The sequence below is a fragment of the Borreliella americana genome (assembly GCF_021043605.1).
Taxonomy (GTDB): Bacteria; Spirochaetota; Spirochaetia; order Borreliales; family Borreliaceae; genus Borreliella; species Borreliella americana.
On record NZ_JAJNFB010000001.1, the window covers coordinates 57,672 to 146,627 of the forward strand.

General features: G+C 30.9%; 84 protein-coding genes, 6 tRNA genes, 9 rRNA genes and 1 other RNA gene (1 of these 100 cut by a window edge). 69 read left to right on the forward strand and 31 right to left on the reverse strand.

Annotation, left to right across the window (positions count from 1 at the left end; all coding sequences use genetic code 11):
• From LRB30_RS00275 to LRB30_RS00325, 11 genes are all read right to left on the reverse strand, one after another.
• Nucleotides 1–3,272 carry the 5' portion of an ATP-binding protein gene (locus tag LRB30_RS00275; RefSeq protein WP_231018601.1) on the reverse strand. Its footprint begins 1,234 nt before the window's first position, so the window shows 3,272 of its 4,506 coding nt (coding positions 1–3,272); it begins with the start codon at nt 3,270–3,272; its stop codon lies beyond the left edge, outside the window.
• 97 nt (nt 3,273–3,369) lie between these two features.
• Nucleotides 3,370–3,480, reverse strand: a 5S ribosomal RNA gene (gene rrf / locus LRB30_RS00280).
• A gap of 23 nt (nt 3,481–3,503) precedes the next feature.
• Nucleotides 3,504–6,432: ribosomal RNA gene (locus tag LRB30_RS00285) — 23S ribosomal RNA — on the reverse strand.
• A 180-nt stretch (nt 6,433–6,612) separates the two neighbouring features.
• Nucleotides 6,613–6,723, reverse strand: a 5S ribosomal RNA gene (rrf, locus tag LRB30_RS00290).
• A 23-nt stretch (nt 6,724–6,746) separates the two neighbouring features.
• Nucleotides 6,747–9,675 (reverse strand): 23S ribosomal RNA (locus LRB30_RS00295).
• Nucleotides 9,676–9,851: 176 nt separating this feature from the next.
• Nucleotides 9,852–9,962 (reverse strand): 5S ribosomal RNA (gene rrf, locus LRB30_RS00300).
• 23 nt (nt 9,963–9,985) lie between these two features.
• Nucleotides 9,986–12,914, reverse strand: a 23S ribosomal RNA gene (locus LRB30_RS00305).
• A 176-nt stretch (nt 12,915–13,090) separates the two neighbouring features.
• Nucleotides 13,091–13,201, reverse strand: a 5S ribosomal RNA gene (rrf, locus tag LRB30_RS00310).
• A 23-nt stretch (nt 13,202–13,224) separates the two neighbouring features.
• A 23S ribosomal RNA gene (locus LRB30_RS00315) occupies nt 13,225–16,153 on the reverse strand.
• Nucleotides 16,154–16,366: 213 nt separating this feature from the next.
• Nucleotides 16,367–17,206 (reverse strand): Cof-type HAD-IIB family hydrolase, encoded by an 840-nt coding sequence (locus LRB30_RS00320; protein ID WP_231014523.1) that lies wholly within the window; start codon nt 17,204–17,206, stop codon nt 16,367–16,369.
• A 133-nt stretch (nt 17,207–17,339) separates the two neighbouring features.
• Nucleotides 17,340–17,900 carry a DNA-3-methyladenine glycosylase gene (locus LRB30_RS00325; protein WP_231014522.1) on the reverse strand — a complete coding sequence of 187 codons (561 nt, stop codon included), beginning with the start codon at nt 17,898–17,900 and terminating at the stop codon, nt 17,340–17,342.
• A 358-nt stretch (nt 17,901–18,258) separates the two neighbouring features.
• On the opposite strand from LRB30_RS00325, the gene LRB30_RS00330 reads away from it, so the two are divergent.
• Nucleotides 18,259–18,332 (forward strand) — tRNA-Ile (locus LRB30_RS00330).
• Nucleotides 18,333–18,971: 639 nt separating this feature from the next.
• Here LRB30_RS00330 and LRB30_RS00335 read toward each other — a convergent pair.
• The 4 genes from LRB30_RS00335 to rsmI all read right to left on the reverse strand — a co-directional run bounded on the left by LRB30_RS00335 (nt 18,972) and on the right by rsmI (nt 22,303).
• Nucleotides 18,972–19,045: transfer RNA gene (locus tag LRB30_RS00335), tRNA-Ala, on the reverse strand.
• 171 nt (nt 19,046–19,216) lie between these two features.
• Nucleotides 19,217–20,752: ribosomal RNA gene (locus tag LRB30_RS00340) — 16S ribosomal RNA — on the reverse strand.
• A 212-nt stretch (nt 20,753–20,964) separates the two neighbouring features.
• A complete protein-coding gene (locus LRB30_RS00345) occupies nt 20,965–21,513 on the reverse strand; it encodes a 2'-deoxyribosyltransferase (RefSeq protein WP_231014521.1) in 549 nt (182 codons plus the stop codon).
• A gap of 94 nt (nt 21,514–21,607) precedes the next feature.
• Nucleotides 21,608–22,303, reverse strand: a complete 696-nt coding sequence (gene rsmI, locus LRB30_RS00350; protein ID WP_231032095.1) for a 16S rRNA (cytidine(1402)-2'-O)-methyltransferase — start codon at nt 22,301–22,303, stop codon at nt 21,608–21,610.
• Nucleotides 22,304–22,492: 189 nt separating this feature from the next.
• Here rsmI and LRB30_RS00355 point away from each other — a divergent pair, with 189 nt between their 5' ends.
• Nucleotides 22,493–22,810, forward strand: a complete 318-nt coding sequence (locus tag LRB30_RS00355) for a hypothetical protein (protein WP_231014519.1) — start codon at nt 22,493–22,495, stop codon at nt 22,808–22,810.
• A 28-nt stretch (nt 22,811–22,838) separates the two neighbouring features.
• Here the strand turns inward: LRB30_RS00355 and LRB30_RS00360 are convergent, their stop codons facing one another.
• Entirely contained in the window at nt 22,839–23,228 is a 390-nt protein-coding gene (locus tag LRB30_RS00360) for a DUF1893 domain-containing protein (RefSeq protein ID WP_008882668.1), read from the reverse strand.
• A 113-nt stretch (nt 23,229–23,341) separates the two neighbouring features.
• Here LRB30_RS00360 and LRB30_RS00365 point away from each other — a divergent pair, with 113 nt between their 5' ends.
• The 3 genes from LRB30_RS00365 (at nt 23,342) to LRB30_RS00375 (ending at nt 25,525) form a co-directional block, all read left to right on the forward strand.
• A complete protein-coding gene (locus LRB30_RS00365) occupies nt 23,342–23,947 on the forward strand; it encodes a YigZ family protein (protein WP_231014518.1) in 606 nt (201 codons plus the stop codon).
• Nucleotides 23,948–24,056: 109 nt separating this feature from the next.
• Nucleotides 24,057–24,809 (forward strand): ParA family protein, encoded by a 753-nt coding sequence (locus LRB30_RS00370; RefSeq protein WP_231014517.1) that lies wholly within the window; start codon nt 24,057–24,059, stop codon nt 24,807–24,809.
• Between the two features lie 2 nt (nt 24,810–24,811).
• Nucleotides 24,812–25,525, forward strand: coding sequence for a hypothetical protein (locus LRB30_RS00375; protein ID WP_231018602.1), 714 nt, complete (start codon nt 24,812–24,814; stop codon nt 25,523–25,525).
• A 255-nt stretch (nt 25,526–25,780) separates the two neighbouring features.
• Here the strand turns inward: LRB30_RS00375 and LRB30_RS00380 are convergent, their stop codons facing one another.
• The 3 genes from LRB30_RS00380 to gyrB all read right to left on the reverse strand — a co-directional run bounded on the left by LRB30_RS00380 (nt 25,781) and on the right by gyrB (nt 31,027).
• On the reverse strand, nt 25,781–26,563 hold the full coding sequence (locus LRB30_RS00380; RefSeq protein WP_231013888.1) for a ParB/RepB/Spo0J family partition protein: 783 nt from the start codon (nt 26,561–26,563) through the stop codon (nt 25,781–25,783).
• A gap of 115 nt (nt 26,564–26,678) precedes the next feature.
• Nucleotides 26,679–29,111, reverse strand: a complete 2,433-nt coding sequence (gene gyrA, locus LRB30_RS00385; protein ID WP_231013889.1) for a DNA topoisomerase (ATP-hydrolyzing) subunit A — start codon at nt 29,109–29,111, stop codon at nt 26,679–26,681.
• Between the two features lie 11 nt (nt 29,112–29,122).
• Nucleotides 29,123–31,027, reverse strand: a complete 1,905-nt coding sequence (gene gyrB, locus LRB30_RS00390; protein ID WP_231013890.1) for a DNA topoisomerase (ATP-hydrolyzing) subunit B — start codon at nt 31,025–31,027, stop codon at nt 29,123–29,125.
• 186 nt (nt 31,028–31,213) lie between these two features.
• Between gyrB and dnaA the strand changes: the two genes are divergently transcribed.
• The 9 genes from dnaA (at nt 31,214) to fbaA (ending at nt 39,776) form a co-directional block, all read left to right on the forward strand.
• Complete coding sequence (dnaA, locus tag LRB30_RS00395) at nt 31,214–32,671, forward strand: chromosomal replication initiator protein DnaA (RefSeq protein ID WP_231013891.1); 1,458 nt, start codon at nt 31,214–31,216, stop codon at nt 32,669–32,671.
• Between the two features lie 246 nt (nt 32,672–32,917).
• A complete protein-coding gene (gene dnaN / locus LRB30_RS00400; RefSeq protein WP_231013892.1) occupies nt 32,918–34,075 on the forward strand; it encodes a DNA polymerase III subunit beta in 1,158 nt (385 codons plus the stop codon).
• Between the two features lie 90 nt (nt 34,076–34,165).
• On the forward strand, nt 34,166–34,465 hold the full coding sequence (locus LRB30_RS00405; protein WP_231013893.1) for a hypothetical protein: 300 nt from the start codon (nt 34,166–34,168) through the stop codon (nt 34,463–34,465).
• A gap of 91 nt (nt 34,466–34,556) precedes the next feature.
• Nucleotides 34,557–34,712, forward strand: a complete 156-nt coding sequence (gene rpmH, locus LRB30_RS00410; protein ID WP_231013894.1) for a 50S ribosomal protein L34 — start codon at nt 34,557–34,559, stop codon at nt 34,710–34,712.
• Nucleotides 34,693–35,052 carry a ribonuclease P protein component gene (rnpA, locus tag LRB30_RS00415; protein ID WP_231013895.1) on the forward strand — a complete coding sequence of 120 codons (360 nt, stop codon included), beginning with the start codon at nt 34,693–34,695 and terminating at the stop codon, nt 35,050–35,052. The genes rpmH and rnpA overlap by 20 nt, the downstream gene beginning before the upstream one ends.
• Nucleotides 35,039–36,673: a membrane protein insertase YidC gene (gene yidC, locus LRB30_RS00420; protein ID WP_231013896.1), complete on the forward strand. Its 1,635-nt coding sequence runs from the start codon at nt 35,039–35,041 to the stop codon at nt 36,671–36,673. Before rnpA ends, yidC begins: the two co-directional genes overlap by 14 nt.
• A 13-nt stretch (nt 36,674–36,686) precedes the next feature.
• Complete coding sequence (locus tag LRB30_RS00425; protein ID WP_231013897.1) at nt 36,687–37,415, forward strand: Jag family protein; 729 nt, start codon at nt 36,687–36,689, stop codon at nt 37,413–37,415.
• A 46-nt stretch (nt 37,416–37,461) separates the two neighbouring features.
• Complete coding sequence (locus LRB30_RS00430; RefSeq protein ID WP_231013898.1) at nt 37,462–38,532, forward strand: NAD-dependent epimerase; 1,071 nt, start codon at nt 37,462–37,464, stop codon at nt 38,530–38,532.
• 164 nt (nt 38,533–38,696) lie between these two features.
• Entirely contained in the window at nt 38,697–39,776 is a 1,080-nt protein-coding gene (fbaA, locus tag LRB30_RS00435) for a class II fructose-bisphosphate aldolase (protein ID WP_231013899.1), read from the forward strand.
• Nucleotides 39,777–40,086: 310 nt separating this feature from the next.
• On the opposite strand, the gene aspS is transcribed toward fbaA, so the two are convergent.
• Genes aspS through LRB30_RS00470 form a run of 7 tightly spaced genes read right to left on the reverse strand, consistent with a single transcriptional unit; the run spans nt 40,087 to nt 46,924 of the window.
• Entirely contained in the window at nt 40,087–41,847 is a 1,761-nt protein-coding gene (aspS, locus tag LRB30_RS00440; RefSeq protein ID WP_231013901.1) for an aspartate--tRNA ligase, read from the reverse strand.
• 3 nt (nt 41,848–41,850) lie between these two features.
• The gene (locus LRB30_RS00445; RefSeq protein WP_231013903.1) at nt 41,851–43,956 is read right to left on the reverse strand and encodes a cation:proton antiporter domain-containing protein; all 2,106 of its coding nucleotides are present in this window, start codon (nt 43,954–43,956) and stop codon (nt 41,851–41,853) included.
• A complete protein-coding gene (locus tag LRB30_RS00450; protein WP_231013906.1) occupies nt 43,953–44,234 on the reverse strand; it encodes an HPr family phosphocarrier protein in 282 nt (93 codons plus the stop codon). The genes LRB30_RS00445 and LRB30_RS00450 overlap by 4 nt, the downstream gene beginning before the upstream one ends.
• A gap of 12 nt (nt 44,235–44,246) precedes the next feature.
• A complete protein-coding gene (locus LRB30_RS00455; protein ID WP_231013907.1) occupies nt 44,247–44,537 on the reverse strand; it encodes an HPF/RaiA family ribosome-associated protein in 291 nt (96 codons plus the stop codon).
• Nucleotides 44,527–45,786: an RNA polymerase factor sigma-54 gene (gene rpoN / locus LRB30_RS00460; protein ID WP_231013908.1), complete on the reverse strand. Its 1,260-nt coding sequence runs from the start codon at nt 45,784–45,786 to the stop codon at nt 44,527–44,529. The genes LRB30_RS00455 and rpoN overlap by 11 nt, the downstream gene beginning before the upstream one ends.
• Nucleotides 45,787–45,788: 2 nt before the next feature.
• Nucleotides 45,789–46,322, reverse strand: coding sequence for a chromate transporter (locus LRB30_RS00465; protein ID WP_231018604.1), 534 nt, complete (start codon nt 46,320–46,322; stop codon nt 45,789–45,791).
• Nucleotides 46,323–46,336: 14 nt separating this feature from the next.
• Nucleotides 46,337–46,924, reverse strand: coding sequence for a chromate transporter (locus LRB30_RS00470; RefSeq protein ID WP_231013914.1), 588 nt, complete (start codon nt 46,922–46,924; stop codon nt 46,337–46,339).
• A 221-nt stretch (nt 46,925–47,145) separates the two neighbouring features.
• Between LRB30_RS00470 and LRB30_RS00475 the strand changes: the two genes are divergently transcribed.
• The gene (locus tag LRB30_RS00475) at nt 47,146–47,979 is read left to right on the forward strand and encodes a mechanosensitive ion channel family protein (RefSeq protein WP_231013910.1); all 834 of its coding nucleotides are present in this window, start codon (nt 47,146–47,148) and stop codon (nt 47,977–47,979) included.
• Nucleotides 47,980–47,984: 5 nt separating this feature from the next.
• Here LRB30_RS00475 and LRB30_RS00480 read toward each other — a convergent pair whose 3' ends face one another.
• A complete protein-coding gene (locus tag LRB30_RS00480; protein ID WP_231013912.1) occupies nt 47,985–49,136 on the reverse strand; it encodes a lipid galactosyltransferase in 1,152 nt (383 codons plus the stop codon).
• 56 nt (nt 49,137–49,192) lie between these two features.
• On the opposite strand from LRB30_RS00480, the gene holA reads away from it, so the two are divergent.
• Together holA and LRB30_RS00490 are read left to right on the forward strand one after the other, a co-directional pair.
• The gene (gene holA, locus LRB30_RS00485; RefSeq protein WP_231018606.1) at nt 49,193–50,182 is read left to right on the forward strand and encodes a DNA polymerase III subunit delta; all 990 of its coding nucleotides are present in this window, start codon (nt 49,193–49,195) and stop codon (nt 50,180–50,182) included.
• A 3-nt stretch (nt 50,183–50,185) separates the two neighbouring features.
• Nucleotides 50,186–50,809, forward strand: a complete 624-nt coding sequence (locus LRB30_RS00490; RefSeq protein WP_231018608.1) for a hypothetical protein — start codon at nt 50,186–50,188, stop codon at nt 50,807–50,809.
• 90 nt (nt 50,810–50,899) lie between these two features.
• On the opposite strand, the gene uvrC is transcribed toward LRB30_RS00490, so the two are convergent.
• Nucleotides 50,900–52,711, reverse strand: coding sequence for an excinuclease ABC subunit UvrC (gene uvrC, locus LRB30_RS00495; RefSeq protein ID WP_231014315.1), 1,812 nt, complete (start codon nt 52,709–52,711; stop codon nt 50,900–50,902).
• Between the two features lie 122 nt (nt 52,712–52,833).
• On the opposite strand from uvrC, the gene LRB30_RS00500 reads away from it, so the two are divergent.
• The 4 genes from LRB30_RS00500 to LRB30_RS00515 all read left to right on the forward strand — a co-directional run bounded on the left by LRB30_RS00500 (nt 52,834) and on the right by LRB30_RS00515 (nt 55,949).
• Nucleotides 52,834–54,351, forward strand: coding sequence for a fibronectin type III domain-containing protein (locus tag LRB30_RS00500; RefSeq protein ID WP_231014317.1), 1,518 nt, complete (start codon nt 52,834–52,836; stop codon nt 54,349–54,351).
• Nucleotides 54,344–55,654, forward strand: a complete 1,311-nt coding sequence (locus LRB30_RS00505) for a tetratricopeptide repeat protein (RefSeq protein ID WP_231018610.1) — start codon at nt 54,344–54,346, stop codon at nt 55,652–55,654. The genes LRB30_RS00500 and LRB30_RS00505 overlap by 8 nt, the downstream gene beginning before the upstream one ends.
• Nucleotides 55,655–55,716: 62 nt before the next feature.
• Nucleotides 55,717–55,805, forward strand: a tRNA-Ser gene (locus LRB30_RS00510).
• Between the two features lie 57 nt (nt 55,806–55,862).
• Nucleotides 55,863–55,949 (forward strand) — tRNA-Ser (locus tag LRB30_RS00515).
• Nucleotides 55,950–56,002: 53 nt separating this feature from the next.
• Here LRB30_RS00515 and LRB30_RS00520 read toward each other — a convergent pair.
• Entirely contained in the window at nt 56,003–56,686 is a 684-nt protein-coding gene (locus LRB30_RS00520) for a hypothetical protein (RefSeq protein ID WP_231014319.1), read from the reverse strand.
• 74 nt (nt 56,687–56,760) lie between these two features.
• Here LRB30_RS00520 and LRB30_RS00525 point away from each other — a divergent pair.
• The 16 genes from LRB30_RS00525 to LRB30_RS00595 all read left to right on the forward strand — a co-directional run bounded on the left by LRB30_RS00525 (nt 56,761) and on the right by LRB30_RS00595 (nt 68,589).
• Nucleotides 56,761–56,834: transfer RNA gene (locus tag LRB30_RS00525), tRNA-Arg, on the forward strand.
• A 17-nt stretch (nt 56,835–56,851) separates the two neighbouring features.
• Nucleotides 56,852–56,938 (forward strand) — tRNA-Ser (locus LRB30_RS00530).
• Nucleotides 56,939–56,941: 3 nt separating this feature from the next.
• An RNA gene (gene ffs, locus LRB30_RS00535) (signal recognition particle sRNA small type) lies at nt 56,942–57,038 on the forward strand.
• Nucleotides 57,039–57,267: 229 nt separating this feature from the next.
• Nucleotides 57,268–58,950 (forward strand): DNA polymerase III subunit gamma/tau, encoded by a 1,683-nt coding sequence (gene dnaX, locus LRB30_RS00540; RefSeq protein ID WP_231014320.1) that lies wholly within the window; start codon nt 57,268–57,270, stop codon nt 58,948–58,950.
• 4 nt (nt 58,951–58,954) lie between these two features.
• Nucleotides 58,955–59,254 (forward strand): nucleoid-associated protein EbfC, encoded by a 300-nt coding sequence (gene efbC, locus LRB30_RS00545; protein WP_231014321.1) that lies wholly within the window; start codon nt 58,955–58,957, stop codon nt 59,252–59,254.
• 169 nt (nt 59,255–59,423) lie between these two features.
• Complete coding sequence (locus LRB30_RS00550; RefSeq protein WP_231014322.1) at nt 59,424–59,933, forward strand: nucleoside-diphosphate kinase; 510 nt, start codon at nt 59,424–59,426, stop codon at nt 59,931–59,933.
• A gap of 267 nt (nt 59,934–60,200) precedes the next feature.
• On the forward strand, nt 60,201–60,728 hold the full coding sequence (locus tag LRB30_RS00555; protein ID WP_231014323.1) for a hypothetical protein: 528 nt from the start codon (nt 60,201–60,203) through the stop codon (nt 60,726–60,728).
• Nucleotides 60,725–61,420 carry an LptA/OstA family protein gene (locus LRB30_RS00560; RefSeq protein WP_231014324.1) on the forward strand — a complete coding sequence of 232 codons (696 nt, stop codon included), beginning with the start codon at nt 60,725–60,727 and terminating at the stop codon, nt 61,418–61,420. The genes LRB30_RS00555 and LRB30_RS00560 overlap by 4 nt, the downstream gene beginning before the upstream one ends.
• Nucleotides 61,398–62,189, forward strand: a complete 792-nt coding sequence (gene lptB, locus LRB30_RS00565) for an LPS export ABC transporter ATP-binding protein (RefSeq protein WP_231014336.1) — start codon at nt 61,398–61,400, stop codon at nt 62,187–62,189. Before LRB30_RS00560 ends, lptB begins: the two co-directional genes overlap by 23 nt.
• A complete protein-coding gene (gene pgeF / locus LRB30_RS00570) occupies nt 62,186–62,875 on the forward strand; it encodes a peptidoglycan editing factor PgeF (RefSeq protein ID WP_231014325.1) in 690 nt (229 codons plus the stop codon). Before lptB ends, pgeF begins: the two co-directional genes overlap by 4 nt.
• A 1-nt stretch (nt 62,876) precedes the next feature.
• A complete protein-coding gene (locus LRB30_RS00575; RefSeq protein ID WP_231014327.1) occupies nt 62,877–63,623 on the forward strand; it encodes a Nif3-like dinuclear metal center hexameric protein in 747 nt (248 codons plus the stop codon).
• Nucleotides 63,624–63,633: 10 nt separating this feature from the next.
• Nucleotides 63,634–64,146 carry a signal peptidase II gene (gene lspA, locus LRB30_RS00580; RefSeq protein WP_231014329.1) on the forward strand — a complete coding sequence of 171 codons (513 nt, stop codon included), beginning with the start codon at nt 63,634–63,636 and terminating at the stop codon, nt 64,144–64,146.
• A 44-nt stretch (nt 64,147–64,190) separates the two neighbouring features.
• Nucleotides 64,191–64,370, forward strand: coding sequence for a hypothetical protein (locus LRB30_RS05920; protein ID WP_316257655.1), 180 nt, complete (start codon nt 64,191–64,193; stop codon nt 64,368–64,370).
• Nucleotides 64,371–64,383: 13 nt separating this feature from the next.
• Nucleotides 64,384–65,205, forward strand: a complete 822-nt coding sequence (locus tag LRB30_RS00585; protein ID WP_231014331.1) for a TIGR00282 family metallophosphoesterase — start codon at nt 64,384–64,386, stop codon at nt 65,203–65,205.
• Between the two features lie 89 nt (nt 65,206–65,294).
• The gene (murA, locus tag LRB30_RS00590) at nt 65,295–66,578 is read left to right on the forward strand and encodes a UDP-N-acetylglucosamine 1-carboxyvinyltransferase (RefSeq protein WP_231014334.1); all 1,284 of its coding nucleotides are present in this window, start codon (nt 65,295–65,297) and stop codon (nt 66,576–66,578) included.
• A 640-nt stretch (nt 66,579–67,218) separates the two neighbouring features.
• Nucleotides 67,219–68,589 (forward strand): MATE family efflux transporter, encoded by a 1,371-nt coding sequence (locus tag LRB30_RS00595; RefSeq protein ID WP_231018612.1) that lies wholly within the window; start codon nt 67,219–67,221, stop codon nt 68,587–68,589.
• Between the two features lie 189 nt (nt 68,590–68,778).
• Here LRB30_RS00595 and LRB30_RS00600 read toward each other — a convergent pair whose 3' ends face one another.
• Nucleotides 68,779–69,168 (reverse strand): hypothetical protein, encoded by a 390-nt coding sequence (locus tag LRB30_RS00600; protein WP_231018614.1) that lies wholly within the window; start codon nt 69,166–69,168, stop codon nt 68,779–68,781.
• Between the two features lie 492 nt (nt 69,169–69,660).
• On the opposite strand from LRB30_RS00600, the gene tuf reads away from it, so the two are divergent.
• The 31 genes from tuf (at nt 69,661) to LRB30_RS00755 (ending at nt 87,033) form a co-directional block, all read left to right on the forward strand.
• Nucleotides 69,661–70,845, forward strand: a complete 1,185-nt coding sequence (gene tuf, locus LRB30_RS00605; protein WP_231014085.1) for an elongation factor Tu — start codon at nt 69,661–69,663, stop codon at nt 70,843–70,845.
• A 51-nt stretch (nt 70,846–70,896) separates the two neighbouring features.
• A complete protein-coding gene (gene rpsJ, locus LRB30_RS00610) occupies nt 70,897–71,208 on the forward strand; it encodes a 30S ribosomal protein S10 (protein WP_231014087.1) in 312 nt (103 codons plus the stop codon).
• 35 nt (nt 71,209–71,243) lie between these two features.
• Complete coding sequence (rplC, locus tag LRB30_RS00615; RefSeq protein WP_231014088.1) at nt 71,244–71,864, forward strand: 50S ribosomal protein L3; 621 nt, start codon at nt 71,244–71,246, stop codon at nt 71,862–71,864.
• A gap of 9 nt (nt 71,865–71,873) precedes the next feature.
• On the forward strand, nt 71,874–72,503 hold the full coding sequence (gene rplD / locus LRB30_RS00620; protein WP_231018615.1) for a 50S ribosomal protein L4: 630 nt from the start codon (nt 71,874–71,876) through the stop codon (nt 72,501–72,503).
• A gap of 20 nt (nt 72,504–72,523) precedes the next feature.
• The gene (gene rplW / locus LRB30_RS00625) at nt 72,524–72,820 is read left to right on the forward strand and encodes a 50S ribosomal protein L23 (RefSeq protein WP_231018616.1); all 297 of its coding nucleotides are present in this window, start codon (nt 72,524–72,526) and stop codon (nt 72,818–72,820) included.
• A gap of 21 nt (nt 72,821–72,841) precedes the next feature.
• The gene (gene rplB, locus LRB30_RS00630) at nt 72,842–73,675 is read left to right on the forward strand and encodes a 50S ribosomal protein L2 (protein ID WP_231014094.1); all 834 of its coding nucleotides are present in this window, start codon (nt 72,842–72,844) and stop codon (nt 73,673–73,675) included.
• A gap of 9 nt (nt 73,676–73,684) precedes the next feature.
• Entirely contained in the window at nt 73,685–73,963 is a 279-nt protein-coding gene (gene rpsS, locus LRB30_RS00635; RefSeq protein WP_014540695.1) for a 30S ribosomal protein S19, read from the forward strand.
• A gap of 6 nt (nt 73,964–73,969) precedes the next feature.
• Nucleotides 73,970–74,332: a 50S ribosomal protein L22 gene (gene rplV / locus LRB30_RS00640; RefSeq protein WP_071983452.1), complete on the forward strand. Its 363-nt coding sequence runs from the start codon at nt 73,970–73,972 to the stop codon at nt 74,330–74,332.
• A gap of 3 nt (nt 74,333–74,335) precedes the next feature.
• Complete coding sequence (rpsC, locus tag LRB30_RS00645; RefSeq protein ID WP_231014095.1) at nt 74,336–75,217, forward strand: 30S ribosomal protein S3; 882 nt, start codon at nt 74,336–74,338, stop codon at nt 75,215–75,217.
• Nucleotides 75,218–75,221: 4 nt separating this feature from the next.
• Nucleotides 75,222–75,638: a 50S ribosomal protein L16 gene (rplP, locus tag LRB30_RS00650; RefSeq protein WP_231014096.1), complete on the forward strand. Its 417-nt coding sequence runs from the start codon at nt 75,222–75,224 to the stop codon at nt 75,636–75,638.
• Between the two features lie 2 nt (nt 75,639–75,640).
• Entirely contained in the window at nt 75,641–75,841 is a 201-nt protein-coding gene (gene rpmC / locus LRB30_RS00655; RefSeq protein WP_231014097.1) for a 50S ribosomal protein L29, read from the forward strand.
• A gap of 2 nt (nt 75,842–75,843) precedes the next feature.
• Complete coding sequence (gene rpsQ / locus LRB30_RS00660) at nt 75,844–76,098, forward strand: 30S ribosomal protein S17 (protein WP_002557078.1); 255 nt, start codon at nt 75,844–75,846, stop codon at nt 76,096–76,098.
• 27 nt (nt 76,099–76,125) lie between these two features.
• Entirely contained in the window at nt 76,126–76,494 is a 369-nt protein-coding gene (rplN, locus tag LRB30_RS00665) for a 50S ribosomal protein L14 (protein WP_231014098.1), read from the forward strand.
• Between the two features lie 15 nt (nt 76,495–76,509).
• Nucleotides 76,510–76,815 (forward strand): 50S ribosomal protein L24, encoded by a 306-nt coding sequence (gene rplX, locus LRB30_RS00670; RefSeq protein ID WP_231014099.1) that lies wholly within the window; start codon nt 76,510–76,512, stop codon nt 76,813–76,815.
• A gap of 5 nt (nt 76,816–76,820) precedes the next feature.
• Nucleotides 76,821–77,369, forward strand: coding sequence for a 50S ribosomal protein L5 (gene rplE, locus LRB30_RS00675; RefSeq protein WP_231014100.1), 549 nt, complete (start codon nt 76,821–76,823; stop codon nt 77,367–77,369).
• A gap of 16 nt (nt 77,370–77,385) precedes the next feature.
• Nucleotides 77,386–77,571: a type Z 30S ribosomal protein S14 gene (locus tag LRB30_RS00680; RefSeq protein ID WP_002557082.1), complete on the forward strand. Its 186-nt coding sequence runs from the start codon at nt 77,386–77,388 to the stop codon at nt 77,569–77,571.
• Nucleotides 77,572–77,580: 9 nt separating this feature from the next.
• Nucleotides 77,581–77,979, forward strand: a complete 399-nt coding sequence (rpsH, locus tag LRB30_RS00685; protein ID WP_184107264.1) for a 30S ribosomal protein S8 — start codon at nt 77,581–77,583, stop codon at nt 77,977–77,979.
• A gap of 16 nt (nt 77,980–77,995) precedes the next feature.
• A complete protein-coding gene (gene rplF / locus LRB30_RS00690) occupies nt 77,996–78,538 on the forward strand; it encodes a 50S ribosomal protein L6 (RefSeq protein WP_231014101.1) in 543 nt (180 codons plus the stop codon).
• Between the two features lie 17 nt (nt 78,539–78,555).
• Nucleotides 78,556–78,915 (forward strand): 50S ribosomal protein L18, encoded by a 360-nt coding sequence (gene rplR, locus LRB30_RS00695; RefSeq protein WP_231014102.1) that lies wholly within the window; start codon nt 78,556–78,558, stop codon nt 78,913–78,915.
• 18 nt (nt 78,916–78,933) lie between these two features.
• On the forward strand, nt 78,934–79,431 hold the full coding sequence (rpsE, locus tag LRB30_RS00700) for a 30S ribosomal protein S5 (RefSeq protein ID WP_231014103.1): 498 nt from the start codon (nt 78,934–78,936) through the stop codon (nt 79,429–79,431).
• 3 nt (nt 79,432–79,434) lie between these two features.
• Nucleotides 79,435–79,740, forward strand: coding sequence for a 50S ribosomal protein L30 (rpmD, locus tag LRB30_RS00705; protein ID WP_002657114.1), 306 nt, complete (start codon nt 79,435–79,437; stop codon nt 79,738–79,740).
• Nucleotides 79,740–80,177 (forward strand): 50S ribosomal protein L15, encoded by a 438-nt coding sequence (gene rplO / locus LRB30_RS00710; RefSeq protein ID WP_231014104.1) that lies wholly within the window; start codon nt 79,740–79,742, stop codon nt 80,175–80,177. Before rpmD ends, rplO begins: the two co-directional genes overlap by 1 nt.
• 12 nt (nt 80,178–80,189) lie before the next feature.
• Nucleotides 80,190–81,494 carry a preprotein translocase subunit SecY gene (gene secY, locus LRB30_RS00715; RefSeq protein ID WP_231014105.1) on the forward strand — a complete coding sequence of 435 codons (1,305 nt, stop codon included), beginning with the start codon at nt 80,190–80,192 and terminating at the stop codon, nt 81,492–81,494.
• 12 nt (nt 81,495–81,506) lie between these two features.
• Nucleotides 81,507–81,620 (forward strand): 50S ribosomal protein L36, encoded by a 114-nt coding sequence (rpmJ, locus tag LRB30_RS00720; protein ID WP_002557090.1) that lies wholly within the window; start codon nt 81,507–81,509, stop codon nt 81,618–81,620.
• A 17-nt stretch (nt 81,621–81,637) separates the two neighbouring features.
• Nucleotides 81,638–82,015: a 30S ribosomal protein S13 gene (rpsM, locus tag LRB30_RS00725; protein ID WP_231014106.1), complete on the forward strand. Its 378-nt coding sequence runs from the start codon at nt 81,638–81,640 to the stop codon at nt 82,013–82,015.
• Between the two features lie 27 nt (nt 82,016–82,042).
• On the forward strand, nt 82,043–82,435 hold the full coding sequence (gene rpsK, locus LRB30_RS00730) for a 30S ribosomal protein S11 (protein WP_231014107.1): 393 nt from the start codon (nt 82,043–82,045) through the stop codon (nt 82,433–82,435).
• 15 nt (nt 82,436–82,450) lie between these two features.
• Nucleotides 82,451–83,485, forward strand: a complete 1,035-nt coding sequence (locus LRB30_RS00735; protein ID WP_231014108.1) for a DNA-directed RNA polymerase subunit alpha — start codon at nt 82,451–82,453, stop codon at nt 83,483–83,485.
• Nucleotides 83,486–83,506: 21 nt separating this feature from the next.
• Nucleotides 83,507–83,878 (forward strand): 50S ribosomal protein L17, encoded by a 372-nt coding sequence (gene rplQ, locus LRB30_RS00740; RefSeq protein ID WP_231014109.1) that lies wholly within the window; start codon nt 83,507–83,509, stop codon nt 83,876–83,878.
• A gap of 72 nt (nt 83,879–83,950) precedes the next feature.
• Nucleotides 83,951–85,483: a ribonuclease Y gene (rny, locus tag LRB30_RS00745; RefSeq protein WP_231014110.1), complete on the forward strand. Its 1,533-nt coding sequence runs from the start codon at nt 83,951–83,953 to the stop codon at nt 85,481–85,483.
• A complete protein-coding gene (locus LRB30_RS00750) occupies nt 85,473–86,261 on the forward strand; it encodes a TIGR00282 family metallophosphoesterase (RefSeq protein ID WP_231014111.1) in 789 nt (262 codons plus the stop codon). Before rny ends, LRB30_RS00750 begins: the two co-directional genes overlap by 11 nt.
• Nucleotides 86,242–87,033 (forward strand): TlyA family RNA methyltransferase, encoded by a 792-nt coding sequence (locus LRB30_RS00755; RefSeq protein WP_231014113.1) that lies wholly within the window; start codon nt 86,242–86,244, stop codon nt 87,031–87,033. The genes LRB30_RS00750 and LRB30_RS00755 overlap by 20 nt, the downstream gene beginning before the upstream one ends.
• Here the strand turns inward: LRB30_RS00755 and LRB30_RS00760 are convergent.
• The gene (locus LRB30_RS00760) at nt 87,030–87,776 is read right to left on the reverse strand and encodes a GerMN domain-containing protein (RefSeq protein WP_231018617.1); all 747 of its coding nucleotides are present in this window, start codon (nt 87,774–87,776) and stop codon (nt 87,030–87,032) included. The genes LRB30_RS00755 and LRB30_RS00760 overlap by 4 nt on opposite strands.
• A gap of 86 nt (nt 87,777–87,862) precedes the next feature.
• On the opposite strand from LRB30_RS00760, the gene der reads away from it, so the two are divergent.
• Nucleotides 87,863–88,956, forward strand: a 1,094-nt coding sequence (der, locus tag LRB30_RS00765; protein ID WP_231018618.1) for a ribosome biogenesis GTPase Der, incomplete at its 3' end; no start/stop codon positions are given.

The window sequence follows — 88,956 nt, forward strand, 5'->3', positions numbered from 1 at the left end:
CTTAGTCTTTCAATATTATTGGCAAATCGAATGCTCTCTTGAATATTATCGTTATTTACATTTACATAAACAAAATTATAAAAAGGATATTCCTTGAAGACTTTATAAGCATCTTCAAAAGACGCCACATAGCGCACATTAGAAGAACATCCCAATAAAATCGAACAACGCTCAAAAATTTTAATAGATTTTTGACTTAAAAGCACATTTAATACTTTATTATCACAATTTATTGATTGAAATTTATTGATTGACAATTTTTTACTTTTAAGCTCATCGCCCAATAAAAAGGGCAACATAAATGAAAAAGTTGTACCCTCTCCTACCTTACTATCAACAGCAATGCCAAGACCACCCATTAATCTTATAAGCTCTCTAGATATTGACAACCCCAATCCAGCACCCTCATGAACCCTTGAAGAAGAATCATCCTCTTGTTTGAAGATTTCAAATATCTTAGAAAAATTCTCTCTTTCAATACCCTTGCCTGTATCTATTACTTTAAATTCAACTGTAACCAAAACCCTATTACCATCGATTCTTGTTCTATATACTTCTTCATAGTTTAAAACAATAACACCATCGTCTGTAAACTTAAAAGCATTTCCTATTAAATTAATTAAAACTTGTTTAATTTTTACAATATCACCCTTTATATAATTCTTAAAAATAGATTTAGAATAAGAGAACAAATCAATATTTTTCTTTGCACATTGAGATTGAAAAGTTTTCAAAACCACTTCCATTTCATTTTCTAAATCAATCTCTTGACTCTCAACATATAATTCATTGACATCTATTTTAGACAAATACAAAATATCATCAATTAAAGAAAGCAAAGAATCAGATGAATAATTTATCATTCTAACATAGTCCTTTTGAACATCTGTAAGAATAGTTGTGTTCAAAAGCTCAGTAGCCGCCATTATCCCGTTAATAGGAGTACGAATATCATGACTGACATTAGCTACAAAAATGGTTTTAGCAGCATTAGCAGCTTCTGCAATCTTTTTTTCATTCATAACAAAAGAATATCTTCTTTTCTGCTCAAATGATAATCTGAACATAAATATAATTACAAATGCTAAAAAAGTAAAATAAAATATAACGACCGTTAACACTAGAAATTTGAAATTTTTAAACCTGCCACCTTTGGACTTATAATAAATATCGAATTTCCAATCATTTAAATACATCTGACTGCCAACATTTGAACGCATAACAATTTTTTGAATAATTTCTTTCAAGATATAATCCTGATTATAAATAGCAAGACTCAAATCAAAATACAAATCCCTAAAAGTAGGAATTTTTTCAACATCAACAATATTTAATTCTTCAAAAACGGCAGCGGCTGTATACTCATCGCTAATAATCCCATCTACCTTTCCCCTATAAAGAAGGAGCAAGGCCTCTTTAAAGCTACTTACAAGAATAAGATTTGATTTAATATTAGAAGCTAAATTTTTACTATATAAAAAATCAAGCATAGCAAACTTTTCCAAAGATCTAGATGGAAGCACCCTTTTTTTATTTGAAAAAATATAAAGTGGAATTCGAGAATTTAATTTTATATTAAAAACATTATCCAAATTTGAATCGGTTGCATTAGTATTTAGCATATCGATTTTTCCAGATTTGATTAATTTTTCAAGATCTAAACTATTGTGTGCTTCAATTATATTAAATCTCAAACCTGAAAACATTCTAATCTTATCAAGCAAAAATTGATTTATTCCTTTATAATTATTTGTCTCAACATAATCTATTGGATACCAATTTTTAACAGCAAGATTTAATTTATTATTTTTTGATAACCAAATTTTTTCTTCTATATTAAATTTAACCTTATTCATAATTTTATAACTATTTATTCTAGAACTATTAATCTCTTCTTTATCCAACCAATTTTTATCTATTTGAAGTAAAGATTCAAATGAAATATCATCAAATATAGAATTGAGAATATATTTAATAACCTTATAAACCCTATTATCAATGGCTAATACTAAAAACCTATTTTTATTAAAAATCGAATCGTAAGATTTTAATCTACCATTATATCCATTTAATTTTAATAAATATTTTGTTGTTATTGAATTTTCTATAAACCCATATGAATTATTAACAATGTCTATAAAGTTATTAACAATATCTTTATTCTTATTTAATTGAATATTATTAAAATTAAAATCAATAAACTGAGAATTTATTGAACCAGCGTCATTGTTTAGGTCTTTAGAATAAAATTTAAAATTAAGAGGATATATTGGCTTACTTACTACATAATTAACATTTTGAAATACACTATCATTACTAATAATCCCTCCAAAAATACCTACTGACTTTCCCTCTAATGATCTCTTAATGTCCTCTTTGGGAAATCCCTTAAAAATAGGCTTAAAAACATGTTGTCTTGAGAGAAGATTCCATAAATCCACTAAAATGCCAGACAATTTTCCCTGTGAATTAATAAAACTTAAAGGGGGATAATCATTATATAAACCAACATCAACAAAACTTCCCTTAGAAGTACTATCCAAAAAAGAAACAAAAAGTTCCTCAGGCATTTTCATTAAATACGAAAACAAATCTAAATTCAAATTCTTTACTATCTCGGGAGCATTTCTACTAATAGCCAATCTATTTTTGATACTATAAAAAACATCTCCAGTAAAAATTACAAGATCTTCACTTAAAAAATGCTTTGCAATATAATGTAAAGTCTTGCAATCGCCATATATATAATCAACTTTATCGTTTTTTAAAGCCAATACTAACTCTTGAGAATTATCAGCCAAAAAAATAGTGTTAGCGCTTTTTAACCTCAAGATATCCTCATATATTGTATTTTTAATAACTCCTATATTAAAATTGGATAAAAATGTGGAATGAGTATTTTTATATTTTTTATTAGAGTTTTTAAAAAATAAAATTGAAATACTCCTAGCAAGCTCACTTTTAAAATAAAAAAAATCATTTAATTTTGTATTATAAGTCAATCCTAAATATATTGCTTCATCTTCAATTTCACTTTCATTTAAATTATCAATGTGTTCAATCCTAATATCAACATTATTATCTTTTGCCCATTTATCTAAAATGAAAAAAATAAGCCCTTCATATTCTCCTTTATTATTCTTATAGTAAAAAGGAAAAAACTGATCTACAAGCTTAAACTTAAAAATATTCTTAGAAAATAAATTGACATTGATAAAGCAAACCAAAATTAAAATTAAAAAATTAGCACCTAAAAAGTTTGCTTTCTTCATGTTGTTTTAAAATTCCCTTATTAAAATACAATAGTTTTACCGCTGTATAAAACAAATATACATAATAAAATCAAAATTTAAAGTATAAAAATAAAAACCCTGGCAATAACCTACTCTCCCGCGAACTCGCAGTACCATCAGCGAATAAGAGCTTAACTTCTGTGTTCGGAATGATAACAGGTGTTTCCTCTTTTCTTTAACCACCAGGGTTTTTATAAGGAAGATAAAAATATGGCCAAAGATACGGGTAATTAGTATTAGTCAGCTTAATATATTACTATACTTACACTTCTAACCTATCAACCTGGTATTCTTCCAGAACCCTTAAAGGATATCTCATCTTGAGGAAGGCTTCCCACTTAGATGCTTTCAGCGGTTATCCTTTCCGAACGTAGCTACCCAGCACTTACCCCTGGCAGGATAACTGGTACACTAGAGGTTCGTCCATCTCGGTCCTCTCGTACTAAAGATAGCTCCTCTCAAATATCCAACGCTTGTGGCAGATAGGGACCAAACTGTCTCACGACGTTCTGAACCCAGCTCGCGTACCGCTTTAAATGGCGAACAGCCATACCCTTAGGACCTGCTCCAGCCCTAGGATGCGATGAGCCGACATCGAGGTGCCAAACCCTTCCGTCGATGTGAACTCTTGGGAAGGATAAGCCTGTTATCCCCGGAGTACCTTTTATTCGTTAAGTGACGGCGCTTCCACTTGCCACCGCCAGATCACTAAGACCTACTTTCGTATCTGTTCGACTTGTCAGTCTTACAGTTAAGCTACCTTATGCCTTTACACTTACAAAGTGATTTCCAACCACTCTAAGGTAACCTTTGCGCACCTCCGTTACTCTTTAGGAGGCGACCGCCCCAGTCAAACTACCCACCTGGCACTCTCCTCATATTTCTATAAGTTAGAAACCTAATTAAACAAGGGTGGTATTTCAAGATTGACTCCACTACCCCTAACGAGATAGCTTCAAAGTCTCCCACCTATCCTACACATATTTAATCAAATCTCAATACCAAGCTATAGTAAAGGTTCACGGGGTCTTTCCGTCTAACCACAAGTAATCGGCATCTTCACCGATACTTCAATTTCACCGAGCTCCACGTTGAGACAGCGTCCAAATCGTTACACCATTCGTGCGGGTCGGAACTTACCCGACAAGGAATTTCGCTACCTTAGGACCGTTATAGTTACGGCCGCCGTTTACTGGGGCTTAAATTCAATGCTTCGAATAAACTAACATCTCCTCTTAACCTTCCAGCACCGGGCAGGTGTCAGTCCCTATACTTCTCTTTACAGATTTGCAGAGACCTGTGTTTTTGGTAAACAGTCGTTTGGACCATTTTTATGCTACCTAATTGCTTAGGTCGTACTTATCCCGAAGTTACGTACGTATTTTGCAGAGTTCCTTAACGTGGATTCTCTCGCGCGCCTTAGAATTTTCATCCCACCTACCTGTGTCGGTTTGCGGTACGGTCCCTTATAGCCTAACCTTAGAAGTTATTTCTTGGCACCTTGACTACCTACATTTCATGCTACCTAAATAGCACTCATCATCACATCTTAGCTCTCTTAACGGATTTTCCTATCAAGATCATCACCTTAATGCTTAAACTAGGACAACCATCGCCTAGCAGTAGTTAACCTCATGCGTCACTCCATCGAAACTATAAGAGGTACGGGAATATTAACCCGTTTCCCATCGACTACACTTTTCAGCTTTGCCTTAGGGGCCGACTAACCCTGGGAAGACGACCTTTACCCAGGAACCCTTAGGTTTTCGGCGAATGGGAATCTCACCCATTTTTTCGTTACTCATACCTGCATTCTCGCTTCTGATACCTCCATCAAACTTTCCAGTTTAACTTCTCTGGCTTACAGAACGCTCCCCTACCATCTCAACTTTCGTTAAGATCCAAAGCTTCGGTAATGTGTTTAGCCCCGTTACATTATCGGCGCTTAAGTACTCGACCAGTGAGCTATTACGCACTCTTTAAAGGTATGGCTGCTTCTAAGCCAACCTCCTGGCTGTTTACGTACCTAAACCTCCTTTTCCACTTAACACATTTTTGAGACCTTAGCTGTTGGTCTGGGTTGTTTCCCTCTCGACTATGAACCTTATCGCCCATAGTCTCACTCCTATTCATCATTTAATAGCATTCGGAGTTTAACTGAGTTTGGTACCCTTTGACAGGCCCTAGCTCAATTAGTGCTCTACCTCTATTAAACTAAAATAAGGCTGAACTTAAATCCATTTCGGGGAGAACCAGCTATCTCCGAGTTTGTTTAGCCTTTCACTCCTATTCACAGCTCATCCCTGCCTTTTTAAACAGACTAGAGTTCGGCCCTCCACTTGGTTTTACCCAAGCTTCAGCCTGGCCATAAATAGATCACTCGGCTTCGGGTCTACCACATCTAACTAAATCGCCCTTTTAAGACTCGCTTTCGCTTCGACTCCAGCACTTCCATGCTTTAATCTTGCTAGACATGATAACTCGCAGGTTCATTATGCAAAAGGCACGCCATCACCGCAATAAATTACGGCTTTGACTGCTTGTAAGTCTACGGTTTCAGTTCTATTTCACTCCCCTCCCGGGGTTCTTTTCACCTTTCCCTCACGGTACTCTTCTCTATCGGTAGCTTTTTAGTATTTAGCCTTGGAGAGTGGTCTCCCCAGCTTCAAACAAGGTTTCTCGTGCCTCGTCCTACTCAGGAACATTTTAAAAAGATATTTACATTTAAATTACAGGACTATCACCTTCTTTGGTTAAACTTTCCAGATTATTCTTCTATATAAATATTTTGTAACTTTTTTGCTTATTACAGACTAAGCCTAAACGTCCTACAACCCCCTAAATGCAACGCTCTGCAACTTGACACATTTAAAGTTTGGGCTACTCCCTTTTCGCTCGCCACTACTAAGGGAATCTCTTTGATTTCTTTTCCTCAGGGTACTTAGATGGTTCACTTCCCCTGGTATCGCCTCTATTACTTGAATAATAGATAGCTAGCATCTTGCTAGCTGGATTACTCCATTCGGTAATCTTGGGATCAATAAATGTTTGCTTCTCCCCCAAGCTTTTCGCAGCTTACCACGACCTTCTTCGCCTTAAAGCTCCTAGGCATTCACCATAGACTCTTATTACTTTGACCATATTTTTATCTTCCATCTCTATTTTGCCAATTTGTTTATGCAACATAAGATAATATATATCTTTGTTTAATCCATGTCAATATATATTTTATTTTTTATGTTATTTAAATAACACATTTAAAAACACAAATATTTAAATATACATAATAAAATCAAAATTTAAAGTATAAAAATAAAAACCCTGGCAATAACCTACTCTCCCGCGAACTCGCAGTACCATCAGCGAATAAGAGCTTAACTTCTGTGTTCGGAATGATAACAGGTGTTTCCTCTTTTCTTTAACCACCAGGGTTTTTATAAGGAAGATAAAAATATGGCCAAAGATACGGGTAATTAGTATTAGTCAGCTTAATATATTACTATACTTACACTTCTAACCTATCAACCTGGTATTCTTCCAGAACCCTTAAAGGATATCTCATCTTGAGGAAGGCTTCCCACTTAGATGCTTTCAGCGGTTATCCTTTCCGAACGTAGCTACCCAGCACTTACCCCTGGCAGGATAACTGGTACACTAGAGGTTCGTCCATCTCGGTCCTCTCGTACTAAAGATAGCTCCTCTCAAATATCCAACGCTTGTGGCAGATAGGGACCAAACTGTCTCACGACGTTCTGAACCCAGCTCGCGTACCGCTTTAAATGGCGAACAGCCATACCCTTAGGACCTGCTCCAGCCCTAGGATGCGATGAGCCGACATCGAGGTGCCAAACCCTTCCGTCGATGTGAACTCTTGGGAAGGATAAGCCTGTTATCCCCGGAGTACCTTTTATTCGTTAAGTGACGGCGCTTCCACTTGCCACCGCCAGATCACTAAGACCTACTTTCGTATCTGTTCGACTTGTCAGTCTTACAGTTAAGCTACCTTATGCCTTTACACTTACAAAGTGATTTCCAACCACTCTAAGGTAACCTTTGCGCACCTCCGTTACTCTTTAGGAGGCGACCGCCCCAGTCAAACTACCCACCTGGCACTCTCCTCATATTTCTATAAGTTAGAAACCTAATTAAACAAGGGTGGTATTTCAAGATTGACTCCACTACCCCTAACGAGATAGCTTCAAAGTCTCCCACCTATCCTACACATATTTAATCAAATCTCAATACCAAGCTATAGTAAAGGTTCACGGGGTCTTTCCGTCTAACCACAAGTAATCGGCATCTTCACCGATACTTCAATTTCACCGAGCTCCACGTTGAGACAGCGTCCAAATCGTTACACCATTCGTGCGGGTCGGAACTTACCCGACAAGGAATTTCGCTACCTTAGGACCGTTATAGTTACGGCCGCCGTTTACTGGGGCTTAAATTCAATGCTTCGAATAAACTAACATCTCCTCTTAACCTTCCAGCACCGGGCAGGTGTCAGTCCCTATACTTCTCTTTACAGATTTGCAGAGACCTGTGTTTTTGGTAAACAGTCGTTTGGACCATTTTTATGCTACCTAATTGCTTAGGTCGTACTTATCCCGAAGTTACGTACGTATTTTGCAGAGTTCCTTAACGTGGATTCTCTCGCGCGCCTTAGAATTTTCATCCCACCTACCTGTGTCGGTTTGCGGTACGGTCCCTTATAGCCTAACCTTAGAAGTTATTTCTTGGCACCTTGACTACCTACATTTCATGCTACCTAAATAGCACTCATCATCACATCTTAGCTCTCTTAACGGATTTTCCTATCAAGATCATCACCTTAATGCTTAAACTAGGACAACCATCGCCTAGCAGTAGTTAACCTCATGCGTCACTCCATCGAAACTATAAGAGGTACGGGAATATTAACCCGTTTCCCATCGACTACACTTTTCAGCTTTGCCTTAGGGGCCGACTAACCCTGGGAAGACGACCTTTACCCAGGAACCCTTAGGTTTTCGGCGAATGGGAATCTCACCCATTTTTTCGTTACTCATACCTGCATTCTCGCTTCTGATACCTCCATCAAACTTTCCAGTTTAACTTCTCTGGCTTACAGAACGCTCCCCTACCATCTCAACTTTCGTTAAGATCCAAAGCTTCGGTAATGTGTTTAGCCCCGTTACATTATCGGCGCTTAAGTACTCGACCAGTGAGCTATTACGCACTCTTTAAAGGTATGGCTGCTTCTAAGCCAACCTCCTGGCTGTTTACGTACCTAAACCTCCTTTTCCACTTAACACATTTTTGAGACCTTAGCTGTTGGTCTGGGTTGTTTCCCTCTCGACTATGAACCTTATCGCCCATAGTCTCACTCCTATTCATCATTTAATAGCATTCGGAGTTTAACTGAGTTTGGTACCCTTTGACAGGCCCTAGCTCAATTAGTGCTCTACCTCTATTAAACTAAAATAAGGCTGAACTTAAATCCATTTCGGGGAGAACCAGCTATCTCCGAGTTTGTTTAGCCTTTCACTCCTATTCACAGCTCATCCCTGCCTTTTTAAACAGACTAGAGTTCGGCCCTCCACTTGGTTTTACCCAAGCTTCAGCCTGGCCATAAATAGATCACTCGGCTTCGGGTCTACCACATCTAACTAAATCGCCCTTTTAAGACTCGCTTTCGCTTCGACTCCAGCACTTCCATGCTTTAATCTTGCTAGACATGATAACTCGCAGGTTCATTATGCAAAAGGCACGCCATCACCGCAATAAATTACGGCTTTGACTGCTTGTAAGTCTACGGTTTCAGTTCTATTTCACTCCCCTCCCGGGGTTCTTTTCACCTTTCCCTCACGGTACTCTTCTCTATCGGTAGCTTTTTAGTATTTAGCCTTGGAGAGTGGTCTCCCCAGCTTCAAACAAGGTTTCTCGTGCCTCGTCCTACTCAGGAACATTTTAAAAAGATATTTACATTTAAATTACAGGACTATCACCTTCTTTGGTTAAACTTTCCAGATTATTCTTCTATATAAATATTTTGTAACTTTTTTGCTTATTACAGACTAAGCCTAAACGTCCTACAACCCCCTAAATGCAACGCTCTGCAACTTGACACATTTAAAGTTTGGGCTACTCCCTTTTCGCTCGCCACTACTAAGGGAATCTCTTTGATTTCTTTTCCTCAGGGTACTTAGATGGTTCACTTCCCCTGGTATCGCCTCTATTACTTGAATAATAGATAGCTAGCATCTTGCTAGCTGGATTACTCCATTCGGTAATCTTGGGATCAATAAATGTTTGCTTCTCCCCCAAGCTTTTCGCAGCTTACCACGACCTTCTTCGCCTTAAAGCTCCTAGGCATTCACCATAGACTCTTATTACTTTGACCATATTTTTATCTTCCATCTCTATTTTGCCAATTTGTTTATGCAACATAAGATAATATATATCTTTGTTTAATCCATGTCAATATATATTTTATTTTTTATGTTATTTAAATAACACATTTAAAAACACAAATATTTAAATAACATAAAAATAAAATTTAAAGTATAAAAATAAAAACCCTGGCAATAACCTACTCTCCCGCGAACTCGCAGTACCATCAGCGAACAAGAGCTTAACTTCTGTGTTCGGAATGATAACAGGTGTTTCCTCTTTTCTTTAACCACCAGGGTTTTTACAAGGAAGACAAAAATATGGCCAAAGATACGGGTAATTAGTATTAGTCAGCTTAATATATTACTATACTTACACTTCTAACCTATCAACCTGGTATTCTTCCAGAACCCTTAAAGGATATCTCATCTTGAGGAAGGCTTCCCACTTAGATGCTTTCAGCGGTTATCCTTTCCGAACGTAGCTACCCAGCACTTACCCCTGGCAGGATAACTGGTACACTAGAGGTTCGTCCATCTCGGTCCTCTCGTACTAAAGATAGCTCCTCTCAAATATCCAACGCTTGTGGCAGATAGGGACCAAACTGTCTCACGACGTTCTGAACCCAGCTCGCGTACCGCTTTAAATGGCGAACAGCCATACCCTTAGGACCTGCTCCAGCCCTAGGATGCGATGAGCCGACATCGAGGTGCCAAACCCTTCCGTCGATGTGAACTCTTGGGAAGGATAAGCCTGTTATCCCCGGAGTACCTTTTATTCGTTAAGTGACGGCGCTTCCACTTGCCACCGCCAGATCACTAAGACCTACTTTCGTATCTGTTCGACTTGTCAGTCTTACAGTTAAGCTACCTTATGCCTTTACACTTACAAAGTGATTTCCAACCACTCTAAGGTAACCTTTGCGCACCTCCGTTACTCTTTAGGAGGCGACCGCCCCAGTCAAACTACCCACCTGGCACTCTCCTCATATTTCTATAAGTTAGAAACCTAATTAAACAAGGGTGGTATTTCAAGATTGACTCCACTACCCCTAACGAGATAGCTTCAAAGTCTCCCACCTATCCTACACATATTTAATCAAATCTCAATACCAAGCTATAGTAAAGGTTCACGGGGTCTTTCCGTCTAACCACAAGTAATCGGCATCTTCACCGATACTTCAATTTCACCGAGCTCCACGTTGAGACAGCGTCCAAATCGTTACACCATTCGTGCGGGTCGGAACTTACCCGACAAGGAATTTCGCTACCTTAGGACCGTTATAGTTACGGCCGCCGTTTACTGGGGCTTAAATTCAATGCTTCGAATAAACTAACATCTCCTCTTAACCTTCCAGCACCGGGCAGGTGTCAGTCCCTATACTTCTCTTTACAGATTTGCAGAGACCTGTGTTTTTGGTAAACAGTCGTTTGGACCATTTTTATGCTACCTAATTGCTTAGGTCGTACTTATCCCGAAGTTACGTACGTATTTTGCAGAGTTCCTTAACGTGGATTCTCTCGCGCGCCTTAGAATTTTCATCCCACCTACCTGTGTCGGTTTGCGGTACGGTCCCTTATAGCCTAACCTTAGAAGTTATTTCTTGGCACCTTGACTACCTACATTTCATGCTACCTAAATAGCACTCATCATCACATCTTAGCTCTCTTAACGGATTTTCCTATCAAGATCATCACCTTAATGCTTAAACTAGGACAACCATCGCCTAGCAGTAGTTAACCTCATGCGTCACTCCATCGAAACTATAAGAGGTACGGGAATATTAACCCGTTTCCCATCGACTACACTTTTCAGCTTTGCCTTAGGGGCCGACTAACCCTGGGAAGACGACCTTTACCCAGGAACCCTTAGGTTTTCGGCGAATGGGAATCTCACCCATTTTTTCGTTACTCATACCTGCATTCTCGCTTCTGATACCTCCATCAAACTTTCCAGTTTAACTTCTCTGGCTTACAGAACGCTCCCCTACCATCTCAACTTTCGTTAAGATCCAAAGCTTCGGTAATGTGTTTAGCCCCGTTACATTATCGGCGCTTAAGTACTCGACCAGTGAGCTATTACGCACTCTTTAAAGGTATGGCTGCTTCTAAGCCAACCTCCTGGCTGTTTACGTACCTAAACCTCCTTTTCCACTTAACACATTTTTGAGACCTTAGCTGTTGGTCTGGGTTGTTTCCCTCTCGACTATGAACCTTATCGCCCATAGTCTCACTCCTATTCATCATTTAATAGCATTCGGAGTTTAACTGAGTTTGGTACCCTTTGACAGGCCCTAGCTCAATTAGTGCTCTACCTCTATTAAACTAAAATAAGGCTGAACTTAAATCCATTTCGGGGAGAACCAGCTATCTCCGAGTTTGTTTAGCCTTTCACTCCTATTCACAGCTCATCCCTGCCTTTTTAAACAGACTAGAGTTCGGCCCTCCACTTGGTTTTACCCAAGCTTCAGCCTGGCCATAAATAGATCACTCGGCTTCGGGTCTACCACATCTAACTAAATCGCCCTTTTAAGACTCGCTTTCGCTTCGACTCCAGCACTTCCATGCTTTAATCTTGCTAGACATGATAACTCGCAGGTTCATTATGCAAAAGGCACGCCATCACCGCAATAAATTACGGCTTTGACTGCTTGTAAGTCTACGGTTTCAGTTCTATTTCACTCCCCTCCCGGGGTTCTTTTCACCTTTCCCTCACGGTACTCTTCTCTATCGGTAGCTTTTTAGTATTTAGCCTTGGAGAGTGGTCTCCCCAGCTTCAAACAAGGTTTCTCGTGCCTCGTCCTACTCAGGAACATTTTAAAAAGATATTTACATTTAAATTACAGGACTATCACCTTCTTTGGTTAAACTTTCCAGATTATTCTTCTATATAAATATTTTGTAACTTTTTTGCTTATTACAGACTAAGCCTAAACGTCCTACAACCCCCTAAATGCAACGCTCTGCAACTTGACACATTTAAAGTTTGGGCTACTCCCTTTTCGCTCGCCACTACTAAGGGAATCTCTTTGATTTCTTTTCCTCAGGGTACTTAGATGGTTCACTTCCCCTGGTATCGCCTCTATTACTTGAATAATAGATAGCTAGCATCTTGCTAGCTGGATTACTCCATTCGGTAATCTTGGGATCAATAAATGTTTGCTTCTCCCCCAAGCTTTTCGCAGCTTACCACGACCTTCTTCGCCTTAAAGCTCCTAGGCATTCACCATAGACTCTTATTACTTTGACCATATTTTTATCTTCCATCTCTATTTTGCCAATTTGTTTATGCAACATAAAATAATATATATCTTTGTTTAATCCATGTCAATATATATTTTATTTTTTATGTTATTTAAATAACACATTTAAAAACACAAATATTTAAATAACATAAAAATAAAATTTAAAGTATAAAAATAAAAACCCTGGCAATAACCTACTCTCCCGCGAACTCGCAGTACCATCAGCGAACAAGAGCTTAACTTCTGTGTTCGGAATGATAACAGGTGTTTCCTCTTTTCTTTAACCACCAGGGTTTTTACAAGGAAGACAAAAATATGGCCAAAGATACGGGTAATTAGTATTAGTCAGCTTAATATATTACTATACTTACACTTCTAACCTATCAACCTGGTATTCTTCCAGAACCCTTAAAGGATATCTCATCTTGAGGAAGGCTTCCCACTTAGATGCTTTCAGCGGTTATCCTTTCCGAACGTAGCTACCCAGCACTTACCCCTGGCAGGATAACTGGTACACTAGAGGTTCGTCCATCTCGGTCCTCTCGTACTAAAGATAGCTCCTCTCAAATATCCAACGCTTGTGGCAGATAGGGACCAAACTGTCTCACGACGTTCTGAACCCAGCTCGCGTACCGCTTTAAATGGCGAACAGCCATACCCTTAGGACCTGCTCCAGCCCTAGGATGCGATGAGCCGACATCGAGGTGCCAAACCCTTCCGTCGATGTGAACTCTTGGGAAGGATAAGCCTGTTATCCCCGGAGTACCTTTTATTCGTTAAGTGACGGCGCTTCCACTTGCCACCGCCAGATCACTAAGACCTACTTTCGTATCTGTTCGACTTGTCAGTCTTACAGTTAAGCTACCTTATGCCTTTACACTTACAAAGTGATTTCCAACCACTCTAAGGTAACCTTTGCGCACCTCCGTTACTCTTTAGGAGGCGACCGCCCCAGTCAAACTACCCACCTGGCACTCTCCTCATATTTCTATAAGTTAGAAACCTAATTAAACAAGGGTGGTATTTCAAGATTGACTCCACTACCCCTAACGAGATAGCTTCAAAGTCTCCCACCTATCCTACACATATTTAATCAAATCTCAATACCAAGCTATAGTAAAGGTTCACGGGGTCTTTCCGTCTAACCACAAGTAATCGGCATCTTCACCGATACTTCAATTTCACCGAGCTCCACGTTGAGACAGCGTCCAAATCGTTACACCATTCGTGCGGGTCGGAACTTACCCGACAAGGAATTTCGCTACCTTAGGACCGTTATAGTTACGGCCGCCGTTTACTGGGGCTTAAATTCAATGCTTCGAATAAACTAACATCTCCTCTTAACCTTCCAGCACCGGGCAGGTGTCAGTCCCTATACTTCTCTTTACAGATTTGCAGAGACCTGTGTTTTTGGTAAACAGTCGTTTGGACCATTTTTATGCTACCTAATTGCTTAGGTCGTACTTATCCCGAAGTTACGTACGTATTTTGCAGAGTTCCTTAACGTGGATTCTCTCGCGCGCCTTAGAATTTTCATCCCACCTACCTGTGTCGGTTTGCGGTACGGTCCCTTATAGCCTAACCTTAGAAGTTATTTCTTGGCACCTTGACTACCTACATTTCATGCTACCTAAATAGCACTCATCATCACATCTTAGCTCTCTTAACGGATTTTCCTATCAAGATCATCACCTTAATGCTTAAACTAGGACAACCATCGCCTAGCAGTAGTTAACCTCATGCGTCACTCCATCGAAACTATAAGAGGTACGGGAATATTAACCCGTTTCCCATCGACTACACTTTTCAGCTTTGCCTTAGGGGCCGACTAACCCTGGGAAGACGACCTTTACCCAGGAACCCTTAGGTTTTCGGCGAATGGGAATCTCACCCATTTTTTCGTTACTCATACCTGCATTCTCGCTTCTGATACCTCCATCAAACTTTCCAGTTTAACTTCTCTGGCTTACAGAACGCTCCCCTACCATCTCAACTTTCGTTAAGATCCAAAGCTTCGGTAATGTGTTTAGCCCCGTTACATTATCGGCGCTTAAGTACTCGACCAGTGAGCTATTACGCACTCTTTAAAGGTATGGCTGCTTCTAAGCCAACCTCCTGGCTGTTTACGTACCTAAACCTCCTTTTCCACTTAACACATTTTTGAGACCTTAGCTGTTGGTCTGGGTTGTTTCCCTCTCGACTATGAACCTTATCGCCCATAGTCTCACTCCTATTCATCATTTAATAGCATTCGGAGTTTAACTGAGTTTGGTACCCTTTGACAGGCCCTAGCTCAATTAGTGCTCTACCTCTATTAAACTAAAATAAGGCTGAACTTAAATCCATTTCGGGGAGAACCAGCTATCTCCGAGTTTGTTTAGCCTTTCACTCCTATTCACAGCTCATCCCTGCCTTTTTAAACAGACTAGAGTTCGGCCCTCCACTTGGTTTTACCCAAGCTTCAGCCTGGCCATAAATAGATCACTCGGCTTCGGGTCTACCACATCTAACTAAATCGCCCTTTTAAGACTCGCTTTCGCTTCGACTCCAGCACTTCCATGCTTTAATCTTGCTAGACATGATAACTCGCAGGTTCATTATGCAAAAGGCACGCCATCACCGCAATAAATTACGGCTTTGACTGCTTGTAAGTCTACGGTTTCAGTTCTATTTCACTCCCCTCCCGGGGTTCTTTTCACCTTTCCCTCACGGTACTCTTCTCTATCGGTAGCTTTTTAGTATTTAGCCTTGGAGAGTGGTCTCCCCAGCTTCAAACAAGGTTTCTCGTGCCTCGTCCTACTCAGGAACATTTTAAAAAGATATTTACATTTAAATTACAGGACTATCACCTTCTTTGGTTAAACTTTCCAGATTATTCTTCTATATAAATATTTTGTAACTTTTTTGCTTATTACAGACTAAGCCTAAACGTCCTACAACCCCCTAAATGCAACGCTCTGCAACTTGACACATTTAAAGTTTGGGCTACTCCCTTTTCGCTCGCCACTACTAAGGGAATCTCTTTGATTTCTTTTCCTCAGGGTACTTAGATGGTTCACTTCCCCTGGTATCGCCTCTATTACTTGAATAATAGATAGCTAGCATCTTGCTAGCTGGATTACTCCATTCGGTAATCTTGGGATCAATAAATGTTTGCTTCTCCCCCAAGCTTTTCGCAGCTTACCACGACCTTCTTCGCCTTAAAGCTCCTAGGCATTCACCATAGACTCTTATTACTTTGACCATATTTTTATCTTCCATCTCTATTTTGCCAATTTGTTTATGCAACATAAAATAATATATATCTTTGTTTAATCCATGTCAATACTTATTCTAATATTTTAATAAATAAATTCACAAATATACATTACAAGTAAAAAATTTATATTTTAAATAGAAAACCCTGCTAAAAATAAATCAAATATATTAAATATATTAAATATTAAAATATAAATTATTAATATTTAATATTAAGCTCAAAAAAATTAATTAAAAACTTAGCAACACCATCCTCATTATTGCTAAATCTTGTTATTTCATTATTTGATAAATTAATTTTAAGAAATTCATTAGCATTTTTCATTACAACTCCCTTGCCAAGATATTTGAGCATCTCATAATCATTATTATTATCTCCAAAAGCCAAAACATCACACAACGGAATGTTTTCAAAAAAAGCAATATTTTTAATAGCATTATATTTGTTGGCATTAATATTGGTAACCTCTAATAAATCTTTAGAAGAAAAGAACACTCTTATGTCCTTAAAATCTTTACTCCTAATCTCATTGTCAAGTTTATTAAGAATTGCCAAATCGTCACAATAATAAACAATCTTAGAAACAGAATCAACGTTTAGTTTAGTCAAATCTCCAATAATAACATTTAAGCCCAAATCCTTAATAAAATGTTTCATAATGGGACTTTTAACATCTGCATTAGAATACCAAGTATCAAAAGCATAAAGATTGATATCAACACTGTCTGTATATATCTTGAGAATTTTTTGTGCTAAGCCATAACTCATTGCATGTCTAAAAATTAAATTTTCTTGCAAAAACACTTCAGCCCCATTGGCCGTTACAAGATAATTTTCATTAATACCAATTTCTTTTAATTGACTCCTAATATTTTTAACTTCAATCAATCTTCTGCCGGTTGCAATAATTATTTTAAAATCTTTCTCCAAAGCCAAAAGAACCTCAAGAGTTAAAAAGGCAATCTCATGATTATTGTTCAATAAAGTGCCATCAAGGTCAAAAACTAGCATTTTATATCTTTTATAATTAGAATTCATATATAAATCTCTCTTTTAAAGTATACTATCACAAATAATTTATTCTCAGTAAATTATTCCTAAAGCATAAAATAATCAAATTTGATAATATTATTTTTTAAAAAATTTTTAAAAAAATATATTTAAATGAAAATCAACGCCCTGAAACAAATTTGTTATCTTTGATATAAAATCTCCAAAGCTTGTTTATATCACTCTCTTGTGCATAATCAATATTGATTCTTTTTGAACAAACTATATTAAAATCTAGATTCAAACCTCTTTGTAAAAAAAGTTCATTATTCCCAATAAGATCAACTTTATTAAAAGTTAAATCAATGTTTAAAAATTTTGTAAGTTTTCCAGGACCATTAGTAAGAATAGTTTTCTCTCCCAATACTGGAGAAATAGGCTCTACACTTCTGATTAAAACAGATTGGGGACTATTTTTATTCGCAGTCACAATATTAAACATATAATGCATACCATATATTATATACACATAAGAATAGCCTCCTATGCTATACATAACATTTGTGCGATTTGTTATCTTCCCACCATAAGAATGACAAGCACTATCCGTTATCCCCATATAAGCTTCCGTTTCAACGATTCTGGTAACTATTTCCTCTTTGCCAATCTTTCTGATCAACAAATTACCAAGCAATAACTTTGCAACAGTAGTGGCATCTTGCAAAAAAAAATATCGATCCATAAACTCAATTTTAAAACAATATAATAATAATAAAAATTACTACCAAAACACATATGTAAAACATAAAAGCATATTGCCCAGAATAAAAATAAAAGCTTAAATCATTTAATCAACCAATAAATACATATTTTTAATAAATTCTTGGTTGATTAATAATTTTTTTAATTAAAAAGTTGAACTAATTAAGATTAAATCGGCTTATACGAAAATGCTAATCAAATTATAAACTATTGGGCATTGATAAATATATAAAAAATTATAAACTATATGCAATATCTCTTGTATCTTGAAAAGATATAAGAGATATTGACAAAGTCATAAGATTTAAATAAAATTTGAAAAGGATTGATATGCTTAAGGGATCATAGCTCAGGTGGTTAGAGCGCAGGTCTGATAAACCTGAGGTCGGATGTTCAACTCATCCTGGTCCCAATGTATTTTATCGTTTTAAATACTGAAGTACTACTTTAAGCTATAATTAATAAAAACATCAAAATTTTATTAAATTTCTATATTAAAGCATATACTAATTACTAGCGATTCCAACTTCATAGCATCGAGTACCAGGCAAATTCAAACTGAAATCTGATTTATGGTATTTTAATTGGCTTTTTTAGACTATTGCGGCAAAAGCTTATAATCTAGGGCACAAGAAACATGCTGATTTAGCCCAAACTTGGCTTTCCTCCAACTTATAATTAACAGTCTTGTCCAGAATATCCTTACATACTGGTAAAGATAACAAGGGTGACGGCTCGCTACAATGCTTACCCCCCCAACACCACAACTGGAAATCCACATCAATTCTTAACTAAAAGCTGGTAATAAATGTAGTTCGTTTATAGAATAGGCTGTTGGAAAATATAATACTGCTCAATCCTTGTACTATAGAGCAACAAATCCGCTTGTTATCAAAAGTTTGCCTTCGCTTCTAGGCATTCTTATTAATATCAACAGGCAGATCCCAACTTTAACCCAGAAATCTTAAATTACTCTGTTTTACATTCCAATAACTACTTTAATAAAAGTACTTGAAAGCATAATGAATCACAATTCAAGACACATGCCCAATGGAGGTTAAGGGACTCGAACCCTTGACCCTCGGCTTGCAAAGCCGATGCTCTAGCCAACTGAGCTAAACCCCCAAAATGATCTAAGCTTAAGTTTAATAAAACTCTTTAATGCCAACAATAAAAAATTTAACACACAAAATTTTTTAAACTTGCAAAAATAACATTGACTTTAAAAGTCCTTTTATCAAAAGAAAAGAATAGGGAAGAGTTAATGGAATTAGCCTTAGTTTATCTTTCTCTTAGAAAGGAGGTGATCCAGCCGCACTTTCCAGTACGGCTACCTTGTTACGACTTCACCCCCCTCACTAAACATACCTTAAATACCTTCCTCCCTTACGGGTTAGAATAATAGCTTCGGGTATCCTCAACTCGGGTGGTGTGACGGGCGGTGTGTACAAGGCCCGAGAACGTATTCACCGTATCATTCTGATATACGATTACTAGCGATTCCAACTTCATGAAGTCGAGTTTCAGACTTCAATCCGGACTGAGACCTGCTTTATGCGTTTTGCTTCACATCACTGTTTCGCTTCGCTTTGTACAGGCCATTGTAGCACGTGTGTAGCCCAGGACATAAGGGCCATGATGATTTGACGTCATCCTCACCTTCCTCCGACTTATCACCGGCAGTCTTATCTGAGTCCCCACCATTACATGCTGGTAACAGATAACAAGGGTTGCGCTCGTTGCGGGACTTAACCCAACACCTCACAGCACGAGCTGACGACAACCATGCAGCACCTGTATATAGACCCCAAACGGGGAATAATTATCTCTAACTATATCCTATATATGTCAAGCCCTGGTAAGGTTCCTCGCGTATCATCGAATTAAACCACATGCTCCACCGCTTGTGCGGGCCCCCGTCAATTCCTTTGAGTTTCACTCTTGCGAGCATACTCCCCAGGCGGCACACTTAACACGTTAGCTTCGGTACTAACTTTTAGTTAACACCAAGTGTGCATCGTTTACAGCGTAGACTACCAGGGTATCTAATCCTGTTTGCTCCCTACGCTTTCGTGACTCAGCGTCAGTCTTGACCCAGAAGTTCGCCTTCGCCTCCGGTATTCTTCCTGATATCAACAGATTCCACCCTTACACCAGAAATTCTAACTTCCTCTATCAGACTCTAGACATATAGTTTCCAACATAGCTCCACAGTTGAGCTGTGGTATTTTATGCATAGACTTATATATCCGCCTACTCACCCTTTACGCCCAATAATCCCGAACAACGCTCGCCCCTTACGTATTACCGCGGCTGCTGGCACGTAATTAGCCGGGGCTTATTCATAAATTAACGTCATCACTTTGTCATTTCCTACAAAGCTTATTCCTCATTTATAAAAGAATTTTACAATCTTTCGACCTTCTTCATTCACGCAGTGTCGCTCCGTCAGGCTTTCGCCCATTGCGGAAGATTCTTAGCTGCTGCCTCCCGTAGGAGTCTGGACCGTATCTCAGTTCCAGTGTGACCGTTCACCCTCTCAGGCCGGTTACTTATCATCGCCTTGGTAGGCATTTACCCTACCAACTAGCTAATAAGACGCAGACTCATCTACAAGCGAAGCTTTAAAGGCTTCCTTTCATCAATTAACAAATTAATTGACCTCATTCGGTATTAGCTACTATTTCTAATAGTTATCCCCATCTCATAGGTAGATCATCCACGCGTTACTCACCCGTTCGCCACTGAATGTATTGCTACATCCCGTTTGACTTGCATGCTTAAGACGCACTGCCAGCGTTAGTTCTAAGCCAGGATCAAACTCTTCGTTATTCTTATATTTTTTTATTTAAAAAAATTAACAGGTTTTGTTTATTCTTTTGGCTTTTAACCTTACTTAACTCTTCCCTTCTCTCATCTTCCAATAATCATTTCAACCTTTAATACTGTAACAAAAGAAGAATCATATTGTCAATACCTTTGCATTATTTTATTAATATAAAATATAAAAAATAAATTTTTATTAATAAAGCACGATAAAAACATTAACAACCACACTTTTCATTAACAGGTAAAGTTGTAAAAATTTTTTTTAATTTATTTCCCAATTTAGCTTTTAAATAATCAAAAAAGGTTCTGAAATTTTCATTATCTCCTTTAAACTTAATCCACAATTCTTTAAAGGTTAATATTCCCTCCCCAAGGTCCTTGTAATTAGAAAAAGCAGCAGTACAATCACTATACATTAAATTATAAAAATCAGAATCTTGTTTATCTTTAAAAAAATCTATACTTGGTATTTTTTTGGCAAAGGCAAATCCTCTTTCATAGGCCGTACCTGCATCAACATAGTTAACCAAGGCTAAAACAATATCGCTACTAACTAGCTCTTTTAAATCTATTTCTCTTATCTTCTCTCTTATATCTCTATTTGCAAACCTATAATCAACCTTCTCGAGCAATCCCATCTTTTTGACAGCATGATGCTCTGGAGAAAATACATCTAAATTAAACTCTTCAAGAAATTTTAAAACCTCATCCCTTAGTTTAATTTCCTCTTCCTTAAAAAATGGAGAAGCTAAATAAATCTTCATAAAAACCCCTATCAAAATTCAAGTATAACACAATAAATCAATCGGGTAAAATCAACAATAAATAAATTTTTGAAATCTAGGTAGAAAATATTTACTATGAACGATTTCTGCTGACTAAAATAGTAAACTCTCCTTTAATCTTCTCCTTGCTCGATTCAAAATACTTTTTCAATTCTAATGGTTTGCCAATTTGATATTCTTCATAAATTTTTGTCATCTCGCGACCAATAAGAACCTTCGCATCTAAACTAACAGAAGAAATTTCAACAAGTAATTTTAAAATTCTATGACTAGATTCAAGCAGAACAAAAGCATCTCCCCTTTTGTATAGCTCAGCAATTCTTTTAAATCTTTTAAGACCTTTGTTGGGCAAAAATCCCTCAAAAAAAACTGATTTATCTCTAAAAGGATTAACACTTACAATTGTATTAAAAGAACTTACTCCAGGAATTGGACAAACTTTGTATCCATCTCTAAAAGCAGCAGCAACTAATAAGCTACCAGGATCACTAAGCCCCGGAGTACCAGCATCACTAACAAAAGCAACAGAATTTCCTTTTGACAAATAATTCAATAGCAAGTCTATCTTCTTACTTTCTGTTACGGAATTACAAGAAATCATTTTTTTATTAATTTTATATCGCAACAAAAGCTTGCTAGTGACTCTCGTATCTTCTGCAAAGATAACATTTACCGATTTTAAAACATCAATTGCTCTATAGGTAATATCTTCTAAATTGCCTATTGGCGTACCAACAATATATAACACAGCTCCCTCTAATGCCTCCAAACACAAAAATAAATAAAATATATTAAAAGCATTTTTATTAATGACAAAAGTCTAAAACCCCTTATTCATCAAATACAAGAATAAGACATAAGTTATATTGTATATGTCTATCAAAATGCTTGCTTTTGTATTACATTTAGTTATATCATTAAGTATTAACGATTAAAAGCTGAAAGAAAGGTAAAATTTATGTTTGCATTAATTAGAAAAATATTTATGATCTATTTTCTATGCATTACTCTTGCAGGTTTTGCTATGATTTTTATTGACAGCAGATTTACCGAACAACCCGATGCCAAAGAAAATCAAAGCAAAATTAATCAACATACAATCGAGCCCAATTTAATCATGTTTACATCTTCCATAGGAGGATTTTTGGGTGTTTATGCTGGAATTTGGATTTTTAATTACGATAAAAGCAATTTTTACCTAAATTGGGGAAATTTAATAATATTAATATACAACATAGCCCTAATTATCACTGTATACTCAAAGTCACATAATTAGCTAAAACATACCCAATTATTTTCATACTTTATAAATTATTAACTATAATGCCTCTTTTAATCATATACTTATAAACCTCTTCAGGATTTTCTAAGCTTTCAATCAAGCTTTCTGCCCTGTCATTTATTTTTTCTACCAATTTTTTATAAGTCACTTTTATTCCTCTGCTTTCTAAAAAATCCTTTGCTGGTTGAGAAACAACCCCGGCTTGAACATTTTGAAGCCCTATATTATAAATAATAACGGCTGCTGCCTTGCCCACGACTTTATCATAAATTTCAAGCCCTTCTTTATTCTGGATATACTTATTGATAAAATTATCTACTTCTAAAAGAGGCTTCAATCCTCTTTCCATGTTAGAATAAAGTATTTTATGATCTTTAAATAACCTTAATGTTGGATTCAAGCCTGATATCATTTTTACCTCTTTTCTGGATATCTCTAACAATCAATAATAAAAACAAACACTATTAATAATATACATAAACAATAAATACTGCAATATCTAAAAAGATAGTATACTTACGTTATATGATATTTGTGCCAAAAAACAATAATAATTCTAAAATTGAAATAAAGAAATCCATCTTTGTTTCATATATTTTTAATATTGAAAAAAAATACGATATAAATAAAACTATTAAAAAATACAAAATAAAATTTAAAAATGCTACGCACGTGGTTTATGGATTTAGAATCGGAAACAAGAATTCATTTCTAAATGGAATGAGTGATGACAGAGAGCCTAATTTAACAGCAGGGAAACCTACATTGGATGCAATAATAAACAACAATTTAACTGATACCTTAATAATCACATTACGATATTTTGGAGGAACTTTACTTGGAAGAGGGGGATTAATCAAAGCATATTACAACTCTGCCAAAGAAGTTATTAATAATACATCCATAATAGAAAAAGAGGAACTAGAAACTTTAAGCTTAAATTTAACTTACAGCCAATACAATGCACTATTAAAAATGAAAAATAGACTTGAAATAGAAATAATAGATTCAAACTTTTTAAACAAAATAAACACTTCAATTAAATTCAAAACAAAAAATAAAAAAAAAATATCGGAATTTTTTATAGAAAATGGCTTAATTCAAGAAATTTTAAATTTTAATATAGAATAATATGCATGTCAAATAATCAAATATTTAAAAACTAATTTAAAGTATTATTATTTTTATCATTTATGCTTTAAAATATAAAAACAAAACTAAATAAAAAGAGACAATTTATATGAAAATAATATCTGTAATCAATCAAAAAGGAGGCGTAGGAAAAACCACAAGCGCCATTAATATTTCTTATTCAATGACCCTGCTTGATAAAAAAATTCTTCTAATAGATATTGATTCACAAGGAAACTCTACTAGCGGCACAAACACCTCAGAGCATATAGCCGTAAACTCAAGTTATGAACTTATTAGTAAAAAAATAAAGGTTACCCCTTTAAATCATTTTAAATTAGACATAATTCCTTCTAGTATTAAATTGGCTTTGCTCGAAAAAGAATTAATAAATGAACTTTCAAGAGAAAATTTTTTAAAAAATGCATTAAAACTGTATGAAAAAGATAAATATGATTTTATTATTATCGACTGCCCTCCCGCACTTTCAATATTAACTATAAACGCCCTTATTGCAAGCAATTACTTGTTAATACCAATTGAAACGGAATTTTTTGCATTTGAGGGCATAAATCAACTAATAGATACAATAAATACTGTGAAGCAAATAAATGAAAATTTAGAGATTGCGGGTGTTTTTATAAATAAATACGACATAAGGAATAAAAGTAAAGAAAAATATGTAAGCTCGTTAAAAAAAGTTTTTAAAGAAAAGCTTTTAAATACAAAAATAAGGAAAAATATAACTATTTCGAAATCTCAAGAAGCAAAAATGCCTGTATATGAATATGATAAAGAAAGCAATGCTGCAAAAGATTTCTTAGAGCTCTCAAAAGAGATAATAAACAAAATTAAGGAATAATTATGTCTGATAATTTAGAAACTTTAATGTTTCTAATGGGTAAAAAATTAGAAACATCTTCAAACAATTCGGAAAATATTGAAAAAAAAGAAATTATTTCGATCGAAAAAAAAGAATTCGACTACAATAAACTAGATAAAGATATTTCTGAGTTCTTAAAAAAAAAGCAATATGAGATTTTCAATATTTTTAACAACACTTATACAAAAATTGGAAAAATACTCAAAGATGTTCAAGAGAAATTAAAAGGAAATAATCAATATAACGGGCTTTTTTATCGGTGGTTTAAAAGCATGGGATTTAAAAAAGATAAGGTTTACTCCTTAATATCAAGATACAATCTGCTTATCGAAAATTCCGACAAGCGGCTAACTATAGAAAAATTGCCTTTATCATTATCATATGAAATATCTAAAAAATCTTGTCCCCCTATTTTAAAAACCGAAGTTCTAAATGGAAAAATAAATTCTTTAAAAGAATTTAAAATTGTTTATAAAAAAAGTTTTAATTTAAAAGATTCACGCAAATCATTACTTAATAAAAACGAAAAATATGAAAATGACATAAAAGAAACACTGGATTTTATATTAAAAAATATAAAAGAATTTAAAAATATCGAATTTAACAAATTAAGACAAGACAACTTGAAATTATTGTTTCATTCTATTTTAGAAATAAAGAAAAAAATAAATTATATTAAAAATAATTCTATCTAAATTTATAACTGAAACAATAAGAATATATAAAATATATTCTTATTGTTTGTTTTTTAAATATTATTTTTTTGCTTTTAAATTTAACTACAAATAAAAAATATAGACTTTGTCTTTCATTTAAAGCTCAATTTTTAAAAAATTAAACAATTTTAAAACAAGTTTGAAAAATTTATGTATTGTGACAAATGCCTAGAAATAAAAACTCTTATAAAATTAAGAAAATATATTTTGCAATCTTTAAATTATAAAAATAATTTAGCTACTATGGCCAAAAAAGGAAACAATCCTTTTTAAATCACTCGAAGTAAAATACTCTATCTCTATTTTACCTTTATTTTGATTCCCTTTAATATCTATTTTTGTTTGAATTTTATCAAATAGAAATTCTTTTATAGTGTTTAAAAAAGGATCTTGTTCTAGTTCTCTTTTTTTTACTATGGATTTTGAAAAATTTTTAACATATTTTTCTGCATCCCTTACAGAAATTTTTTTTTTAAGTATCATTAAATAAAGATTATACCTGTCTTGTCTATCTTTTAAGGATAAAATAACTTTAGCATGCCCAAAAGAAATTTCTTTCCTATGTATTGCATTTAATATTTCTTGCTCAAGATCTAAAATCCTAACTAAATTTGAAATATAGGTCCTACTTTTGCCAATTTTTTCAGACAAATCCTTTTGAGTTAAAGAATATTTATTCATTACATTTTTATAGGCATAAGCCTCCTCAACAGGAGTAAAATTTTCTCTTTGAATATTTTCAACCAAGGGCATAAAATCTCTATAGGATTCTTTTATTTTAACCTCGATAACAGGAATATTTGTCATCTGAATAAGCTTAGCAGCCCTAAACCTTCTTTCTCCTACTATTATTTTATATCTATCATTTGCTTTACAAACAATCAAAGGTTGCAAAATTCCATTTTCTTTGATGGAAATACTTAGTTCTTCTAATTCAACAAGACTAACAGATTTCCTTGGCTGATCATTATCAATATCTAAAAGATGAATATCTATCATTTTAAAAACTCCATCCATATTATCAGAACCTCCTACAACACAAAATTTTACCAGGTTATAATATCGAATTACAATTTAAAAATAAAAAAAGGATGTTCCACGTGGAACATCCTTAAATAAAAAAATCAATTCTTTATTTAATAAATTTTGAAACAGAAATCAAGCTATCATTATCAAGAAATAATACTTGAATTCCTCTAGCATCTTTACCTTGTTCAGATACTTTTCCAGCTACTGTTCTTAAAGCTTTTGAACGTTTACTTACAAGCAAGATTTCATCATCCTCTGAAACTGCTATAGCATCAACAACACTACCCGCCTTTTTATCAGATTTTTTATAACTAGTATAACCAGTGGCTCCTCTTTTAAGCTCAGATATTTTAGACATACTTAACCTTTTGCCATACCCATTTTCAGAAACAATCAAAAGGTAGGGATTTTCTCTAACCGCCAAAGCTTTAACAAACAAATCACCTTCTTTTAATTTCATTCCACAAACACCTTGGGTACCTCTATTAGTAAGCCTAACATCCCTTGAATTAAATATAAATGCACTACCCTTTTTAGAAAGACAAATTACTTTTTCATCCTTAAAAACAATCTCTGCACTCGTAACAAAATCTTTATCATTAAGTTTAATAACAATAACACCTCGTGACTTTACTGCTTTAAAATCTGTAGATTCAAATCTAGCTATCTTTCCACTTGCAGTTGTAAGCAACAAATAAGCATCATCAGTAAAATCCTTACTATTCTTAATAGTTAATATTTCTTCTTGATCTCCCAAATTAATAAGATCACTAATATTTTGACCTTTTGAAGCTCTTGAAGAATCTTTTATTTCATAAGCATTGATTAAATAAAGCTTTCCTTCATTTGAAATCATAAACAAATAATCATGAGTATTGACACACAAAGCAATAACAATTTCATCTCCATCATTTAGATCAAACGAACTAAGACCTTTTCCTCCCGTACCTTGCAATTTATACTCATTTTGTGAAAGTCTTTTAAGAAAACCTTTCTTTGTAAGCATAACAACAATATTTTCTTTTTGCATTAAATCCGACATACTAGTTTTTAAAACCTCCTCATCATAAATTATTTTAGTTCGACGTTCATCGCCAAATTTCAAACCTAAATTAATAGTTTCTTCTTTTATAATATTAATAATCCTTGCTGGATTCAAGAGAATATCTTCATAATCTTTTATTAAGCCTAACAACACATTAAGCTCCTCTTCAAGCTTAAAAAGCTCAAGAGCTGTAAGTTTTTGTAACTTCATATCAAGAACTGAATTGGCCTGAATATCTGAAAGACCAAAATTTAAAACAAGCTTCTCTTTTGCATCTTTTGCTAATTTAGATGATTTAACAATCTTAATAACCTCATCTATATTATTTAAAGCAATATTTAATCCCTCAAGAACATGCGCTTTCTCTTTTGCCTTTTTTAAGTCAAATTCAATACGTCTTTCGATAATATTTTTTCTATGCTCAATAAATTCAAATAATAATTCTTCTAAATTTAACTGTTTGGGAATACCATTGACAAGAGCTAAATTATTTATACTAAAATGCTTTTTAAATTCAGTATATTCATAAAGCAAGTTCATAATAATATGAGGATCAAATCCTCTTTTGACTTCAAGAACTATTCTAATGCCTTCTCGATCAGATTCATCTCTTATGTCTAAAAGTCCTTCCAACTTTTCTTCTTTTGCTAAAAACGCAACTTTCATAAGAAGTGTAGATTTATTTACCGTATAAGGTATTTCTGTAACAATTATAGCATTTCTATCTTCTGTTCTTTCTTCAATATGATATCTTGCCCTAATGACAACACTTCCCTTGCCAGTTTTGTATGCTTTAATTAAATTATCATTATAAACAATCTCTCCAAAAGTTGGAAAATCGGGACCTTTAACTATCTTAAGCAAATCAAATATAGAGGCATTCTCGTTATCCAACATATAAACAATAGCATCACAAATTTCCCTTAAGTTATGAGGTGCCATATTAGTAGCCATTCCAACAGCAATTCCACTAGAGCCATTTACCAAAAGAAATGGAAATAATGCGGGCATAATCTCAGGCTCACTTAAAGAATCATCATAATTAGACTTAAAATTAACAGTCTCTTTGTCTATATCCTTAACAATATATTCAGTTATTTTTTCCATTTTAGCTTCAGTATATCGCATAGCAGCAGGAGGATCTCCGTCAATAGATCCAAAATTTCCCTGCCCCCGTATTACAGGATATCTAAGTGAAAAATCTTGAGCAAGTCTTACAAGAGCATCATAAATTGATTGATCTCCATGCGGATGATATTTCCCAAGAACATCTCCCACTATTCTACCAGCTTTTTTAAAAGCTTTATCAGAATGAAGTCCCATCTCATACATAGAATAAAGTATTCTCCTGTGAACTGGCTTAAGACCATCTCTTACATCTGGAAGGGCTCTGGAAACAATAACTGACATTGCATAATTTAAATAAGACGTTTTTATTTCATCTTCTATCTTAACATTTAATATTTGTTCTTTATTTTCTCCAACTGCCATTAACTCTCCAATTACACATCAAGATTAATTACATTAAGTGCATTCTGTTCAATAAATTCTTTTCTAGGCTCAACCAAATCTCCCATAAGAGTAACAAAAGTTTTTTCAGCTTCAATAGCATCATCTATATTCATCAACCTCATTTTTCTTCTAGCAGGATCCATAGTCGTTTCCCAAAGCTGCGTTGGATTCATCTCCCCAAGCCCTTTATATCTCTGAAGAGAAATACTATTGCGATTTTTAGTTTCAATAGAATCTAAAAATTTTTCTTTTTCTTTCTCTTCATAAAAATAATAAATACGATTGTCATACTTTATTTTATAAAGAGGAGGCATGGCTATATATATATATCCATTTTCAATTAAATCTCTCATATATCTAAAGAAAAAAGCTAAAAGCAAAGTTCTAATATGAGATCCATCGACATCAGCATCAGCCATAATAATGATCTTGTGATAACGAAGTTTTTTAATATCAAAAGTTTTACCAACTCCTGCACCAAGAGATGCAATTATGGGAATAAGCTTATCATTGGTAATTACCTTATCTTCTCTTGTTTTCTCAACATTAAGCATTTTCCCCCATAATGGCAAAATGGCCTGAAAAAATCTATTTCTACCCATTTTAGCACTTCCTCCTGCAGAATCACCCTCTACAATATAGATTTCTCTTTCTAAAGGATTTTTAGAGGCACAATCAGCCAATTTTCCAGGCAATGCCAAGCTTTCAAATGCATTTTTTTTTCTTTCTGATTCTCTTGCTTTTCTTGCAGCTTCACGAGCACGAGCAGCTTTTATTGCTTTTCCTAGAATAGTATCTATCTCTAAAGGATTTAAATTAATAATTTCCAATAACTGCTCATACACAACAACCTCAACTATTTTTCTTATCTCAGAATTACCAAGCTTACTCTTCGTTTGACCCTCAAATTGAGGTTCTGGAACTTTGACAGAAATAACAGCCGTAAGCCCCTCTTTAAAATCATCTCCCGTAAGATTTGGAATATCTTTTTTGCTAATTTTTGAATTTTTAAAAACTTCATTCATAGCCTTAGTAAGTCCACTTTTAAAACCCATAACATGAGTCCCCCCTTCTCTTGTATTAATATTATTAACAAAAGAAAGAATATTGTCTGAATAGCTTTCTGTCCATTTAAGTCCCACATTAACAATAACATCATTAATAAAACCGTCAATATAATAGGGTTCTGATTGAAAAACTTTACTGTCATTGGTTAAATAATCTACAAAAGATTTTATTCCACCCTCAAAATAAAATTTTGAAGATTTTTCTTTACCAATTCTTTTATCTTCAATTGAAACGTGTATTTTATCATTCAAAAAAGCAAGTTCTTTAAGCCTTTTTTCAAGAACATCAAAATTATAATCTAAAGTTTCAAAAATTTCAGAATCCGCTAAAAAAGTAACTTTGGTTCCTGTAACAGAAGATTCTCCCACAACTTCTACTTTAGAGGTTGGAATACCTTTTGAAAAAGTTTGCCTAAAAATTTTCCCATCTCTATTAACATAAACCTCTAAAAACGATGACAGCGCATTTACAACCGAAATTCCAACGCCATGAAGCCCCCCAGAAACTTTATAAGTACCTTTATTAAACTTGCCACCAGAATGTAATTTTGTTAAAACAAGTTCAAGGGCACTAATACCCTCTTCTTCATGAATATCGGTAGGAATCCCTCTCCCATTATCAATTACGGTTATAGTATTATCTAAATTTATAATAACATCTACTCTATCACAAAACCCAGCTAAAGCCTCATCAATGCTATTGTCAACCACCTCATAAACCAAATGGTGCAACCCATTAACAGAAACAGAGCCTATATACATACCAGGCCTTTTCCTAACAGCCTCAAGTCCTTTTAAAACTTGAATGTTACTAGCAACATAATTCATAAACCTTCCATTCATTTAATCAAAATCTAGACACAAATAAATTTTACATTAAAAAAAAAATAATATCTATTATATATAAAGTACTAAAAACTTTTAAAAATTCACAAACAATTTAGATAGAATCCTAATTTAACATTATACTATATAATGTTAAAAGTATAGTGCTAAAACCAACAAGGACAAAAAATGGAAAAATCGAAAAATATATGGAGCTTGATTTTAACAGAAATAAAAAAAGAACTATCAGAAGAAGAATTTTATGTCTGGTTTGAAAATTTGTACTTTTTAGAATCAACAGGAGACAATATTAAAATATCTACTCCAAATTTATTTCATAAAAATCAAATAGAAAAAAGATTTACAAAAAAAATTAAAGAAATCCTCACAAAAAATGGCTACAATAATGTAGTCATTGTATTTACAAGTCAACCACCCAAAATTCATTACAACAGACAAGAAAGCAAAAAAACGGCTTTTAACGAAACTTTTCCCAATTTCGACAAGCTCAAAGAAAAAGCACTCTCCAAAGAACCAATCCAAAGTATTCAAGATCGTATAAAAATGTACATCAAAAAAGAAGAAGAGCCAACAAATTTTAAAAACCCCTTTCTTAAAAAAAGATATACATTTGAAAATTTTATCATAGGGCAAAACAATAAGCTTGCATACAATGCCAGCTTGTCAATCTCAAAAAATCCTGGAAAAAAATATAATCCATGTCTAATTTATGGCGGGGTTGGGCTTGGAAAAACACATTTGCTTCAAAGCATAGGAAATAAAACAGAAGAACTACATCATAACCTTAAGATATTATATGTTACTGCCGAAAATTTTTTAAATGAATTTGTAGAAAGCATAAAAACACATGAAACAAAAAAATTTAAAAAAAAATACAGATATTTAGACATGCTACTTATAGACGATATTCACGACTTACAAAAAAAAGAGGGGATACAAGAAGAGCTTTTTCACACATTTAATGCTCTTTATGAAGACAATAAACAATTGGTATTTACGTGTGACCGCCCTCCTTCTGAGCTTACAAATTTTACAGATCGATTAAAAAGTAGATTCACAAGGGGACTAAATGTTGATATATCAAAACCCAATTTTGAACTCAGAGTAGCTATTGTTGAAAAAAAAGCAGAAGAGGATGGAATAAATGTCCCTAAAAATATTCTAAATTTGGTTGCTCAAAAAGTTACAACCAATGTAAGAGACCTTGAAGCTGCTGTAACAAAACTAAAAGCATATATAGATTTAGACAATATAGAAATTGACATTGACATCGTTGAAAAAATAATCAAAGAAATAATAATTTACGAAAAAGAAACAACCAATGAACAAAGTAATAAAATTAATATCGAAAATATAAAAAAAATACTCTTAAGAGAGCTGGAAATTACACACAAGGATATTGAAGGGCATAGCAAAAAACCAGAGATAACAAAAGCTCGGCATATTTATGCATACCTTTTAAGGAATTTTACAGAGCTATCAACAGTTGAAATTGGGAAAATTATTGGAGGGAAAACCCATTCAACAGTGCTTTATTCAATAAATAAAATAGATAGAGACAGAAATAATGATAAAGAAATTAACAATTTAATCACAGAACTTATGAACAAAATAAAAAAAAACTAAACTTAATTGAAAAATCAAAAATTCTTTTAAACAATTGAAACAAATAATTTATCAAAAAAATAACAAAAAACAACATATAATTAAACAAGATATTTCATTGCACTACATAATATTAAATACAATTAAACAATCAAACAAGGACTTACTACTATTACTACTATATATCTAATATCTATAAAAATTAAAAATTCAAAACCTATAAAATCTTTCAAAAACAAAATGTAATACAATATATAAGGAGGCATTATGCTACATAACACATTTTTTATTTGCGAAACAAATCAAATTATAGATGAAATAGAAAAAGCAAAGGGAATAATATTGAACAGGAATATGAATGATATTTGGAGTGCATTGTTAATGGAGGTAAAAAAATCCAATCTCATAATCAAATCAACAGACAGAAATATATTTTTTGAAAGCACAATTTCAATTGTCTCAAAAGCAGACTTTAAAGTATTAATTAATGCTTCAAATTTCTGTGACGCAGTAAAGGCATTCAGTTTTTATAAGAAAATCAAAATAATTTTTAATGAGAACAACAGTAAATTGGAAATTATGGGAGAATTAAAAGATGAAAAAGAAGAATATGAAGATTATTTAAAAGAACCCACTTTTTCATACGAAGAAATAGAGAATTATAACCATGATATGCTTAATGAAGATTACACTTTTGAAATTGAAGTAAAACAAAAATCTTTTAAAAAGGTAATAAATAGAATAGCTTTTTCAGCACATTTTGATGAATCCAAGAATGTACTAAATGGTGTTTATTTTTCAAAAGATGAAGATTCTAAATTACTGCTTGTTGCCACTAATGGTCACAGAATGTCTATTTGTAAAACGGAAGTTATAGTTGAAGAAGATATAAATTTTATAGTTCCTGTAAAAATATTTAATTTCTTAAAACATCTTATGTCAGGAGAAGGGGCAGTTAAAATAAAGTCTTCGGATAAAAAATTTTATGTTGAGTTTGATAATTATAAAATAGCTTGCAGTCTAATTAATGGTAATTATCCAGATTACAAAAGTATTATACCCAAAGAACAGAAAAATAAATCTTTAGTTTCGCTAAGCATTCTAAAAGATAGACTTGCTAGAGTAAATTTATATGTTGATAAGTCAAGAAAGTTGGTTTTAACTTTTTCTGAGCTGCAATTAAAACTTCTTGGAGAAGATTTGATTACTGGAAGAAAGGGTGAATTTTTTATTAAAGATCCTAACTATCTGTATGATGGAGAAAATGAGGTCATGGCTATTAATATTTCGTATTTTGTTGAAGCTATTAGCGTTTTTGAAACTTCAAAGATAGAAATACAATTTAATTCGGGCAATGTATTAAAATTGAGTGAACCTGAAAATTTTAATTTTACGCACTTGATAATGCCGATGTCTTTAGGTTAAGGTGAATTATTGATGCTATTTTGAATATTAAAATAAGCTTTTCCAGGTTTATTTAATATTGTTTTTTGCATTGTGATATAAGAAATTGTTATGAATGATTCCACTTTTAAAAAAATGGGCAATCTTCTTAAAGATTATTTAGAATCTAATTTGCTTGCTAATAAAAAAATAAGTTCAAAATTATTGATTGCTGATAAATGGAATCAGGTTTTTGAGGATTTATCAGACGATGTAAAATTTTTAGATTTTAAAAATGAGAAAATCCTTTTTCTTGAGGTCAGCAATTCAAGTATTTTGTATAGTATATCAATCAACAAATCAAAGATAATAAATTTAATAAAAGAATTAACAGGCATTAAAATAATAGATATAAAGGTTTTGGTAAGGTAATTATTATTGACAATTGCATTTATATGCTATACCATGGTATTGTTCAATTTGTAGCTTGGCAGCATAAAATTGTTTTTAATGGAGGAGCTTTTTGAAAAGAACTTATCAACCTAGCCGTGTTAAAAGAAATAGAAAATTTGGTTTTAGAACTAGAATGAAAACTAAAGGTGGAAGACTTGTTCTTTCAAGGCGAAGGGCAAAAGGAAGAATGAAATTAACTGTTTCTGATGAGAAAAAGAAATATTAGTTTAAAATCAAAAATAGAAATTCAAAAAATTTTCAAAGAAGGCAATCTGATTAGGTTTAGCAATCTTAATCTTAAAATGTTCTATAAATCAAATCATTTGGTTTATTCTAGAATTCTTGTTACCTTTTCTAAAGGTTTTAGAGGATCTGTTAAAAGGAATCGCATTAGAAGACTTTTTAAAGAAGCTTTTAGAAAAAGATTAGAATTGTTAGAAGGTGTCGCTTTGGATATTATTTTTGTAGTTTCTTACGGCAAGTTAACTTTGACTTATTTTGGTATTGAATCTCTTATGAAAAGTTTGGTTTTAAGGTGTGAAAGGGGCATAAGTGAATCAAAGTAGAAGAATTTTAAGGACAGTTTATTTGTCTTTATTTTTAATAGGTCTTTTTATGCTTATTAATGATATTTTTTCTTCAAACATTTTAAGTTCTAAGTCTTCTGACATGGAAGTGCAGTTTGATTTAAACAAAAGTTTTGATGATAATGAGATGTTGTCAAGTAAAAGCAATAGCTTTAATTTGATTAATAAGTCTCAAAATATTGTTGTAGAAACAGGGATATATGTTGTTACTTTTTCTACATTTAGAGGAAATTTGGTTTCATTAAAGCTTAAAAATCATTTAAATTTGGAAAAAAATCCTACAGATTTGATTAATATTGATTACAAAAATGAAACTTTTTTTGATGTTAGTTTTGACTATTTAGTAGAGGATTTGTTTTTATATAAAAAGATAGATGATTTTAATCATGAATTTAAAGCTTATTTTAAAAATAATGGTAAAACTTATGAATATGTAAAGAAATATACATTTTCGAAAAAAAATGAGTACTTGATTAAATTTAAAGTTACTGTAAATGGTATTGAGGATTATAACTTATTTGACGTTGATTCTTATAAAATTATTTTTAGCTCTGAAATTGAAAGGCTGAGCGATAAAGCAAAGCTACAATATAATAATTATTTGTCTCAAATAATTTATTATGATAATAAGCTTAAATATGGTAAAGATGGTCTAAGGATTAGCAATCCTAGATGGATTGGTTCTAGTACTAAGTATTTTGGAGTGTTAGTTTTTAAAGAAAATATGGAAGTTGAATTTAAGAAGGAAAGAGGAATTCTTAAATCGTTTATTATTAATAATGTTAGAAATAAAAAAAATATTAACGACGAGGTTTTTATTTACGCTGGGCCTAGGGATAATAGGTATCTAGACGTTTTTGACAAGAGCAGTGACAATACCTTTGGTTTATCTGATATTTCTTTTGGAATGTCAGTGGAAAAGAGTTTGTGGTATTTGATCCAAGTTCCCATGCAAATGGTAATGCAAGTTTTTTATGATGTTATACCTAATTGGGGACTTTCAATTATTTTTTTGACAATTGTTGTTAGGATACTTATATTTCCTTTGACATTTAAGGGATTTAGAGCCACTGCAGAGCTTTCCAAGCTTCAACCTAAGATGAAGGAGCTTCAAGTAAAGTTTAAGCATAATCCTAAAAAGTTGAATGAAGAGATGGGAAGGCTTTATAAGGAAGAAGGAGTTAATCCTCTTGGGGGGTGTTTTCCTGTGATTTTACAGCTTCCTATATTTTTTGCTCTTTATTCACTTGTAAATAATTTATTTTTATTAAGAGGAGCTAGTTTTATCCCAGGATGGATTGATGATTTATCTATCGGTGACAGTGTATATCATTTTGGATATAAGCTTTATTTTGTTTCTTGGACCGATATTAGAATTTTGCCTTTTATTATGATGTTTACTCAATTGGGATCTACAATTGTTAGTTCTAATATGGATTTAAAAAATCTTGGAGCGCAGCAGAAGTTTTTATATTTTGGAATGCCTATTATGTTTTTTTTCATACTTTACAATATGCCATCAGGGCTTTTAATATATTGGATTACAACAAATATTTTTACTATTTTGCAACAATACTATATAAAGATGCATTTGTCTTAAAGGGGGAATAATTATGAGCTATGAATTTTACGGAAAAACCGAACAAGAAGCAATAAAGAAAGCAATGAGAGATCTAGAATTAAAAGAAGGTGAGTTTGATGTAGAAATTTTAGATAAAGAAAGGGTTGGATTTTTATTTAAGAAAGAAATGATTAAAATAAGAGTTTCTCCTCATGTAAAGGAGGTTAAAAAAGGCGGTTTTGAAATTAAAATTGGTGATGAAATTTGTGATAAAATTTTGGAATTTGTAAAAAAAATGCTAATTAAAATGGGATATTCTGTACATTTGACAATAGAGCCCAAAGAGGGTGGATATGTTAAGGTTTCTATTGAAACAGATAGTCCAAATATTTTGATTGGACGAGAGGGTAAAAATTTAGATTCTTTGCAGCTTTTAACAAATGTTTATGCCTCTAAGCTTATTGGTGAAAATGGTGCTTCTAATAGGGTTATATTGGATATTGGAGACTATAGAGAACGATTTAAATCTAGGTTTATTAATTTGGCAATAAATTCTTTTCATAAGGTCAAAAGAACCAGGCGCTCTATTTTGTTGCCATCAATGAATCCTTTTGAAAGGAGGATTGTTCATACAACTTTAAATCGTTATAGTGACATAAAAACTGAAAGTGAGGGAGATGGAAATATGAAAAGAATAAGAGTTTCTTATGTTAGAAATAATAAGTGTAGTATCAACAATTCTCGCAGTTATCAGAGAAGAGATATTGGTTTTAAAAAATAGATTAATGGTGTTACTTTGTATTGAATTTTAAAAGAGGAATAATAGTATGAAGATTTTTTTAACCGGAATTGCGGGGTTTATTGGATTTCATGTAGCTAAAAAGCTTGTAGAAGAAGGGCATGAAGTTTTGGGTATAGACGTATTAAATGATTATTATGATCCCAAATTTAAGCATGAAAGGTTAGAAGCTTTAGGGTTTTGCTCTAAGGATGTCAAAACTCCTAATAAGATTATTAAGAGTGGAAAATATAATAATTTATCTTTCGCTTATATTGATATCCTAAATAAGGACAAGCTACTAGAACTTTTTAAAGATCATAAGTTTACACATGTTTGCCATTTGGCCGCTCAAGCGGGCATTAGAGATAGTCTTGAAAATCCTGATAGCTATGTTTCAATAAATATTGTTGGGTTTTTTAATGTTTTGGATGTATGTAGAGTTTATAAAGAAAATATTGAGCATTTTGTTTATGCTTCAACGTCATCGGTTTATGGCATAAATGAAAATATGCCGTCTAGTGAAGATTCTATTACTGATCACCCTTTAAATTTATATGCAGCTAGTAAAAAATCTAATGAGATGATGGCTCATGCTTATAGCGCATCTTTTAATATTCCCACAACAGGGCTTAGATTTTTTACAGTTTATGGGACTTATGGAAGACCCGATATGGCTTTATATTTATTTTCAGATGGAATTAAAAATGGCAAATCCATTAATATTTTTAACAATGGTAATATGGCTAGAGATTTTACATATGTGAGTGACATTGCGGACGGTGTTTATAAAGTTTTAAAAAATCCGGCTAAGAGTGATTGTCGCTTTGACGTTAAAAATCCAAATTCGTCAACCTCTTCTTTTCCTTACAGAATATACAATATAGGAACCGGACACGCAACTAAACTACTAGATTTTATTAGCGAGCTTGAATCAAATTTTGATAAAAAGGCCTTAAAAAATTATATGCCTATGCAAAAAGCAGATGTTGTAGAAAGTTGTTGTGATATTTTGAAGCTTAAAAATGACGTTGGATATGAAGCTAAAATTTCTATTAAAGAAGGAATAAAAGAATTTTCACAGTGGTATAAAATGTTAGAGTCTACCAAGAATGTTTGATTTTAAACTTTTTATGCAAAATAATAGATTTTTAATAAATTTTATGTTTATTTTGGGGTTTAATATTTATTTATTGATTTAAATTCAATTCAACTTCTTAGGTGTATAATTTATTATAGGCATTTGATAAAAAAGAAAAAATAAAATGGAAAGGAGTGATATAAATGGGTGTTTTAGATAAGATTAAGCCGGGTGTAGTTTACGGAAAGGAGCTACATTTTTTATATGAAATATGTAAAAAGGAAGGATTTGCTATACCTTCTATTAATTGTATAGGAACAAATTCTATTAATGCAGTTTTGGAGGCAGCAAAAGAAATTAATTCTCCTATTATGATACAATTTTCTAATAGTGGTTCTGCTTTTATTTCTGGAAAAGGATTAAAGATGGAAAAACCACAAGAAGTTTCAATAGTTGGAGCTATTTCTGGTGCTATGCATGTTCATTTAATGGCAGAGCATTATGGTGTTCCTGTTGTTCTTCATACTGATCACTGTGCTAAAAATTTACTTCCTTGGGTTGAGGGGCTTTTAGAGTGTGGAGAGAAATACTATAGTCAGCACAAAAAACCACTATTTTCTTCACATATGTTAGATTTATCAGAAGAACCTATTAAAGAAAATATTGAAATTTCTAAAAAATTCTTAAAAAGAATGGCAAACATTGAAATGTTTTTAGAAATAGAGCTTGGAATTACGGGTGGAGAAGAGGATGGAGTTGATAATTCAGATAGAGCTTTGCATGAACTATTTTCTACTCCTGAGGATATTTATTATGGATATTCAGAACTTTTAAAAGTTAGCCCAAATTTTCAGATCGCAGCAGCTTTTGGAAATGTTCATGGAGTATATAAACCGGGTAATGTTAAGCTTACTCCAAAAGTTTTAAAAGATGGTCAAGATTATGTAATATCAAAAACAGGAGTAAATGTTGCTAAGCCAGTTTCTTATGTTTTTCATGGAGGATCTGGATCTACAATTGATGAGATTAATGAGGCACTTTCTTATGGCGTTGTAAAGATGAATATTGATACAGATACGCAGTGGGCTGCTTGGGAGGGTGTTCTAAATTATTACAAAAAAAATGAAAATCGTTTACAAGGGCAATTAGGAGATGGCAAGAATATTGATATTCCAAATAAGAAATTTTACGATCCAAGAGTTTGGTTAAGAGAAGCTGAGGTTTCTATGAAAGACCGTGTGAAGATTGCATGCAAAAATCTTAATAATATTAATAGGAATTAAATAAAAATTCACTAATTTTTATTTGCAAGCTGCTTTTTGAGCGGCTTTTTTATTATTCTAATAATATTTTAGATATTTAATTATAATAATTATTGATTGATATATTTTTTACTATTTATTAGGTATGTTTTTTGTTATTTTTTGTTTGTTTTTCAAAATTTGAATTATATAATAATTTTTTTTAAAAATTATTATATAATGCTGTGTTTATGAAATTGTTTTGATTGAAGAAGTAAGTAATTAATAAGATTGTTTTTAAATTTTAAAAAAGCATTTTGTTTTGGATTGACTTTATGTGTTTTTATATAAATTAAGTGTCATCAGCAACAATATTGATTCCCAGTTCTTCAAGTTGTTCATTTGAGATTTTAGAGGGAGAATGATCAAGAGGGCTTGCTGCAAAAGAATTTTTAGGAAATAGTATTACATCTTTTATTGAAGTTGATTTTGTCATCAGCATTATCAACCTATCAATGCCAATAGCAATACCGCCATGATTAGGAGCCCCATATTCTAATGCTTTTAGAAAAAATCCAAATCTATCTTCTGATTTTTCTTTTTTAAATCCTATCATGTTGAAAATTTTTTGCTGAAGCTCTTTATTGTGTATTCTAATTGAACCTGAGCCAAGTTCTACACCATTTAAAACAAGATCGTAAATTTCACCTATAACTTTTTTGGGATTTTTTTCTAAATTGTCAATATATTGTTTTTTGGGAAGCGAGAACATGTGATGAGCTGGTGCATAGGTTTTTGTATTTTCGTCATATTCAAATAGTGGAAAATCGTAGATCCATAGAAATTCAAATTTATTTTCATCTATTAGCCCAAGATCATTTGCAATTTTTATTCTAATTTGACCCATTGCTTTACATGCAGTTTCCCAATTATTATTGGCTGTAAAGAAAATTATGTCATTATTTTTTAAAGAATGGGTTTTTATTAATTGTTGTTCTTCTGTTTTTAGAAATTTTGCAATTCCTCCAGAAAATTTATTGTTTTCAATTTTTGTAAAATAAAGCCCTTGCACCTTGTAAAGCTTTGCAATTTCTTCTAAATTATTTATTTTTGTTCTTGAAAACTTATCAGCCCTATCTTTTACTATTAAAATTTTAATTGCCCCTTTGTTTTTTAGAGTATCTTTGAATATATTGAATTCTAAATTTTTTAGATTGCGACTTATATCTTGTAATTCAAGTTCAAATCTAGTATCTGGTTTATCGCTTCCATATTTATTCATTGCCGTTTTGTATGTTATTTTTTTGAATTTTTTAGGTAAGTTGATATTAAGGCAATTTTTAAATATTAAAAAAAGCATATTTTCTATTAATTTAAAAATATTTTCTTTTTTGACAAAGCTCATTTCAATATCAAGCTGAGTGAATTCTGGTTGCCTATCTCCTCTTGAATCTTCGTCTCTATAGCAACGGGCTATCTGAAAGTATTTGTCAAATCCCGCTATCATTATGAGTTGTTTGTAAAGTTGTGGAGATTGAGGTAATGCATAAAAAGATCCTTTGTGAATCCTTGATGGGATTACAAAATCTCTTGCGCCCTCTGGTGTTGATTTGACAAAAGTTGGAGTTTCTAGTTCTAAAAATTTTCTTTTTACTAAAAAATTTCTAATAAGGTGGGTAGCCTGACATCGTAAAATGATTTTATTTTTCAATGAATCTCTTCTTAAATCTAAGTATCTATATTCAAGTTTTGAGTTTTCACTTGCATTGTTGTCATCTTCTATTATAAACGGCAATTCATTACACTTTGAAATAATTTCAATGTTTTTTGCCAATATTTCAAAATGTCCTGTTTTCATATTTGCATTTATCATGTTAGGAGGTCTTTTGATCAACAATCCTTGAATTTTAATGCAATATTCAAGTTTTATTTTTTCTGCTATCTTTAAAAGGTATTCTTCATTTACCAGAACTTGAGCTTTTTCATATCTGTCTCTTATATTTATAAAGATAAATTTTCCGTGGTGTCTAATTTTTTTTACCCAAGCATTTATTTCAACTTTTTTGTTTATCAATTTTTCATTCAATTCATTACATTTGATAACTTTAAACATAATTCAACTCACTATTATATTATAAATTTCTTTATCTGTTTTTGCATTTAAAATTTCTTTTTTATACAGATCAACTTTGCCCACAACAGATGCTAAAATTCTAGGGTAACTAACGTAATCTTTTGCCGGACACAGTATTAATATAAAAACATGACTTAAATTTTTGTCAAGAGCATTAAAGTCAATTCCTTCATGGCTTATTCCTATTGCAATATGTATTTTTGATATTAAATTTGTTTTTAAATGAGGAATGGCAAAGCCTTCTTTTAGTGCAGTAGTAATTAACTTTTCTCTTTCCATTAAATCTTGGAATATTCTTTCTTTGTCGATTTCAATGTTTATTACGCTTAGAAGCTCTCTTATTACATCCGCCTTATTGCTTGATTTTAATTCTAGAATAATATTTTCCTTTTTTATTCTTTTATTTAGATTGATATTTCTAAGGATTTTATCGCAATTTATTGAGTAATCTAGTTTTTTTGCCCTTAAAGAGACTGTTTCAACTTCTTTGGTTATTTTTTCTAGGTTTAAGATTGTTTCTCTAAAAAGATCTTGTATTATAATTAAATGATTATTTGGGCATTCGAATGTGATTTTACTACCTTCTCGTTTTATTGAGAAGGATATATTGTTTTTTCTTGCATTAATATATTGTGAAGAATCATTTTTAATTTGTTGCGTAAAAAATCCTTCTTTTCTTAATTCATTTTTAAAGTCCCATATAAGAATTTTGGCTAAATTGTCATATTCGAATGATACGCATATGTGTGTATTTTGATCTATTGGTAGTTCTTTTTTAAGTCCACTTTTATTTATTTTAAATAAAAAGTTTATTATGGGTGTTGCAACGATTGTTGGCAGAAATACCATTATTATTATGATTCCAAATATTTTTTGGCTAATAAATCCCGAAGATAGTGCTACATTGGCCATAATAAGTGAAACTTCTCCTCTTGGAACCATTCCAGTTGCAATTTTTAAGGCTCCAAGTTTATTAAATCCTAAAAAGAGTGCTGGGATAAAGCAAAATATACTTTTAGTAATTATTGCTATTGCGCTAATTACTAATCCCAAAATAAGAACTTCTTTTGAGAGTATTTCATTAATATCTGACATAAGTCCGATTGATGTAAAAAAGATCGGGATAAAAAATCTTTCAAAGATTGTTAGTTTATCTTGAATTACGTATACGATGTCTGTTTTTGACATAGCAAGTCCAAATACATAGGCCCCAACAACAAAAGACATTCCTAAATTTTGAAAAATGCTTGCAATAGTAAGGGCTAGAGAGAGTGTTATTACGGTTGCTAAGGTGACACTGTTTAATTTTTTCAACAGCTTTGAGAGTGTTTCTGATATATATATTAAAGAGAAAGTTAAGCATAGCCAAATTACTATGTTTTGAATGATGGTTTTTATCGAGCTTGCTATATTAAGATCTGATATGGATCTTGATATAGTTATTACACTTGTAAGCATAAGCATTGAAAGTACATCATCAATAATTGAAGTTGAGATTATTGTCACTCCTTCTGAGGTGCTCATTTTTTTCTTTGCCGAGAGTATGCTTGCTGCGATTCCCGCTGATGTTGGTGTTCCAATGATTCCAATAAAAAGTGATGTTGGACTTATTAGGGGAACGTTAAAAATTATGCTTGCCATTAGTGCAAAACTTGTGAAGGTTCCAACAACCTCTGTTATTCCAATAATTCCTCCTCGGGGCAAAAATTTGATAAACAATTTTAAGTCAGTTTCAAGTCCTGCTGTGAAAAGCAATATTATTGAAGCTATGGTAGAGATTGCAAATATTTTTTCATTTATTAAATAATTTTCTCCAATTTGAGTTATCCCTAATGGGAATAACAAAGGTATTTGAATTTTTCCAAAGGCATTTGGACTTAGAATTATTCCTGCCGTTATTTGTCCTATTACTTTTGGAATTCCTATTTTAGCTACTAGATTGCCTATTGAAATAGATGAGATTACTATGATTGCTAGACTCATGACAAAAGCCGACATTTTCACTTCAATGTCGTATTTTGTTGAGTATGGAAATAGAAGATTAGGCAAGTGTAGTAGTATTGTTATGTAAAAAATTTTTTTGTTCATTTTTCAAGCTCTTTTGAAAAATTGTATTTTAGCAAATTTAACAAATTTTTAATTGCCAATTTTTCTTTTTTCCCTACAACTGTTATTTTTATTTTTTCTTTGTAAATTATTCTTAATATAATAATTTCGATTGTAGACTTTGCATCAGCTTTTCTGCCATCTTTTATTGTTATTTTTATGTCGCACGAAGGGTGTTTATTTGCAAATTCGGCAATGCTGTTTGCCGATCTTGAATGTATTTCATCTTTATTTATTATCTCAAATTTTACTTCTTGCATTTTTTACTTATCTTATTTGTTTTTTTTCTCTTTCTCTTTAGTTGCTGTTTTGTAAAGTCTTGCTATTGCGCCATCAATAAGATTGAGAAGTATTTTGCCATCTTCTCTTATATGTATTATTTTCCCCCAATTAAAGTGAATATGTGCGTCCAATTCAAAAAGCTCATGTTCTTTTTTAATTGTAATTTTTAAATTATCAACATGTTTTTTGATATGAGTATCAAATTTTTCTAGCTTTTTAAGAATAAAATTTTTTTCATTCTCATTTAAGCTGTAATTAACCGTTTGAATTTTAGGTTCCATAATATGTTCTCCCTTTCTCAGATTTCAATTCATTTCTATACTTGTTCACTGTTCTTCTAGAAATAGAGATTCCTTTGGATTTCAGTATAGCAGAAATCGCTTTATCTGACATCTTTTTATTTGCTTCTAACAACTTTTTGACTGTTATTTTAATGCTTAATTTTGAAAATTCATTTGTTTTTGCTCCACCAACAGAGCTAAAAAGCTCTTTGATTAATATTGTACCCCATTCGCATTTTAAGTATTTATTTTTTATTGCTCTTGATATTGTTGATTTTGATACATTGATTTTTTCTGACAGAATGCTCAAGTTCATTGGTCTTAAGCTTTTAAAACCCCTTCTTAGAAATTCTTTTTGTAATGTATATATAGCTATTCCTATTTTTGCAAGTATTTCGTCCCTATATCGTAAGGATTCGATTAACCACTTTGCTTTTTTTTGTTTTTGGGGATTTTCGCCTGTCCTTTTAAGTTCTTTTTTAAAGATGCTAACTTCTTTGATTTTAATTTTAAATTTGTTATTGTGATTTATTATTAATATATCTGGATCGACATAGAAATTGGTGTCGTCTGAGTCTTTAAATTCGAGCGTTGGGTTGGGGTTAAGTTTTTGTCTAATAATTTCTAAAGCCGTGTTAAACTCTTTGTTTCTTATTTTGAGCTCTTCTTTTAACTTTTCTTGAGTTTTTTCAAGAAGCTCTGCTTTTTCAAGAATTTTAATAATATTATTTTCTAATTTTTGATGCTTTGCTTGCAAAATTAACGATTCTATTATGTTGGGGACACAAATTCCAATTGGATCAAATTTTTGAATAAGTTCAATTATTTTTTTTACTTTTTCTTTTTCTTCCTTTTTAAAAAGATCATAAGGGTTTATTATATGAAAACCTTTGCTGTTTAGATTGTTTATGAGTATTTCGCCTATTTTAATTTCATCTTCATTTATTCTTTGAATTCTTAATTGTAGCAATAGGTGTTCTTTTAAAGAATTATTTGTTTGTGTTTTTTCAAGAGCTATGTCGTGTTGGTTTTTTATCACAGCATCTTCTTTGTAAAAAATTTTTTTAAACCTATATGTTTTTAATGTTTCAAAAAATATTTTATTTGAGTCTATTTCTAGGCATTCGTTATTTTCGCTTTCTTCTAGTATAAGTTTTGTTAATTCTTTTTGATTAAGGCCTAATATTTTTATTGTTTGTATTTGAATTGAATTTAAATTTTGGGATAATTTTAATTTTTGTTTAATCATATTTATATTAATATATAAAAAAATCCACTAAGTATAATTACTAATGCTGGACTTATTTTATTATAAAAAAATAAAATAAAAAAATTAATTCCCACAATAGCCAGGGTTCTCAAAAGCTCTGTTTTGTTGTTTTCTATCTTTAAATATGTATTTTCAAGCAAAATGATTATTGTAATTATCCACAGCGCAACAATAATAGGTTTTAGATTATCTAGGCAATAATTTAAAAAGACGATTTTGTGTAGTATTAGGAGGATTATAATCATTATTATTATTGGAGCTGTTATTAATGATACTGTAGCAATTATTGCTCCTGCAATTCCTGCGGTTTTCATTCCAACGTATGTTGCTATGTTTGTTGCAATAGGCCCGGGGGTTATTCTTGATATTGTAATCATATTGACAAATTCTTCTTTTGTTATCCAATGTTTATTATTAATTATTTCGTTGTTTATTATTGCTGCAATTCCATTGCCGCCTCCGAAATTTAATAATCCAATTTTTAAAAATGTAATGAATAAATTTATTAAAGTCAATTGACATCCTTTTTCTATTTAGTTAATATTTTTTTTATTGTTATATATTTAAGTGTGTATATTAAAAAGAAAATTAACAATATATATGATATTCTTATTTTTAATTTAAAAATTGCAAAAATTACAAGAAAACATATTGTCCATTTTATTATAGAGTTATTCAACATTTTTTTGGAAAATTTTAAAACAACGGTTATCATTATGACAATTGAAGATATTTTTGCACCTTCGAGAAATTTTTCAACATGTATGCTATCTGGTACTAATTTTAGGTAAAGAAAAACCATTATTATTGCAATAATGGAAGGCAAAATTCCTGCAACAACTAGCAAAATTGCGCATGGGAAACCTCCAAATTTTCTTCCTACTAGGAACACAAAATTAATTGCTGTAACTCCAGGAATAACATTTGATGTTGCTAGTATTTTGTTAAAATCGTCCTCAGATATTATTTTTCTTTTTTTAACAAATATTTTTTTAAGCTCAGATATAATTATTAATCCTCCGCCAATTGTAAGTGTTGTTGTTTTAAAGACAAGTAAAAACAAGTCTAGAATTTTATATAGTTTTTTTTGTTTCTTTTTATACATTTGTTTTGTCAAATTTAGTAAAAACCTTTGGATAATAATTCTATCACAAATATTGTTGTAATGTTCATTTTGTTGTTGGGCGGTATTGATGAAAACATGCTTTATTATGGTTTTAAAATATTGATCCATTTGTCATTGACTCATTGGTTTTATTGGGATTTTATTGGAAGGCTTGTTTGTTTTTTGTGCTATAATTCAATTAATTTATGTAAAGCTTGGAAGGAAAGTTTAATTTGTTTAAGGAGTTTTTTATATTTCAAGATTATTTTAATTATATTGTCGAGGGTGTGGTAGGCTATGGTTTAAAAGTTTCGATTGCTATAGTGCTGTGGTATTTTTTAAAGTTAATAGTTAATAAAATGGGAAAAATTTTATTTAAGACTTTAGAAAAGTCCAGATTAGAGGAGAAGTTAGAGGTTACAGTTTTTAACTTTTTAAAATCTTTTTTCAAAATATTAACAGACTTTGTTATTGTTTTAATAATATTGCCATATCTTGGAGTGCCTACAACATCTATTGTTGCTGTATTTGGATCATTAGGGCTTGCCATTGGGCTTGCTGCTCAGGGTATTTTATCTAATTTTGTTAGTGGATTTATTGTTTTAAATTCTAAGTTTTTTAAGTGTGGAGATCATATTCAATGTGGAGATGTTGAAGGCTTGGTTGAGGATGTCCAAATTTTTTTTACTACACTTAAAACATTTGACGAAGAAATTATTAAAATTCCAAACAGCAAGCTTACATCCAATTTTGTTGTTAATTTTTCAGCAAGTCCCAGAAGAAGGGTTGTGTTTTCATTTCAAGTTCCCTATGATACAAATATTGGTTTATTAAAAGATAAAATAGAGGATATAATGATTTTCAATAATAAAAAATTTGATGTTCAGATTTGTTCTCCTACTCTTATTGTCAAAAAGTATACTCCCTATTATATGGTTTTGCAAGTTCGATTTTTTGTTAATACAGAGGTTTTTTGGGATTTTAAATATTTTATTGGGGAGTCTATTAAAAATGTTTTATTGGATATGAAAATTAAGTTCCCAATTTGTTTTGTGCCTTTTGATTAGCTATATTAATGATTTTTTTTTGCAATAATTTCTGAATAATAGTTTTCAATTTTTTTTGTGAAAAAATAGCTTGAAAATTTAGTGGAATATTTTTTTGCATTTTGTTTAAATGTTTTTAGTATTTCATCATCTTTTATTACTTTGTCTATGTACTTAGATAAGTTCTCGTATTTTTTTATTAAGAATCCGTTTATTCCCTCTTTTATTACGTCTTTATATATATAATCCTTTATTAAAATAGCAGGTATTCCAGCAGTTAATGCTTCTATTACTGTCATTGGATATACTTCACTTTTTGATAGGCTGGCAAAAATATCAGAAATTTTGTAGTAATAGCATATTTCTTCCCATGGAATTGTTCCTATTAACAATATTTGTTTTTCAAGTCCATGTTTGATGCTAAAATTTTTTATTTCCTTTTCTTCACTTCCTTTGCCAATAATGATAAGCTTATAGTTTTTGTTTTGCAATAAAAGATCTTTTAAGTGTGTTACTAATAAATTTATGTTTTTTTCTTTATTTATTCTTCCAACAAATATTATTATTTTGTCTGTTTGCTTTATATTGTGCTTTTTCAAAATTTCATCTTTTTTTTCTTTGCTTAGATTTTTTATAAAAAGCTTTCTGTCAACTCCATTTGGAATTATTTTATAGCTAGAAGAATTGTTTGAAAGTTTGAAATACCTTTCTTTTGCTTTACTTGATGGGTAAATAAAATATTTTATTTTATTGTAATGTTTCCGCATCATTTTGTCGGGTTTAATAAAATATTTAAAAATTCCTAAGTAATGCAAGTAATAATCCCACATTGTATGGCTTGTATGAACTATTGGTATGTTTTGTTTTAATGCAATTTGTTTTCCAATTTTTCCCATAGAAAACTCGGAGTGAGTATGAATGATGTCTGGTTTATAGTTTTTTATTATTTTGGATATTTTTCTTTTATTGGGAAAAGCTATCACAGCATCAAGTTTTTTATTTATTTGAATAGATGGGCATCTGTAAACGTTTTTCTCGTTTAAAGATGTTTTGGATTTTGGACAAAATATGTAAACTTCATAGCCAGTTTTTTCAAATCCCTCTTTAATTTGTTTTATTGACGTTGCCACTCCATTTTTTTCTGGGATATACGTATCTGTAAATATTGCAACTTTCATATTCTCCTCCTAGCTTAAGTATAATATATTTGGCACTTGGATTATAATTTACTTTGATGGAAGCGGTTTATTTATTGTTGGGTAATGAGCAGGGTTTAAAAGAGGCTTATTTAAAAGAGCTGTTAATCAAGATGGGTGCTTTTAAGTCCAAAGTTTCAGTTACTAAAATTTTTTTGTCAGAACTATCAGCTTTAGAATTCGCTGAGAAACTATTTTCTAATTCTTTTTTTTCAAAAAAAGAAATTTTTATTGTGTATGAGTCTGAACTTTTAAAAGCAGGAAAAGATTTAGAGCTAGTATTTAATGCAATTTTAAAGTCTAGTAATAAAACCGTTATTTTTATTTCTAATAGCAATACATGTAATATTGATTTTAAAAATAAGCTTAAGTTTATAAAAAAAGTTTTTTATGAGATTCCTGATGATGATAAATTTACATTTGTGAGAAGAAATTTTTTTAATCTTAATATTAAAATTACAGATTCTGCAATAAATTTAATGCTTTTAATGTTAAATTCAGATACTAAAATTTTGAAATTTTATATAGATTCTTTTGCACTTTTTGCCAAGAATAATACCATTGATGAGGAAGATATAACTTCTTGGATTAGTTTTATTCGCTTTGAAAACACCTTTTCTTTATTTAATTCAATTTTGAGAAAAGATATAACCCATTCTTTGATTAAGATTAAATCTATTTTGGATCAAGGAGAAGATTTGCTTAATGTTTTAATGAGTCTTATTTGGCAATTTAAAAGATTATTAAAGGTGCAAATAGATTATAATGCATGTGGGAGCTTGCAGAGTGCATTGAATAAGAATAAAATCTTTTTTTCATTAAATAAAATTTATAGAGTGGGGATTAAAAATTATTCAATTCCAGAAATTAAAATTGTTTTGAAAATTTTATATAAGTTTGATTTATATTTGAGAATTTATTCTAAAAATATTCATCAAAATTTGTCATATTTTTTAATATTTTCAATTTTAAAGCCCAATAATAATTTTTTAATGCATTTTTCTACAAAATCAAAGTTTAATTTTTAATATATGAAGCAAAAATTAAATTGGATTTTATTGTTTTGTTTTTTGTCTTGTAGATCTGAAACTAGATTGGCAGAAATTGTTTTAATAGAGTTTTTTGATTCTATTAAAAATTTTCAAAGCAGTCCTGAAATATTTTTTAATTATTTGAATATTCCAAACGATGATGATCTGATAGCAAAAATTAGTGGGTTAAAATCTCAGGCAAAGGACGATTTTATTTTTTATCCTTTATTTTTTAATAATCTAAGATATGAGATAATAGGTAGAAAAAATATTTCTAAGGGTTTTGAATTTGAAGTTGTTATTAAAAATATTAACTTTCAAAACGGTATAGAAAAATTTTTGGCCAAATTGAATAAAATTGAAGGGAGATCTTTAAATATTAAAAATTTAGAAAAAAAAGAGCGTAAAAAAATATTTGACAATTTAATAAATGAAGTTATTTCAGAGCTAGATGATTTTGATTACACAGAGTTCATTCATTTTTTTAGAGTAGTTAAGAGTTCTTCTGAAGATTATAAAATAGAGCTTTTGGGAGATGTTTTAAATATACAGGTTAGAAATAAACTTATTAATGATCTTTTTTTAGTTTTATCACCTGGAATTTCAAATAGTGTTTTATTTTAAAAAAATATTAATAAATAATAATCTAGTTTAAAGTTTTGTAATTTTACCGTTAATTTATAGGTTATATAAAATTTTAATTAAATTTAAAATTTATTTATCTTGATTATAATTTTTTATTGAGTTTTCTTTTATTGCAAATTCTTTTATTCTTTTTGCAAGTTGAATACTTACTTTTATTTTTTTCGAAATTTCATTTTTATTTAAAGGTAATATATCCCTATAGGTTCCAATTGATTTTAATATTTTCTGGGCTGTTTTTTCTCCAATTCCGTGTATTTTTGTATACAATAGGGCTGTTTTTTCTCTTCTTTTTTTGTTAAATCCGTTGGCTTTTCTATGTGCTTCATCTCTTACATTTTGCAGTATCCTAAGGGCAGGATGTCCTTGGGGCAGAGTTATTCCTTTTTTGCTGGTTGTTAAGAATATTGTTTCTTGTTTTTTTGCCAACGAACAGACCTTAACTTTGCTTTCTATTTTTAAGCCCTTTAAGATAGAAAGAGCAGCATTTAATTGTCCTTTGCCTCCGTCAATTAAAATTAAATTCGGTAGTTCTAAGTTGTTGTTAATTATTTCTGAATATCTTCTTGATATTACTTCTTTTGTTGCCTTAAAGTCGTCAATTTCTCCTTTTAATAGTGAGTTTAGTTTGTAAAGTCTGTAGTTTTCTTTAAGGGGTATTCCCATTTTAAAAGTAACCATAGAAGCTACTGTTTCTTGACCGTTAAGATGAGCAATGTCAAATCCTTCAATTATTTTGGGAAGTTTGTCCATTTCTAAAACAATTTTCAAACTCTCAAGTGCTTTGTTGTTTTTATTTTCATATTCTCTTAAAGATAATTCAGCATTAGATATGGCCATTTCCATTATTTTTAAAATTTCTTCTGTTTCTTTGTAAATAATTTCTGTTTTTATATTTTTAATTTCATTTATTAGTTTTTCAACATTTTTAGTGTCGATATCTTTGAGAAAAATATGAATTTTGTCTGGTACTATCATATTAATAGATGTGTAATATTGAATCAAAAATTGTAAAATCAGTTCATTTTCTTTGCATATACTCTCATCAAAGTTTACATCTCTTTCAACTAATTTCCCATTTCTATATTTTAATACTATTATTGTATTTACATTTTCTCCTGGATGAACATGTACATAGTCTATGTTTAAATTATTGCTTTTTGTAACGATTTGGATTTGATTTATTTCTATTAAAGAACTTTTAATTTCTTTTAATTTGATAGCGGTTTCAAAATCTTCTTTTTGTATGGCAAGTTTTAATTTTACATCAATTTGACTTAATATTTCGGATATATTTCCACTTAATATGGATTTTGCCTTATCTAGCTCTTTTTGATATTCTTTTTCAAGGTTTTCCTTGTAGCATACTCCAAGGCATTGCCCCATATGGTAATATAGGCAGGGAGCACTGGATTTTTTTTTACACTTTCTAATCTTAAATGTTTTGTTAATAAAATCTAGTACTTGGTCTAATTTTTTTACATTGGTAAACGGTCCAAAATATTCGCTTTGGTCATTAATTATTTTTCTGGTTTTAAAAATTCTTGGGTACTTTTCGTGGGTTATTCTTACCATGGGATAACCTTTTCCATCTTTTAATTTTACATTGTAATCAGGTTTGTGGGTTTTAATTAGATTACACTCTAGAAGCAATGCTTCGTATTCGCTATTTGTTGTAATAACTTCTATTGATTTTACATTTTTCATTAATATTTGGATTTTGTGACTATTTTTTTCTAAAAAATAACTTTTTACTCTTGATCTTAGATTTTTTGCTTTTCCAATATAGAGTATTTTTTTATTTTCATTGAGCATTTTATAGCAACCGCTTGTGGTTGGTAATTTTATTACTTTTTCGAATAAACTTGTTAGATTCTCTTTCATAACGTTAGGTAGTTTTTAGATTTTAAAAATTATCTTATGATATAATATTGTAACATAAGGCAGCTTGTTTTATGTTTTGAGGCATTTAAAAAAAATGAATAATAACAAATAAAAGGTCAAAAATGAGATTGATTTTAATACTCTTGCTATCTTTTTTGTGCTTTTCTATTCTTTTATCTCAAGAATTGAAGTTAATACTTGATTCGAAAAAAAATTTTAAATTTATTCAAGATTCTAGCAATGTTACTTTTGAAAGGGATATGAGGGGGTTACTTGGTATTTATTTGGATAGATATAAAGCTGTTTTAGATTTGAATAATATTGATTTACGCTTAGAAATAGGAAGAGATAATAAATTAAAAGACACTTCTTCAAATTATTTAGTTAGTGCAAAAAGTTCAAGAGTTTCAAATGAATTTCGTAATGTTTCTAATGGCTCTTTAATTTTTTATTCCAATCAAAATTCCGTTAAGTTTAAGCCGCTGACAGAAAAAGCTTTCTTTTTTTCAGGCAATACTGTTTCTGATTTTACTATTAAGTTTTGGGTATATCGAACAACTTCTGTTACAGGAGAAATTATTTTTAGTTGGGATGGTTATAAAAAGATTAATAATTTGTGGGTAGATCAGTCTATTAGATTGGAAAGCGATGAGGGAAATTTTGTTTGGGTTTTAAATAATGTATTTTTAAAAGACAATAAAAACCCTATCAAAATTAGAATGAAAAGTCATGATGATTTTATTCCAAAGAAATGGCATTTACATACTTTAAGATATAGGCAAAAAGATGGCATACTTGAATATTTAATAGATTCTAAGCCTCAGGCAATAGAATATGTAACAGATGATAAGAAGGAAGGATCGGGGTATTTATTAAGTATTGGTAATTTTATTGATTTTACTTTGGGAACTTATTTTACTGGTGCGGTTGAGAATTTAGAAATACATAAAAGCTTTGAAGAGGTTAGTAATGCTTTTTTTTCAAAGAATATGGGATATATTATTACAGAGCCTATTAAGCTTTCTAAATATTATTCTCAAGTATTGTCCTTTGATGTTGATTCCAATGTTCCTAAAGATACAGAGATTGTTTATTATTATAGATTAGATAATAAGGTATTTTATGATACAGATAGTCATGGGAATATTAAAAAAAATTTAACTGGAGCGTGGATTTATTTTGATCCTAAAAAAGATTTTCCAGATTCAAAGATATCAAAATATATTCAAATAAAAGTTGAATTTTATCCCAGTGGGGATTCTGTAAGCAGTCCTTCTCTTTATAGTATGTCAATTACTTACGTTCCTGAAGCAGCTCCATTTCCTCCTGTGATAACAAAAGTTATTCCAGGCTCTAGGGAAGTTTTTATTGAATGGATTCCTGTTGTTAATAATAGCGTTGAGGGGTATTACATTTATATTGGCGTTGCTTCTGGTAATTATCATGGAAAAACCAATGGTGTTTTAACTTCTCCTATTGATGTTGGGAATCAAACTTCTTTTAAGATTACAGGGCTTGAAGACGGAAGACTTTATTATATTAGTATTGCTGCTTATAATTTGGATAAAAGTGTTAATAAGACTTCTTTTTCAAAGGAAATTTCTGTAAGGCCTATGGAGATTTTTAAAAAATATGAATAACTTTAGTTTTGAGAAGGCTTTAAATTTTTATAAAAATGGTGATTTTAAAAGTTCTCTTGATAATTTAGATGTTTTTGATGAGAAGTTTGATTCTCTTTCACTTAAAGCTCTTATATATTTCAAGCAAAAGGATTATAAGGCTCTTTTATATGTTTTAAATACTTATCCTGTTGTTTTAAGTGAATATAATTTTTTAATTAAACTTATAAATTATGGTAAAATTGAAAAAAATAAAGATGATCTAGGTCCTTTTGAGAATTATAATTTAGGCGTTTTTTATTTCAATTTAAAAGAATATAAACTTGCTTTAAGTTGTTTTTTAAAAGCTAAAGAGCAAAAATCTGATTTTGTACAAGCTTTAAACAATAGCGCCGTTTTATTTGAAATTTTGGGCAATAAGGACGAGGCTTTAAAATTATTTTTTGAGGCGAGAGATTTGGATCAAAACAATTCTATAGTTAAGCTTAATATTTGGATTTTAAAAAACAGTGAATCCCTTCAGGCAGCAAACTTTTTAAAAGTAGATAAAATTTTTTTTGATGCCAATCTTGCTCTTGTTGTTAACTATTTAATGTATTATTTTTATTCTATTGGGGAAATAAGCAGAGCAATTAGGCTTTCTGAGAAATTTTTAACAGATTCTCATTATTCCAAATATATTTGGCACAATAGGGCAACTATTTTTCATAAAATAGGCAACATGACTCAAGCCACAACATCCTATGTTAAAGCCATTTTAAATTTTCCGAATATTTATACAATCTACAATATGCATATTGCAACAGTTGAGCTTTTAAAATTTTCTCCCAAAAAGTCTATTGAGAGAATGGTTAATGATTATTCTAATCTAGATTTGATATATTTCTATGCAACCTTATTTTTTCTTAGAAATCGCGATCTTGAGGATGCCTATTTTTATATGAAAAAACTTTGTGAACTTAATCCAGACCCTTATTCAAAATTTTTAAAATTGCTTGAGTCTAGCGAGGATATGTTAATTGAAGCTCTGCTTGAAGAATTTGCAGTATCTTTAAAAGTAAATTGGTATTTAGAGTATTTATTTTTTATTGACAATTCTTTAAATTTGAGAGATCCTATTTTTGTTTTTGATCACAATATAAGAGTAAATACGTATATTTGGAGAATTAAAGATGAGTGTATTGAATTAAAATTTAGCAACAATGAGGAAAAAATGGTTAAAGAAATCTTACATGAAGAATGTATTTTGCCCGAAACTGACATTTCTATTGGGGATTTCCAAAATTTAATAGAAGCTTATAAAGAGTTTAGAATAAATTACTAATATTTATAATTTATTCGGTTGACAATAATAATATCTCTAAGATAATATGTATTAATGTTATAGGAGAGATGCCAGAGTGGCCGAATGGGGCTTCCTGCTAAGAAGTTGTCCTTTTAAAAGGGGACCATGGGTTCGAATCCCATTCTCTCCGTAATTATTTAAATCTTGACAGCGTTGTACTTTATTTATTAAAATTTGTTTTAACTCTGGAGAGGTGGCAGAGTGGTTTAATGCTACGGTCTTGAAAACCGTTGTAGGTGCAAGCCTACCGTGAGTTCGAATCTCACCCTCTCCGTAATTATCATTTAATTTTAAGTATTAAGATTGGGAATGAAGGCTTTTGTTTGGTTAATATTCATTTTCTGTGTTTTCATGTATGGGAAATTGAAACTCAATTTTATCGCAACCATTACAATCATTTGAGAATGGATCATAAAAAACTATAATTTGGTTATTTTTAAAGTAATATTTATATCTTGGAAAGATTGTTGTTAATTTTTTTTCCAATTCTTTTGAACTGTGTTTTTCTTTGACATAAAAATCTTTAATTCTACTTTTTAGTTGTTCTTTTAATACATTTATTAAAGAGTCTAGCTGATCTTTTGATATTATTTCTGAAATTTCTATTTTTTTGTTTCCTTTTAAGTTTAAAGAATAATATTTCAAGAAGGTGCTTGATTCTTTTTCTCTAAAAGATTCTTTGTATAAAATAGATGTAATGCCAATATTTTCATTTTTAAATATTGTAAAGTTGGAAAAATAAAAATATTCATTTTTTGAGTTTTCGGTTTTTGATATTTTATTTTCGATGTATTTTTTCCATTTTTTTATTAGGTTTTCAAATTCAAAGTTTGCATTTTCCATAAAAGGAATTTTTGCATCTATGTGGAGAATATTATTGTTTTTTAGTATTTCGTTTTCTTTGATATTTTTAGTTTTTATTGTTAAGTTAGAATTAACTTCACTTGAGACTGTTTTAGAGCATGACAGAATAGATAATATTGAAAGAAAAATGATTATTTTAGTTTTCACAATTTCTCCATTTTCCGGCGAATGTTTTTATTGTAATAAATAGCAATTTTTATTACAATAAAAATTAATTGTTTGTGTCCATAGCTCAGTTGGATAGAGCGTTAGATTGCGATTCTTAAGGTCGGAGGTTCAAGTCCTCTTGGACACGGAAAAGTTTGTTAGTCTGGAGAGATGGCCGAGTGGCTTAAGGCGCGCGCTTGGAAAGCGTGTATACAGTAAAATGTATCATGGGTTCGAATCCCATTCTCTCCGATTCCTAGGACCCGTACTATCAAGTATTGCTGAATCCCGTCAGGACTGGAAGGTAGCAGCGGTAAGCAATTTTTTTGATGAGTACGTAAGTCTTAGGTTTAATTTTGAGCCCAAATGTAATGCTTTGCTTTATGTTAGGATGTGGATTTGTCTTTTTGAAGCTTTCAATTTTATTATATTTTTAGGAAGCCTGTTTTGTTAGATATTTTTTTATGTTTCATAAAATTCTTTGATAATTCTTTTAAAGCGTAGTTCTGAGATATAAATATGTTATATAGTATATACTTACTAATATTTTACTTATTAAAGCACGGGGAGGTAAAAAGTTAATGGCGTCTTCAAGAGGCACTGCTCTTAAGAAACGTCCCAGAGATTTCAACTCTCTTGAAGGGCAAGACTTTGTTGTTGAAACTTTAAAGCATTCTATAGAGAAAAATAAAATAGCTAATGCCTATATCTTTTCAGGACCAAGAGGCGTTGGTAAAACTTCATCAGCCAGGGCTTTTGCAAGATGCTTAAATTGCAGGAATGGTCCGACAGTTATGCCATGTGGGGAGTGCAGCAATTGTAAATCTATTGAGAATGACAGCAGTCTTGATGTTGTTGAAATTGATGGTGCTTCAAACACTTCGGTCCAAGATATTAGACAAATTAAAGAAGAGATAATGTTTCCTCCTGCAATTTCTAAATATAGAATATATATTATTGATGAAGTTCATATGCTTTCCAATTCTGCTTTTAATGCTCTTTTAAAGACAATTGAAGAACCTCCAAGTTATATTGTTTTTATTTTTGCCACTACAGAGTCACACAAGCTTCCAGAGACAATAAAAAGTAGATGTCAACATTTTAGTTTTAAACTTTTATCTTTAGAAAAGATTTATAATATGCTTAAAAAGGTTTGCTTAGAGGATCATATTAAATATGAAGATGAGGCTTTAAAATGGATTGCATATAAAAGTAGCGGTAGCGTAAGAGATGCCTATACCCTTTTTGATCAGATAGTTTCTTTTAGTGATTCTAACATTAAATTAGATCAAATAAGATCCAAGATGGGCTTAACCAATGATGAATTTTTGGAAAAGTTGTCAGTTAGCATTCTTGGTGAAGATGTAAAAGAGCTGATTTGTGTTCTTGATTCTATTTTTTTATCTGGAGTGTCTTATGAGCAATTTCTTTTAGATTCAATTGAATTTTTTAGAGAGGCATTATTTTTAAAGATAGGTATTAAAAATTTTGAGTTTATTGGAATCAAATCTGAAAATTTGAGAAAAAAATTAATTGAGTTTGATTTGAACTACCTTGAAAGAATTATTGTTGTTTTGCTTGAAACTTACAGAGATTTGCAATTTTCGGTTAATCCAAAATATGAGCTTGAGATTAATTTTATTAAAATTTTAAGACTTAAAAATTATATTCCAAATCATGTTTTAATAAAGCAAATCCAAAATCTTGAAGACAATTTGTTAGCAAATATTGCCGTAGATTCAAATAATTTGGATGTTTTATCAAATAATAAGGGCGAAGATGATTTGGCTTTTATTCCATCCAAATCTAGCTTTAAATGTGAATTTCCCGAAATCAAATCTTTAGAAAAAGAGGAAGCCGATCGTGATGAAAATTTGTCAACAAAAATTGATAGAAATATTTTAGAGACTAGTAACATTGACGAGATTGATGAAATTTTTATTGAAGATGATAATTCGAGTAATTTAAATGATTTTATTGATATAAGAGATAAATTTATTTATATTGTTTCAAGGTATGTTCAAACCTTAGTTCATTCAGGCGAAGTTGCTATTGATAACAATGTTCTTTATTATAAGGTGTTTAGCGAGTTTGAGTATAATGAGCTTCAAAATTATAAAGGTGAGATAAGATCTGAATTTTATAAAGAATTTCCCAATTTAAGCATTGTGTTTCAGAAAAATTTTCAAAACTCTGAAAAGGATTTTGAAAAATTAGAAACTGTAAAAAATATTTTTGGAGCAAGTGAAGTTCTGGAGGGATAAAAATATGGCAGTAAATCCGTTAGATTTTTTGAAAAATATGTCTAGTGTTAAGGATAATATTGACAATATTAAAAAGGAAATTTCTAAAATTACGGTTTGTGGTAAAGCAGGTAGTAATATTGTTGCTATTGAAATGGATGGCGAATTTAATATTAAAAAAGTTTCAATTAATAAGGAATTTTTTGATGATTTAGACAATGATGCTTTTGAGCAAATGGTTAAATCTGCTTTAAATGATGCTGTTTCTAAAGTTAAAGAAGAGATAAAATTAAAAACTATGGGAGTTCTTCCTTTTGGAATGTAGTTTTTAATTTTGTAAAAGTTATATTTTGATTTTTAAATATAATGTTAGGTGCTTTATAACTTGTAGTATTCCATATAAATATAATGAATCATATATAATTTTGTATTAAATAATTATTTTTATTTATTTAATTATTTTTAAGTACATGTCCTAAATTTTAGGAGGATTTATGTCAATGTTATTACAAAAAACTTTATGTATTATTAAGCCAGATGGAGTTAGAAGGGGGTTAATTGGCGATGTAGTTTCTAGATTTGAAAGAGTAGGTTTAAAAATGGTGGCTGCTAAAATGCTTATTGTTGATGAGAGTTTAGCAAAAAAACATTATTTATACGATGATATTGCCTTTAGACATAGTGAGGCAGTTTGGAATTCTTTAATTAAATTTATTTCAAATTCTCCTGTTTTTGCATTTGTTATTGAAGGGGTTGAAAGTATTGAGGTTGTTAGGAAGCTTTGTGGTGCTACTGAGCCAAAATTAGCTGTTCCTGGAACAATACGGGGAGATTTTTCTTATCATAGTTTTAATTATTCAAATGAAAAAGGTTTTTCAATTTACAATGTGATTCATGCATCTGCAAATGAGGTAGATGCGATTCGTGAAATACCAATTTGGTTTAAAGACAATGAAATTTTAAGCTACAAAAGAGATGATGAATGTGAACATTATTATTGTTAATTTTTATAAGTCTATTTCCTTTCAAAGGAATAAGGTGTAAATTGCCCTTATCCTAATTCTAAAATAAGAGCAATTTTTGAATTTTTAGGAGAATTCTTATATAAAAGATTGCTCTTAAGAGCAGTGTTTTTATCTTGGTTTTATGTTTTACATTATAATTGATTATATAAATAAATTTTGTTTGATAAAGTTTATAATGTTGCGTTGTTATGTTTAATGGATTTTCAATTAAAATAGAAAAAATTTCTAATCTTGTAAAAAATATTTATGAAAATACTTAGGCTTTATTTATTATTTTTGTTTTTTGCTTGTACTTTCAATTATGATGAATATTCTAGTAGATCTGATATGGTCAAAAAGTTTCCTTCAATACAAATATTAGGAATCAAGTATTATAACGTTGTATACAATAAAGAGCAAACCGTTTTAAATTCTTTGAGTTTTAGTTATTTTAATGACTATAAAATTTATAAGGCAGAAAATGGAAACTTTTTATATCATTCACTAAATAATGAAATTTCAGGGAAGTTTAATAATTTGGAAGGTTCTTATATCACAAAGGATTTGGATATGAGAGATTCTGTAGAATTTAAAATAGAAGATAAAAATAATTATTATTTGCTTAATTCGAATAGGCTTTTATGGAAGAACAAAGACAAGAAGTTGCAATCTCCTCCAAATGAGCTAGTATTAATTAGGTTTAATGATAGCAAAATAAAAGGAAAAGGATTTTCTTATTTTTTAAAGAGCAATGTTTTTTATTTTGATTCTGGAGTTGAAGGAATCATGAATTGAGGGATTTAATTTTAATATGGATTTTTATTATTTTTGTTAACAATATTCAAGCAACGCAAATAGAATCCAGTCTTAAATCTGAAAGGCTTAAGGGAGATGATGAGAAAAACACTAATTTTACCTTTAAGTCAGATTTTGCACAAGGAGTAGCGTCTTCTTTTTATAAAAAAATTGTATTAAAAGGAAATTCAGAGGTCATTTCTTCAAATTTTAATCTTAGAGCAGATGAAATTGAAATTTATGGAGACAATGGCTCTTATCTTGAAGCTAGAGGCAATGTTTTTTATAAAGATTATAAGAATAAGATGAATGTTAAAGCCCAATTTTTGTTTTTTAATAGAAAGTTGGACAATTTTTATCTTCAAAAAGGGGTTGAGCTTGAAGACTTAGAAAATAATATGCTTGTTAAAGCAGAAAGAATTGAAGGTAGCAATAAAGCCAATGTTTATATTATGCAATATTCTGTTAAAATATATAAGGATGATACTTTTGCAAGAGCTGAAAATGGGACTTATAATAAAGAAGAAAAAGAAATGATTCTTGAGGGAGTTCCAGTAATTTATCAGAAAGACAACTATTATTCTGCTTCAAGAATAATTTTCAATACAAAAACTAATAGGTATAAACTTGAGGGAAGTGTTGAGGGAGAATTTACTCAAGTTGAAAATGATGTTTCTGAAGAAAAAAAATAAAATAAAAGAGATTAAGGAAAGTCTTAACCTTAATTTTGTAAATAATGTTGTCTTAAAAGCAGACAACATTATTAAAAAGTATGGCGAAAAGTTTGCTGTTAATGGTATTACAATTAACATTCATAAAGGTGAGGTTGTGGGGCTTCTTGGTCCAAATGGAGCTGGCAAAACAACAACATTTTATACTATTGTAGGTTTTATTAAGCCTAATGCAGGCAAAGTTTTAATCAATGATTATAACATTTCATCTCTTAATATGTATGAGCGCGCACGAATAGGAATTGTGTATCTTCCCCAAGATGCTTCAATTTTTAGAGAACTTACAGTTGAAGAGAATATCATGGTTGCTTTAGAGAGAAGAGAAGATCTATCTAATGCTGAGCGCAAGATAGAACTTGTGAATTTACTTAAAGAATTTGAGATAAAAAGAATACAAAGCCAAAAAGCGTATACTCTTTCTGGTGGAGAGAGAAGGCGGGCAGAAATAGCAAGAGCTTTGGCTGTAAATCCCTATTTTTTACTCCTAGATGAACCTTTTGCTGGTATTGATCCTATTGCAATTGGGGATATAAAGAATATAATAAAAATTTTAAAAGAGAGAAATATAGGAGTTCTTATTACTGATCATAATGTAAGAGATGCTTTTGATATAATCGATAGAGCTTATATTGTTTATCAGGGGCAAGTGCTTGATGAGGGTGGTGTTGATTATATAATAAGCAGCGAAAAAGCCAAGAAGCTTTATTTGGGAGAAGAATTTAGATTATGAAAACAATAGAGCATGAACTTTATTATGAATTTAGAATAGCTGATGATGTTAAAATGATTTATACCAAAAAACCTTTTAATATAAATTTAAAAGAACTTAGTAATGATAATTTTAACTTTGTTCCTAAGTCTAAGAAAATAAAATATTTAAAGCAATTGCATACAGATATTATTTATAAGGTCGAAGATAATTTTATTAATTTTCAAAAAGGGGATGGTCTTATATCTAGCTCTTTAGATGTAGCCCTTGTTGCTTACTTTGCAGATTGTCTTCCGATATATTTGTATGATTCAGTGAAAAAAATTATAGGGCTTATTCACAGTGGATATAAAGGAAGCTTTAATTTGATTATTTTAAAAATGTTGTTTATGTTTGAAAAAATGGGATCAACTTTTAAGGATTTGAAAATTGTTTTTGGACCTTATAACAGATCTTGTTGTTATGAAGTTTCTGAAATTTTCTTAAAAGAAGTAAGTAATAAATTTAGCAAGGATTTATTAAATGCTTCTTTTGTAACAAGAGATGGTAAAATATATTTTGATAATGCTAGTTTTAATTTAAATTTACTTTCTAGTTTTAATTTAAATATTTATAATTCAAAGCTTTGTACGTATTGTTTGGAAAATCTTTATTCTTATAGAAGATTAAGAGAAAGTCAAAGTTATGCTTTAATTTGGAGAATTTAATTTGAATGTAAGGGATTTGTCTTTTAAGCTTAATTCAATTTTTGATATAAATAAGTATGAGCATATTGATAAAAATTTAAATGGGCTTCAGGTAGGAAATCTTAATGCCGAAGTTAACAAGGTTGCCTTTGCTGTTGATGCCAGCTTTTCAACTTTAAAAGAAGCAAAAGGAAATGATTTCTTAATTACCCATCACGGTATTTTTTGGTCAAAAAAAGAGCGTATTGTTTCTAATATATATGGTAAAACAAAATTTTTAATTGAAAATAATTTAGCGCTTTATTCGGTGCACTTACCTATGGATGCTCATTCTCTTTATTCGCATAGTAAAGTGCTATCAGATTTTTTAGGATTAAAAAATCCTTTTGCTTTTGCAAATTATGGTGGGTGTAATCTAGGAATTATTGCCGATTCTGTTTTTAGCTTTTCTGAAATTTTAGAAAAAATCAAAAAGGAAAATAAACATATTCTTTTTTCGAAAAAGTTCAAAGAATCGGTAAATAAGGTTGCAATTGTTAGTGGTTCTGGATACTCTTTTTTTGAAGAAGCTTTATGTCATGATGTAGATTTGTTTATAACTGGTGATACTTCTCATCAAATATATTCTTTGGCAGAAGAATTCGGCGTGAACTTGATTTTTGCAGGTCATTATTTTACTGAAACTTTTGGTTTAATTAAATTAATGGAAGATTTCAAAATTCAAGAAGATTTAGAGGTTAAATTTATTTGTAAAAATACTAATTTATAAGGATTTTTGTATGGGCGCTAAAAGTAAGCAATATTTCAATATTTTTGTATTTATTATTAGTTTAATTTTTTTTGATCAACTTTCTAAGTATTTGGTTGCAAAGTATATCAAATTGGGTTCAATATATTTTTCCTTTTTTGATGATTTTTTTAGAATAATACATGTAAGAAACACAGGTATTTTATTTTCTCTGGGCTCTAATATTCACTATAGCTTGAAAAAAATTTTTTTTCTTGCAATGCCTATTTTTATTTTAATATTTGTTTTTTATCTTTCTTTGAAAGAAAGAGATTGTATTGCCAGAATTTCACTTTTATTAATTTTTTCAGGAGGAGTTGGAAATGTTATTGATAGATTGTTTAGACCTTCTGGGGTTGTGGATTTTTTAGATTTGAAATTTTATGGAATTTTTGGACTTGATAGATGGCCTACTTTTAATTTTGCAGATAGCTATGTTGTTATAGGTATGATTTTATTTTTGGTTTATGATTTTTTTATAAAAAGAAAAGCGCTTAATAAATGAAGATTTTGGGTTTTATTTTATGCATGTTAATGAACTTATTTTTAATGTTTTTAGTTTTCTTTTTAGAGTTTTTTTTAGTTGTTAAATTTAGCATTATTGTAAAGCCTTATTTGCAATTTATATTGCTTTTTATGATGATTGTTTTTGCTGTTTTGGTAGGATATTTTGTGTCAATTTTTATTGTAAAAAGTTTTCTTATTAAGTTGTTTGAACTAGATCAATAAAAAGAGAGGATTTGTGTCTTTAAGAGTTTTAATTGCTGGCGAGGTTGTCGGCAATGCCGGGATTATTGTTATAAAATCTTTTTTATCATCCTTTAAGGTTGAAAAAAAGATTGATTTTGTAATATCTGGCAATAATTTTACTACGGGTTTAAGAGGCCTTGGCAAGAAGCATGCCTTTTTATTAAAAAAGTATGGAATTGATGTTTTAACTTTAGGTGAAAATGCGTTTGCAAGGCCTGATCTGTCTGACGATCTTGATAGGTATAATTTTATTTTAAAACCTTTAAATTGTCCTGCAAAATTAAAAGGTTATTCTTATTTTATTTATAATATTAATGGCAAAAAATTAGCTGTGATTAGAATCATAGGTCAAACAGGAATAACTAAATATAAATTTAATCATCCTTTTTATAGTTTTGATTTTTTTTATCAAAGAATCAAAATGCAAACAAATAATATTATTGTTCTTTTTGATTCAAATACTACAGCCGAAGTTAATGCTTTGTTTTTTTATCTAAAATCAAGAGTTAGTGCGTGTCTTGGAACCGGGAAAAGGATTTTAACAGCCGATTTGAGAATTTTGGATAATACCGCTATTATAACTGATTTGGGCAGAGTTGGGAGCTTGGACAGCGTTATTGGATATTCTCCTGATTTAGAGGTGGATAAATTTTTGAAAGGATTTTTAAATCAGAGATTTAATGAATCTTGGGAAGGCCTTGGTTTTAACGGTGTTTTAATTGATATCGATGAGAATGGCCATTCTTTTTCTGTAGAGACCGTTAGAGAATATATAGATTGTAAATCAAGTTTAAAAGATATGGATATTGTTTGATATTCATATCTTTAGATATTCTTTAAATTTTAATAATCTTGTCTGTGAGATTTAATTTTATTAAGTTTTTATATATAGGAGAATGGATTATGCATAGTTATATTGTAGAAGGCGGCTATAAGATAGGTGGTCAAATTACAGCTAGCGGGAACAAGAATGCTGCTTTACCTTGTATTTTGGCTGCTTTGCTTACTGATGAAGAGGTTATTTTAGAAAATATTCCCAATATTAATGATGTAAAAGTTGTTTTAGATATTTTAAGTGACATAGGAGTAAGTATTGTAAGAGAGGGAAATATTTTAAAAATAAAAGTTTTAAATATTGTAAAAACAGAAATTGATTCCTCTCTTACAGACTTAATTAGGGCTTCCATACTTTTATTAGGCCCTTTTGTTTCTAGGTTTGGGAAAATAGATATGGCACTTCCAGGAGGAGATGTGATTGGAAAGAGGCGACTTGATACTCATTTTTACGGGCTTTGCAAGCTGGGTGCCAAGTTAAGCACAAAAGATAGAAGGATTGTTTTAAAGGCCAACAAGCTTTTTGGAGCTGAAATGTTTTTAGATGAAGCTTCTGTTACAGCTACAGAAAATATCATTATGGCGGCAGTTCTTGCTGAAGGAAATACGGTTATTATGAACGCTGCTTGTGAGCCACATGTTCAAGATTTATGTAATATGTTAAATTCAATGGGTGCTAATATTTTAGGAATTGGTTCAAATGTTTTAGAAATAAAGGGCGTAAAAAAATTAAGTGGGACTGTATTTAGAATAGGGGCTGATTTCATGCAAGTTGGTTCTTTAATTAGTCTTGCTGCATTAACAGGGGGTGAGCTGGAAATTAAAAAAGCAGATCCTCAGCATTTCAGATTAATTAGATATGTATATTCAAAGCTTGGCATTAATTTTGAATATGATAGGGAAAATGTATATGTAAGAGATAAGCAAGAATTAAAAGTTAAGTTAGATTTTGGTGGACATATCCCAAAAATTGATGATGGTCCATGGCCAGCCTTTCCAACAGACCTTATGAGCATTATTATAGTCACAGCAACTCAAGTAGAGGGCACAGTTTTAGTTTTTGAGAAGATGTTTGAATCTAGGATGTTTTTTGTAGATAAATTGATAAAAATGGGTGCTCGAATTGTTCTTTGTGATCCACACCGTGTAGTAGTTACAGGTAAATCTTCCCTTAAAGGTAATGTTTTATCTTCTCCGGATGTACGAGCGGGAATGTCTCTTCTTATTGCTGCTTTTGTTGCTGAAGGGCGCAGCGAGATTCAAAATGTTTATCAAATTGAAAGAGGATACGAAGATGTGGTTAGCAAATTAATTAATTTGGGTGCAAAAATAAAGAAAGTTAAAAGTCAATAGTTTGGTGTTGAGCTTAATTATTATGTGTGATTTATGGAAAATGTTTTTAATAGAAGATAAAGATGGGGTATTAAAAGGTTGAATTATGAATGAAAATATATTACATTAATTTTTATTTCTGGAATTTTTTGTTATTTTATTTAGTTAGTATGTTTGAATTATTATTAAGGCTTTAATATTTTTAATTTTTTGATTTTATAGTTTAAAGATCTTAGTATAAGAAATAATATTGATAAATTGATAAAAATTTGCAGAGAAGTATTTCTGATTTTGAATTTTTATTTTTATAATATTAGTTATTCTTTAAAATAAAGTATTTATTTCTCTGCTTTAATTCATAAGAATGGTTTTAATTTTATTAATTACTTTTATTTATGATTAACATCAGAATTGTTAAAATTTTGTTATTTTATTATATCTGATTTTAATTTTTCTGTGTTTAGTTATGATTTTTTTGGTGTGGCAGGTTAATAGATTTTATTTATATCTTGGCCATTTAATGCATAACATGTTAATTGTTTTGATACTATATATTAATTTTTAATTTTTGAAATTAAAAATTAAAAACTTTTTTATTACTGATGAATAAATCTGATTTTAGATTTTTTATAAAAAATATTTTAGATGGGGATAAAATTTTATGTCTACAAATAAGAGCAAGACCAGGGAATTAATATTAAATGGCAATTTATATAAGGTTCTTTTTTTAATAAGTTTTCCTATTGTTATAACCAATATTATTCAAGCTTTTTATGATCTTACCGATATGTTTTATGTTGGCAAGCTTGGAGCCATGCCTTTGTCAGCGCTTTCACTTGCTGGTCCTGTAAATTTTTTTATTATGGCTATTGCCATGGGAATGGCTACAGGAAGCATTTCTTTGATGTCAAGATGCATAGGAGAGGGAAATTTTTCTCGTTTTTCAAGGTATGCAGGGCAACTTATTGTTTTAAACCTTGTTTTATCCCTATTTATTACTATTTGTGTGTTTTTTTTAATTGAGCATCTTTTAGATTTGTTGGGTGCAAAAGGGGAGCTTAAAGAACTCTCAAGGGTTTATTTTTATGTGACAATTTTTGGAATACCTATTATGTTTTTAAGTATTTCAATTACATATATTTTAAATGCTCAAGGAGAAACTATCCTTTCAATGACAATAGTTTTATTTGCTAATATTGTTAATTTTGTTCTTGATCCCATTTTAATATTTAGTTTTAATATGGGCATTGCTGGGGCTGCTTGGGCCACTTTATTTTCAAAATTATTAACCGTTGCTTTTTATTTATTTTTGACTTACAGGTTAAATTATGGATTAAAAATTCATCTAAAGGATTTGATGATAGATATAAGATCCATTAAAGAAATTGTTAATCTGGGATTGCCTTCAACTTTTGGGCAAATAATGGTTTCATTGTCTTTTTTTATTTTCAATTATATAGTTATTGAGATTAGTCCCAAATTTTTGGCAGCTTATGGACTTACAAACACCATTATTTCTTTTTTATTTCTTCCTGCTATGGGAATTGGTACCGGAATTATTTCAATTGTTGGTCAAAATCTTGGTGCTAAGAAAATCAATAGGGTGGGAGAAGTTCTTAAAAAAGGATTTTTTATTTCTTTAGCAATTTTATTGATAATAAATTCGATTGTTATTTTTAATAAACAGCTTATACTAGGGTTGTTTACCAATGATTTAGAAGTTTTAAATTATGCTAATAATTATTTATTGTTAACAACTATTGGCACTTTTGGATATGGACTCCAACAAGTATTTTTTGGAGGACTTATTGGGTCTGGCAGGACAAAAATTGCAATGATTGTTATTTTTATTAGGTTGTGGCTTATTCGTCTTCCGGTAGTTTTTATTTTTCAATATTTTGGCATAATTGAAAATTCTTTGGGTTATGCTTTTATAATTTCGAATTATTTGGCAATTATAATTTTAGTTGCTTTTACTTGCACTCGTTATTGGGCTAAGCCTATTTTAATTAAAAATACAAATAGTAATTAAGATTTGCTTTATATTTACATTTTGTCTAAAAATAGCTGATTTGTTTTTAATAAATTTAGTGTTCTTAGGCTTAAAAATAGATTTTAGATTTTTTGTTAATCTATTTTAAAGTGTAATTGTTTGTTTGCAATAAAGCTTAGTGAAGTGGAATTGATTTTAATAATTTTAGTTTTAAATCATTTCTCTTTGTCATTGTTTTTCAAAAACATATAATGTGTTTTTTCTTTTGGTGTTGATTTTAGTTTTTAAATGAAAAGTTTTTGTTTCAAGCCCATTAAGTTTTTCTCTTATTAATTCACCTGTTTTGCTGCCTTCTTTAAAAATTGCTAATGAATTTGCATTTATATCTTCTGCGCTTTTGTTTTTAAGAGTAATTATTAAATTATTTTTGCTGTCGGATTTGTAGTTTACTATTTCTACTTTTTTGTTAGTTTTTATAGCGCTAATAAGATAGGTAATTTCTTTTGCATTTTCTTTTGATTTTATTGTGTTTGTTTTCGTGCAAGACATAAAAGCAATTGAAATGCCAAAAATTGCAAGTGTTGGCAGTAATTTAATCTTAAATTTTTGAGCTTTCATTATTTTTTATTATATTTTTTATTGGGGGGAGTGTTAACCTTTTTGACAAAATAAATGCGTTTGATCAATTTAAAATAGTGTCTGGATTTCAAAAAATATTTACTATTGTTTTGAATTTTATGTTTTTGAATATATTAGTTGAGCATTGTTTATTTTAAGTGTTTGGTTTTAAAGCTTTATTGTTCAGTATTTTGTGCTTTTCTTTAATTAATGTAAAATTTATGATAATTTTTGATGCTATTATATGTGTGGTGAATTGAGTTTAAAAGTTTAAGTGTATTGACTATATTTTATAAAATGTGTAGAATTTTAAAGCTATTAAAATTTTTTAGAAAAACACGCAGTGCGGGTCAATTTCTAAAAAATTGATTTTTCATTTTTTTGATTGTTTGTAGCTATTTTCTTATTTTAATAAGAATAAATTTGTTAAAAATTTTTTAGAGAGATTAAATGTAAGTAGCTATTTAGAATGTGAAATTTAGGAGGTTAGTCATGGCAAAAGAAGTTTTTCAAAGAACAAAGCCGCACATGAATGTTGGAACAATAGGGCATGTTGATCATGGTAAAACAACATTAACAGCGGCTATTAGTATTTATTGTTCAAAAGTAAATAAAGACGCAAAAGCATTAAAGTATGAAGATATTGATAATGCGCCTGAGGAGAAAGCAAGGGGAATAACAATTAATGCTAGGCATATTGAGTACGAAACAAACAATAGACATTATGCTCACGTGGATTGCCCGGGGCATGCTGATTATATAAAAAATATGATTACAGGAGCAGCTCAAATGGATGCAGCGATACTTTTAGTTGCCGCTGATAGTGGTGCTGAGCCTCAAACAAAAGAGCATTTGCTTCTTGCTCAAAGAATGGGAATAAAGAAAATAATAGTTTTTTTAAATAAATTAGACTTAGCAGATCCTGAACTTGTTGAGCTTGTTGAAGTTGAAGTTTTAGAACTTGTTGAAAAATATGGCTTTTCAGCTGATACTCCAATAATTAAAGGCTCCGCTTTTGGGGCTATGTCAAATCCAGAAGATCCTGAATCTACAAAATGTGTTAAAGAACTTCTTGAATCTATGGATAATTATTTTGATCTTCCAGAAAGAGATATTGACAAGCCATTTTTGCTTGCTGTTGAAGATGTATTTTCTATTTCAGGAAGAGGCACTGTTGCTACTGGGCGTATTGAAAGAGGTATTATTAAAGTTGGTCAAGAAGTTGAAATAGTTGGTATTAAAGAAACCAGAAAAACCACTGTTACTGGTGTTGAAATGTTCCAAAAAATTCTTGAGCAAGGCCAAGCAGGGGATAATGTTGGACTTCTTTTAAGAGGAGTTGATAAAAAAGACATTGAGCGGGGGCAAGTTTTGTCAGCCCCAGGTACAATTACTCCACACAAGAAGTTTAAAGCTTCAATTTATTGTTTGACTAAAGAAGAGGGCGGTAGGCACAAACCATTTTTTCCAGGGTATAGACCACAGTTCTTTTTTAGAACAACCGATGTTACGGGAGTTGTTGCTTTAGAAGGCAAAGAAATGGTTATGCCTGGTGATAATGTTGATATTATTGTTGAACTGATCTCTTCAATAGCTATGGATAAGAACGTAGAATTTGCTGTTCGAGAAGGTGGAAGAACTGTTGCTTCAGGAAGAATTCTTGAGATATTGGAATAGGTTAAGACTTTAAGGATATATTTAATACTCTCTAAAGTTTAGGAGAATAAATTGATTGCTAAAGATAAGATACGCGTAAGATTATTTAGTTTTGATATTAAAATATTAGACCAGAGTGCCGAATCTATTGTGAAAGCTGTTCAGAAGGCTAAAGCTCAAATCAAGGGCCCAATCCCTTTACCGACAAAAATAAAAAAATATACTGTTTTACGTTCTCCTCATGTCAATAAAAAATCAAGAGAGCAATTTGAGATGAGAACTCATAAAAGGCTTATTGATATCTTAGAGCCCACTTCTGCTTTAATGGATTCTTTAATGAAATTAGAGCTTCCAGCAGGTGTTGAAGTAGATATTAAACAGTAAATGATATTTTAAGTATATGAATTTGAGGTGTTTTAATGTTGGGATTGATTGGAAAAAAAGTTGGCATGACTCAGATATTTCAGAAAAATGGTATTGTGGTTCCTGTTACTGTTATAGAGTTTCAGCCCAATTATATTATAGGGAAGAAAACAGTCGATAGAGATGGTTATAGCGCTCTTATAGCAGGTTCTGTTGATCTTAAGAGTTCTAAAGTTTCAAAGCCCATAAAAGGGCAATATAAAAGTTTAAAAGATATCGAGCCTAAAAGATATGTGATAGAGCTTAAGGGTCTTGACGGATATGATGCTGGTGATGAGATTAAGGTTGATGTTTTTAAGTCAGTTAAGTATGTAGATGTTACAGGTACTACTAAAGGCAAAGGTTTTCAAGGGGCTATGAAAAGGCATAATTTTAGTGGTGGGCCATCTTCTCATGGATCAAAATTTCATAGACATCTTGGTGGAACAGGACAAGCTACTACTCCTGCAAGAACATTTAAAGGGACTAAAATGGCTGGTAGAATGGGGGGAAATCAACAAACTATTCAAAATCTTGAAGTTATTTTAATCGATGAAGAAAAAAGAGCTCTTCTAGTAAAAGGGGCTGTGCCTGGTGCCAAAGGTTCTTTTGTTGTTGTTAAAAAATCTAAAAAGTAGGTATTTAGTATGGAAAGAAAAGTTTTTTCTAAAGATGGGAAAGAGATTGGAACTGTAAATTTGGATGACAGAGTTTTTAATATAGAAATTAGTCATGGGTCTATTTATAATGCTATAAAAAATGAGTTGTCTAATCTTAGGGTTGGAACATCTTCAACTAAAACCAGATCAGAGGTTAGGGGTAGCTCTAAAAAGCCCTGGAAGCAAAAAGGAACCGGTAGAGCTAGGGTTGGTACAAAGCGAAATCCGGTTTGGATTGGCGGAGGCATAGCATTAGGGCCAAAACCTAGGGATTATAGCTATAGATTGCCTAGAAAGGTAAAAAGGCTTGCATTTAAGTCTGTATTAAGTTTGCGCGCTGCTGATGAAAATGGTTTTAAAGTTGTTGAGAATTTTAATATTGAATCTGGAAAAACGAAAGATCTTGCTTTAATAATAAAGAATTTTGCAAGTTTTAATGGCAAGGTGGTTATTCTTTTGGGTAATGATGATCAGATGATAAAAAGGGCTGGCAAAAATATAAGAGATTTAAAGATTTTGTCTTTTGATAAACTTAGGGTTGTTGATTTATTTTATGCTAAGAATTTAATAGCTCTAGAATCTGCTGTTAACAAGCTCAATGAGTTTTACATTAAATAAAAAGGATGTTGAGGATAAGTATGAAGGCTTATGATATAATAATTTCACCTATGCTTACTGAAAAAACTAATACTCAAAGGGAAAGTATTAATGTTTATGTTTTTAAGGTTAATAAGAGAGCAAATAAAAAAGAGGTTAGCGCAGCAATAAAAGAACTTTTCAATATTACTCCAGTATCATGTAATTTGCTCAATATTAAAAGCAAATCCAAGGTTGTGGTGTCTCGAAAAGGGTATCCTATAGGTAAGGGAAAAACTTCTTCATGGAAGAAGGCATATGTTTATCTCAAAAAAGAAGATAAAATAGATATTTTTTAGTGGTTTTGGAGAAAAATAAATATGGGTATTAAGACTTATAAGCCAAAAACTTCTTCTTTGCGCTATAAGACGACTTTATCTTTTGATGATTTGAGTAAAGGTAATGATCCTTTGAAATCTTTAACAAAAGGTAAAAAATTGAAATCAGGCAGAGATTCTTCTGGTAGGATTAGTATTAGAAGAAGAGGTGGTGGGCATAAGAGAAAGTATAGGTTGATTGATTTTAATCGAAGAGATAAATTTAGCATTCCTGCTCGAGTTTCTTCTATTGAATATGATCCCAATAGAAGTGCTAATATAGCTTTGCTTGTTTATAAAGATGGAGAAAAAAGGTATATTATTTCTCCTAAAGGCATTAAGGTTGGAGATGTTTTGGAAAGTGGTCCTAATGCCCCAATTAAAATTGGCAATGCCTTGCCTCTTGAAAATATTCCTATTGGAAGAACTGTTCACAACATTGAGCTTAATATTGGAAAAGGTGGACAACTTATAAGAAGTGCTGGTGGATATGCTATGATACTTGCTTCTGACGGGAATTATGTCACTGTAAAATTATCATCTGGTGAGGTAAGATTGATTTTTAAAAAATGTATTGCAACAATTGGTGAAATTGGAAATGAAGATTATGCCAATATTTCTATAGGGAAAGCTGGTAAAAGTAGGTGGCTTGGTAGAAGACCCAAGGTTAGAGGTGTTGCTATGAATCCTGTTGACCATCCGCATGGTGGTGGTGAGGGGAAAACTTCTGGAGGTCGCCATCCTGTGTCTCCTTGGGGACAGCCTACTAAAGGCTATAAGACTCGCAAGAAAAAGAGATATTCAGATAAATTTATTATTAAAAGAAGGAATAAATAGGAGAGCATAGTGGCAAGATCTATTAAAAAAGGACCTTTTATAGAAAAGAGTCTTTATCAAAAAGTTTTATCATCTTTTGGAAGTGATAAGAGGGTTGTTATTAAAACCTACTCCAGATCTTCAACAATAATTCCTGAAATGGTAAGTCTTACTATATCTGTTTACAATGGCAAAACTTTTATACCTATTTATATTACTGAGGATCTTGTGGGGCACAAGCTTGGTGAGTTTTCACCTACAAGAATTTTTAGAGGGCATGCTAAGTCAGATAAAAAGGGAAGGAAGTAAGTAGTTATGTTGGTAAATAGAAGATATACAGCAAGGGGCAAAAATTTACCCTCTTCTCCAAAAAAAGTTAGGCCAATAGCTGACAATATACGGGGGGAGTCTTATATTAAGGCTATTGCAGTGCTTTGTTCTATGCCTAATAAAGGAGCTAAGCTTTTAGAAAAAGTGGTTAAATCAGCAGCATCAAATGCGATGTATCACAATAAAAATCTTTCCGAAGACATGATATTTGTTAAAACAGTTATGGTTGATGATGGGCGTCGTCGTAAAAAGATTTGGCCTAGAGCTAGGGGTAGGGCTGATAGGCTTGTTAATAGAAATTGTCATATTTTTGTTGAAGTTGATGAAAAAAAAGATATTAAAGGATAAAGCATGGGCCAAAAAGTACATCCATATAGCTTAAGGGTAAAAATTAATAGGGATTGGAAATCAAAATGGTATTTTGATAAAAAATTGTATTCTGCAATTCTTCATGAAGATTTTTTAATAAGGCGAGAAATTATGAAGTTTCTTAAAGGGATTAAATTTGATATTTCTGATATAGAAATAATTAGAAATAACCCCCAAAAAGTAACAGTAGTAATTGTTACTCCAAGGCCTGGTTCTGTGATAGGGCTTAAAGGGGCTAATCTTGAAAAGATTGGCCAATTGTTAACTAAAAAAATTTCTAAAAAGATTAGCATTAAGATTAAAGAGATTAAAAGACCAGAGCTTGATGCTCAAATTATTGCTAATGGGATTGCAAAGCAAGTAGAAAATAGAGCTTCTTATAGAAAAGTTTTAAAATCATCTCTTGCTACTTCTATGTTAAAAGGTGCTCAAGGGCTAAAAATTAAGATTGCTGGTAGACTTGGTGGGGCGGAGATTGCTCGAAGCTTTGAGGTTAAGGAGGGTCGGGTTCCTTTACACACTCTTAGGGCCAATATAGATTATGGATTTTCTGAGGCTCAAACTACTTATGGCATTATTGGAGTTAAGGTTTGGTTATTTAAAGGTGAAGTTTTGGGCAGGCAAACCAATTCTGATGCTGGCCAGATAATAAATAAAAAGTCTTTTAGAGAAAGAGGCGATGCTGTTAAAAATTTTGATAAAGCTTTAAATAATAGAGAGAAGGCTAATGAAAAGCAAACTAGGTTTTTGAATAAAAAAGATGGGCCATCTAAAGATGAATTAGATCTTTTAAATAAAAAAAAACCTAGTGTGTCTTTTTCTAAAGAAAGAATCAATTCTAATGAGCAGGATATTGGAGGATAATTAGATGTTAAGTCCAAAAAAGGTTAAATATAGAAAGAAGCAAAGAGGAAGATTGTCTGGAGAAGCCCAGAAAGGCAATAAAATTTCTTTTGGTGAATATGGACTTGTTTCTTTGGAAACAAATTTTATTACTGCTCGTCAAATTGAGTCTGCTCGTATTGCAATGACTCGTAAAATAAAAAGAGGTGGAAGGGTTTGGATAAGAATATTTCCTGATATTCCTTATACTAAAAAACCAGCTGAAACTAGAATGGGCAAGGGTAAAGGGGGTGTTGATCATTGGAATGCTCCTGTTAAGCTTGGTACTGTTATGTTTGAAATGTCAGGAGTTGTGGAGGAGCTTGCTCAAGAGGCCATGTCACTTGCAAGCTCTAAGCTTCCAGTAAAAACCATGTTTGTTGTAAGGCGAGATTTGAGGTAGTTATGTTGAAAAATTTTAAAAATTTTACTCTTGAGGACATGAAGGCTAAAAGGCTAGAATTAAAGAAAGAATATTTAGATTTAAGATTTAAATCTGTTGTTGGTCATGTTGAAAATCCTTTAAAGAAAAGAGAGATTAGACGTGATATTGCAAGGCTTAATACAATGATTTATGAATATGAATTAGGTATTAGAAAGGTTTAGATATGGCAAGAGAAAATAAAAAAGAATTAATTGGCAAAGTCGTTAGTGATAAGATGTCTAAGACTATAGTAGTAGAAATTGTTCAAAGAAAGATGCATCCAATTTATCATAAGTATTTAAAGGTTAGTAAAAAAGTTAAAGCTCATGATGAAAAAGAAGTTTCAAAGGTTGGCGATAAGGTAAAAATTATTGAGGTTCGACCTATTAGTAAAGATAAAAGATGGTCTCTTGTTGAGGTTTTAGAAAAATTAAAATAGTTTTGATTTTTCTAAAGGAGGTTGATAATGATTCAGATGCAAACGTATTTAACAATTGCGGATAATACTGGTGGCAAGGTGGCTCAATGCATTAAGGTGCTTGGTGGCAGTAAAAGGCGTTATGCCAAAATTGGGGATATAATAACTATTGCAGTAAAACAAGCAATTCCTAATTCTTCCGTTAAAAAAGGAGATGTTTATAAAGCTGTAATTGTTAGAACTTCTAAAGAAGTAAGACGGAAGAATGGAACTTATGTTAGATTTGATGATAATGCTTGTGTGATACTTGATGCTAATTTAAGCCCTAGGGGCAAAAGGGTATTTGGACCTGTTGCAAGAGAACTTAGAGATGCTAATTTTATGAAAGTAGTATCATTAGCTTCAGAGGTTATATAGCAAAAGGGGGATTTTGTGAAGACAAAGTTGAAGATAGGTGATAGCGTGAAAATTCTTTCTGGAAAAGATAGGGGTAGAATAGGCAAGATTGCTATTATAAATAGAAAAAAAAATAAAGTTATTGTTGAATCTTGCAATATGGTTAAAAAAGTCATTAAAGCTAGGACACCCCAAGAAAAAGGTAGAATAATAGATAAGGAGGCCGCTATAGATATTTCAAATGTTATGATATTTGTCAAGGGAACTCCTTCAAGATTGGGGATTAGGTTTGAAAATAATGAGAAAATAAGGTATCTTAAAAAAAATGGACAGAGGATATAGAGTTTATGAATTATGTTCCTGAATTGAAAAGATATTATAAAGATATCGTTACAAAAGAGCTTGTTAAGGAATTTGAATATAAATCTATAATGCAAGTTCCCAAGCTTGAGAAAATAGTAATTTCTGTAGGCGTTGGAGAGGCTGTTAGGAATAAAAAGCTATTGGATTCTTCTGTTTTAGAGCTTGCTCAGATCACTGGGCAGAAAGCTGTAAAGACAAAAGCAAAAAAAGCAATCGCCGGGTTTAAAATTAGACAAGGGCAAGAAATAGGTGCCAAAGTTACACTTAGAGGTAATGCAATGTATGAATTTTTATATAAGCTTATTCATTTAGCATTGCCAAGGGTTAAGGATTTTAGGGGAATCAATGGGAATGCTTTTGATGGTAATGGAAATTATTCTTTTGGAGTGACGGAGCAAATAATATTTTCTGAAATAGACTATGATAAAATAGAAAGAATATCTGGCTTGAATATTACGATTGTGACAACAGCTTCAAATGATAAAGAAAGCAAAGCTTTGCTTTTGAAATTTGGAATGCCGTTTAGTAATTAGGGGATTTATAAGGTATATGGCAAAAAAATCAATGATTATTAGGGCTTTAAGAAAGCCCAAGTATAAAACAAGGCAAAATAATAGATGTAAGTTGTGTGGTCGTCCAAGAGGATATTTAAGAGATTTTTGTATGTGTCGAATATGTTTTAGAAAGTATGCGTCTGAAGGATTAATTCCTGGCGTTTCAAAATCAAGTTGGTAAGGGAATTTTATGGCGATTACTTATTCAGTAGGAGATATGCTAACTAAATTAAGAAATGCAAGCAGAGTTAGGCATGGATCTGTAGATTTAAAGATGTCCAATATGAATAAATCAATATTAAACATTCTTAAAGAAGAGGGTTATATTAAGGATTTTAATTTTTTAGAAAAGGAAGGAATTGCTTTTATTAGGGTTTTGCTAAAGTATGACAGCAAAAGAAATCCTGTTATAAATAAAATAGATGCCATTTCCACTCCCGGTAGAAAAATTTATTCTTCATATAAAAATATGCCAAGAATAAAGAATGGATATGGAATATTAATTATATCTTCTTCTCAAGGTGTTATTACTGGCAAGGAAGCTAAAGATAAAAAAATAGGTGGTGAGTTGATTTGCTCAGTTTGGTAGTTTAATAGGGGGATGTATGTCACGTATTGGAAGACTTCCAATAAAGATTCCAGATGCTGTTAAGGTTGATGTTAAAGACAACTTAGTGATAGTTGAAGGCACTAAAGGAAGATTAATTCAAGATATAAAAGACAGTATTAATGTTAAAGTTGAGAATGGCAGTATTGTTGTTGATCGGGTTTTTAATGATAAAAAAGCAAAAGCTTACCATGGTCTTTACAGAAGTTTGATTTTTAATATGGTAAAAGGAGTGACTGAGGGATTTTCTAAGTCTCTTACTATAAATGGTATAGGGTATAGAGTAGAGCAACAAGGTAATAGCCTTTTTTTAAGCCTTGGTTATTCAACTCAGTTTGAATATGTTATTCCAGATGGTATTAGTGTAAAGCTTGATGGAAATACTAAAATTTCTGTTGAAGGAATAGATAAATTTAAGGTTGGTCAAGTTGCTGCTGAGATTAGAAGTTTAAAAAAACCAGAGCCGTATAAAGGAAAAGGTATTAAGTATGATAATGAAGTTATTAGAAGAAAAGTCGGAAAATCTGGTGTAAAAAAATAAATTTTGGGTTAATAATTATGAAAAAAATAAAAGAAGCAGAACAGAGAAAGCTTAGACGTAAAAAAAGAATAAAGGATAAAATAGGGCGAGGAGTAGCTAGTAGGCCACGAATTACCATATTTAAATCTAATAGGTATTTTTATGCGCAAGTTATAGATGATAGTAAGGGACATACTGTTGTAAGTATTTCTACTATTGAAAAAAGTCTTAATTTAGGCAAGAATATTGATGATATAAAAAAACTTGGAGAAGTTCTTGCTAAAAGGCTTAAGGAGAAAAATATAAATAATCTTATTTTTGATAGAAATGGTTATAAGTATCATGGACTTATTGCAAGTTTTGCAACTTCTTTGAGAGAGTTTGGTATTAATATTTAAGTTTAAGGGAGTGTATTTATGGTAGATGTTCAGGCTCAGAGAAAGCAGATAGAAAAATTAATATCACTCAACAGAGTTACTAAGGTCGTTAAGGGCGGGAGAAGATTCTCTTTTGCTGCTTTCATGGTTGTTGGAGATGGGGAAGGACATGTTGGTTGGGGCTTTGGTAAAGCTAATGATGCTAGTGATGCAATAAAAAAAAGTTTAACAAGTGCTAGGAAAAATTTAAGATTTGTTCCTATTCGAAAAGGAACATTGCCACATGAGGTTATTGGTTGCTTTAAAAAAGCCAAAGTTTTTATCAAACCAGCTACTCATGGTACTGGTGTTATTGCAGGGGGGCCCGTTCGTGCTGTAATGGAGGCTTTAGGAGTGCATGATATTTTGAGCAAATCTCTTGGTTCTAATAATTCTATGAATGTAGTAAAGGCAACCTTTAAGGCATTTGATTTAGTTTTGAATGCTGAAAAAGTGGCAGAAATGCGAGGGAAAACTTTGAAAACTTTATGGGGTTAATATATGATTAAAAGGAAATTAAGATTACAACTAAAGAAAGCTAGGTTTAATGCTTCAAGGTCTAGGTCTAAGAATAAATGTTTTATTAGAAGAATGGAAAATAATAGAAAAATTATTTCTAAAAACAATATTAATGTACAAGTTTTTCTTGTAAGAAGTCTTATTGGGAAATTAAATAAAAAGGTCAAAGTTTTAAAAGCATTAGGTTTAAATAAAATAGGCGATAAAAAGGTGCATTTTTTAAATGAATCTATTAAGGGCATGCTTAACGAGACTATTAATATGATTTTATTAAGCGAGGTAATGTAATGTTTAACCTGTTAAAGCCTAAGGGGGCGAGTAAGCGACGTAAAATTGTTGGCAGAGGCCCGGGTTCAGGGCTTGGTAAAACTTCTGGAAGAGGTCAAAAGGGGCAAAAAGCAAGAAATACTTCGCCAAGACTTGGATTTGAAGGTGGGCAGACTCCTCTTTATAGAAGACTGCCGAGGAAAGGTTTTTCTAATAGCGATTATAAATTGGAATATGCGATTGTTAATCTTGGAGATATAGATAAAAAATTTCAGGATGGACAAGTTGTCAATTATGATACTTTACTTGAAAATAAACTTATAAAAAAGAAAAATAAAAAAATTAAGATTTTATCTAATGGCAAGTTTACAAAAAAAGTTTCTTTTGAGGTTTCTAAAATTTCTAAATCGGCCGAAAACCTTGTAATAAAAATTGGATGTACTATTAAATTAGTTTAAAGTGGAATAAAGATGAAAGAATTGTTTTTAAGTTTATTTACCGTTAAGGATTTGAGAAATAAGTTCTTGTTTACTTTATTTGTTCTTTTTCTTTTTAGAGTTGGTTCATATTTGCCGATACCAGGAATAGATTCTATAGCGCTTAAAAGTTATTTTAAGTCGCAATCAGATTTTTCAATTGCTAATTATTTTGATTTTTTTTCAGGGGGAGCTTTTAGTAATTTTTCTATATTTATGCTTAGTATAGGACCTTACATTTCGGCATCTATTATTGTTCAGCTTCTTGTTTATTCTTTTCCTTCTTTGAAAAAAATGCAAGAAGGTGACGGAGGGAGACAAAAGACTAAAAAATATACAAAATATTTAACAATAGTTGCAGCTGTAGTTCAAGGATACGCAACAAGTCTTTATGCTAAGGGTATTCCGGGTGCTGTTACCATTCCCTTTTATAGATATATATTTATTGCTATTTTAACGGTTACTGCCGGTACATTTATCCTTTTGTGGTTTGGAGAGCAAATTAATCAAAGAGGTGTAGGCAATGGAACATCTTTGATAATTTTTTCTGGCATAGTTGTTAGACTTCAGGCGGCTTTGTTTAACTTATTCCAAAGCATGCAGGATCCTTCTCAAAATGTTAATCCTGTTTTTGTTATACTTATTATAAGTATATTTATTTTAGTTGTTATATTAATTATATATGAATATAAGGCTCAAATGCGAATTACCATTCATTATGCCAGGGCAAATTCTAATAGCACAGTTAGTTCATATTTGCCAATCAAGTTGAATCCATCGGGTGTTTTACCTGTTATTTTTGCCTCTGTTTTAATTACTCTGCCTTTACAAATTTTAAGCGGTTTTGCAGAAACTTCTTCTATAGCTAGACAAATTTTATCTTATTTAAGGCCCAATGGTTTTTATTATACTTTTCTGAATGTAATTTTGATAATTGGATTTACATATTTTTATTCTAAGATTCAATTAAGCCCCAAAGATATAAGCAATAATATTCGTAAGAATGGGGGTGTTATTCCGGGAATAAAGTCTGATGAGATGGAAAAATATTTAGATGAAATTATGAATAAAACTTTATTTTCAGGATCTATTTTTTTGTCAATTATTGCAATTATCCCATTTTTAGTGCAAAATATTTTTAGATTTCCGCATGATGTTTCTAGAATAATAGGGGGGTCTTCTTTGCTTATTATGGTAGGAGTTGCTCTTGATACATTGATTCATGTTGATGCTTATTTGAAAACTCAAGGATTTTCTCACGGAAATAAAAAGAATTATGCATTTTTGCAAAAAATTTAGGAGTGTTTGATTATGAAAGTTAGAGTAAGTGTAAAGCCAATTTGTGAAAAATGTAAGGTTATAAAAAGAAAAGGCGTATTAAGAATTATTTGTGATAATTTAAAGCATAAACAAAGACAAAAGTAAAAATTAGAGGAAATAAAATGGCTAGAATATCGGGAATAGATTTACCAAATAATAAACAATTAAAAATAGCGCTTACTTCTATTTATGGTATAGGTAGAACAAGAGCTTTGGAAGTTTGCAATAAATCAAATATTTCTCCAAGTAAAATTGCAAAAGATTTAGATAATGATGAGGTTAATCGACTTAGGAAGGCAATTGAGAGTGATTATGTTGTAGAGGGGAAACTTAGAAGTGAAGTTGCAATGTCTATTAAAAGACTTATGGATATAGCGTGTTATAGGGGCGTTAGACATAGAAAAGGATTGCCATTAAGGGGACAGAGAACTAAAACGAATGCAAGAACTAGAAAAGGAAAAAGAAAGACTGTAGCTAATAAGAAAATAGCTAGCAAGTAAAATAGTTTTTAAGATTTGGAGGGCAAGTTGAGCGCAAAATTATCAACTAATAGTAAAAAAAAAATCAAAAGAAATATCGGAGAAGGAAGGGTTTATATACAAGCTACTTTTAATAATACCATAGTTACTGTATCTGATATAAAGGGTAATGCTTTAGCCTGGGCAAGTGCTGGTGGAATGGGTTTTAAAGGGGCTAAAAAGTCGACCCCATATGCTGCTCAAATAACAGCAGAGTCTGCTTTAAATAAAGTGAGAGATTTTGGAATTAATTATGTTCATGTGTATATAAAAGGTCCGGGCATTGGTAGAGAATCTGCAATAAGGGCTATTGGTTCGATTGGTATGACTGTAAAATCAATTTCAGATATTACTCCTATTCCTCATAATGGATGCAGACCTAAAAAAACCAGACGAGTTTAACTAGAAGGAGTTATGATGCCTGTGGAAAAATTTTTGAAAGATTTTACTATACCTGAAAAAATTGAATTTTTGAAAAGTCAAGGTGATGGGTCTTATGGTAAATTTACGATATATCCTTTTGAAAGAGGCTTTGGGATTACTATAGGTAATACTTTAAGGCGTGTGTTACTTTCTTCTATTGAAGGGTATGCGATTACTGCTATGAGAGTTCAATCTAACAATAAAGACTCTTCGTCAAAGGTTGTTTCAAGTGAATTTGATTTGATTCCTGGAGTTTCTGAAGATACTCTTGAAGTTATTGCTAATATTAAAAATATCCATTTGAAACTTGGAGAAGGAGAGCAAAGAAAGACAATAAGCTTTAGTGTTAGCGGCAAAGATACCAATGTTTTGAAAGCTTCTCATTTTGAAAGAGATGGAGTTGAGGTTTTTAACAAAGATTTAGTTATAGCTACTTTATCACATGATGTGGATTTAGATCTTGAATTTCAAATTAATTATGGCAGAGGTTATGTGTCTTCTGAGCAAAATTCTAAGTATTTAGAAGAAGTTAATGTTATTGCTTTAGATTCTATATTTTCTCCTATAGAGAAAGTTTCGTATTCTGTAGAAGATACTAGAGTTGGCCAAAGGTCAGATTATGACAAGCTTGTAATGGAAATTTGGACTACGGGTGTTATATCTGCCAAAGATGCAATAAAAAAGGCCGCATCAATAGTAAGAGAGTTTTTGTTTCCCCTTGTTGATTTTGAAGACAATGTTAATACATCTTTTAATAAGTCAAAATCAGAAAGTTCTAACTTACTTGATATGGGTATTGAGAAATTGAATTTATCAGTCAGATCTTTAAATTGTTTAGCTAAAGAAAATGTTAAGACCTTAGGGGAACTTATTAGTAAAAACGCAGAAGAGCTTTCTAAAGCTAGAAATTTTGGAAAAAAAAGTTTAGAAGAGATAATCGAAAAACTTGATTCTTATCGATTATATTTAGGAATGTCTAAAGAAGATGCTCTATCTGTATTGAGTAAGAATGTTAAAATATCTGAATAAAAGGAGAGTTTAGACTGTTTCATGAAAACAAAATTAGGTTTTAATAGATTAAGTAGGAAGTCTAGTCACAGAAGAGCACTTTTAAAAAATATGGTAATTTCTTTTTTAAAGCATGAAAAAATTTCTTCTACTAAGGCAAAATTGTTCGAAGTTAAAAGATTTGCTGAAAGATTGATTACAAGAGCAAAAGTTGATACTGTGCATAATAGGCGAGAATTATCAAAATTTATACATGATAAATATATTTTAAATAAGCTATTTACCAAAATTTCTCCTGTTTTTAGACAAAGAAGTGGTGGGTATACTCGTATGATTAAATTAGGAAAAAGATATGGAGATTCGGCTGAAATGGCTATCCTAGAATTAGTTGAAAAGCCTTTAAAAGTTGAATAATTAATAATTTGGGCACACTGTTTTAAAGATTAAATTTTAAATTGCTTTTAAACAGGATAGGAGTTAAATGATATGATATATATTATTTTTTCTTCTATTTTTGCTGGCTTTATATTAGGATTTTTAGTAAGAGTTTTTTTAGGTAGATTGTCTTTATTAGATTTAGAAAAAAATCTGAAAAAATTAAGAGTAGAATCACAATTAGAGATAGAAAATGAAAGAAGGCAAATTATTGCTAATGCAAAATCTCAAATGCTTAAAGAAAAAAACCAGCAAGATAGGGATATAAGAGATCGGAAAAATGAGATTGTTAATCTAGAAAAAAGATTATTACAAAGAGAAGAAACCTTAGATAAGAGAATATCTGCTCTTGATAAGCAGCAATCTAGAGTTGATTTTAAAATTAAAGAATTTGAACAAAAAGAAAAAGTAATAAGAGAAAAAGAGGCCGATCTTGTTAAAAGATTAGAAAATATTTCTGGTCTTACAAGAGAAGACGCAAGAAAAATTGTAATTGAAAAAATTGAACATGAGTCTAAAAGAGATGCTCAAGTTATTATCAATAAAAGTGAACAGGAAGCACAACTATTAGCAGATAAGGTTGCAAAAGATATTTTAGTATCTACTATGCAGCGTATTGTTACAGAGGTAAGTTCTGAGTTTACAGTGGCTTCTGTTGAACTACCTAATGATGAGATGAAAGGTAGGATTATAGGCAAAGAAGGGCGCAATATTAGGGCTCTTGAGACTTTAATAGGAGCGGATATTATTATTGATGATACGCCTGAAGCTGTTGTTATATCTTGCTTTGATCCAATAAGAAAAGAGCTTGCTAAGAGGACTTTAGAAAGGCTTGTTACAGATGGAAGAATTCATCCTGCTAGGATTGAAGAAGTTGTGTATAATGTTACCAACGAGATAAATAGCATTATTCAAGAAGAAGGTGAGAAGGTAGTTTTTGACCTTAATATACATGGGCTTGATAAGAGACTTATTAGAGGGTTGGGAAGGCTTTACTTTAGAAGTAGTTATGGTCAAAATGTTTTAAGTCATTCTAAAGAAGCGGCTATAATAGGAGAAATTTTAGCTAAAGAGATGAAATTAGATCCTGTTGTAGTAAAAAGAGCATGTCTTTTGCATGATATTGGGAAGGGGATGGAAAGTATTTCTGATAACAGCGAAGGACATGCTATTACTGGTGCTGAACTTGCTCAAAGTTGTGGAGAGAGCGAAATTGTTGTTAATGCTATTGCTGCACATCATAATGAGGTGAAGCCCGAAAGTCTTGAGGCTATTGTGGTTCAAATAGCAGATGCTATCTCAGCATCTCGTCCTGGTGCAAGAAGGGAAAGTTTAAATAACTATATAAATAGACTTAAAAGACTTGAAGACATTGCATATGGTTTTGAGGGTGTTCAAAAATGTTATGCTATTCAAGCTGGTCGTGAAGTTAGAATTATTGTTGACAATGCCTTGATTAATGATGAAAAATCAATTTTACTCGCAAGAGATATTGCTAAGAAGATAGAAGCCGAAATGAGATATCCTGGAAAAATTAAAGTTACAATTATTCGCGAAACTAGAGTTATTGAATATGCAAGATAGCACTATTAAAACCTTGATAATTGGGGATATAATAGGCGAAAGTGGATTAAAAAAAGTTTTTTTTAATCTTAAAAACATTAAGAATAAATATAGAATAGATTTGGTAATTGCTAATGGAGAAAATTCTTCAAATGGTTTTGGAATAACTCCAGAAATAGCAAATAATCTTTTTAGGTCAGGCGTTAATGTTATTACTACCGGTAATCATGTGTATTCTAATTACAAAATAAATGATTACTTAAATAAGCAAACATATATCTTAAGGCCAAATAATTTTTCAGATTTTTTAGATGGGCATGGTTATTGTTTTTTGACTATTAAAGATGAAAAGGTTGCTGTTGTTAATGTTCAAGGGGTTTTAAATATGAATTTTATTGTTAAAAATCCTTTTGATAATACAAAAAAATTGGTTAATATGTTGAACAATAAGGCTAGAACTATTTTTGTAGATTTTCATGCTGAGAGTAATTATGAAAAAGAAAGTTTTGGATATTTTTTAAATGGTTTTGTAACAGGTGTGGTTGGTACTCATACCCATGTTATGACTCAAGATGAAAGGATATTATCAAAAGGCACAGCCTATATTAGTGATATTGGAATGACAGGCGGATTAAATTCTGTGATAGGATTTAATCCCGATATTTCTCTTAAAGGGCTCCTTGAATATACCCCTTTGAGAGCTGAAGTTGTTGAAGATGACACAATTTTACAAGGAGTTATTATTACTTCTAATTTAAAGACAGGTCGTGCTTTAAAAATTGAAAGGATTCAGAAATAATTTATTAAATTTACTTTGTAAAAGGTATCCAGAAAAAACACGAGAAGAATTAATGATCTTAATTCTAAAAGGTAATGTATATGTAAATTCTCATAAAGAAAAAAATCCTAAAATGTTGATAAACAAAACAAGCAAAATAGATTTGGTTGAGAGTTCTTGTCAAACATTTGTATCAAGAGGAGGGTACAAGCTTTTAGAGGCTCTTAAAGATTTTGAGATCAAAGTTAAAAATAAAATTTGTGTTGATGTTGGCTCTTCAACCGGCGGTTTTACCGATTGTCTATTGCAGTGTGGTGCCAATTTTGTTTATTCAATTGATGTGGGCATTAATCAACTTTCTTATAAATTAAGAATTGATCCAAGAGTTAAAGTTTTAGAGAGAACTAATATTTTTAATGTTACAGAATTTAAGATTATTCCTAATTTTGCCGTTGTAGATGTTTCTTTTAGATCATCAATAAGTATATGTGTAAATTTAATAGATAAACTTTCTGATAATTTTATTTTAGTTTTAATTAAACCTCAGTTTGAGCTTAAAGGTTTAAATTTAGATATAAAAAATTTTAATGGTGTTGTGAATGTTAATTATTTGAAGATAATTTTGCAAAGTGTGATTGAAAAATTCTATAAAAATAAATTACAAGTTAAAAATATATTAAAGGTAAAAACCAAAGGTAAAAAAGGTAACCAAGAATTCATGTTTTTAGTTGTCAAGTCAAGTGTTTTAAATATTGTAAGTTCTATGCAATTGCTTAGCGATATTGAATTTTAATATTTATCTAAAGTCTTTTTATTTAATATTCCCGAAAAATTTAAGTTTAATTCTTCAAGTATTATTGGATTATTTTCTATTGTTAAAATTATTCCATCAATTCCTTTAATTTCAAGACATGTTAAGATTATTTGAGCGATTTGATTAATTATTCCTTCAATTCCAAAACTATTTTCATAAAATTCTTTAGATAAGTTTATTTTGGCAATTCCTTCGCTTAGGCGTAAATTTAAAAGCTTGGTTTTTATAGGGATTAAACTTAAAAAATTATTTTTTAGCTCGTATTCATTTGGTCCCTTGATTAAAGATTTTAGTGTTTCTTCAAGAATGTTTTTGTCATAATATATGGCTCTTTTTACAGTTTGTCTTAAAAAATAACCTTCTGGGGTTACTTTTATAAAATAAAGTTTAATAAACTTTTTGTTTTTAAGGTTATTATTTCTTTGGTTTTTCTTAAGTTCTTCTTCAAGTTTTTTTATTTCTGGTGGTTGGATTAAAAAACTTTCATTTTTAAGTATTTTTATATTTGTATTTTTATTGGTAGTTTTTTTAGCTTCAATTAATTTATTATTCTGCGTTTGACTTGATTCGAATAAACTGTTATCGTAATTTTTTTCTTTAAAAATATGCATAATAAGTGAATTTTTGATTATTAATAGCACACTAATTATTGTTAAAACAATAGCAATTAAAATTAAAAGTATGTCTGATTTGGTTGAGCTTGAACTTTTTTTTCTTTTCAATATAAACACTCATGTGTAATTGGCATAAATACTAATATTTGCTATTATAATGGAAATATCGGAATAAATAAAGAGGTTTATTTGCTTTGATTAATTATAAAAAGGTTCTTATTGTTGGCAGACCAAATGTTGGTAAATCTGCTTTATTTAATCGAATTTTAAATACAAAAAGAAGTATAACCGAGAGTGCTTACGGTGTTACTAGGGATTTAGTTGAAGAGGTTTGTAAGGTTGATTCTTTTCATTTTAAATTAATTGATACTGGTGGGTTTACTGTCTTGAAAGATGAGATTAGTAAAATTGTTGTGCAAAAGGTTTTAAGCTCTTTAGAAAAAGTGGATTTAATTTTATTGGTTTTAGATATTCATGAAATTTTACTTGAAGATTATCAGATTATTGAAAGACTGAGAAAATATAGTAATAAGGTTGTTTTGGTCTTAAACAAAGTAGATACTAAAGATAAGGAATGTTTAGCTCATGAATTTCATAATTTAGGATTCAAGCGCTATTTTATGGTTAGTGCAGCCCATTGTCGAGGCATTACTAAGCTTAGAGATTTCTTAAAAGTAGAAGTTGGTGAATCTAATATTGAGAATGGAGTTGATATTAAGGTTGGAATTATAGGTAAGCCCAATTCAGGCAAATCTACCCTTATTAATTATTTATCTGGAAATGAAATTGCAATTGTTTCGGATCAACCTGGTACTACTAGAGATTTTATTAAAACTAAGTTTACTAAAAATGGAAAGGTTTTTGAGATTATTGATACAGCTGGTATAAGGCGAAGGGCAAGAGTAAATGAAATTGTTGAATATTATTCTGTTAATAGAGCATTAAAAGTAATTGACATGGTAGATATTGTGTTTTTGTTGATTGATGTTAAAGAAGAATTGACTTCTCAGGATAAAAAGATTGCACATTGTGCTGCTAAAAAGGGAAAAGGAATTATTATCGTGTTTAGTAAATGGGATCTTGTGGAGGAATCCAAAGGTTATTTTGAAGCCTTAAAGAGTCGTGTGAAGTTTTTTTTTCCTATTTTAAATTTTGCTCCTATATTTAGAATTTCTGTTCATAAAAAGATAGGCTTAGATTCTCTTTTTAAAGAATCTTTTAAGTTAAAAGATCAGCTTGAGCTTAAAACCAGTACTTCAGATCTAAATAAAATGTTAAATTTATGGAT

Coding starts and splice junctions, on each gene's coding strand:
- gyrA (WP_231013889.1), bottom strand. CDS start 29,111: ATGGCAGTTGGAGAAAATAAAGAACAAATATTAAATGTTAAGATAGAA.
- rplB (WP_231014094.1), top strand. CDS start 72,842: ATGGGTATTAAGACTTATAAGCCAAAAACTTCTTCTTTGCGCTATAAG.
- LRB30_RS00320 (WP_231014523.1), bottom strand. CDS start 17,206: ATGAATTCTAATTATAAAAGATATAAAATGCTAGTTTTTGACCTTGAT.
- rpsM (WP_231014106.1), top strand. CDS start 81,638: ATGGCTAGAATATCGGGAATAGATTTACCAAATAATAAACAATTAAAA.
- rplR (WP_231014102.1), top strand. CDS start 78,556: ATGAAAAAAATAAAAGAAGCAGAACAGAGAAAGCTTAGACGTAAAAAA.
- LRB30_RS00370 (WP_231014517.1), top strand. CDS start 24,057: ATGAAAATAATATCTGTAATCAATCAAAAAGGAGGCGTAGGAAAAACC.
- pgeF (WP_231014325.1), top strand. CDS start 62,186: ATGAAAACAATAGAGCATGAACTTTATTATGAATTTAGAATAGCTGAT.
- LRB30_RS00505 (WP_231018610.1), top strand. CDS start 54,344: ATGAATAACTTTAGTTTTGAGAAGGCTTTAAATTTTTATAAAAATGGT.
- secY (WP_231014105.1), top strand. CDS start 80,190: ATGAAAGAATTGTTTTTAAGTTTATTTACCGTTAAGGATTTGAGAAAT.
- lspA (WP_231014329.1), top strand. CDS start 63,634: ATGGGCGCTAAAAGTAAGCAATATTTCAATATTTTTGTATTTATTATT.
- LRB30_RS00380 (WP_231013888.1), bottom strand. CDS start 26,563: ATGGATGGAGTTTTTAAAATGATAGATATTCATCTTTTAGATATTGAT.
- rpmJ (WP_002557090.1), top strand. CDS start 81,507: ATGAAAGTTAGAGTAAGTGTAAAGCCAATTTGTGAAAAATGTAAGGTT.
- LRB30_RS00455 (WP_231013907.1), bottom strand. CDS start 44,537: ATGGAACCTAAAATTCAAACGGTTAATTACAGCTTAAATGAGAATGAA.
- uvrC (WP_231014315.1), bottom strand. CDS start 52,711: ATGAAAGAGAATCTAACAAGTTTATTCGAAAAAGTAATAAAATTACCA.
- LRB30_RS00735 (WP_231014108.1), top strand. CDS start 82,451: ATGCCTGTGGAAAAATTTTTGAAAGATTTTACTATACCTGAAAAAATT.
- rpsQ (WP_002557078.1), top strand. CDS start 75,844: ATGGCAAGAGAAAATAAAAAAGAATTAATTGGCAAAGTCGTTAGTGAT.
- LRB30_RS00405 (WP_231013893.1), top strand. CDS start 34,166: ATGAATGATTCCACTTTTAAAAAAATGGGCAATCTTCTTAAAGATTAT.
- LRB30_RS00600 (WP_231018614.1), bottom strand. CDS start 69,168: ATGAAAGCTCAAAAATTTAAGATTAAATTACTGCCAACACTTGCAATT.
- rplE (WP_231014100.1), top strand. CDS start 76,821: ATGAATTATGTTCCTGAATTGAAAAGATATTATAAAGATATCGTTACA.
- rplD (WP_231018615.1), top strand. CDS start 71,874: ATGGAAAGAAAAGTTTTTTCTAAAGATGGGAAAGAGATTGGAACTGTA.
- LRB30_RS00500 (WP_231014317.1), top strand. CDS start 52,834: ATGAGATTGATTTTAATACTCTTGCTATCTTTTTTGTGCTTTTCTATT.
- rpsH (WP_184107264.1), top strand. CDS start 77,581: ATGGCGATTACTTATTCAGTAGGAGATATGCTAACTAAATTAAGAAAT.
- LRB30_RS00345 (WP_231014521.1), bottom strand. CDS start 21,513: ATGAAGATTTATTTAGCTTCTCCATTTTTTAAGGAAGAGGAAATTAAA.
- rny (WP_231014110.1), top strand. CDS start 83,951: ATGATATATATTATTTTTTCTTCTATTTTTGCTGGCTTTATATTAGGA.
- lptB (WP_231014336.1), top strand. CDS start 61,398: ATGTTTCTGAAGAAAAAAAATAAAATAAAAGAGATTAAGGAAAGTCTT.
- LRB30_RS00450 (WP_231013906.1), bottom strand. CDS start 44,234: ATGCAAGAAGTAAAATTTGAGATAATAAATAAAGATGAAATACATTCA.
- rpmD (WP_002657114.1), top strand. CDS start 79,435: ATGATTAAAAGGAAATTAAGATTACAACTAAAGAAAGCTAGGTTTAAT.
- dnaX (WP_231014320.1), top strand. CDS start 57,268: ATGGCGTCTTCAAGAGGCACTGCTCTTAAGAAACGTCCCAGAGATTTC.
- rpsE (WP_231014103.1), top strand. CDS start 78,934: ATGGTAGATGTTCAGGCTCAGAGAAAGCAGATAGAAAAATTAATATCA.
- rplW (WP_231018616.1), top strand. CDS start 72,524: ATGAAGGCTTATGATATAATAATTTCACCTATGCTTACTGAAAAAACT.
- rplV (WP_071983452.1), top strand. CDS start 73,970: ATGTTGGTAAATAGAAGATATACAGCAAGGGGCAAAAATTTACCCTCT.
- gyrB (WP_231013890.1), bottom strand. CDS start 31,027: ATGAATTATGTTGCTAGTAACATTCAAGTTTTAAAAGGACTTGAGGCT.
- aspS (WP_231013901.1), bottom strand. CDS start 41,847: ATGTTTAAAGTTATCAAATGTAATGAATTGAATGAAAAATTGATAAAC.
- efbC (WP_231014321.1), top strand. CDS start 58,955: ATGGCAGTAAATCCGTTAGATTTTTTGAAAAATATGTCTAGTGTTAAG.
- LRB30_RS00550 (WP_231014322.1), top strand. CDS start 59,424: ATGTCAATGTTATTACAAAAAACTTTATGTATTATTAAGCCAGATGGA.
- rplP (WP_231014096.1), top strand. CDS start 75,222: ATGTTAAGTCCAAAAAAGGTTAAATATAGAAAGAAGCAAAGAGGAAGA.
- LRB30_RS00325 (WP_231014522.1), bottom strand. CDS start 17,900: ATGGATCGATATTTTTTTTTGCAAGATGCCACTACTGTTGCAAAGTTA.
- LRB30_RS00425 (WP_231013897.1), top strand. CDS start 36,687: ATGAGCTATGAATTTTACGGAAAAACCGAACAAGAAGCAATAAAGAAA.
- fbaA (WP_231013899.1), top strand. CDS start 38,697: ATGGGTGTTTTAGATAAGATTAAGCCGGGTGTAGTTTACGGAAAGGAG.
- LRB30_RS00680 (WP_002557082.1), top strand. CDS start 77,386: ATGGCAAAAAAATCAATGATTATTAGGGCTTTAAGAAAGCCCAAGTAT.
- rplQ (WP_231014109.1), top strand. CDS start 83,507: ATGAAAACAAAATTAGGTTTTAATAGATTAAGTAGGAAGTCTAGTCAC.
- LRB30_RS00555 (WP_231014323.1), top strand. CDS start 60,201: ATGAAAATACTTAGGCTTTATTTATTATTTTTGTTTTTTGCTTGTACT.
- LRB30_RS00355 (WP_231014519.1), top strand. CDS start 22,493: ATGTTTGCATTAATTAGAAAAATATTTATGATCTATTTTCTATGCATT.
- LRB30_RS00375 (WP_231018602.1), top strand. CDS start 24,812: ATGTCTGATAATTTAGAAACTTTAATGTTTCTAATGGGTAAAAAATTA.
- rplN (WP_231014098.1), top strand. CDS start 76,126: ATGATTCAGATGCAAACGTATTTAACAATTGCGGATAATACTGGTGGC.
- rplO (WP_231014104.1), top strand. CDS start 79,740: ATGTTTAACCTGTTAAAGCCTAAGGGGGCGAGTAAGCGACGTAAAATT.
- LRB30_RS00430 (WP_231013898.1), top strand. CDS start 37,462: ATGAAGATTTTTTTAACCGGAATTGCGGGGTTTATTGGATTTCATGTA.
- rplC (WP_231014088.1), top strand. CDS start 71,244: ATGTTGGGATTGATTGGAAAAAAAGTTGGCATGACTCAGATATTTCAG.
- tuf (WP_231014085.1), top strand. CDS start 69,661: ATGGCAAAAGAAGTTTTTCAAAGAACAAAGCCGCACATGAATGTTGGA.
- LRB30_RS05920 (WP_316257655.1), top strand. CDS start 64,191: ATGTTTTTAGTTTTCTTTTTAGAGTTTTTTTTAGTTGTTAAATTTAGC.
- rplF (WP_231014101.1), top strand. CDS start 77,996: ATGTCACGTATTGGAAGACTTCCAATAAAGATTCCAGATGCTGTTAAG.
- rnpA (WP_231013895.1), top strand. CDS start 34,693: ATGAGAAAAAGAAATATTAGTTTAAAATCAAAAATAGAAATTCAAAAA.
- LRB30_RS00480 (WP_231013912.1), bottom strand. CDS start 49,136: ATGAAAGTTGCAATATTTACAGATACGTATATCCCAGAAAAAAATGGA.
- LRB30_RS00750 (WP_231014111.1), top strand. CDS start 85,473: ATGCAAGATAGCACTATTAAAACCTTGATAATTGGGGATATAATAGGC.
- rpmC (WP_231014097.1), top strand. CDS start 75,641: ATGTTGAAAAATTTTAAAAATTTTACTCTTGAGGACATGAAGGCTAAA.
- dnaA (WP_231013891.1), top strand. CDS start 31,214: ATGGAAAAATCGAAAAATATATGGAGCTTGATTTTAACAGAAATAAAA.
- LRB30_RS00595 (WP_231018612.1), top strand. CDS start 67,219: ATGTCTACAAATAAGAGCAAGACCAGGGAATTAATATTAAATGGCAAT.
- LRB30_RS00360 (WP_008882668.1), bottom strand. CDS start 23,228: ATGATATCAGGCTTGAATCCAACATTAAGGTTATTTAAAGATCATAAA.
- LRB30_RS00490 (WP_231018608.1), top strand. CDS start 50,186: ATGAAGCAAAAATTAAATTGGATTTTATTGTTTTGTTTTTTGTCTTGT.
- LRB30_RS00365 (WP_231014518.1), top strand. CDS start 23,342: ATGATATTTGTGCCAAAAAACAATAATAATTCTAAAATTGAAATAAAG.
- murA (WP_231014334.1), top strand. CDS start 65,295: ATGCATAGTTATATTGTAGAAGGCGGCTATAAGATAGGTGGTCAAATT.
- rpsC (WP_231014095.1), top strand. CDS start 74,336: ATGGGCCAAAAAGTACATCCATATAGCTTAAGGGTAAAAATTAATAGG.
- rpoN (WP_231013908.1), bottom strand. CDS start 45,786: ATGATTAAACAAAAATTAAAATTATCCCAAAATTTAAATTCAATTCAA.
- LRB30_RS00445 (WP_231013903.1), bottom strand. CDS start 43,956: ATGAACAAAAAAATTTTTTACATAACAATACTACTACACTTGCCTAAT.
- dnaN (WP_231013892.1), top strand. CDS start 32,918: ATGCTACATAACACATTTTTTATTTGCGAAACAAATCAAATTATAGAT.
- holA (WP_231018606.1), top strand. CDS start 49,193: ATGGAAGCGGTTTATTTATTGTTGGGTAATGAGCAGGGTTTAAAAGAG.